Source organism: Aliiroseovarius sp. YM-037 (assembly GCF_048060095.1).
Taxonomy (GTDB): domain Bacteria; phylum Pseudomonadota; class Alphaproteobacteria; order Rhodobacterales; family Rhodobacteraceae; genus JBLUOA01.
In genome coordinates this window covers 1413942-1528593 of the sequence record NZ_JBLUOA010000001.1, presented here as the reverse complement: position 1 = coordinate 1528593, position 114652 = coordinate 1413942, and the positions used below count along the sequence as shown (strand labels likewise).

The window sequence follows — 114652 nt, the reverse complement described above, 5'->3', positions numbered from 1 at the left end:
GCCCGCGCGCGGCACGGGCTGCGAAAATCGCTCGACCTACCCGAAAGCGACGCGGTGGCAGAGCTTTTGGCCAACGCAGATTGAGCAAACAAGGGGTGCGATAATCCCTTATTGCACCCCATTTTCATGTCGTGACCCGGCATCGTAGGTCGTTTCCTGACCGGACCCAATGAAAACTCGACGCTACTGTTGAGTTTATCAGGATCAACGGAGGAATTTGCGATGCGCACCGATCTAAGTCGTGTTCACCAACCCATCGACCGCGCCAGCGGATTACCGAACGCGCATTATGTTGATCCCGAAATCTTTGCCGAAGAACGCGAGGCGCTGCTGTTCGAAACATGGGCGGGGCTAGCGGCGGGGGCCGATGTGCCGGAACCGGGCGATGCGAAACCTGTCGATTTCCTCGGCGTTCCGATCTTACTGATGCGGGGCAAGGACGGCGTCGTTCGGGTCTTTCAGAACACCTGCCGCCACCGCGGCATGATCCTTGTCGAAGAGGCCCGCAAGATCGAAGGCGCGATCCGCTGCCCCTATCATAGCTGGTGCTATAGCCATAAGGGCGAACTGGTCTCAACCCCGCATGTCGGCGGACCCGGCCACAATGTGCATGAGGCGATCGACAAATCGACGCTTGGCCTCACCGAAATCCGCAGCCACCTGTGGCGCGACGTCGTCTGGATCAATATGTCCGGCGACGCCCCCGCATTCGAAGACGCGATGGCCGGAGCAATGGCCCGCTGGGCGGAGTTTGAAAAGCCCATCTTCCATGGCGGTGCCGACAGCCGGTTTGAGCTTGAGGTGAACTGCAACTGGAAGCTTGCCGTCGAAAACTACGCCGAGAGCTACCATTTGCCGTGGGTGCATCCGGGGCTTAACAGCTACTCCCGGCTGGAAGATCACTACAACATCGAAGCGCCCGGCCAGTTTTCCGGCCAAGGCACGCTGGTCTATCGTCAGTTGAAGGACCACGACGGCAACACTTTCCCCGACTTTCAGGGGCTATCCGACAAATGGGATACGGCGGCGGAATATCTGTGCGTCTATCCGAACGTTCTACTCGGCGCGCATCGCGATCATGTCTATTCGATCATACTGGTCCCGCACGGGCCGGAACGAACGGTGGAGCATGTGCACATCTATTACCCCACCGACGACACCGATCCCGCCCTTCGCGCGAAGAACACGCAGCAATGGAAATCCGTTTTTGTTGAGGATGTCTTTGTCGTCGAGGGGATGCAGAAAGGCCGCCATGCGCCACTGTTTGACGGTGGCCGTTTCTCCCCCGCAATGGACGGGCCGACCCATTGCTTTCACGCATGGGCGGCGGAGCGTATTGAAGGCCACCGAACAAAGGCAATGGCGGCAGAGTGAGCGGATCGCTCGACGCCGCGCTTCTGGCCGCCCACGAACGCGACGATCGCGCCGCGCTCGTGGGGCTTTACAGGCAAGCGGCTGACGAGGCGGAGAGAGCTGCGGATATCGACGCCGCGTGCTTTTTCCTCGTCCATGCCTACGTGTTCGCGCTAGAGATCGCCCATCCCGATACGCCTGCCCTCCACGCGCGCCTCAGGGCGCACGGGCGGGAGAATTAGGCGCACGAGGCAACCCCGTGTTGCGCATGGCTTTTCCGACGCGCCACCCCCGCGCCGGAGCTTGTCCACACAACCCTTACGCGACTGCCCGCACCTCTGCATGGGCTGCGGCCCGTTCTGCTGGCATCCGCAAAACCGCATATTTGCGCCCGTCGCCGGGGTTCAGATACGGCTTTCCAATGCGGCTGGCGTCATAGCCCAACTGACGCAAGGCACGCATCAGGGATAGCGGCGACAGTGACATCAATTCGCTGCCACCCTGCTTGCGGGCCACGCGGACAAGGCCATCAACGATCAGCGACAGGCACGCGCTGCGGTCGGCATGGCATTTGACCTCTTCAGACATCACGAGACGGGTGCATTCCCAGACATTCGGGTTCGCGATTTCTTTTGACATGACCTCATCCGGTATGTCGGCAAGCTTTCCGCTGACCGCATCGCGCAGCATGTAAGTGTAGTCGCCCCAGGACGATGTCGTGGGCATTGCACGGGCGCCGCCGATGACTTTACCGTCCCGCAGGACAAGTGAATAATGGGCCAGCGGATTGTCATACTGGTCCATCTCGACCTCGTCGTTATGGGGGATGTCCCACCCCAGCGTATCGACAAAGAAGTGCTTGCGAAGGGCGAGGTAGTCGTAAAACGCCGTTCCGTGCATGTGGATTTCGGACAAGTCGAAGGTGATATTTTTCATGGTGTACTCTCCTAAGTGGAGAGTGAATTAAAACCCGCAACACGGGTTTTGTTAACTCCAATTCAACCAAGACACATTCCAAGCGGGGCCAAAAGCCACAAATTTCGGCGAATTAGATCAATCCATACTCCAGCGCGAGCGCCGCAGCCTGACTGCTGGTTTTCGCGTTGAGCTTGAGTTTCGCGTTCTTCAAACGCTGTTTTATCGCGCCCTGTGACACGCCAATCTGATTTGCGATTTCTTTCATCAACAGGCCGTTCTTGACCATCTCAAGGACTTCAAGCTCTGCCTTGGTCAGATTTGTCGGCGGCGCAATCGACGTGTGAAGGGCGCGCAAGCTTTGCCGAAGGGTGTCGATTTCGGCGTCGGTAAATTCGCGGTCTGTCCGCGCGAACGATCCGAAACTGCGCTGACCATGCGCACTTTTGTCGATGCAGCTGATCGCAACGCCGTAGCGCAGGCCGAACCGCGCGGCTTTTTCCAGAATTTTCTGCGGATCATCCTTCAGCGCGCTCCACCGCACGGTTCCGGTGTTGGCGTAGACCCATTTCATCACCGGATCGAACAGCATGAATCCCTGCTCGGTATATGTCTCAACCCAGCGTGCGGGCAGTGCGTTTTGTTCTGACATCGGGTAGGCAAAACCGACTCGCAGTGCAATGTAATACCCGGCAGGCGCGACGACCGAAAAGTCGTAGGAACCAATCGCGCTGTTCATCCTGCGTTGCACCTTAAAGTTGAATTTCGTCTTGGGGCCAGATCAACTTTTCAAAGCACCCGCGATGTGTAATTCTGGTAATCTAGGATATAGCGGTTGCGACCCGCAACCTCAATGCGAGTTATCGGAACGCCCATGGATCAACAACTAAGCATCAGCCCGGTGCTGGCGAAACTGGATGGACTTTGTCCGGCGGGCTATGCAATTGCGCTCCATATCAAGTTCACGACGCCGACATTCCTGTTCCAGACCTACGCGCAGGACTGGATGGATTACTATTCGCAGAACGGCTTGGTCCTGCACGACCCGACCGTGCGCTGGGGATTCGAAAACACCGGAACACGGGTTTGGAAGGATCTCGAGGCGGAGGACGAGCATTCGGTGCTGAAAAAAGCCCGCAAACACGGGCTGTCGCACGGATTTGTCGCCGCCCATGTCGGTCGGGGCACGCGGTCGGTGGCAAGCTTTGCGCGGTCTGACCGCGACTTTGACGATGCAGAGATCGCGCAGATTTCAGAAATGTTCGTTGAGCTTCACGATGAAACGGTCGACGCCGAACAGCTATCCGCCGAGGAACGCGAAGCGTTGAAGCAGCTTTCGATCACACTGACGCACGGCTGATTTCCGCTAACGAAGGGCGTTTTCGAATCCGGTCAGGGTATTCACCACGTTCACACCGATGTCGTCGACGGCATATCCGCCCTCTAGCAAAAAAACGGTGGGCAGGTTCAAACCCGCAAGCAGCGCACCATAATCGGTGAAATCATCAGAGCCGAGTTTGAAAAAGCTGATCGGATCGTCCTTGAACGTGTCGGTTCCAAGCGAAACGACCAGAAAATCGCACTTCGCTTTGGCGATCCGGTCAAGCGCGTCCTGAAGCGCTGCCTTCCAGGCGGAATACTCCGTCCCCGGCGGCATCGGGTAATTGGCGGTGAACCCCGCGCCCTTCCCCGTGCCGACCTCGTCCCGATGGCCGAGGAAATAGGGGAACGCATCAAGCGGATCACCGTGCAGGGACAGGAAGAACACATCGTCACGGTCGTAGAAGATGTCCTGCGTCCCGTTCCCGTGGTGAAAATCAACGTCGAGGATCGCGACCCGCTCCGCGCCCTTCGCACGTGCATGTTGCGCGGCGATGGCAGCGTTGTTCAAAAAGCAATAACCGCCGAACTGATCACGCGCTGCGTGGTGGCCCGGCGGTCGGCACAGCCCGAACGCCGCGCCGTTGCCAGCCAAGACGTGTTCCGTCGCCTCCAATGCAACGTCCTTGGATGCAAGCGCAGCCTCCCAAGTGCCTTCGGATATCGAAGTTTCGCTTGCCAGTGCATAATATCCGACCTTGCCGTCGATGTTCCGCGGGATGTGAGGCGCGTTCATGGTGCGACCGGGCCACGAGGTCGCGATTGCCTCACCTCCGAACCCTTCTGCAACCCATTCGTCCCAGCAGGTCGACAGGAACGAAACGTAGCCGGCGTCGTGAACGGCATGCACCGGGTCGAGTCCGTAGTCCTTTGGTTCAATCACTTCGCCAAGCCCAACGGCATTGATCCGATCGAGAACGATATCGGCCCGACGGGGGCATTCGAATGGGGGAACGATCTCTCCGCCATGAATTTCGCCTTTGGAATCCCGAAGCCGGTGTTTTTTAGAATAGACCGTCAGCATAGGCGCGTCCTTATCGGGTTCAGTTCTCTAATCGTTAGGAGAATCCAGATCACTCCGCAATCAGAACGGGCCACCGAAAAAAGAAAAAGGGGTGCCCGAAAGCACCCCAGTTTCGCTGATCAGGCTCATCGTTTGTACCGCCCGGTATTCTGCCTGCGGCCTGATCCGCGTCAGGGGCGAGCGCACCCGCCCCGTGTTCCCTACGAGCAACCAGAGGTCGCCCCGCAGGTATTACATTTCATGCAAGTTCCGTTGCGAACCAGCGTGTAGTTTCCGCAGTCTCCGCATGGATCGCCTTCGTAGCCCTGCATTTTCGCCTTGGTCCGGGCGTCCATGCTGACGGTGCCGGATGCCATCGCAGTCGACGCGGCGGCCTTGACGGCCCCGGCCGTTTCCGGGACCAGCGTTTGCAGCGTTGAGACCGGGTCAACCGCGCCGTCAAGCGCCGTGGCCCCCGCCCCGCCCTGCAGGACGACAAGTTCTTGCGGAACGCGCTTGCGCAGGTATCCGGTGGAGCTGATTTGTTTCAGCACTTCCAGCGATTTCGAGGCGTTGTTTTCGCTGACCTCTTGGACGTTCGACACGCCTTCTTCTTCGCCGCGACCAAGGTCGTCAAAGCTTGCGCCTTCCGGCTTCACATGGGCCAGATCGGTGCGATCAAGGTAGCTGACCGCCAACTCGCGGAAGATGTAATCAAGGATCGACGTTGCATTCTTGATGCTGTCATTGCCCTGCACCATTCCGGCTGGTTCGAACTTGGTAAAGGTGAAGGCGTCAACGAACTCCTCCAGCGGAACACCGTATTGCAGGCCAACCGACACCGCGATGGCAAAGTTGTTCATCATCGCACGGAAGCCTGCGCCTTCCTTGTGCATGTCGATGAAGATTTCGCCCAGCGCGCCGGTTTCGTATTCGCCGGTGCGAAGGTAAACCTTGTGACCGCCTACGATGGCCTTCTGGGTGTAGCCCTTGCGCCGTTCCGGCAGCTTTTCGCGGCCACGGGCGACCTCTTTGATGACCACCTTTTCGATGATCTTCTCGGCCAGCACCGCCGCCTTTTCTTGAGCGGACCCGGTTGCCAACACCTCTTCCGCATCGTCGTCGTCTTCGACCAGCGCCGCTGCCAAAGGCTGGGAGAGTTTCGAGCCGTCCCGGTAGAGCGCATTCGCCTTCACGCCCAGGCTCCATGACAGTTCGTATGCCTCCTGGCAGTCCTCGATGGTTGCATCGTTGGGCATGTTGATCGTCTTACTGATCGCGCCCGAGATGAACGACTGTGCCGCAGCCATCATGTGGATATGGCTATCCACCGACAGGAACCTTTTGCCTTTTTTGCCGCAAGGATTGGCGCAGTCGAAGACGTGGTAGTGTTGCGGATCGAGATGCGGCGCCCCTTCGAGCGTCATCGTCCCGCAGACATGATCGTTGGCCGCGTCGATATCGGCGCGGGTAAAGCCCAGATGCCGCAGCAGGTCGAACGCGGGATCGTTGAGCTTGGCCGCCGGGATACCGAGCGTGCCGGTGCAGAACTCTTCCCCCAGCGTCCACTGGTTGAACACGAAGCGGATGTCGAAGGCCGAAGGCAGCGCCGCTTCGATCTTCTCGATCTGGGCGGAGCCGAAGCCGTGGCCGATCAACGCGGTGTGGTTGATGCCGGGCGCGTTGCCGAGCGTGCCGTGACCGACCGCGTAACCGATGATCTCTTCGATTTGGGCGGAGCCGTAGCCGAGAATTTCAAGCGCGGCCGGAACCGAACGGTTGATGATTTTGAAGTAACCCCCGCCAGCGAGTTTCTTGAATTTCACCAGTGCAAAGTCCGGCTCGATCCCTGTCGTGTCGCAATCCATGACCAGGCCGATGGTGCCGGTCGGGGCGATTACGGTGGATTGCGCGTTACGGTAGCCATGCTTTTCGCCAAGCTTCAGCGCCTCGTCCCACGCGGATTTCGCAAGGGAAACAAGGGATTGGTCCGGGCAGCTCGCGTGATCGAGGGGAACGGGTTTGACCTCAAGATCCTCGTAGCCCGACGTTTTACCATAGGCGGCAATCCGGTGATTGCGGATCACCCGCAGCATGTGCTTCGCGTTCTTTTCGTATTTCGCGAAAGCGCCCAGCTCCCCCGCGATCTCGGCGGAGGTCGCGTAGGCCACGCCGGTCATGATCGCGGTCAGGGCACCGCACAGCGCCCGGCCCTCGTCGGAATCGTAGCCATAGCCCATGTTCATCAGCAGACCGCCGATATTGGCATAGCCCAGACCCAGCGTGCGGAAGTCGTAGGACAGTTGCGCGATTTCCTTCGACGGGAACTGCGCCATCGTCACGGAGATTTCCAGCGTCAGCGTCCAAAGGCGCGTGGCGTGCATGTAGTCCTCGGCCTGAAACGCGCCGTCCTTGTAGAAGGTCAGCAGGTTCATCGACGCAAGGTTACAGGCCGTATCGTCGAGGAACATGTATTCAGAACAAGGGTTTGAGCCGCGAATTTGACCGTCTTCTGGGCATGTGTGCCATGCATTGACCGTATCGTGATACTGGATGCCGGGATCGGCGCAGGCCCATGCGGCGTGGCCGACCTGCTCCCACAGATCGCGGGCTTTGATGGTCTTGGCGATCTTGCCGTCGGTGCGGCGGATCAGTTCCCAATCGGCGTCATCCTTAACGGCTTTCAGGAAAGCATCGGTGACGCGGATCGAATTGTTTGAGTTCTGGCCCGAAACGCTTGAATACGCCTCGCTGTCCCAATCGGTGTTGTAGGTCGGGAACTCGATAGAGCTGTAGCCTTGCTTTGCGTAGTCCAGCACGCGCTTGACGTAAGTTTCCGGGATCGCTTGCTTTTTCGCGGCTTTGACGGCCTCTTTCAGCCCGTCGTTGACCTTCGGATCATAGGCGTCATCGACGGCGCCATCCCATCCGCCGATGGCGGCGAAGATGTCGTTCAGGCAGCGTTCGTGCATCTTGGAACCCGCGACGATCGAGGCCACTTTCTGTTCTTCGATGACCTTCCAGTTGATGAATTCTTCGATGTCCGGGTGATCCGCATCGCAGATCACCATTTTCGCGGCCCGGCGTGTCGTGCCGCCGGATTTGATCGCCCCGGCTGCGCGGTCACCGATTTTTAGGAACCCCATCAGGCCCGACGATTTACCGCCGCCCGACAGTGCCTCGTTCGCGGCGCGAAGCGACGAAAAGTTGGTGCCCGTGCCGGAGCCGTATTTGAACAGCCGCGCTTCACGCACCCACAGATCCATGATGCCGCCATCGCCGACCAGATCATCGCCGACCGACTGGATGAAACAAGCGTGCGGCTGCGGATGCTCATAAGCCGACTTCGATTTCGTCAGCTTGCCCGACTTGTAATCGACATAGTAGTGTCCCTGCCCCGGCCCATCGATACCGTAGGCCCAGTGCAACCCGGTGTTGAACCATTGCGGAGAGTTCGGCGCCGCCCGCTGGGTCGCCAACATGTAACGCATTTCGTCAAAGTAAGCGCGCGCGTCATCCTCGGTAGTGAAGTAGCCGCCCTTCCAGCCCCAGTAGCACCATGCACCGGCAAGCCGGTCAAACACCTGGCGAGAGCTTGTCTCTCCGCCCAAGCGCTCCTCCTCCGGCAGCTCTGCCAGTGCATCTTCATCAGGAACAGACCGCCACAGGAATTCCGGCACGCCCTTTTCGCGCACCTTCTTCAGACGTGCAGGCACGCCCGCTTTTCGGAAATATTTCTGCGCGATGACGTCCGACGCGACCTGGCTCCAGCTTGTGGGCACGTCGACCTCATCCAGACGGAACACGATGGTGCCGTCAGGGTTGCGGATTTCGGAAACTGTCTTGGTGAAGTCGATGGTGGCGTAGGCATCGCGCCCCGCCTGGGTGAATTTGCGTTCTATCTTCATTTTTTTGGTCTGCCTCGTCGTGCGTCATTAACTTCCCTGGTCGCGGCTGGCTCTTTGTGTCCAGAATCGCGCCCTGCGCTCATGCCGGTCGGACGGTCAGTTCAGGTCAAAAAACTCCCCACGCGAAAACAAGGATGCCCCGCGCTGTAACCACACCTTCGTTTGGTCGGCTATTTGTGTTCTGTCTGTCCCTCTCGAACCAAGCGTCACTATATGTTGTGGCGTCCCGGTCGGCTTACACAAACTGACGTAGGAGTGCATACCGGTCAACATATTATTTTCGGTTTTCCACCGATCTTTTTTGTTGACCTGTGACCCGTCCTGTGAGCCCGAATCCTTGCCGCTCGATTCACCTGACGCGCCGTCAGATTTGTTTTTCGTTATGGAAGGATAACTTAGCGACGCAGGCTGATGCTTTGCCTCAAGGCGCGTTAAGATTGTGAGGAAAAAATCGCGTAGCCGCGCAGTAAAATTGCGCGGCGATCCTGCCACACGCAAGGATCGATACATAGTGAAATTGGGAAGTGGTCGGGACGGCAAGATTCGAACTTGCGACCTACGGTACCCAAAACCGTCGCGCTACCAGGCTGCGCTACGCCCCGAACGAGCGCTTCTCTACCTTGCGTAATTCGGTTTGAAAAGCCCTAACCGTCGTCGCAGGGCCAGATCATCTTATCTGGGTCCAGCGCACTGTGCCGCAAGACGGTCGTTTCGTCGATCCCAAGGCGGGAAGCGAGGCCGCCGTTAATCTCTAGGACAAACAGAATGTCATCACCTCCATCAATCGACGTGACATCCTCTGGCGTCGCGTTTTCATGGATTCGCTGCACCTGCCCGGTTTCGTCGACAAACAGCATGTCGAGCGGGATAAGCGTGTTCTTCATCCAGAACGAAACCCGCTGCGGTTCTTCATATACGAATAGCATACCGGACCGCCGGTCGAGCGTCTCGCGGAACATCAGACCTTGCGCGCGTTCGGTCCGGTCATCCGCAACTTCGACATTGAACCGAGCCTGCCCCCAATCGCCGCGCAAATCGACATGGGTCGGAGCGCACTCCGCCATCGCATATGTCGGCCCTATAAAGAGGAGAGCAGCAGCGGCGTGGCGGATCATGCCTCGTCATCGCCCCGCAATGCGGATTCCCACGATGTCACGACAGTCGCCATCCGGCCACGTTTGCCGTCGATCACCCGCAGGCCGACAGCCTCACCCGGTTGCAGGTCCGCAAGGCCGGAGCGGCGCAAAATCTCGACATGCACAAACACGTCCTCTGGCCGACCGAACACGTTGGCAAAGCCAAACCCCTTCGCCTTGTCGAACCACTTCACCCGCGCGGGTTCAAGGGGGCCGGCTTCTTCATCGCCCTCAAACAGCATCGCCTCTTCTTCAAGGCTGGTTTCGGAGGACGCCTCGGGCGGGTCGATTCGCAATACGGCGGTGGCCTGAAGACCCCGGCCCGTTTCCTGCACCGCAATCTGCACGACCGCGGAGTCAGCGATGGAGCTTTGGCCGAAATTCCGCAACACGTTCGCATGAAGCAAGATGTCCGGACCACCATCCCCAGCGACCACGAATCCGAACCCCTTGGAGGGGTCGAACCACTTAACTATGCCCTGGACAATTTGGCCTTCGGGGTTTTCTTCTGTCATCAGTGACGCGCTCATCGTGTTTGCTGCTATGGGCAGGCGGCAGGGGTTTTGTGCCACACCGTCGCCCGGTTGCAAGCGAAAAATCACTTATTTTCTGCCGCTTGTCATTCACGATACGTGAATGTCACGGGTTTAATCGCTCAATATTCCAATCGTTTTCGGGTGTTGATCGGCTCCAGCGGAAGCGGTCATGCAGCCGAAATGCACCATCGGCCCAGAACTCGATTTCCGTTGGTATGATCCGAAAGCCACCCCAAAATGCGGGTCTTTTCGGGTTTACCCCGTGCGTTGCAGTGACCTTTGCGACCTCCGCCATCAGTTCGCCACGCGACCCGAGTGGGCGGGATTGACGTGAAGCCCAAGCCCCCAGTCTGCTTTTCAGCGACCGCGACGCAAAATAAGCGTCGGCAAGAGGGCCGTCTTCCCGTTCAACATGGCCGCGGACACGAATTTGCCGCCGCAACGATTTCCAGTGTAGCACAAAAGCGGCTGTCCCGGCTGAACTGATTTCCTGCGCCTTCACACTCTCGTAATTGGTGTAAAAAACGAAGGATGCATCCTCGATGTCTTTCAGCAAAACCATGCGTGCATTGGGCACCCCATGTTCGTCCACGGTTGCCAGCGCAATCGCGTTCGGATCGTTCGGTTCGGCGCCTTCCGCCTCTGCCAACCAGCTTCGTGCGATGGCGAACGGGTCATCGCCTGCAAATATTCCGCTTCTGTCCGTCATTCCAATTTCCTTTGATTGGCTGCTGGTATGGTCACATCGCGGGTTCCACAACCTGTCTATAAGGACGTGTCAGGCTTGATGCGCCCCAAGCAATCGCCTAAAGCTTTTCACTTGATAACAAAGATGTCGAGGGGCACAGCATGTCGACCAAATTAATGGAAGGAAAACGCGGGCTAATCATGGGGCTCGCGAACGATAAATCCATTGCCTGGGGGATAGCCAAAGCCTGTGCCGAACACGGGGCAGAGCTGGCGTTTTCCTATCTCGGGGACAGTTTCAAGAAACGCGTCGAACCGCTTGCCGAAAGTCTGGGTGTCGACACGCTTATCGACTGCGATGTGTCTGACCCCGCCTCTATCGACGCCGGGTTTGAAGCGTTGGAGAAGAAATGGGGCAAGCTTGATTTCCTGGTCCATGCCATTGGTTTTTCCGACAAGACGGAACTTCGCGGGCGTTACGTCGACACGACACCCGATAACTTCCGCATGACAATGGACGTGTCAGTCTATTCCTTCACCGCCGTCGCGCAACGGGCCGAAAAGCTGATGACCGATGGCGGGTCGATGCTGACCCTTACCTATTATGGCGCCGAACAGGTCATGCCACATTATAACGTCATGGGCGTCGCCAAAGCGGCGCTTGAGGCGTCGGTCATGTATATGGCCGAAGACCTTGGCAAAGATGGCATCCGGGTCAATGCGATCTCTGCCGGGCCGATCAAAACGCTCGCGGCATCTGGCATCGGCGATTTCCGCTATATCCTGAAATGGAATGAGTTGAACTCCCCCCTCCGCCGCAATGTGACGCAAGATGAGGTCGGTAAATCGGCGGTCTATCTGCTGTCTGACCTTGGTTCAGGCACGACGGGCGAAACGCTCCACGTCGATGCGGGCTATCATGTTGTCGGCATGAAGGCGGTAGATGCGCCGGACATTGACGCTGTGACAGGCCGGAAAGCCGGGGACGCGGTATGACGGACCGCCTGCCCCACGAAAAGGGGTTCCACATCAGTTGGGATCAAATCCACCGGGATGCGCGCGCATTGGCATGGCGGCTGGACGGTCACGGCCCGGATGACGGCGCGTGGCGTGCGGTTGTGGCCATCACCCGTGGCGGTATGGCCCCCGCGATGATCGCGGCGCGGGAACTTGATATCCGCACGGTCGATACGATCAGCATCAAATCCTACGACCATCAGGCCCAGTCTGAAGCCAAAATCCTGAAAAGCCCGGACCCAGACCTGATGGGCGACGGCACAGGCATTCTGATTATCGACGATCTGGTCGACACCGGAAAAACACTGGAAGTCGTGCGGGCGAAATATCCGAAGGCGCATTTCGCAACGGTGTATGCCAAACCCAAAGGCCGCCCGATGGTTGATACTTTCATCACCGAGGTCAGTCAGGATACGTGGATTTTCTTTCCGTGGGACATGGCCCTACAATATGTCGAACCCTATCGGGGCAAGGACTGATCCCACGACACGCCCCTCTGCGGCCTGAAAACGCTGCGACGATTGGGCGGGCACAGCCAACAGGATGGCCATGACGACACCGATCAACCCCCGCATGGCCCACACCTTCCCGCCCCCAGTGATGGAGGCGCGACGCTGGCTCGACGGGGTCACGTTTACCGACGACAATCCGCTGATCAACGTCAGCCAGGCCGCCCCGGTCGCCCCTCCGCCAGAGCCGTTGCGCAAAGCCATCGCCGATTTCGCGCTGAACCAGCCCGAGGCGCATCTTTACGGCCCCGTCCTGGGCCTGCCGGAGTTGAGGGCCGAGGTCGCGCACCAATGGTCCTTGGCCTATGGTGGCGACATTCGCCCGGATCACGTCGCAATAACCTCCGGTTGCAATCAGGCGTTTGCGGCCGCGATCTCGACCCTCGCCGGTCAAGGGGATGAGGTCATTCTGCCAACGCCTTGGTATTTCAACCATAAAATGTGGCTCGACATGCAGGGTGTGACCACTGTTCCGCTGGCGACGGGCAGCGATCTGATGCCGGACCCCGAGGCGGCAGAGAAGTTGATTACCGGGAAAACCAAGGCCATCGCACTCGTCACGCCGAACAATCCGGGCGGCGTCGAATATCTCGGTGCGTTGCTTGGTCAGTTCATGGCGCTTTGCCGGAAACATAACCTCGCCCTGATCGTTGATGAAACCTATCGCGATTTTGACGGGCGCAGCGGGCGGCCCCATGCGCTGTTCAGCGATCCCGATTGGGCGGATACGCTGATCCACCTTTATTCGTTCTCGAAGGCATTTCGGCTGACCGGTCATCGGGTTGGCGCGGTGATTGCTGATGAAGGGCGGTTGACTGAGATTGAAAAATTCCTTGATACCGTCGCGATTTGTCCAAATCAGTTGGGCCAATATGCGGCGCTCTGGGGGCTTCGGAACCTCACCAACTGGCTTGCGGGGGAGCGGCTTGAAATCCTCGACCGCCGTGCGGCGATGGAGGAAGGCTTCCCCTCCCTCAATGGTTGGCGGCTGCTGGGCTGCGGAGCCTATTTTGCCTATGCGGAACACCCGTTCGCCGAATCCTCCGCCGACCTCGCCAAACGTCTGGTGCGGGATACGGCCGTTCTGATGCTGCCCGGAACGATGTTCATGCCAGAAGACGATCCGGCAGGCGCGCGGCAGATGCGGATCGCCTTCGCGAATATCGACCGAAGCGGGATCAACACGTTGTTTCAGCGGCTCTCGAACCTCTGATCTTGCCCCGCCCGCAGCAACCGCCTAAGAAACCACAAAGAAAACTCCGAAGGAGCGCCCAATGTCGGCCAAAAAATCAGGTAGCGTGTCCAAAGTCTTTGTTTGGATCATCCTACTTCTTCTGATCGTCGGTCTTGGCGGTTTCGGGGTCAGCAACTTTGGCGGCGCGGTCCGGTCCGTGGGATCGGTCGGTGATCGCGAAATCAGCGTTCAGCGCTACAGCCTTGCCCTGCAGGAAGAATTGCAAGCGATGTCGCAGCAGACCGGGCAGCAGGTATCGCTCCAACAAGCGGATCAGGTTTCGCAGTTGATCTATGGCGTTTCGGCCAGTGATCGTGTCTTTGCGCAACTGGTCACGACCGCGGCGTTGGATAACGAAGCGGATCGGCTGGGCATTTCCGTCGGGGATGAGCAGGTGCGCGAACAGGTCGTCGCAATTCCCGATTTCCGTGGGCTGGATGGTGAGTTTGATCGTGAGGCCTATAGCTTTGTCCTTGAACGCCAAGGTCTAACCACCGCTGAGTTTGAAGAAGACATTCGCGACGAATCCGCCCGCACCTTGCTGCAGGCGGCTGTTGTCGGCGGCGTCCCCCCCTCGCCCCAGATCACCTCGGCGATCCTTGGCTATGTGGGTGAGCAACGCAGCTTTGGCTGGACGACCCTTGATGCAAGCGCGTTGGAGGAACCACTGCCCGAACCGACGCAGGCAGAGCTTGAAGCCTATTACGACGCGAACCCCGACGAATTCACCAAGCCCGAAGTGCGCCGGATCAGCTACGCTTGGCTGCGCCCGGAAACGCTGCTCGACACCATCGAGGTGGACGATACGATCCTGAAAAACATCTACGACGAACGGTCGGACGAATTCCTGCAGCCGGAACGGCGGCTGGTAGAACGGTTGGTGTTTGAGGATGACGCGGCGGCGCAAGCGGCCAGCGAGCGGCTCGCCGCCGGAGAGGTCAGCTTTGACGACCTCGTGGCAGAACGCGGCCTGACCCTTGCCGATATTGACATGGGCGATGTCACCGCTGCCGAACTGGGCGACGCGTCTGACGCTGTCTTTTCGCTCGCTGAACCGGGCGACGTGACCGAGCCGGCGCAATCCAACCTCGGCCCCGCGCTTTACCGCATGAACGGTATTCTCAATGCGCAAGAGGTCAGCTTTGAGGACGCGCGCGAAGATCTGAAGGAAGAATATTCGATGGATCAGGCGCGGCGGGCCGTGGCCGAGCGCGCATCGGGGATCGAAGACCTGCTCGCCGGCGGCGCAACACTCGAGGAACTCGCCGATGAGACTGAGATGGAGTTCGGCCAGATCGACTGGACGCGCGGTCTGCGCGAGGGCATCGCGGCCTATGACGATTTCCGCTCTGTCGCTGCGGCTGTGACCGAAGAGGATTTCGCCGAAGTGCTGGAGCTTGAGGATGGCGGTATCTTCGCCATGCGGCTTGATGAAACCGTACCGCCAACCCTGCAACCGTTTGAAGACGTCAGAAACGCCGTCATCGTGGGTTGGGAAGCGCAAACAACGCTCGAACATCTGCACGACATGGCCGAGGATTTCGCGACGCGTTTGGCCGACGGTGAAAGCGCATCGGACCTTGGCTTGGTATTTGAAACCGAAACCGGCCTGACCCGCGACGGGTTTGTTGACGGCACGCCGCCGGATTTCAATGAAAAGCTGTTTGAGATGGAAACCGGCGCCTATCAGGTGATGGACGCCGAAGAAACCGTGCTGCTGGTGCGGCTCGATTCCATCGCGCCGCCGGATGAAGACGCAGAGGATACGGTCGCCCTGAAAGCGCAGCTTGAAGGTCGCGTTGCGCAAAGCTTGGTGCAGGATATCTTTGCGGCCTATGCCCGTTCGCTGCAAACCAACGCCGGGCTGACCCGCAATCAGTCTGCGATCAACGCCGTTCACGCGCAGTTCCCGTAAGCCGGATGTCCGTTTCGATCACCCCAGCTTTTGACGCGTTCGCGGCGGAGTATTCTGCCGGCAAGAACCAAGTCGTGTTCGCGCGGCTGGCGGCGGACCTCGATACCCCGGTGTCGCTGATGTTGAAACTTGCGGGCGCCCGCAAGGACAGCTTCATGCTGGAAAGTGTGACGGGCGGTGAGGTTCGGGGCCGCTATTCAATCATCGGGATGAAACCCGACCTGATCTGGGAATGCAGCGGGACAGAGGCGCGCATCAACCGCAACGCCCGGTTCGACCCCGAAGCGTTTGACGAGAGAAGCGATGATCCCCTCGCCAGCCTTCGCGCGTTGATTGACGAAAGCCGCATCGACATGCCTGACGATCTGCCATCCTCAGCGGCGGGCCTGTTCGGCTACCTCGGTTATGACATGATCCGGCTGGTGGAACATCTGCCCGATGTGAACCCCGATACGCTCGGCCTGCCGGATGCGGTGATGCTGCGGCCCTCGGTCGTTGCGGTGCTTGATGGCGTGAAGGGCGAAGTCACCGTTGTTTCCCCTGCCTGGGCCAGCAGCGGCATGACCGCGCGCGCGGCCTATGCACAGGCGGCGGAGCGTGTGATGGACGCGGTGCGCGATCTGGAACGCGCGGCAGGCGGTGAAACCCGTGGCCTTGGCGGTGAGGCGGAGCTTGGCCCGCTGAAGTCGAACTTTACGCATGATGGCTACAAAGCCGCGGTCGAGAAAGCCAAGGATTACATCAAGGCGGGCGATATCTTTCAGGTCGTTCCGGCGCAACGCTGGACGCAGGATTTCCCACTGCCGCCGTTTTCGCTTTACCGCAGTTTGCGACGGACGAACCCGTCCCCGTTCATGTTCTATTTTAACTTCGGTGAGTTTCAGATCGTCGGTGCGAGTCCTGAAATCCTCGTTCGGGTCTTCGGCAATGAAATCACGATCCGCCCCATTGCGGGCACCCGACCAAGGGGCAAAAACCCCGACGAAGATCGGGCACTGGAGATGGACCTTTTGGCTGACCAGAAAGAGCTGGCCGAGCACCTCATGCTGCTTGACCTAGGGCGCAATGACGTGGGCCGGGTCGCAAAGATCGGCACGGTCCGCCCGACCGAAGAATTCATCGTCGAACATTATAGCCACGTCATGCACATCGTTTCAAACGTGGTGGGCGAATTGGCCGAGGATCAGGACGCGCTATCCGCGTTTTTTGCCGGGATGCCCGCAGGCACGGTTTCCGGCGCGCCCAAGGTTCGCGCGATGGAGATCATTGACGAGCTTGAACCGGAAAAACGCGGTGTCTATGGCGGGGGATGCGGTTACTTCGCAGCCAATGGTGACATGGACATGTGCATCGCGCTGCGCACGGCCGTTGTGAAGGACGAAAAGCTATACATTCAGGCCGGGGGTGGCGTTGTCTATGACAGCGATCCAGAGGCCGAATATCAGGAAACCGTCAACAAATCGAAGGCGATCCGCAAGGCCGCCGAGGATGCCGGACGGTTTGAGGGATCGGGCAACGCCTAAGCGCCGCCCGTTATTCGCTGGCGCGAAGCACCGCAGAAACCGGCGCGATCAGCATATTCGCTGACAGGTCTTCCATCGCCCATGCCATCAGCCCTTCGACCGTTTCAGGCGTCAGCGTTCCGACGACAATGACTTGTCCGTCCTGTTGCGCCCGGAACGCGCTGCGGTCGAGGTAGCGGCGCATCACCTCAGCACTCGCCCCATCCTCATCAATCACACGGAAGACGGAGCCGCCGGGCACCCCTTCCCTTTGTGCGATCTGCTGGGCCGCATTCAGCCCGCGATCGAACGTCACAAGGCCATGGCCGCTCTCCGCAAGAATTTCGACGACGTGCCGCGCTGTCAGTCGCCGCGCGCCGAAGCCGTCATCCTGCTGATCCAGAACCGCCACCGCATCGGGCATCGCCACGAACGCGCTTTGGAAGGCGACTTCGATGTCCCGCGCCTCTGCCCCTTCGGGCAGTCCAAGGGTCATCACAACTTCATAACCGTTTTCACGATAGCGGGCAGCCCGCGCCCCGGAGTCCGGCTGCGCCGCGTCAATGGCAAAGCTGACCGGGAATGGCAGAGATTCCGCGACATCAGGCGATACGCTGCCCGATCCGTCGTCATATAGAACGACCGCCATCAGGGGCTTTCCGTCAAGGTTGTCGAACGGAATCGCGTTCTGCGCCATCGCGCCTTCGGCATCGGGGGTCACGGCAGCGGCTTCAGCCTCCGGTTCTTCGTTGGTGACGCCGATCCGGGGCAGTCGGTTCGTGGTGACGTTGGGCGCGCGGTCGGTAATCTCGGGCACCGGCATACGGATGGCGGGAGCTTCGCCGACGTTGGGCGCATCACTGCTTTCGCTGGTTTCCGGCGCCGCTTCGGGTTCTTCCGCCTCGGGCTCAGCTTCGGGCTGTTCCGCCTGCGGTGCGGGCTGCGGTTCAGGCTCGGCCTCCTCCACCTCCGGCGTTTCGGGTTTGACGGTCTCCGGCGCAAGCGCGGCCTCTTCAATCGGTTCTTCTTCGGCGGTTTCGGACTCCGCCTCAGGTGTTTCCGGTAATGCGGCGCTTTCCGTATTCAGGCGAGGCGTCGCGGCAATGCCCGGTGCAAGCGGAGCGTCTCCGATTTCCGGTGTCGGCGGCTGTTGCGGATCAGCGGTCGGCGCCCGTGCGACAACATCGCTGTCGCCCGCATCGGGCGACGTTAGGCTGGGCGCATCTTCCGCCGTTTGGGGCGCATTGGCGGGCGTGGTGTCGGGGCTGGGTGCAGCGTCGCCTGACCCAGCGTCCGGCTCAGCCAACCCGGTCGGTCCGGGGGCGTCTGGATCGGCGTCGGTGCTTGGCACGACAGGCGTCGCATCCGGCTTTGCCTGATCGAACTCCGATCCGCCCGGAACTTCAAGTTCCGTCGCGTCGGGCGCACGCGCCGCTTCGGGCGGAAGGTCCGTCCATTGCGACAACACAGCGGCAACAACAGCCGAAGCGATGCCACCCCAGAAAACTCCTGACAAAAATCCGCGTATCACGGGCCTACTCCGTCTTGCTCGTGCCTCTTGTTGCACGGGTCAGGCCTTGACCCCTGCGGCGCTCTCTGGGCATGTATAGCCCGACTGAACCGGGGGATCACCCCCCAATGATGAAAGCCTGCGAAATGCTGCTGCTGATCGATAATTACGACAGCTTTACCTACAACCTCGTTCACTATCTGGGCGAGTTGGGGACCGAAGTTGTCGTGCGCCGGAACGACGCGCTGAATGTGCAGGACGCGATGGGCATGGGCGCCGATGCGATCCTGCTGTCACCCGGCCCTTGCGACCCAGCGCAGGCAGGCATTTGTCTGGCCCTTACGATGGCCGCAGCCGAGGCGCGTATCCCCCTGATGGGCGTCTGCCTTGGCCATCAGGCCATTGGCGAGGCGTTCGGCGGCAAGGTCGTGCGCTGCCACGAGATCGTCCACGGCAAGATGGGCGTCATGCACCACGACGGAACGGGGGTTTTCCATGACATCCCGACGCCGTTCGATGCGACCCGTTATCATTCGCTGATTGTCGACCGTGACAGCCTGCCCGATTGTCTTGAGGTGAACGCGCATCTTGAGGACGGCACGATCATGGGCTTGCGCCACAAAACCCTTCCGATTCACGGGGTTCAATTTCACCCGGAATCGATTGCGTCCGAGCATGGGCACAAACTCCTCCAGAACTTCCTCGATCTCGCGAAGGAACCCGCATGAGCGACGCGCTGAAACCCCTGATCGACGCGGCCGCCGACCGCGCGCTGACCCGCGCCGAGGCAGAGCAGGCCTTTGAGTTGCTGTTCGAAGGCGAAGCGACACCCAGCCAGATCGGCGGGCTGTTGATGGCGCTTCGGACCCGTGGGGAAACGGTTGATGAATATGCCGCCGCTGCTGCGGTGATGCGAGCGAAGTGTAACGCAGTGCGTGCGCCCGAAGGTGCGATGGATATCGTCGGCACAGGGGGCGATGGGAAAGGCACGCTGAACATCTCAACCGCGACGGCTTTCGTTGTGGCGGGCGCAGGCGTGACTGTCGCGAAACATGGCAATCGCAACCTGAGTTCCAAATCCGGCGCGGCGGATGCATTAGGCCAGCTTGGGATCAACGTGATGGTCGGTGCACCGGTTGTTGAACGCGCGCTGAAGGATGTCGGCATTGGCTTTATGATGGCGCCTATGCACCACCCGGCGATTGCGCATGTCATGCCGACGCGGTCGGAACTCGGCACACGAACAATTTTCAACATCCTCGGGCCGCTGACCAACCCCGCCGGTGTAAAACGACAACTGACCGGCGCATTCAGCCGTGATTTGATTCGCCCGATGGCCGAAACGCTGCAAACCCTCGGCTCCCACACGGTCTGGATCGTCCACGGCTCTGACGGCACGGATGAGCTTTCGATCGCGGGCGTTAGCTGGATCGCCGCGCTGGAAAACGGCGTGATTGCCGATCGGGAAGTTCACCCGGAAGACGCCGGCCTGCCCCAACATCCGTTTGAGGCCATTCTGGGCGGCACGCCCGAGGAGAACGGCAAAGCCTTCGCCGCGCTGCTTGACGGCAACAAAGGGGCGTACCGCGATGCCGTGCTGCTGAACGCCGCCGCCGCACTGGTTGTCGCGGGAGCGGCCTCTGACCTGAAAGATGGCGCGACGAAAGCGGCGGAGTCCATCGACAGCGGCAACGCCAAGACCAAGGTTGAGGGGCTAGCCAAACTCACGTCAGAGGCGGCCTGATGGCCTTCGATGGTCATCCACCCTCGGCATGGGCGGAGCTTCCGTTCTTTTCGGAACTCTGGCCCGGCATCAGCGCCGCGCTTGATACTGAAACACGCCCAGTGCTTCCGCCGCGTTCGCAGATATTCGCAGCACTCGACATGACGCCGCCCGAAAACGTGCGAGCCGTGATTTTGGGTCAAGATCCCTATCCAACCCCCGGCCACGCGCATGGCCTTGCCTTTTCGGTTGAGCCGGACGTCACCCCCCTACCCCGATCTTTGACCAATATTTTCAAAGAGATGCAGGATGATGTTGAAACCGCACCACGCACCGGCGATCTTCGGCATTGGGCACGGCAAGGGGTGCTGATGTTGAACACCGCGCTTACAGTTCCGGCAGGATCCGCAGGTGGGCACGCGAAACTTGGCTGGTTCGATCTTGCCAAGCAGGTTCTTCACCACGTCAGCGAACGGCCGACAGCCTTCGTCTTATGGGGGCGTCACGCGCAAGCGCAATCGCGCCATATCCGCCCCGGCGATCATCTGGTGATCGAAACCGCACACCCGTCCCCGCTTTCGGCGCGACGGGGCTTTTTCGGCTCCCGCCCATTTTCGAAGATCAATACATGGCTGGCGGATCGCGGCGAAACGCCGATCCGCTGGGCAGAGGAAGACACATGACCGGCACCGTTCTCGACAAGATCAAAGCCTACAAATTGGAAGAAATCGCCGCCCGCAAAGCCGAGCGCCCGCTTGCTGAGGTGGAAGTCGCCGCGAAGGAGGCCCCACCCCCGCGCGGCTTTGCCAAAGCGCTGCAAAACGCAACGCAGGACGGCTATGGCCTGATCGCAGAGGTCAAGAAAGCCAGCCCGTCGAAAGGCTTGATCCGCGAAGATTTCGACCCGCCCGCGCTCGCCAAAGCCTACGAAGACGGCGGCGCGACCTGCCTGTCTGTCCTGACCGATGGCCCCTCGTTCCAAGGCGCTGACCGCTTTCTGCCCGAAGCGCGTGGCGCAACGGGCCTGCCCGCACTACGCAAAGATTTCATGTACGACCCCTATCAGGTCGCCGAAGCCCGCGCGCTGCACGCCGACTGCATCCTCATCATCCTTGCCAGCGTCAGTGATGCACAGGCGGAGGAGCTTGAGGCCGCGGCGACGGACTGGGGCATGGACGTGCTATTGGAGGTGCATGACGAGGCAGAGCTTGACCGCGCCGCGCGGCTGAAATCACCGCTGATGGGCATCAATAACCGGAACCTGAAGACGTTTGAAACATCGCTGGATACGACCCGCCGCCTGTCGCGGTTGGTGCCCGAGGATCGACTGATCGTCTGTGAAAGCGGCCTTTCCAAACCAGAAGACCTCGCCGACATGGCGCTTTTCGGTGCGCGGGCCTTCCTGATCGGCGAAAGCCTGATGCGACAAGATGATGTTGCCGCCGCGACACGCGCTCTGCTCGCAAATCCACTCACCGCACCCGGAGGGATGATGTGATGGCCGATCTCACCCATTTTGACGGCAAAGGCGAGGCGCACATGGTCGACGTGTCGGAAAAACCCGTTACAGCACGGGTGGCCATCGCGGCTGGCTGGGTGAAGATGTCTGCAGAAGCCTATGAAATCATTTCAGAAGGCCGAGCGAAGAAAGGCGACGTCCTCGGCGTCGCTCGGCTAGCCGGGATCATGGGCGCGAAGCGAACGCCGGACCTTATCCCGCTCTGCCACCCCCTGCCGATCAGCAAAGCTGCGGTTGATCTGGTGTTGGACCCTGACCTACCCGGCGTTCAGATCGAGGCGACCCTGAAAACCACCGGTCAGACCGGGGTCGAGATGGAGGCGCTGACCGCCGTGTCGACCGCTGCGCTAACGGTGTTCGACATGGTGAAGGCCGTGGACAAGTCGATGGAGATCGGCGGCATTCACGTCAAACTAAAAGATGGTGGGAAATCAGGACGGTACGAAGCGTCATGATATCTGTAGAGGAGGCTCTGAACCGTGTTCTGTCGCTCGTTTCCCCGCTTGATATTGAAAACATCCCGCTGATCGAAGCCGCCGGGCGAACGCTCGCGAAAAACGTCGTGGCAACCCGCAATCAACCACCGTTTTCGGCCTCGGCAATGGATGGCTATGCTGTTATCGGGGACGAAGTCGAAGCCGACGCGATGTTCAAGGTCATCGGTGAATCAGCTGCAGGTCAGGGTTACGCCGGGGTGGTCAAGGCGGGTCAAACCGTCCGCATTTTCACCGGCGCGCCTGTTCCAGAAGGTGCAACCCGCGTCGTCATTCAGGAAGACGTGAAACGGTCGGGCGACGTCATTACGATCAAACGCGACCCTGACGAAAAGGCCCATACTCGTCCTGAAGGTGCTGATTTCAAGATCGGGGATAAAATCGACGCCCCGCGCCGATTAACAGCGAGCGATATAGCACTGCTTGCCTCGATGAATATTGCCAGCGTTCCGGTCTATCGCAGACCCGTCGTGGCGCTGCTCGCGACCGGGGACGAACTGGTTATGCCCGGCGAAACACCCGGCCCGGACCAGATCATCGCATCTAACAGCTTTGGCCTGAAAGCGATGCTTGACGCCGCCGGTGCTGAAACCCGGATGTTGCCCATCGCCCGCGACACCATCGCATCGCTTGAGGCGGCGTTTTCGCTGGCCGAAGGCGCGGATTTGATTGTGACAATCGGCGGGGCCTCGGTCGGCGATCACGATCTCGTCGGGGCGGTCGCAGAAAAGCTTGGGATGGAGCAGTCCTTCTACAAGGTTGCGATGCGCCCCGGCAAGCCGCTGATGGCCGGGCGCGTGATGGGTATTCCGATGATCGGATTGCCGGGAAATCCAGTATCTTCAATGGTATGCGGGCAGATCTTTATATTGCCGGCGCTGGCAGTGATGACCGGACACGATCCTGCGCCACTGCCTCGTTCTACCGCCAAGCTGGCGGCCCCTCTGCCACCCAACGGCCCGCGTGAACACTACATGCGGGCGCGTCTTCAGGGTGGCACGGTTGAACCCTTCGGCAAGCAGGATAGTGCGTTGCTGACCGTTCTCGCCTCCGCCAATGTGCTTGTAGTTCGCGCTCCGAATGATCCCGCGCGCGAAGTTGGGTCGGCCGTCGATATCATACCGATATAGCTGACGGGCGCGTTGACACAAAAAGAGAACATGTGTAGAACAGGGGCCGAACACGTCTATCACGTGAACTGAGGTTACGAGCGGAGGAACGACCAAATGCTGACCAAGAAGCAGCTGGAATTGCTCAATTTTATCAACAAGCGCCTGCAACGGGATGGCGTGCCCCCCTCATTTGATGAGATGAAGGCAGCATTGGATCTGCGGTCCAAGTCCGGGATTCACCGACTTATTACGGCGTTGGAAGAGCGTGGGTTTATCCGACGTCTCGCCCACCGCGCCCGCGCGATTGAGATCGTGAAGCTCCCCGAAGCGCTTGGTGGCGCGAGCGTCAGCAGCTTTGCCCCGCGTGTTATTGATGGTGATCGGCCGGATACAACCCCAGCTGCGGCGATGGCAATCGAGTCGGCCCCCGCGATGGAGCTTCCGGTGATGGGCCGCATCGCGGCAGGCACGCCGATTGAGGCGATTTCGGAGGCGTCGCACAACGTCGCCGTGCCAAGCCAAATGCTGACCAGCAAAGACCCCCACTACGCGCTGGAGGTCAAAGGCGACTCCATGATCGACGCGGGCATCAACGATGGTGATGTCGTGGTGATCCGTGAAACAAGTGCGGCGGATAATGGCGACATCGTCGTGGCACTTGTCGAAGGGCATGAGGCGACGCTGAAACGGTTTCGGCGCAAGGGCGAGATGATCGCGCTTGAGGCAGCCAACCCCGCCTATGAAACCCGCGTTCTCCCTGAGGGAAAAGTAAAGGTGCAAGGTCGGCTCGTCGGCCTGATCCGCACTTATTGAGTCCAAAGCCGTTGCCCCGCTTTGGAGGCGGCGGTTTCCATATGTAGACCCTGATTGCGAACCGAGAATGCAACGCTGCCAAGGCTGCGAAGTTTGTCCTGATCGAGCAAATTGCAGGGCTTGGGCGGCACGTCTGCCTCTCCCGAAAAGACGACCCAATCCCCGGTTTCGCAGGCTACCGAGAGAACCTCGTCCGCCCCTCGCCCGGACAACATCTGAAACCCGACGCCGCCAAGATGGATGCGCTGGCGTCCACGCTCTCCGACAATCCCCGGCCGTTCCGACGCTGCGTCTTGAGGGCTATTGTCGCCATCATTCTCAAGCCAACTCAGCGCGACAAATCCATCGCCCCTTGGTTTGTTAAGCGCACGACCGTCCTCCGTCATCACACCGAACAGCGCCCCACTCTCCGAGATCAGCAGTGCGGGGCGTTCCGTTCCGGTCCAGACATAGCACCCGACGCCGACGAGCAATGCGCCCAGAAGACGGGCGCGGCCTTGCCAGAGGATCACGAACAACCCGCCGAGCGCGATCAGCGGCAATACCGTCGGCCCCGGCGTCACAACATGGGACAGCGCGCCTTCCTGTCCCGCGATCCAATGCGCGACGCCGATGATCCAACGGATACCCCATGCCATCAACCACAAGCCAAAATGCCCCAAGCCAAAGGGCGAAAGCAGCATTGTCAGCACCGCCGCCGGCACCACCAGAGCGCCCATCAGTGGCACCGTCAGCAGGTTCGCGATCAGCCCAAAATGCGCAACTTGGTTGAAGTGGGCGGCCGCAATGGGTGCCGTCGCCGCGCCCGCCACGAAGGACGACAGCAATACAGCGAGACCGGGGCGGGCCCAGCCGGGCGCCCGCCAACCATTCCAGTCCCGCAAGGCACCGAACACCGCGACCAACGCGGCCGTCGCGGCGAACGACATCTGAAAGCCAGGGCCGATCAGGCTTTCTGGCCTCAGGGTCAGCACGATCAAGGCGGCGACCGCGACCGCACGCAGCGTCAGCGCCCTTCGGTCGAACAACACCGCGACCAGCATCACGGCAACCATGATGAAGGCCCGCACGGTCGCGACATTGCCGCCGGACAGCCCGAGGTAGATGGACGCCGCGATCAACGCTCCACAAGCGGCGATCTTCTTCGTTGGCCAACGCAGTCCAATTCCGGGCCAAAGCGCTAAGCCATATCGCAGAACGGAAAAGACAAAGCCGGTCAGCAACCCCATATGCAGACCCGATATGGCAAGCAGATGCGCAAGGTTAGACGCCCTAAGTGCATCCAGCGTTTCGCGGCTGATGCCAGACCTGTCGCCCGTCATGATGGCAGTCGCAAACGCCCCCACGTCACCCGGCAGACGCACACCGACCCAACGCGCGACACCTGACCGGATCTTCGTCACCAACAATCCAGCGCCCGGCTTCGGCGGGGAAAGCGTCAAGACCGGGCTGCGCGTATAGCCCACGGCGCCAAGCTGCTGGAACCACGCCATACGCCGGAAATCGAACCCTCCGGGCTCTGCCGGGCCTTGCGGTGGGGAGAGATGGCCGGTCAGGATCACGACCATTCCGGGGGCCGGGTCGATATACCCTTGCTGCCCGTGCAGCGAAACGCGCACCCGTTCCGGCGTTGCAGCAGGACTCATGTCGCGCAAGACGACCCGGTCGAGCGTCAGCCGGACCTTATCACTCAGCGAGCGGTCGATCTTGATAACGCGTCCCTCAATCGGACCGTAGTAACGATAGCCAAGCACCGACGCTGTCGACAGATGGGCGTGCGCTCCGGCAATCATCACACCGAAGCAAACCATCATCGCAGCAATGAACAGCGGCCCCCAACGCTCCGCGAACCACCGGGTGAGGATGGCAAGGCAAACGGCGGCAACACCAAGCAACAGATAGGCATTCGGCGTCGGTTCAACCTTCAGTGAAAAGTAGATGCCAATACCAATGCCGAAGAACACCGCAACCCAGGGAAACAGCGCGCCACGCTGGGCTTCCAGCAGCGTCAGTGGATCAGGAAACCGCCGCACCCTTGTCCTGCGCCCCCACCGTCATTAAAACAACTGAAACGCTATCCCCCTCATGGTTTCCAGAAGGTTAACGCCGCTCATGCCCGACACACAGGTCGTCACCCGCTTCGCGCCATCCCCCACCGGTTTTCTGCACATCGGAGGCGCGCGCACTGCGCTATTCAACTGGCTGTTCGCCCGCGGCAATGGCGGCAAGTTCCTGCTGCGGATCGAGGATACCGACCGGGCGCGGTCAACGCCTGAAGCGACCGAGGCGATCCTGAAGGGGATGGAGTGGCTGGGCCTTGATTATGACGGTGAGGCAGTCAGCCAAGCCTCCCGCACGGACCGGCACGCGGAGGTTGCACATGAAATGCTGGCATCTGGCCACGCCTACAAGTGCTTTTCGACTCAAGACGAAATCGCCGCGTTTCGCGAACAAGCGAAAGCGGAGGGGCGGTCGACCCTCTTCCGATCGCCTTGGCGCGATACGGACCCGGCAAGCCACCCGGATCAGCCCTACGCAATCCGGGTGAAAGCCCCGCGCGAAGGCGAGTCGGTCATTGGGGATCAGGTGCAGGGTCGCGTTGCATGGAAGAATGAAACGCTCGACGATATGATCGTGCTTCGGTCGGATGGAACGCCGACTTATATGCTGGCGGTGGTCGTTGACGATCACGACATGGGCGTCACGCACGTGATCCGCGGCGACGACCACCTTGCCAACGCCGCGCGTCAGACGATGGTTTACGACGCGATGGGATGGCAGGTGCCGGTTTGGGCGCATATCCCGCTGATTCACGGGCCGGATGGCAAGAAGCTTTCCAAACGGCATGGCGCGCTGGGTGTGTCGGAATATCAGGCATTGGGCTACCCCACTCCGGCGATGCGCAACTACCTCGCGCGGCTGGGCTGGAGCCATGGCGACGATGAATTCTTCACCGACGCGCAGGCGAAAGAGTGGTTCGACCTCGACGGAATCGGCAAGTCCCCCGCCCGTTTCGATTTCAAGAAACTGGAGAATCTATCAAGCCAGCATATCGCCCAAATGGACGATGCTGCACTGCTGCATGAAATTGATGGTTACCTCGCGTCACGCGATGAAAACGCGTTGTCGGTTGGGCAAAAGGACGCATTGAGCCGCGCGATGTATTGCCTGAAGGATCGAGCGCGAACCTTGGGTGATCTTCTTGAAAAGGCACACTTTGTTCTGGGATCACGTCCGTTTGAACCGGATGAGAAAGCGTCAAAAGCGCTCGACAATGTATCCCGTCGTATACTGTCAGAATTGACGCCGCACCTGCAAAATGCTAGCTGGTCCCGTGACGATCTGGAGGAGGCCGTCACCAAGGTTGCAGAGGCGCATGACCTCAAACTCGGTAAACTTGCCGGACCGCTCCGCGCAGCTCTCGCCGGGCGAGCGGTATCGCCGAGCGTGTTTGACATGATGCTGATTATCGGGCGCGATGAAACCCTCGCCCGGATTGAGGATGCGAAAATTTAGAACGCTCCCTCGTGCGATCAACAGAACAAAACGCCCCGTCCGATCCGGGCACGGGATTATCAGAGAGGTATGATGATGGCTGACAACAAGAAAACTGCAACGCTTAGCTTTGGCGACCAGACGTTGGAGTTGCCCATTTTCACACCGACTGCGGGGCCGGATGTTATCGACATCCGCAAGCTTTATGCCGATGGCGGCGTGTTCACCTATGATCCCGGCTTCACCTCGACCGCGTCCTGCGATTCACAGATTACGTTTATCGACGGCAAGAAGGGTGAGCTTCTGCATCGCGGCTACCCTATCGACCAGTTGGCCGAGAATTCGCACTACCTCGAAGTGTGCTACCTGCTGCTTTACGGCGAATTGCCGACGGCGGATGAGCTTGATGATTTTGAGATGCGCGTGACCAAGCACACGATGGTTCACGAGCAGATGCACAACTTTTTCCGCGGATTCCGCCGCGACGCGCACCCGATGGCCACGATGGTTGGCGTGGTTGGCGCGATGTCGGCATTCTATCATGATTCGACCGATATTTCCGATCCGTGGCAGCGCGAAGTTGCAGCCATTCGGATGATCGCGAAACTGCCGACGATTGCGGCGATGGCGTATAAATATTCGATCGGGCAGCCGTTCGTTTACCCGCAGAATGACCTCGACTATGCATCGAACTTCCTGCGTATGTGCTTTGCCGTTCCTGCTGAGGAATATGAAGTCAATCCGATCCTGTCCCGCGCGATGGATCGCATCTTTATGCTGCACGCGGACCACGAACAGAACGCATCGACCTCGACCGTGCGTCTGGCCGGCAGCTCCGGCGCCAATCCGTTCGCCTGCATCGCTGCGGGCATCGCTTGTCTTTGGGGTCCGGCGCATGGTGGTGCGAACCAAGCGGCTCTGGAAATGCTGAAGGAAATCGGCACTCCCAACAAGATCCCCGAATATATCGAGCGTGCGAAGGATAAAGATGATCCGTTCCGCCTGATGGGCTTTGGCCACCGCGTCTATAAAAACTTCGACCCGCGCGCGAAGGTGATGAAACAGTCCGCAGACGAAGTGCTTGATCTGCTCGGGATCGAAGACAACCCAACACTTCAGGTCGCTAAGGAACTTGAGGCAAAGGCGCTGCAAGACGACTACTTTACCGACAAAAAGCTGTTCCCGAATGTCGATTTCTACTCCGGCATTATTCTTGAGGCGATGGGCTTCCCCACCTCAATGTTTACGCCGATCTTCGCACTCAGCCGCACGGTCGGTTGGATTTCACAGTGGAGAGAGATGATCGGCGATCCGCAGCAGAAAATTGGCCGCCCCCGCCAGCTTTACAAAGGCGCGACATCGCGGAGCTACGTTGACGTCGAAAATCGCTAAGAAGCGCGACTGATGAAACGGAAAAGGCCATCCCGATGCGCATGGCCTTTTGCTTTGAGCAGTCAAGCGGTGCGGCTATCGCCCCTCATACTCCGCCGGGCGCTTTTCAAGAAACGCGAGTACCCCTTCCTTGAAGTCCCGCGTCTGGCCGCAGGCGCCTTGCAACCGCGCCTCAAGCGTCAATTGCTCATCCAGCGAATTGTCGAACGAACCACGGATCGCTTCCTTGATTTTTCCGTAAGTCAGCGTCGGCCCGGTGGCGAGCTTCTTGGCCCGCGCCTTCCAGTGTTTTTCGAATTCCCGATCCGGCACGGCTTCCCAGATCATACCCCATTCGGCGGCTTGTTTGGCCGGGATGGGTTCCGCGAACAAGGCAGCGCCCATCGCCCGCGCGGCCCCCATCTGGCGCGGCAGCCAGTAGGTTCCGCCCGCGTCGGGGATCAGGCCGATGCGGGCAAAGGCTTGCAGGAACACTGCTGATTCCGTCGCGATCACCACGTCCGCCGCCAGCGCCAAGTTGGCCCCGGCCCCGGCCGCCGCGCCGTTAACTGCGGCAATCGTCGGGATGGAACATTCAAAAATCGCGCGAAGCATCGGGACGTACTCATCCCGCAGCGTCCGCTCCAAATCGATATTCGCCGCATTCGCCCGGTCGCCAAGGTCTTGGCCAGAGCAGAACGCCCGCCCTTCCCCGGTCATGACCAGCACGCGCGCCTCGCGTTCACACAGGCGCACGGCATGGGTAATTTCTGCCCGCATCTGCGTGTCGAGCGCGTTCATCACGTCCGGGCGGCTAAGTGTCAGCACCCCAATATCGTCGCGCACGTCCAACTTTATGGTTTGATAATCCATCAAGCCTCTCCCACGTTGAACTTTCCAGATAAGTCACCGGAGGGCTGCAAACCAGCCCAACCCTGCGTCAGTCGTCCAAAATCTCTCGTAACCGCGCCTCGTCCGCGTCTGAGAGCGGCGCTGTGTCCACCCGTTTGCGCCGGAGCGCAAGCGCGACCCCGATCAGCGCCAGAAACAGCATGAACGGCCCCGCCAACCACAACACGAGGTTCGTTCCGGTGCCGCGCGGTGTCATCAGCACCCGTTCGCCGTAGCGTTCGACGAAGAACGACGTGACCTCTCGATCCGTCGCCCCGCCTGCAACCAACTCTCGCACCATCAGCCGGGCGTCCTTCGCCCAGTCGGCGTTGGAGGACGCGATATTTTCGGACTGACACTGGACGCACCTAATTTCCTCATCCAGTGCCTGCGCCCGCGCCTCAAGCGCCGGATCGTCAAGCATCTCTGACGGCTCCACCGCCAAAAGGGGCGTGGCAACAAACATCAGGATGAACAGCAAGCGTTTCATTGCATCACTCCGCCGGCTCGGCCCGCAGGCGACGCGCACCTGCCGCAACCCTGTAGCGGCGGTCGGAAAGGCTTAGCAAGCCTCCGAACGCCATGATGATTGCCCCGGCCCAAATCCAGTTCGCAAACGGTTTGATGTAGGTCCGCACCGCGTAACCGCCGCTATCCTGCGCATCACCAATGACAAGGTAGATGTCACGCAACACGCCGTTATCAATCGCGGCCTCGGTCGTCGGCATGGCAGCGACCGGGTAGACGCGTTTCTCCGGCTGCAACAGAGCCACCTGCCGCCCGTTCCGGGCCACCCGCATATCGGCGAGAGTGCTGAAGTAGTTTGGCCCCTCAACCTGCTTCACGTCCAATAGGGTGATTTCGTATCCGGCCACCTCGAACGGCTCGCCCGGTGTTGCGACGCGAATATCCTCAACCTCCCACGCGATCAGCCCGGCGATACCAAATAGCGTGATGCCAAAGCCCGCATGCGCAACGGCCTTGCCCCAATCGGCGCGCGGCAGACGTGTCAACCTCCGCAAACGATCGCTGAACCCCTTGCGCCCCGTCCGCGCCCAAAGATCAGCCCCTGCGCCGAGAAACAGCCAAGATCCAAGGAACGCCCCAATCGGCGCCAGCGCGCTTCGGTTGCTACTCATCGCCCAGATCAACAGCGCAAGCGCGACGGCCACCGCAAACACGCCCGACATCCGCCGCATGGCCTTGCCAAGCTGTGCACGCTTCCACGGCAGGATCGCGCCAATCGGCAGGATCAGCGCCAGTAGCAGCATGAATGGCGTGAAAACTACATTGAAAAACGGCGGCCCAACCGACAACGGTCGATCAAACAGTAACTCCGACACCAGCGGCCAGATCGTGCCGACAAAGACAACGAATGCCGCGACGGCCAACAGAATGTTGTTCATAACTAGCGCGGTTTCGCGACTGACGATGGCAAAGACCCCCTTCGCCTCCATCGCCCCGGCGCGCGCTGCGAACAGGATAAGCGCCCCGCCCATGAACACCGCAAGGATGATCAGGATGAACACCCCCCGCTCCGGGTCGTTGGCGAATGCATGCACCGATGTCAAAACGCCCGACCGCACGATAAACGTCCCGATCAACGAAAATCCGAACGCGAGGATCGCCAAAAGGATCGTCCACGCCTTCAACGCCTCGCGCTTTTCGACCACGATGGCGCTGTGCAGCAGCGCGCCCGCGATCAGCCACGGCATAAAGCTCGCGTTTTCGACCGGGTCCCAGAACCAGAAACCGCCCCAGCCAAGCTCGTAATACGCCCACCAAGATCCGAGCGCGATGCCGATGGTCAGGAACAGCCACGCCGCTAGCGTCCATGGTCGCACCCACCGCGCCCAGGCGGCATCTACGCGGCCCTCGATCAGCGCCGCAACCGCAAAACTGAACGACATCGAAAGCCCGACATAGCCGAGGTATAGAAACGGCGGATGAAACGCCAAACCGGGGTCTTGCAACAGCGGATTCAGATCCTGCCCGTTCATTGGCGGAACTTCCAGCCGCACGAACGGGTTGGAGGTGAACAGCACAAAGGCAAGGAACGCGACGCCGATCATCGCCTGCACCGACAACACCCGCGCCCGAAGCCCAGTCGGTAGGTTGCCGCCGAACCACGCCGCGCAGGCACCAAACAGTGTCAGGATCAACACCCATAACAGCATCGATCCTTCGTGGTTCCCCCAAACGCCCGACACCTTGTAAAGCATCGGTTTCAGCGTGTGAGAGTTAAGCGTAACCAGCCGCAGCGAAAAATCCGACGTCACGAACCCATAGGTCAGCGCCAGAAACGAAAACGCGATGAGCAGGAATTGCGCGGTGGCCGCCGGCTCTGCCACTGCCATCCAATTGCTCCACCGCATCTGCGCACCGACCATCGGCACGATCGCCTGCACAATGGCAACCGCAAAGGCAAGGATCAGGGCGAAGTGGCCAAGCTCAATAAACATGGCGCAACTATAAGCGCCCTGCGCCCCCTCTCCAACCAGATAGCGACTGCGCAAACGCGCAAATTGTCACAATCCAGAGAGCCACCATTCTCCAAAAATATCCCGGCCGGAGGCCCAACGACACAGCGAGGCACCGAGCGAAGGATCAACCAGCCGCCTTTCGCCAATCCTCAAGCGCGGCATTCTCATCACCCGAAATTGCCGAAACACTCAATCGCGCATCCGCTCCGGTCCGTGCGACTCCGGGGCTAAGCGCCCTTAACGCACGAAGGTTGCTCACCACCTCCGGCACACGCGCCACTGTTTGCGCGAGGGAGCGTTGAAACTCCTGCCCCTTCACCTGATGGCGCGCACCGAAGTAAAAGCTGACGATCGCACCAAGCAGCCACCACAGCGGTTCCGGCACGAGGATCAACCCCTGCATGCGCGCCGCGAACCAGACAGGATCGACCATCGCAGCGACAAAAAGCGCCAGCGTCCCAAGAGCGAGCGCGGGTCGAGGAACGCGATTAAGTCCGTCCATGAACCGATCAAAGTTACCCTTTTTTCGCGGCGCAAACTCCGCCCCGTGCTGGGCCAACGCTTGGCTCTGGGCGGTCGCGGCACGGACAGCCCCGGCTTCCGCGTTCTCAACGAAAACTTCGGCGGTTTCGCGCACCACGTTGCGCCCACCGCCAAAGATCAGGGTGAATAGATTGCCTATCAACCCCATGTCGCCACCCGCGCTTGATGCTCCGCAAGCGTTAGATGATAGCGTCCAGAAATGAACTCCTCCGCCCGGCGAATCCAGCCGCCTTTGCCGCCATCCTGACGCCGTGCGTATTTGCGGCTCGCCGGGCGCGCATCGCCCAATCGATAGTAGTAATTGCGCCGGGCGATCCCGTAGGCATCGGCAAGATGGTCTGGGCCGGCGTGCCACGCCGCCTCAGCCGCTGCGATGGTCTGTGGGCCGATAGCGCCGTCCACGGCAACCCTTTGCCCCATCTGCCGCAGCAATCGCTGCAAAATTTTCACCGCATTCGCGCCTGCGTTCACATACATATCAAACACGGTCGCGTGCAGCGCATCGGGCAGGTCGGCAATCCGCGTGCGGACAAAGTAATGCTCAACAAAAATCTCCGTCGCGTGTTGCCGCGTCAGGCGATGCACATCATCAACGTCAACCCGCCCGTCGCTGGTCAGGTCAAGCCCCAGCCGTCGCATCGTGTGGATCGTCACGCCGTATTTCGTCGCGCCACCCGGATCATCCGGGTCATTGACGAAGCCGCCTTCCCGTCTGACGATTTCTTCTGCAATTTTCTGAACATTCGACATTGAGAGCCCCTAAGCGAACCAATTTCCGCGTCAGAGCTTTCTGCCAATTCGGTAAAACGCGCTTACCGCAGCGAGCGTTGCCTATTCTGGTTCCTGATAAACGCCCTGCTCTTTCAAGGCGTCCACAACCTCTTTCGGCATGTAGGTTTCATCATGTTTCGCAAGTATTTCAGAGGCTTCAAACGTGCCGTTTACATACCGACCCGTTCCGATCATACCTTGGTTTTCCGCGAACAGGTCGGGCAGAACCCCTGCATAGGTCACAGGAACGGTCGCGCCGCCGTCGGTCACGCGGAAGCGGATGACTTCGCCCTGTCCGCGCTCCAGACTGCCCTCCTCAACCAATCCGCCCAAGCGGAAGGTTTCCGCCTCGGTCGGCGGCTCTGCCATGACCTGTGTGGGCGATAGGAAAAAGTTAATCCCGTCCCGCATGGCATATCCGATCAAGCCCGTCGCAAGTAAAAGCGCGATGGCGGCAACCACAATGACTTGTATCCGGCGAGTTTTCTTTAGTGATTTCATCGCTCTACGGGAAACAGGGGGCGAGCATCAGCCCCGCGGTTTCGTCCTCTCCCAACATCAGATTGGCATTTTGCAGGGCTTGGCCCGACGACCCCTTGGTCAGATTATCCAGCGCGGCGAAAACAATCGCCCGCCCATCAACCCGGTCTCCGACGACGCCGAGATGACAGTAGTTCGACCCCCGCACATGGCGTGTCGAAGGCACTTCGCCAAACGGCAGCATCACCACGAAAGGTTCATCAGCATAAGCATTTTTCAAAGCGTTATAAATGGTTTGCGCGTCACCTTTCACATAAACCGTCGCCAGTATACCGCGGTTCGCAGGCAGCAGATGCGGCGTGAACTGGACCCGCACGTCGCGCCCTGCAACGGCAGAAAACTCCTGATCGAACTCCGCCAGATGCCGGTGCGTGCCGCCAGCCGCGTAGGGGTGCGCCCCTTCGGAGAGTTCCGCATGCAGAAGGTTTTCTTTCAGCGACCGCCCCGCCCCGCTGACCCCGGTCTTGAGGTCAATAATGATCGAGTCGAGATCAATCGCGCCCGCCTCAATCAACGGTCTGACCGCGTATTGACCGGTGGCGGCGTTGCAGCCCGTGCCGGCAACCAGCCGCGCGGTGCGGATGTCGTCGCGGTAGAACTCCGTCAGGCCGTAAACCGCCTCTGCCTGCCGCTCCAGCGCAGCGTGGGGTTTGCCATACCATTTTTCATACTCCGCCGGGTCGCGAAGCCGGAAATCAGCCGACAAATCAACGACTTTCAGCGTCTTCGGCAATTCCCGGATCACCGCCTGCGATGTCGCGTGCGGCAAGGCACAAAAGACAAGATCGACGCCTGCAAAATCAATCCCTTCGATCTTTACCAGCATTGGCAGGTCCAGATGGCGCAAATGCGGGAACACCGCGCCCATTTCCATCCCGGCCTTGCGGTCAGCGGACAGGGCGACGATCTCCATCGACGGATGGGTGGCGATCAGCCGGATAAGCTCCGCCCCGGTATAGCCGGACGCGCCGAGGATCGCGATTTTATGTGTCATGGTCAGACTTTCCATGTGGGCCGGACGATCACGCGTGGAATGCGTGCGCGCCGTCGGGTCGGATCAGATGTAAGGGCAAACGACGTCCGCCGCAATTCACGCAGGTTCAAACGTGATTTTTCGTCGCAGGAACTGGGTCGCTTTACTGGAGACCCGGTCAGGATCGCCCGTCGTCAGAAACTGGTTGCCCGCACCTTCGCCCAGCATATCCGGGTGGCGCGTCAGATAATCGCCAAGGCTGTCCGCGACGAGGTTCGCTTGCGAATAAACCCGCACATCATCGCCCAATGCCGCCTGAAACACCTGCTCCATCAGCGGATAGTGGGTGCAGCCCAGCACCGCCGCCTCCGGCTTGGGCATCCGGCGCTTCAACGCTTCGACATGGGACTTGACCAGCGCCTCGGCCAGCATCTCATCCCCATCCTCAATCGCGTCGACCACACCGCCGCAGGGCTGCGCCTCAACATCGACGCCGATTGCGCGGAAGGCAAGTTCACGCTGGAAGGCGCGGCTGCTGACCGTCGCGGGCGTTGCGAATAGCGCGACATGCTTGACCCCAACCTCGCGCGGGGGGGAATTATCACCCCATTGCCGTTCGGTCAGCGCCTCAATCAGTGGCACGAACACGCCCAGCACCCGCTTGTTGGGCGGAACAAAATTCTCCTGCATCCGGCGCAGCGCAGCGGCAGAGGCGGTGTTGCACGCCAAAACGACCAGATCGCAGCCAGCGGCCCAAAGCCGTTCGACGCTGTTACAGGTCAGTTGATAGACGTCATCCGCATCCCGCACGCCGTAAGGCGCATGGCGGGAATCGCCGAGGTAGACCAGTGGCACATCGGGCAGCCGCTTGCTGACCGCGTCGAGAACGGTGAGCCCGCCCAGACCAGAATCGAAAATACCAACGGCCATATCGCCCCGCCAAGTGTCATGCTTCCTTGCGTTCTTCGGCCCGCGCGGTGCGGGGCCGAAGAGAGTCGCTGAAAGCTCTTACGTCGCTTTGCGCAGGAAATCCATAACCGCTTTGGGTGGTCGGCCTACTCCGCCGCTTGCGCGTGCGGGGTTCCGCCAGCCCGGAAGGCCGCCAGCAGTTCTTCCCGCCGCTTCGCCGCCTTCTGTTCGTTTGCCTCTTTCACCGAGCCAAAGCCGCGGATGTCGAGCGGTAACCGCGCGAGAGACCGTGCGATCTCTTCCGTCTCAGGCGTGATCTTTGACAGCACCTCGTCCATGTCCCGCTCATACTGCGCGATCAGGGCGCGTTCCATCTTACGTTCTGCCGTGCGACCGAACGGATCAAACGGTGTGCCGCGTAGACCCTTCATCTTCGCCAGCAGCTTGAACCCGCCGCGCATCCAACTGCCAAATTCCCGCTTTTTCGGGCGTCCGCTTGGGTCTTTCCCGCCCAGGATCGGCGGCGCGAGGTTGTATTTCATTTTGAAATCACCGTCGAATTCGGCCCGCGCTTTTTCCTCGCTGTCCAGCAGAAGGCGCGCCACCTCGTATTCGTCTTTGTAGGCAAGCAGCTTATGGTAGCCTTCGGCAATCGCTTCGCGCAGCCCGTCATCCTCTGCCCGGTCCACCAAGGCGCGGAACTTGCGCGCTAGCGCCTTGTTCTGGAACGCCGTCAGTTGTTCTTCGCGGAACGCGATTTTCTCGGCGAGGGTTTTTGGTTTCTCGACAACCTCTGCCTGACCAAGCGTCGCAACCGCCTCCGGGTCATGCGCGGCCCAGCGGCCAAGTTCAAACGCCCGCAGGTTTCCATCAACCGCAGTGCCGTTCATGCGGATCGCTTCTTCAATCGACTCAGCACTTAGCGGAACAAGGCCGCGCTGCCACGCCGCACCCAGCATCATCATGTTGGAGAAGATGGAGTCCCCCATCAGCCGCGCCGCCGTATTGGACGCATCAAAGACCTGAAGATCGTCCTTCAGTCGCGCCTGAAGTTGCAGTTCCAATCGGTCGGTTGGAATCCGGAACTCCGTATCGCGCGTGAACTGGCCGGTGATAATCTCATGGCTATTCACAACAGCGCCGGTGCGCCCGGTTTTCATCAGGCCAATCGTTTTCGCGCCCGCCGTGGTAACAAGATCGCCACCGATTACGGCATCCGCTTCGCCAGTTGCGACGCGGATCGCGCTGATATCGCTTGGTTTTTCGGATAGACGGCAGTGGATATGCACCGCGCCGCCTTTCTGGGCGAGGCCCGCCATCTCCATCATGCCCGCACCCTTGCCGTCAAGCTGTGCCGCCTGCGCCATGATCGCGCCGATGGTGACGACGCCCGTGCCGCCGACGCCGGTGATGACGACGTTATGTGTGCCGTCGATCTTTGGCAGCGTCGGCGCAGGCAGATCGGGAATGGTAAATTCCTTCGCCGTGCCCTTGCGCACCTTGGCTCCTTCAAGCGTGATGAAGGACGGGCAGAACCCCTTAAGGCATGAATAGTCCTTGTTGCAGGACGATTGATCGATCGCCCGCTTGCGCCCCAGTTCCGTTTCGACGGGAACGATCGAGACACAGTTCGACTGCACCCCGCAATCGCCGCAGCCCTCGCAGACGTCGGTATTGATGAATACGCGCTTATCGGGGTCCGGGAACGTGCCGCGCTTGCGGCGGCGACGTTTTTCGGCGGCGCAGGTCTGAACGTAAAGAATGACAGACACGCCTTTGATTTCGCGATATTTCTTCTGGACATTCTCCATCTCATCACGCGTAAACACGTCGATGCCGCTTGGAAATGCGGATACGTCCACGGCCTCTTTCGGGTCATAAACCAGCGCGACGTGTTTCACACCCATCGCCATGACCTCCCGCGCGATGCGTGGCGCATCAAGCTCGCCCTCGTTGCTCTGGCCGCCGGTCATCGCAACCGCATCGTTGTAAAGGATCTTGTAGGTGATGTTCGTTCCAGCCGCCAACGCCGCGCGGATCGCGAGAGAGCCGGAGTGGTTATATGTCCCGTCCCCAAGGTTCTGGAACACGTGCTGCCGATTGGAAAACGGCGCTTCGCCGACCCAGTTCACACCCTCACCGCCCATATGGGTAAAGCCGCTGGTTTCGCGGTCCATCCACAGCGACATGATGTGACAGCCGATCCCGGCATAGGCGCGCGACCCGTCCGGCACCTTGGTCGAGGTGTTGTGCGGACAGCCAGAGCAGTAATACGGAAGACGCGTTGCAATCTCTTCCGCGTTGTCGGCGACTTTCGCCTCGCGCACGCGATCAAGGCCACCGCGCACGTCATCTGTTGCCCGGCCCTCTTCGATCAGGATTTCACCGATCTTCTCGGCAATCATCACGGGGTCGAGCGCCATGCGGGTCGGGAAAAGTTCTTCCTCGTGCAGCCCGCCTGCGCCACCCTTATACCAGCCGTAAACCCGGTAACGGTTGTCGTCAAACAGCGCCTCCTTGATCTGCACTTCGATCAGCTTGCGCTTTTCCTCGACGACGACGATCAGGTCGAGGTCTTCGGCCCACTCGTGAAAGCTCTCCATGTCGAGAGGAAAGGTCTGGCCGATCTTGTAGGTCGTGATGCCCAACCGTTCCGCCTCGTCCGCATCGAGGCCGAGCAGTTGCAGCGCATGTGTCAGGTCCAGCCAGTTCTTCCCGGCCGCCACGAACCCGATTTTCGCGCCCGGCTTGCCCCAGACGCGCTGGTCGATCTTATTGGCCCGCGCGAACGCCTCCGCCGCGTAGCGCTTGTAGTCGATCATCCGCGCTTCTTGCTGAATCCAGTGGTCGTTTAGGCGTATGTTCAATCCACCTTCCGGCATGTCGAAGTCGGGCGTGACAAACTGCATCCGGTCCGGGCGACCATCGACAACGCTGGTCACCTCAACCGTATCTTTCATGGTCTTGAGGCCGCACCAAACACCTGCGAACCGACTAAGCGCCCAGCCGTATAGCCCGTAGTCGAGAATTTCCTGAACACCCGCAGGCGATACGATCGGCATATAGGCATCGACCAGCGCCCAGTCAGATTGGTGGCAAACGGTTGAGGATTCACCCGTATGGTCATCCCCCATCGCCATCAACACGCCGCCATTGGGCGATGTGCCCGACATATTGGCATGCCGCATCACGTCGCCGGACCGGTCAACGCCCGGCCCCTTGCCATACCACAGGGAAAACACACCGTCGTATTTGCCCTCACCGCGCAGCTCTGCCTGCTGGCTGCCCCAGATCGCCGTCGCCGCGAGGTCTTCGTTCAGGCCAGGCTGGAATGTTACCTGCGACGCATCCAGCAGCTTCTTCGCCCGCCCCATCTGAAGGTCAACGGCCCCCAGCGGCGATCCCCGATACCCGGTGACATAGCCCGCCGTATTCAGCCCCGCCGCTGCGTCCCGCGCGCGCTGCATCAACATCAACCGGACCAGCGCCTGTGTCCCATTCAGCAACACTGGGCTTTTTTCTAGGTCAAACCGGTCGTTTAGGCTTACTTTTTGCAGGCTCATTGCGCACCTCCCATAGCTAGCGACGATGGAGTCGATAATAGGTCATAAATTGTGACCTACCAAGCAGAAAGATTGAAACGGCCCGTCCGCACCCCACCTTTGCGGCTCAAGGTAATTGTAGCCAAGATAACGACTTTTCTATAGATGGTTTGACAAATATGGACTGGGACAAGCTAAGAATATTTCACGCGGTCGCGGATGCTGGCAGTCTCACCCATGCGGGCGAGGTGCTGAATCTGTCCCAATCTGCTGTCAGTCGGCAGATTCGCGCACTGGAAGAAAGCCTGAACGCCACCCTTTTTCACCGTCATGCACGGGGGCTGATTCTCACCGAGCAGGGTGAGCTTTTGTTCGACGCGACCAGCGCGATGAACAAGCGGCTTGATGCGGCGTCTGCGCGGATCAAAGACAGCGAAGAAGAAGTGTTTGGCGAACTGCGCGTGACCACCACGACCGGCTTTGGCCTGATGTGGCTCGCCCCGCGTCTGCCTGCGTTCTACGACAAATATCCGGACCTCAAGATCGACCTTAACCTTGAGGAACGCGTGCTCGACCTTCCGATGCGGGAGGCCGACGTTGCCATCCGCATGAAAGAGCCGAGCCAGGCTGATCTTGTCCGCAAGCGCCTGATGTCCGTGCGGATGAGGCTTTACGCGACGCCCGAATACCTTGAAAGACACGGCACGCCCGAAAATATGTCCGATATCGGCAAGCACCGCCTGCTTTGCCAGCGGACGAACAGCGCGCAGGTTTCTGCCGGGGCCAGCTTTGTGCAGCAGCTGATGACGTTCGACGTGCCCTCGCTGTTGACGATCAACAACTACTTCGGCGTGCTTCAGGGGGTGATCCACCACCTTGGGATCGGTGTGCTGCCGGATTACGTGACACAAGACGTCGATGGGCTGGCTGCGGTCCTGCCCGATGAACAATCCGCCGAGATCCCGGTTTACCTTGCCTATCCCGAGGAATTGCGCCAATCAAAGCGTATCAGCGCCTTTCGCGACTTCGTTCAGGAAGAAATTATTCAGTACCGAAAGAATCAACGTGACTTAGCGTAAACTGTGAGACATGCGCCACACGCATAGCGGCAATGCGCTGTCAAATCACTTTTTCCCTTGAACCTTCCGGCCGCGCGGCCTAAATCGGTATTAGAAGACGATGTAATATCGCCTTCTACCTCCCTGTTGGACTTCGGCCGAGCTTAGTGCTCGGCCTTTTTTTTTGGACTATCCCGAATCCGACCCTCACTGCGGCAGGCTGTCGCAGCGCGCCTGCAAAAAAGCCCGCTCACATTCAACCTGTGTCAGTGAAAGTGCCTTCTGATACGCGGTCTTTGCACGCTCTGGTTGCTTGGAGCGCCGAAACAGATCGGCCTGCGCTGCATGGAATGGCTGATAACCTGCCATCTCTTCCGCCAGTTGGTCGAGCATCGGCAAGGCCGCTTCCGGCCCGTTGAGGTTCGACAGCGCGACCGCGTGGTTCAATTTCACCACCGGGGACGCGTCGAGCGTGACGAGCCTCCGGTAAAGCGCGACGATCTGCGGCCAATCCGTGTCGGCGGCTTGCGGCGCGTCACAATGAAGCGCGCTGATCGCGGCCTGTATCAAGAACGGCCCCGGTCGGGCGATTCCTTTGGTTCCGTCCAGAACCGCGTGCCCCTCGGCAATTAGAGCGTGATCCCATAGCTTTCGATCCTGCTCTTCCAACGGCACATAGGCTCCGTCCGCGTTTTGCCGCGCATTTCTGCGGGAATGGGTGAACAGGATCAGCGCGAGCAGCCCGTGGACCTCCGGCTCGTCCGGTGAAAGTCGTGCCATCAACCTTGCAAGGAAAAGCGCCTCTTCGCACAGATCAAGCCGCACCTGCCCTGCCCCAGCGGTCGCTGCATAGCCTTCGTTGTAAATCAGGTAAATCACCGTCAGGACGGAATGCAGGCGCTCCGGCAGAATATCTGCGTCGGGGATTTGAAACGGCACCCCGGCCTTCGCAATCTTGTGGCGCGCACGGGACAAGCGCTGCGCCATCGCGCTTTCCCTATCCAGAAAGGCCCGTGCGATTTCCGGCGTTGTCAGCCCGCCAAGGGTGCGGAGTGTCAACGCGACGCGGGTTTTCAAATCAAGTGCCGGATGGCAGCAGGTAAAGATCAGACGCAGCCGATGGTCGGGGATGTGATGCCCGGCTTCATCCTCCGCGTCGCGCTGGTCAAGCTCAAGCAGGGCCGCGTATTCCGCCGACTTCGCGTCAAAACTCCGCCCCCGCCTGATCCGGTCAATCGCTTTGCGGCGTGCAACCTGCATCAGCCAACCGGCGGGATTGCGCGGCACGCCCGACCGCCCCCAGTGATCAAGCGCGGAGGTCACGGCGTCTTGCAAGCTGTCCTCGGCCAGTTGGAAATCTCGGACCGAGGCAATCAGGGCGGCCAACAGACGACCGCGATCCTTGGTCATCACCACGTTTAGCGCGGCGTGGACGGGATTGATCGCGGTCGTCAAACCTTAGAAATCCAGGTTCATCACGGGGCGCACCTCAACCGTGCCGTCCCGCGCGGTCGGGATCATCGCGGCGTATTTCACCGCTTCATCCAGATTGGCGCATTCCAGCAGGTAGAACCCGCCAAGCTGTTCCTTCGTTTCGGCAAAGGGACCGTCCATCGTTTCGGTCTTACCGTCGCGCACCTGAACCCGCGTCGCGGTGCTTGGCGGTTCAAGCGCCTCACCCCCCTGCAATACGCCGGCGTCGATATAGACTTGGTTCACCGCCATCCACTCACCCATATAGGCCTCGAACTCCGGCGTGCCGGGTTCCGGATCGTCGCGGGGTTCATCGTAAATTAGGGCCATGTATTTCATATTGTGTCCTTTCTTCCTTGGGTGAATGATGGTCGCTTATCGACCGGTTTGGCAACGGCTGCGTTGCCGGTCGTCACTGAAAAGCTCGCCACAGGATGGCGACGACGCAGATCAGGTTGGCGATGTGGTTGCCGCTTAGGCCTGCAATCCGGCCGAAAGTCGCGGCCTTCTCATGCGCAAGCCCCGTCGCGTGCAGTGCCCGCCCGACAACCAAAAGCAGCCCAACGCCGTGCAACCACATCGCGCCAAGCCCGTTCGCCTCAGCCAATCCCATCAGGATCAGCGACAGCGGAATGTTCTCGTGAAAATTGCCGTGTTTGCGGATGCGCAGCGCAAGATCCGTGTCCCCACCATCACCGATCGATACATCGGTTCGGGCACGGGCAAAGATCACGTGATAGGTCAGCGCCAGCGACATCAGCGCCAGCACGGCGGCATAGATCGCGGTTATTGGAAAACTCATCGTCCTTCTCCTGTTTTTCTTCTCGGTGACACAGGGATGACGAACGGCGCGCCGCGAAATCGACACGTCGCGCTAAAAAAGATGCGCGCGCGACCCTGCGGCGGCTTTGACCCTTTTGCTTCGCCGCGCATTCCCGTATGAGAGCGCGCAAAGACTGCCGAGGGGACCGCACACAGATGTCAGAGCCGGAAATCAACGAAGATCTCATCGCCGCCCATGGGCTAAACGCTGACGAATACACCCGCATTCTGGACATCATTGGACGAGAGCCGACGTTTACCGAGCTTGGTATCTTCTCGGCGATGTGGAACGAACATTGTTCCTACAAATCGTCGAAGAAGTGGCTGCGCACCCTGCCCACCGACGGCCCGCAAGTCATCTGCGGCCCCGGCGAAAACGCGGGCGTGGTTGATATTGGTGATGGGCAGGCCGTGGTCTTCAAAATGGAAAGCCACAACCACCCCAGCTATATCGAACCCTATCAGGGGGCTGCGACGGGCGTCGGGGGTATCTTGCGCGACGTCTTCACCATGGGCGCGCGGCCCATCGCGGCGATGAATTCGCTGAGTTTTGGCGAGGTTTCGCATCCGAAGACCAAGCGCCTCGTGCATGGTGTTGTTGAGGGCATCGGTGGCTACGGCAACTGTTTCGGCGTGCCGACCGTGGGGGGCGAGGTCCGCTTTCATCCCGCCTACAACGGCAACTGTCTTGTCAACGCCTTCGCCGCGGGCCTCGCGGATAGTGACAAGATCTTCTACTCCGCCGCCTCGGGCGTCGGGATGCCCGTCGTCTACCTCGGTGCGAAGACCGGGCGCGATGGCGTCGGCGGGGCGACCATGGCGTCGGCCGAATTCGACGACACGATCGAGGAAAAGCGCCCCACCGTTCAGGTCGGCGACCCGTTCACCGAAAAACGCCTGATGGAGGCGACGCTGGAACTGATGCAGACCGGGGCCGTCATCTCGATTCAAGACATGGGCGCGGCAGGCCTCACCTGCTCTGCCGTGGAAATGGGCGACAAGGGTGGCCTTGGCGTGCGCCTCACCCTCGAAGACGTGCCGGTCCGCGAACCGAACATGACCGCCTACGAAATGATGCTGTCGGAGTCGCAGGAACGGATGCTGATGGTGCTGCGCCCCGAAAAGGAAGCCGAAGCCAAGGCGGTGTTCGACAAGTGGGATCTCGACTTTGCCATCGTCGGTGAAACCATTGCCGAGGATCGCTTCCTCATCATGCTGAATAACGAGGTAAAGGCCGACCTTCCCCTGTCGAAACTTGCAAGCTCCGCCCCCGAATACGACCGCCCCTGGGTCGAAACACCCGCCGCCGCGGTGCTTGAGGACGTACCCCAGATCGACCCTATTGACGGGCTGAAGGCGCTGATCGGCTCGCCCAACTACGCCGGCAAGCAGTGGGTTTATGAACAATACGACACGATGGTGATGGCCGACACGGCCCGCCTGCCCGGCCTTGGCGCCGGAGTGATCCGGGTGCATGGCACCGACAAACTGCTGGCCTTCACCTCTGACGTGACGCCGCGCTATGTCAAGGCGAACCCGACCGAAGGCGGCAAGCAGGCGGTCGCCGAAGCATACCGCAACCTCACCGCCGTTGGCGCACGTCCCTTGGCGACGACCGACAATCTTAACTTCGGCAACCCGGAAAAGCCCGAAATCATGGGGCAGTTCGTTGGCGCGATCAAAGGCATCGGCGAAGCCGTCGCCGCGCTCGACATGCCAATCGTGTCGGGCAACGTGTCGCTTTACAACGAAACCGATGGTGTTGGCATCCTACCGACCCCGACCATCGGCGCGGTCGGTCTGATCGACCACGGCGACGATGTGATCGGCGGCCAGGTCCGCGACGGCCACATTGCCGTGCTAATCGGCGAAACCACCGGCCATCTTGGGCAATCCGCCCTGCTCGCGGAGGTCTTCAACCGCGAAGACGGCGACGCGCCCCACGTCGATCTTGCCGCCGAAAAGGCGAACGGCGATTTCATCCGCACCAACCGCACCCTCATCAAAGCCGCGACTGACCTGTCCGACGGTGGCCTCGCCGTCGCGGCGTTCGAACTCGCCGAAGCCGCGGGTGTCGGCGTGACCCTCGACACCGACGACACCGCGACCCTGTTCGGAGAAGATCAGGCCCGCTACCTCGTCGCGATGAACTTCGATGAGGCGGAGGCGCTTTTCGTCGAAGCCGGCCGCGCGGGCATCACCGTCGAAACCGTCGGCAAGTTCGGCGGAGACAGCGTGACGATGGGCAGCAGCTCCGCGCCGTTGGAGGAGTTGGCGGCGATTTACCGAGGGGCGTTTGAGGGCGTGGTGGGGTAAGTTGGCGCTGCGGATAGACAGCGCCGATCCTAAACATTTGGAACACGACGTCGGCGCATCGAGTGCGCGAACTTGCGAGTAAATAATTTGGCGACAAGACCAATAATCAAAATTCTGGAGGGACCGTCCCCCACAAAGAACAGCATGTCGGAGACCACAACCGGCGGGCTTTCAACCCTTTTTTCTGCCGGAAGCAATGCAGCCGACATGTTGCCACATAATCAAGACGGGCTTTTTCAGATACTTCATTTCGCAATACACACGACAGAAAACGCCGTTCGAAGAAGCAGATGGTTCGGTGGCCGCTTGTTCAACAAATTTAGCGGTGAGTCTGCTGACTATGTTCGTCTATCGGGGGCACACCTCATTCAGACTTTGAGGGTCGCCGGAATTCAGCCCCCTGATTTCATCGTGATCGCCGGGAAATATCTTCTTCGTCTAGATGTTGCCAAAGAAGCGCATGCCCGGCTTTCGGAAAGTCGAAAGCACTCCCCGACCACTTTTCCGTGACTATGTTCAATCGAACCGGTGCCGAAACTAAAATAAACTGCCACAATCCCAGAACACCCTCCCTTGCGCCGCTCGGCAACCCCGCCTAAATCTTAGGCAACGAACAAAGGACCGTTGTGCATGGCAATTTCAGCCCAGGAAATCGAAGACCTCATCCGCGAGAGCTTTCCCGACGCCCGGATCACCATCACCGATCTGGCTGGCGACGGGAACCATTACGCCGCCGAGGTGGTCGACGAGAGCTTTCGGGGCCAGAACCGGGTTCAGCAGCAACGCGCCGTCTATGCGGCGCTGAAAGGCAAAATGGATGGCTCCGCCGGGGAATTGCACGCGCTGGCCCTGACGACGAAAGCGCCGGAGTGAGTTACCTTTATGGCCTTCTCGAAGGGTGGACCCTGTGCGATGACCTGCGAGGGTTCTTCAAATTTGGCCCTTCGTATTGGCGGCGAAAACGCTCGGTCGATAGGTGGCGGGCAGAAAAACGGAGACGTGAGATAGGATGACCTTCGGCCAACTTTTTCTAATCCTCGGCGTGATTGTTGTCGTTCTAATAATTGTCAATGTTGCGATTGCTGTCCGTGTCGACAAACGAAACAAACACCGCCAACAGGATCACGAAGGCGATCATATCCTCAGTACATCTTATTCGCACACGGGCGGCACCTTTCGGGGCTCCTCAACGCAAAAAAGCTGGTCCGTCCCGAAAGACCCACAGAAATACGCGAAGGCCTTTGTGCCTTCGTCCGCAAAAAGGAAATCCAAATGACCGATGCACAGACGCAAATCAAAGATACCGTGACCGCCAATGATGTGGTCCTGTTCATGAAGGGCACTTCTGAAATGCCGCAATGCGGGTTTTCCTCGCGCGTGGCGGGGGTACTGAATTTCATGGGCGTTGAGTATAAAGACGTGAACGTGTTGGCTGATGAGGATATTCGCCAAGGCATCAAGGATTACTCGGACTGGCCGACGATCCCGCAGCTTTATGTGAAGGGCGAGTTTGTTGGCGGCTGCGATATCATCACCGAGATGACGCTGTCCGGTGAACTTGACACGCTGCTTGAGCAGAACGGCGTGGCCTATAACAAGGACGCGGCAGACAAAATTCGCGAGGCGAATGCCTGATCCGCGACGCGTCTAAGCTATGAAAAAGCCCGCCAGTTGGCGGGCTTTTCTGCTTCTGTAGTCAGCCGACTTTTTCTTCGGCCCTTGCGGCGATGGCCTCTGCCCTCGCGGCGATTTCGGCCAGCGTGTCGGTGACGATCGGCGGGATCACAGCGACTTCGACCTTTTCGGGCGCGGGTGTCGGGCGGCTTTCAAGCTCCTGAATCCGTTGTTCCTGCGACGCGGTCTTATCGAGCAGGCTACGCTGCTTTTCCTCCAGCCCCGCTGTCTTGTCGGCCAGCATCAACCCGGCCATCAGCAGCATCCGCGTTTCCGGCATCCGGCCAATCTGATCCGTCAGCACCGATGCTTCGGTGTCTAGTAGCTTAGCTGCGGTCTGCAGAAAATGCTCCTCACCCTCCTGACAGGCGACTTCGAAATTGCGACCACCGATTGTAATTGTGACGTCCGGCATTACGCGTCCTCCTGGATGATCGGTTTCAGTTCGTTCAGCACCGCATCGAGTTCTGAGCGATCCGCCGATTGCGTGGCGCGCAGCGATTCAAGCTCAGCCAGCATTGCATTGTTGATAAGCTGTTCATCCGCCACCCCGGCCTCGTTCGCGGCCCGTAGCGCATCGTTTGAGGTTCTGAGTTCCGCGTTGACCTGCTTTAGCCGTTGAACATCGTTTTCCTGCTGCGCTAGTCGTTCGCGCAGACGTTTGACCCGGCCCTCCAGTTCAGCGAACGTCGTGTCCTGCTTTTCGCGGATCACCTTTACCCGTTCTTCCAGTTGGGCATTCGTCGCCTTCTCAGCCTCTAGCGCCTCGCGCAGCGCGTCGACTTCGGATGTGTCGGCGGCCGGTTCAGCCGACGTGGCGAGCCCCTGTTCAACCGTCGCCTCTATACGCCCAAGCGCGGCGGTGATCCGTCGCTCCAGATCGGTGATGTCGCTCATTGCCCTGTCCTCTTTATGTCGTTGCCCCGGCTTTCCGGGTCGGTCCGAAGGCCCGCAATTGCGTTAGCGAATCGCAGGCACCCCTCGCTTTGCTAATTTTACCCAATGGAATGCAGGATTTCGCCCCCCTTTCGGCCTGATCCGCCGTGGCCAGCTTGAACTTCGGCCAAGTGCTGCTAAGAACACGGGCGAAAACACGCCCCAGCCAAAGGATGCTCGCCCGTGGAAATTTCCGCCCTTCGCAAGAAACACCCGCAACACTGGATGCGCGCCGCTGCCATTCGCACGCTGACGCTTGATGCGGTTGCGGCCGCGAATTCCGGTCACTCCGGTATGCCGATGGGGATGGCCGACGTTGCCACGGTGCTGTTCGAAAAACACCTAAAGTTTGATGCGAGCGCCCCCAAGTGGCCCGACCGGGATCGGTTCATATTGTCGGCAGGCCACGGCTCCATGCTGCTTTATTCGCTGCTGCATCTGACGGGCTATGAGCGGTTCCCGATTGAAGAGCTGAAGAACTTCCGCCAGTTGGGCGCACGCACGGCGGGGCATCCCGAAAATTTCCTGGCCGACGGGATCGAAACAACGACAGGCCCGCTGGGTCAGGGCATTGGCAACGCGGTCGGCTTTGCGATGGCCGAAGAAATCCAGCGCGCGCGATTTGGCAAGAAGATTGTCGATCACCACACCTATGTGATTGCGGGCGACGGCTGCCTGATGGAAGGCATCAGCCAAGAGGCGCTGACTCTCGCCGGGCGTCATGAACTGTCAAAGCTGATCGTGCTCTGGGACAACAACAACATCACCATTGACGGCAAGGTCGAGATTGCCGACCGCACGGATCAGTTGAAACGGTTCTCCGCCTCGGGCTGGTCCACGCATGAGTGCGATGGTCACGACCCCGAAGACATCGACGTGGCCATCACTGCCGCGAAACGCACCGGGAAACCGGCGATCATCGCCTGCAAGACACATATCGCCTTGGGATCGAGCGCGCAGGACACCGCAAAAGGCCACGGCGCGCTAACCGACGACCAGCTGATCGCGGATACCAAGACCGCCTATGGCTGGGATCACGGCCCGTTCATGATCCCCGAAGACATCAAGTCCTGGTGGAAAGACGTTGGCGCACGCGGCGCAACGGCGCGGAAGGAATGGGAGGAGCGTTTCGCGTCGGTTTCGCAGAACAAGCAAAACGAGTTCAACCGCGCCTACGCGTTTGAAGCGCCGAAGAAGCTGCCCGCCGTCATCAAAGCCCTGAAGCGCCAGATCGTTGATGAACAACCGAAGGTAGCGACGCGGAAATCATCGGAAATGGCGCTTGAGGTCATCAATCCGATTATGCAGGAAACCGTTGGCGGCTCTGCCGACCTGACCGGGTCGAACAACACGAAGACCGGCGATCTTGGCGTTTTCCTGCCCGACGACCGCAAAGGTCGCTATATCCATTACGGCATTCGTGAACACGGAATGGCCGCGGCGATGAACGGTATGGCGCTGCATGGCGGTATCCGCCCCTATGGCGGCACGTTCATGTGTTTCACCGACTATGCGCGTCCATCGATGCGGCTGGCAGCCTTGATGAAAATCCCGACGGTCTTTGTAATGACCCATGACAGCATCGGCCTTGGCGAAGATGGCCCGACACACCAGCCCGTCGAACACCTTGCCATCAGTCGGGCAACGCCGAACACCATGGTCTTCCGCCCCGCGGACACGGTCGAAACGGCTGAGGCGTGGGAACTCGCCCTCACCTCCAAATCGACGCCGTCCGTGCTGGCGCTTAGCCGGCAAGGGCTGCCGACGGTGCGCAAGGAACAGAAGAACAAGAACCTGACCGCGCAGGGTGCCTATGTGTTGGCCGATTCCGACGGCAAGCGGCAGGCAATCCTGCTGGCAAGCGGTTCTGAGGTTTCCGTCGCCCTCGCCGCCCGTTACATTCTGCAAGAGGCCGGGATCGGCACGCGCGTCGTCTCCGTTCCGTGCATGGAATTGTTTGCGGATCAAGACGACGCTTACCGCAAACGTGTTCTGCCCGGCGGTGCCGTCCGCGTCGCGGTTGAGGCTGGCGTCAGCCAAGGCTGGGACCGTTGGCTGACCGGAGAGCGGGGCAAGGCCGCAAAGGCCGGTTTTGTCGGCATGGATAGCTTCGGCGCGTCGGCACCTGCTGAAACCCTCTATGACCACTTCGGCATTACGGCGGAGGCGGTTGCCGAGAAGGTGAAATCCCTCCTCTAAGCGCTTTATATCGCACTAAATTCACCCGCCGCACCGGAAAGTATTAATTCCAGCGCGGCGGGTTCATTGTTTCTGGCGGGGACACAGTCAGCCTGTCGTGACAGCGCCGCACAGCATGTTTGCGCTATCATGTTGGCGCTAAACACTTTTCCCCGTGCAAGCTCCCCCGTATACCGCCCGAAACGAGACGTTTCGAGATTCGAGGAGTGGGCGACATGACCGTAACAGTAGGCATCAACGGATTTGGTCGCATCGGCCGCTGCACGCTGGCGCATATCGCGGAAAGCGCGCGCAACGACGTGCAGGTGGTAAAGATCAACGCGACCGGCCCGCTTGAAACCTCGGCCCACCTGATGCGCTACGACTCGATCCATGGCCGGTTCCCGAACAACGTCACGGTCGGGGAAAACACGCTCGACCTCGGGCGCGGACCGATCGACATGATGTCGACCTACGACCCGGCAGAGCTTGATTGGGAGGGTGTCGACGTCGTCCTCGAATGCACGGGCAAATTCAACGACGGCGAAAAGGCGAAGGCGCACCTGGAACGCGGCGCGAAGCGGGTTCTGATCTCTGCCCCGGCGAAGAATGTCCAGAAAACCATCGTCTACGGTGTCAACCACCGCGACCTGATCGCGGATGATGTGATGATTTCGAACGGCTCATGCACCACGAACTGCCTCGCGCCGCTCGCCAAGGTCCTGCACGAATCCATCGGCATTGAGCGCGGCATCATGACGACGATCCACAGCTACACCGGCGACCAGCCCGCGCTGGACCGCCGGCATAACGACCTTTATCGCGCCCGCGCCGCTGCGATGGCGATGATCCCGACATCGACGGGGGCCGCCGCCGCCTTGGGCGAAGTTCTTCCGGCGATGAAGGGTAAACTCGACGGAACAGCGATGCGGGTGCCTACGCCGAACGTGTCTGCCGTTGATCTGACGTTTGAAGCATCAAAAGATGTCACCGTCGATGACGTGAATGAGGTTGTACGCGAAGCCGCCGCGGGGCATATGGGCGCTGTTCTTGCCTATGACCCGGAACCGAAGGTGTCCATTGACTTCAACCACACGCCCCACTCCTCCATTTTTGCGCCGGACCAGACGAAAGTCGTTGGCGGGCGCACTGTCCGTGTGCTTGCGTGGTATGATAACGAATGGGGCTTTTCCGTTCGCATGGCCGATGTTGCCGCCGTCATGGGGCGTCTTTGACAGCCTGAACGTTCGGATGTCGCGATGACGAACCGTATCGCCATCGTTCTGGCTTTGATGATCCTCGTCCTTATCGCCGCTGACCTGCTGATCTTCGGCTGGGATCTTCACGTTTTCCTCGGGAAAAAACTCGGCGAACTGACCGAATACATCGCATTTTGGCGCTGATCCGGGCATTGCACGGTTGACCTTCCGCTGAAAATCAACATGTTAGCGTTAACAAGTCAGGGCCGCCTTGTCGGCCCCTTTTCTGCTGACAAAGGAGACATCGCACCATGTCCATCAAAGTCGCAATCAACGGGTTTGGCCGCATCGGTCGTAACGTCCTGCGCGCGATCATTGAATCCGGTCGCACCGATATCGAAGTCGTCGCAATCAACGACCTCGGCCCGGTCGAAACCAACGCGCATCTGCTGCAATACGACTCGGTCCACGGGCGCTTTCCGGTTGATGTGAAAGCGACGGAGACCACCATCGACGTTGGCCGCGGCCCGATCGAGGTGACAGCGATCCGCAACCCTGATGATCTGCCGTGGAGCCATGTTGACATCGTGCTCGAATGCACCGGCATCTTCACCGACAAGGAAAAGGCCGCGATCCATCTCGGCAACGGCGCGAGCCGTGTGCTTGTCTCTGCGCCGTCAAAAGGTGCCGACAAGACGATCGTTTACGGCGTAAACCACGATCAGTTGACCAGCGACGATGTCATCGTGTCCTGCGCGTCCTGCACGACCAACTGCCTGTCGCCCGTTGCCAAGGTGCTGAATGACACGTTCGGCATCAAGCGCGGGTTCATGACGACGGTGCACAGCTATACCGGCGACCAGCCGACGCTCGACACGATGCACAAAGACCTTTACCGCGCCCGCGCTGCGGCCCTTAACATGATCCCGACATCGACCGGCGCCGCCCGTGCTGTTGGGCTGGTGCTACCGGAACTGAACGGCAAGCTTGATGGCGTCGCGATCCGCGTTCCGACCCCGAACGTATCCGTCGTCGATCTGACGTTTGAGGCTGACCGCGACGTATCGGTAGATGAGATCAACGATGCGATCCGCGCCGCTGCTGCGAGCGGCCCGCTCAAGGGTGTGCTGGGCGTCACGGATGATAAGCTGGTTTCACTCGATTTTAACCACAACGCCCATTCGTCGATCTTCGCGACGGATCAGACGAAGGTTCTCGACGGAGACATGGTCCGGGTTCTCAGCTGGTATGACAATGAATGGGGCTTCTCGAACCGTATGGCCGATGTGGCGGTTGAGATGGGCAAGCATCTCTGACCCCTGCCCGCATTAGAAACACAAAACGCCGTCCCTCGGGGCGGCGTTTTCGTTTACAGATCAGCCGCGCTTATCCGCCAGCGCCTGTTGAACTGCGGGTGTCACGAATTTTGAAACGTCCCCACCAAGGCGGGCGATTTCCTTTACCAGCTTTGACGCAATCGCCTGATGCCGGGCCTCTGCCATCAGGAATACCGTTTCGACGGAACTATCAAGCGCACGGTTCATGCCGACCATCTGGAATTCATACTCAAAATCGCTAACGGCCCGCAGCCCGCGAATGATGACCTGCGCGCCAACATCATTTGCGCAATCGATCAGTAGGTTTTCAAACGGATGGGCAGCTATTTCAGTCCCGGTTTTTTCGCCGAGGTCTGCGCATTCGCTCTCAATCATCGCGACCCGTTCCTCAAGCGAAAACAACGGCCCCTTGTCGCGGTTAATCGCAACGCCAATCACCAAACGATCCACGAGCAGCGCCGCCCGTTCAATGATGTCGAGGTGCCCGCGCGTCACAGGATCGAACGTGCCGGGATAAAGACCAATGCGCATGGCGCTCTCTCTTGTCATGGAAGGCCGCCGGATATCCGGGCGACCGAGGGGAAGTAGATTGGCGTCGCGCGGGGCTTAGTGACCCATAATCATGCCTTGCAAGGCATCCTTTTCCATCGCCAGTTCGGAAAGCTGCGCCTTGACCACGTCGCCCAGCGAAATCAGCCCGACCATTTTGCCATCGCTCAGCACTGGCATGTGGCGGAAACGTCCTTCGGTCATCTGGCCGAGGATCACGTCGATCTTGTCGCCCGGTGCACAAGTCACGAGGTCGGACGTCATCAGTTCATCGACCTTGTCGGACATGCAGGCCGCGCCCCGTTTGCCAAGCTCTCGAACAATGTCACGCTCTGACAGAATACCATCCGCCTTTTCGCCGTCGTTAGACACCACAACCGTCCCGATCTTTCGTTCCGACAAAATCTTGGCTGCATCCGAAACGCTTGTGCCCGGTTCAATGGTTACAACGTCCTGGGTTGCCTTGGATTTCAGGATTTGATGGACGAGCATTCTTGGTCTCCTTGACGTTGTATCTTTTTACCAGCGTTGCGCCTTGCCCCGCGTCTGTCAAGTCAACGCCTCAAGCCGCGACACTTCGCGCCGAATTCCCTGCCCCAACAGGGCTGCAAAGCGGTTCAGGCGCTCAACCCGGCGGTCATCCGAATGGCGCACCAGATAGAATGAGCGGGTTAGCGACACCTGATCCGTCAGAATCCGTTTGATTCCCTCAGCCGACGGAATCGCGAAGTCATGGACAATCGCGACCCCTGCCCCTTGCCGGACGAAGTTGAACTGAACGGAAAACGAATTCGACGCCAATTGCACCCGATCGGTTTTCAGGGCGTCGAGGTAGTCGAGCTCCTTGTCGAAGATCATGTCGGGGATGTAGCCGATCAGCCGGTGCTGTCGAAGGTCCGCGATTGTTTTGATCGGCGGATGCGTTGCCAGATAGCGCTCCGTCGCCGCGAGGTGCAGGTGATAGTCCGACACTTTCTGCACGACGAGGCGCCCGGCCGTCGGCGGAGACACGGTCACGGCCATGTCGGCCTCGCGTTTTGACAGGTTGAACACCCGCGGCAACGCGACGATCTGAACCTCAAGCCCCGGATTATTATCGCAAATTTCGGCGCAGACCTGCGGTAATAGATAGTTCGCGCTGCCATCTGGCGCACCGATCCTGACGGAACCAGTAAGCTGCCCCGCCTGCCCTCGCACCTCCTCCAACCCCAATGTCAGGCTTTGTTCGGCACGGGTCGCGTGGTCGACCAAACGCGATCCAGCATCAGTCAGCGCGTAGCCCTGCGGCGATTTGATGAACAGGGGGGCACCCAGATCATCCTCAAGCCGCGCGATCCGCCGCCCGACCGTTGCCGGGTCGATCTTTAGGCTTTTCCCGGCCCGCGACAGGCTTTCAAATCGCGCGACGGAAAGGAAAATTCGCATGTCATCCCACTGCATCACCGCACCTATATCAACATTTTTGCAAAACCCTTTTGTGAAACTGCCCCTTTTCCACACAAAAATGCAAGTCTATGGTCTGCGCCAAACCGGAAACACAGTCAGGAGGACACAATGGAAGAACTTGGTCATTGGATCGACGGCAAGCGAGTCGCAGGGAAATCCGGACGATTTTCGGATGTTATGAACCCGGCAACGGGTGAGGTGCAGGCGAAACTCGCCCTCGCAACGAAGGAAGAACTGGATGCCGCCGTTGCCTCCGCCGCCAAGGCGCAGGTTGATTGGGCCGCGCAAAACCCCCAGAAGCGTGCCCGCGTGATGATGGCGTTCGTGCAGCTTATCAATCGGGACATGGAAAAACTGGCCGAAGCACTGAGCCGTGAGCATGGCAAAACCATTCCCGATGCGAAAGGCGACGTGCAGCGTGGCCTTGAGGTGATTGAATACTGCATCGGCGCGCCGCAGCTGCTGAAGGGTGAATTCACCGACAGCGCTGGCCCGGGCATCGACATGTATTCGATGAAGCAGCCGCTGGGCGTCGTTGCTGGCATCACGCCGTTCAACTTCCCCGCGATGATCCCACTATGGAAAATGGGCCCTGCCCTATCCTGCGGCAACGCGATGATCCTGAAACCGTCAGAGCGTGACCCGTCCGTTCCGCTGATGCTTGCCGAACTGCTGAAAGAGGCAGGCCTGCCCGATGGTGTTTTGCAGGTCATAAACGGCGACAAGGACTCCGTCGATGCGATCCTTGATAACGAAACGATTCAGGCCGTCGGCTTTGTCGGCTCTAGCCCGATTGCGCAGTATATCTACTCGCGTGGCTGTGCGAATGGCAAACGCGTGCAGTGCTTCGGCGGCGCGAAAAACCACATGATCGTCATGCCTGATGCCGACATGGACCAAGCCGCCGACGCGCTTGTCGGTGCGGGCTATGGCGCGGCGGGCGAACGCTGCATGGCGATTTCGGTTGCGGTGCCGGTTGGTGACGAAACCGCAGACAAGCTGATTGAAAAGCTCGTGCCGCGGATCGAAAAGCTGAAAGTTGGCCCCTACACATCGGGCGACGACGTTGATTACGGCCCGGTCGTCACGGGTGCCGCCAAAGAAAACATCCACCGTCTGGTTCAGTCCGGTGTCGATCAGGGGGCGGAGCTTGTCGTCGATGGCCGCGATTTCAGCCTGCAAGGGTATGAAGACGGCTTTTTCGTCGGCCCGCATCTGTTTGACCGCGTCACCACCGACATGGACATCTACAAGACCGAGATTTTCGGGCCCGTCCTGTCCACGGTCCGCGCCCAGTCTTATGAAGAGGCGCTCGGCTATGCGATGGACCATGAATACGGCAACGGCACCGCGATCTTCACGCGCGATGGCGACACGGCCCGCGATTTTGCCAGCCGGATCAACATCGGCATGGTCGGCATCAACGTTCCGATCCCGGTTCCGCTTGCTTATCACACCTTCGGCGGCTGGAAAAAATCTGGCTTCGGCGATTTGAACCAGCACGGCCCGGATGCGTTCAAGTTCTACACGCGCACCAAAACCGTGACCTCGCGCTGGCCGTCGGGCCTGAAAGAAGGCGGAGAGTTCCACTTCAAAGCGATGGATTGATCACTTGATCTGACAAAAACCTGAAGGACGGCGTGCTTGATCAGCGCGCCGTCTTTGCGCATGATCCTCTGATAGACATTTTACTTGGAGACGCGCCCATGACCATTTCCCGCCGAAACGTGCTCGGCCTTGCGGCCATTGCGCCGCTTGCCCTCACAACGGCCGCCCGCGCTGGCAGCCACGCCGCGCATGAGATCACCGTCGAAGGCTTCGCCTTTTCCCCCGCCGAACTTGACGTGAAAGCCGGCGAAGCAGTGCGTTTCGTGAACAAGGACGCCGCACCACACACGGGAACAGCCGACGCAGGTGGGTTTGATACCGGCACGCTTCAGCCCGGCCAATCGGTAGAGGTTGAAATCCCTGCCGGAGAGCACGCATATGCCTGCAAGTTCCACCCCAACATGAAGGGCGTTATCCGCGCAAGCTGACACGCCCCCGCCCTCACGCGATCCGGATTTCTGCTTGGCCCTCCAGGCCCTTTGTGCTGAACTTGTTAGGCGCGACGCCAGTTGGGAGGCAATAAATGAGTGATGCGGTGCCAGAGTTCACCATCGGCGTGGAAGAAGAATATCTGCTCGTCGACAAGGATAGCTGCGCGCTCGCGAATGCGCCCGAAGCGCTGATGAACAGATGCAAGTCAGAACTTGAAGGCCAGGTCAGCCCCGAATTCCTGAACTGTCAGATCGAAATCGGCACGCAGGTTTGCAGAAACGTCGCCGAGGCGCGCGAGGATCTGAAGAACCTTCGGTCGACCGTCGCGCGGGTCGCGGCGGAGTTTAACCTCGCCCCCATCGCCGCGTCTTGCCACCCGTTCGGCGACTGGAAAGATCAGACCCACACCGACCGAGATCGTTACAACACGCTGCAAAAAGACCTAGCCGGGGTCGCGCGGCGTATGCTGATCTGCGGGATGCACGTTCATGTCGGGATCGACAAAAAAGATCAGCGCATCGATCTGATGAACCAGCTCAGCTATTTTCTGCCGCATCTGCTGGCGCTCTCTTGTTCCTCTCCGTTCTGGCAAGGGCAGGACACGGGGCTGAGCTCCTACCGGCTGACGGTGTTTGACAACCTGCCACGCACCGGCTTGCCGCCTAAACTCGAAGGCTGGGGCGCTTACGAGCGTTCGGTCACCGCGCTGGTTCATCTTGGATTGATGGAGGATAGCAGCAAGATCTGGTGGGACCTGCGCCCCTCAGCCCGGTTCCCAACGATTGAAAACCGAATTTGCGATGTGTCGCCCTTACTTGAAAACACTCTATCGCTCGCCGCGCTGACGCAATGCCTGACGCGAATGCTCTGGCGGTTGCAGCGCCTTAACCAACGCTGGCGGTTGTATGACAACATGCTGATTTCCGAAAACCGCTGGCGTGCGCAGCGCTACGGGGTCGGTGAAGGGTTGATCGACTTCGGCATCCTCGAAATCGTGCCGTTTGAAACCTTGCTGGACGAAATGATCGAACTTGTCGCCGAAGACGCCGAAGCCGTCGAGGCGGTGGCAGAGGTCACTGGAACCCGCTCCATCCTCGGCTCCGGGACAAGCGCCGACCGTCAGCGTGCCGTTTATCAGGAAGCGCGGGACAACGGGCGCGACCACGATGACGCGCTTTGTGCCGTCGTGCGCCATTTGCAGGAGGAGTTCCACGCCGACCTTTGAGGGCAAACCGCCGATCCGGAAAATCTGCTCTTGCAAAACTTCTGCAAGAATTAGTAATTAAACAAGCGTTCAATTCAAGCGGATGGGAGGTTGCCCGATGGATTTTGCCCTCAGCGAGGAACAGACAGCTATTTTCGATATGGCAAAGGCGTTCGGCGAGGAACACATCGCCCCCTTCGCAAAAGACTGGGAACAGCAAGGCACGATCCCGAAAGACCTTTGGCCGAAACTGGCGGAGCTGGGGTTCGGGGGCTTGTATGTTTCTGAAGAAAACGGCGGCTCCGGCCTCACGCGGCTCGACGCAACGCTGGTGTTCGAAGCGCTGAGCATGGCCTGCCCCGCAACAGCCGCCTTCCTGTCGATCCACAATATGTGCGCCGCGATGATCGACCGCTTCGGCAGCGCAGACTTACAGCAAAAATACCTCGCCCCTGCGGTCAGCATGGAAAAGTTCTTTGCCTATTGCCTGACCGAGCCCGGTTCAGGGTCAGACGCGGCAGCGCTGAAGACCAAGGCGATTGAAACCGATCAAGGCTATAGCCTGACGGGGACCAAGGCGTTCATCTCTGGCGGCGGTTATGCGGACGCCTATATCGTGATGTGCCGGACAGGCGACGCGGGACCGAAGGGCATTTCAACCATGATCGTCGATGACGGGTTGGACGGGCTGTCCTTTGGCGGGTTGGAAGACAAGATGGGCTGGCGCGCACAACCGACGCGGCAGGTCCAGATGGACGATTGCAACATCCCCGCCGGCAACCTTCTGGGCGAGGTCGGCAAGGGGTTCACCTACGCGATGGCCGGGCTTGATGGTGGGCGGCTGAATATCTCTGCATGCTCACTGGGTGCGGCGCAAGCGGCGCTTGACGCGACGATGGCCTATATGGGTGAACGCAAGGCGTTTGGCAAAACCATCGACCAGTTCCAAGCGCTTCAATTCCGCCTAGCGGATATGGAAATCGAATTACAGGCCGCCCGCACCTTCCTGCGTCAAGCGGCGTGGAAATACGATACCGGCGCGCCCGACGCGACGAAGTTCTGCGCGATGGCAAAGCGGCTGGTCACGGAAACCGGGTCAAAGATCGTGAACCAATGCCTGCAACTTCATGGCGGCTACGGCTACCTCGCGGACTACGGTATCGAAAAGCTGGTGCGTGACCTTCGGGTCCACGAAATCCTCGAAGGCACCAACGAAGTCATGCGTCTGATCGTGTCGCGGCAATTGCTGGCGGAGCGCGGTTGATGCCCGACATCCATATACGCAAGGCGGGTAAGATCGGGCATATCACGCTTGATCGGCCGAAGGCGCTGAACGCGTTGAGCTATGAGATGTGTCTTGAGATCGAAGCCGCCCTTGATGCATGGCGCGACGACGATCAGGTCGCGATGATCCTGTTCGACGCGAAGGGCGACCGCGCCTTCTGCGCCGGCGGCGATATTGTGGAGATGTATGAGACCGGGCGCGCGGGCGACTACGACTATGGACGCCGCTTTTGGCGCGACGAATACCGGATGAACGCGAAGCTGTTCGAATTTCCGAAACCCGTCGCAAGCCTGATGCAGGGCTTCACCATGGGCGGCGGCGTGGGGGTCGGCTGTCACGGCTCGCACCGCGTCGTGGGGGACAGCAGCCAGATCGCAATGCCCGAATGCGGGATCGGCCTGATCCCCGATGTCGGCGGATCGCTCATCCTGTCGCGGGCGCCGGGACGGCTGGGCGAATACCTTGGGTTGACGGCGGGACGGATGGGTCCGGGTGACGCGATCCTTGCGGGGTTTGCGGATTACTACATCCCTGAGGGAAAATGGCCAGACCTGACCGAGCAGCTGATCGAAACGGGCGATTGGACGTTGATCGATGCCGCAGCCAGTGCTGCGCCTGACAGCCAACTCGCAGCACTCCGCCCGGAAATCGACGAACATTTTGGTGGCGAACGGCTCGGCGATATTGTCCGATCCCTCGAAAACGCAGGCACGGAGTTTGCGGCAAAGGCGTTAAAGACGCTTAACCGAAACTCTCCCCTATCGATGGCCTCCGCGCTTGAGATCATCCATCGGGTGCGCGGGGCAGAGTCGATCCGCCGCGCGCTTGATCACGAATACCGGTTCACCTATCGCGCCGCTGAACATGGCGATTTTGTCGAAGGCATCCGTGCGCAGATTATCGACAAGGATCGCAACCCGAACTGGAAGCACACCGGGCCGGCGGATGTGCCGGCCGCGGACGTCGTTAATATGCTTCTGCCCATTCCGGGCGTAACCTTGGATTTTGAGGGGAACACACCATGAAGATCGGATTCATCGGACTCGGGAACATGGGTGCACCCATGGCGGCCAATCTGGCCGCTGCAGGCCATGAAGTGACGGGGTTCGACCTTGCCGCCCCCTGCCCAGAGGGTGTTGCAAGGGCGGACAGCGCGGCGGACGCGGCAAAAGACGCGGATGTGGTTCTGACGATGCTGCCGAACGGCGACATCCTGCGCGCGGTCGCTGCTGACATCATCCCTGTCATGTCGAAAGGTGCCGTGTTCCTCGACTGCTCAACCGTTGACGTCGAAAGCGCCCGCGCCGTGGCTGAGGATGCGGCAAGCGCGGATCTGTTAGCGGTCGATGCACCCGTCTCTGGCGGGATAGGTGGCGCATCCGCCGGAACGCTGACCTTCATGGCCGGTGGCACCGAGGACGGGTTTGCCAAGGTCGCGCCGCTTTTCGACATCATGGGCCAAAAAGCCGTGCATTGCGGTGCATCCGGTGCCGGGCAAGCCGCGAAGATCTGCAACAACATGATCCTTGGCATCACCATGATCGGCACCTGCGAGGCCTTCGCGCTGGCCGACAAGCTTGGCCTTGATCGGCAAAAGATGTTCGACGTTGTGTCGACCTCCTCCGGCTATAGCTGGGTGATGAATGCCTACTGCCCCGCCCCCGGCGTCGGGCCGCAAAGCCCGGCAGACAATGGCTACAAACCCGGTTTCGCGTCGGAATTGATGCTGAAAGACCTACGGCTCAGCCAGCAGGCCGCCGAGACCGCCGACGCCGACACACCGCTGGGCCAGCACGCCGCCGACCTTTACGCCCAATTCGTTGAAGATGAAGGCGGCGAAGGCACGGACTTCTCCGCCATGCTACCCCGGTTTGAAAAGCGCGGGCGCGATTAGGCGGCGGGCATCCGGCGCTCGACAATCTCGGCCCACCAGCTACAGCCCGCCGGGATCGCTTCGTCGTTGAAGTTATATTCGGGATGGTGAACCGCCGCTGTTTCACCGTTGCCGACCAGAATGTAAGCGCCGGGTCGCTCTTCGAGCATATAGGCGAAGTCCTCGCCGCCCATGATCAACGGCGCGTCGTTGCATTCCCCGGCGACTGTGCTTGCGACATCCGCCGCGAATTCCGTCTGCGCATCGTGGTTCACCATTACTGGATAGCCGCGCATGTAGTTGATCTCGGCCACGCCACCAAAGGCTTGCGCGGTCAGCGTGGTAATTTCGGTCAGGCGATCCTCGGCCATGTCGCGCACCGATTGGCTTAACGTGCGAACGGTGCCCTTCAGAAAGACCTTTTGAGGAATGACATTGAACGCCGTGCTTTCGGTTTCAAACGAGGTAACGGACACGACGACCTGTTCAACCGGGTTCACGCTGCGGCTGGCAATCGTCTGTAGCGACAGCACGATCTGGCTGGCGATCACCGTCGGGTCTATCGTTTCATGGGGTTTCGCGGCGTGCCCGCCCCGCCCTTCCAACGTGATCTCAAACTGATCCGTCGCGGCAAAGAACGCGCCGGGGCGGATGGCAAAGCTTCCGATTGGCTGGCCGGGCCAATTGTGCATCCCGTAGACTTCCTGAATGCCGAACCGTTCCATCAGCCCGTCTTCGCACATTTCGCGTCCGCCGCCGCCGCCTTCTTCGGCAGGCTGAAAGATGACGACACAGGTGCCGTCAAAATTTCGCGTCTCCGCCAGATACTTTGCCGCGCCGAGCAACATTGCCGTGTGGCCGTCGTGCCCGCAGGCGTGCATCTTACCGACATTTTTTGAGGCATAATCAAGCCCCGTCGCCTCAACAATCGGCAGCGCGTCCATGTCGGCCCGCAGACCGATGACTTTGCCAGAAGCGTTAGACGCCCCGTGGATCACACCGACAACACCGGTGCGTCCAATCCCGGTGACGATTTCATCGCAACCGAAATCCGTCAGCTTGCGTTCAACAAAAGCCGCGGTTTCGTGGGTATCAAACAACAGTTCCGGGTTCTGATGCAGGTGCCGACGCCATTCGGTGATTTCATCGTGAAGCTCAGCAAAACGGTTTTTGACGGGCATGTGTGAATCCCCAGTTGATATGTCGATTACTGTGTCAGGCGATGCTTAGCACCTCGCCAAGACAGCTACCAACGCAATCCGCTAAAAGACGGATTTGCGTATCTGGCGCACAATCGCCCAGACGCCGAATATCACCAATGGTGTGAGGCCTGCCATCAACCACGGCTTTTCGATGCCCAACCTAGTTGCCATCGGCAGCGCGACGTTGGTCAACAGATTGACGGCGTAGTAGCTGATCGCGACAACCGACAAACCTTCGACCGTCTTTTGCAATCGCAGCTGCCGATCGGCCCGCTGGTTCATACTCTCGAGCAATTGCTGGTTTTGCGCCGACCGCTCAACATCTACTCTTGTTCGCAGCAACTCGCCTGCGCGGGTTGCCCTCGCCGCCATCTCACGAAGTCGCTCCTTCGTGGATTGAACCGTTCGCATTGCGGGATCAAATCGGCGCATCATGAACTCTGCAAAGGTCTGGCGACCTTCGAACCGATCCTCACGCAATATATCGATGCGCTGGTTCACGATGGCCTCGTAGGCTTTCGTTGCGCCGAACCGGAAAGTGGACTGCGCCAACAGCTTTTCAAGCTCGGAAGATATCTTCAGAAGCGACTTCAACGTGACGTCCGGGCTGGATATCTCGTGGCACATATCGTCAAGCAGTCCGGCCAACTCTCCGTCAATTTCATTCATCCGACTCTGCATGCCACGGGCGCGCTGAAAGCCGAGCATCGCCATCGTCTTGTAGGTCTCGACTTCGCACACGCGCTGCACGATGCGCCCGATGCGCCGCATGCCGATCCCGGGTTCGACAAAGACAGCAAAGCGGGCGTGGCCCGCGTCATCTATACGAAAATCTCCGGCGATGGTCGCTGACTGACCCAGCACGTGACTAACAGCGAGGCTTTCAGGCACGAACCAGTTATGCAGGTTCTGATGGAGCGTATCGTTAGCCGGCATCATGTCGATGTGGATCAGCGCGGATGTCATCCGCTCTCCGGGTGCGTCGGACAACCAGCTAGATGGAAAAACCTCGAATGCCGCCGGATCAAAGGGCCGCGCACCCAGCCCATTGCAGAACACCGTATAGGTCACGAATTCGCTGTGGCTTTCCCATTTCAACTGGTTCCGCCCGATCTGACCGTAGAAATGCGTTGCGTCTGCCGGCGGGCTTTGCACGCCATGCCGCTCCAGAAGCGCGTTCAGATGCGCATGATCGGCAGACCGATCCCGATGGGCAGCACCGTTCGAACGCTTGATCGCCAGATAGATCGCATGGCTCGGCGCACCCTGAGACGGAAACGGGCGGGCGTGAAGCTCATTCGCGAGCTGATAGCGCAACGGGTGGTCCTTGATCGGGCTCATCGGCACTCTCCAGATTTCGCGCCAACGTAGCGAGATTTAATCGGGAGTAAACGGAAAAATTGCCACATTTCAATAAGTTGTGTGAACACAATCGCATACCGAACGGGATCACAAGCAGTCCGAAACGAAAAACGCCCCGCAGACTTGATCCGCGGGGCGTTTGACTGTGATCGCGTGTGGCCTAGTCGATCAGCGACAACAGCTTGTTCACACTGTCCTTGGCGTCGCCATAGAACATCCGGGTGTTTTCCTTGTAGAACAACGGGTTCTCGATCCCCGAATACCCTGTGCCCTGCCCGCGTTTGGAAACAAACACCTGCTTGGCTTTCCAGCATTCCAGCACCGGCATCCCCGCGATGGGGCTGTTGGGGTCGTCCTGTGCCGCCGGGTTCACAATGTCATTGGACCCGATGACGATGGCGACATCCGTATCGGGGAAGTCATCGTTAATCTCGTCCATCTCAAGCACGATGTCGTAGGGCACCTTGGCCTCGGCCAGCAGCACGTTCATGTGGCCGGGCAAACGTCCGGCGACCGGGTGGATCGCAAACCGCACGTTCTTGCCCTTGTCGCGCAACTTGCGGGTCAACTCGCTGACCGCCTGTTGCGCCTGTGCGACGGCCATCCCGTAGCCAGGGATGATGACAACGCTGTCGGCTTCATTCAGCGCCGCAGCAACACCGTCGGCGTCGATTGCGATTTGCTCGCCCTCGACCTCCATCGCTGGGCCGGTTGTGTTGCCGAACCCGCCGAGGATGACACTCACAAAGTGCCGGTTCATCGCCTTACACATGATGTAGGACAGGATCGCACCGGAGGAGCCGACAAGCGCGCCGACAACAATCAGCAAATCGTTACCAAGCGAGAAGCCGATCGCCGCAGCCGCCCACCCCGAGTAGGAGTTCAGCATCGACACGACCACCGGCATATCGGCGCCGCCGATGCCCATGATCAGATGATAACCGATGAATAGCGCAGCAAGCGTCATCAGGAACAGCGGGAAGAAACCCCCGGTGTTGAAATACCAGAACAGGCAGATCAGCGAGATGATCGCCGCGGCGAGGTTCAGCATATGCCCGCCCGGCAACTTAGTCGCCGCACTCGTGAGCTTGCCAGCGAGCTTACCGAAGGCCACGACAGAGCCGGTGAAGGTGATTGCCCCGATAAAGATTCCGAGGAACAGTTCGACCTTCAGGATCGCCAGTTCGGCGCCGTTCTTGTGCGCAAGAACGGCGGCAAATCCCTCAAGCGCTTGGCGCGCCTCTTCGTTCATCGCGCCGACGCGGACCATTTCGAAATGGGCGTTAAAGCCGACAAAGACCGCCGCCAAACCGACGAGGGAATGCATTGCCGCCACAAGCTGCGGCATCTCGGTCATTTGCACGCGCTGCGCCACATTGATGCCGATGAAACCACCGGCCGCGATCAGCAGCAACGATAGCAGCCAAAAGCCCGAACCGGGGCCAATCAGCGTCGCAAGAACCGCAAGGCCCATTCCGACGATGCCGTACCACACGGCACGCTTTGCGCTTTCTTGACCCGAAAGGCCACCAAGCGACAGGATGAATAGAACAGCCGCGACAACATAAGCGGCAGTTGTGAAACCAGATTCCATTGCTTCGGCCCCCCTTAAGATTTCTGGAACATGGCAAGCATGCGCCGTGTGACGAGGAAGCCGCCGAAGATGTTAATCCCGGCCATGAAGACAGACAGCGCCGCCAGCAAGATCACGAGGAACGAACCGGACCCGATCTGCATCAGCGCGCCAAGGATGATGATCGACGAAATCGCGTTCGTTATCGCCATGAGCGGTGTGTGCAGCGAATGCGACACGTTCCAGATCACCTGGAACCCGACAAAAACGGCCAGCACGAAGACGATGAAGTGCTGCATGAAGCTCGGCGGTGCGAACAGCCCCACCAGTAGCATCAGCACCCCACCTACGCCAAGCAGCGTGAACTGTTGCTTGGTCTGCGCCTTGAACGCTGCGACCTCCTTCGCGCGTTTCTCCTCCGCTGTCAGTTCGCGCGGCGCCTCTTTCTTAGGCGCGGCCGCAATTGCCTGCACTTTCGGCGGCGGTGGCGGGAAGGTGATCTTGCCCTTGTGGGTCACGGTCGCGCCACGGATCACATCATCTTCCATGTCGTGATTGACCTTGCCGTCCTTTTCGGGCGTCAGGTCCGTCATCATGTGGCGGATGTTGGTCGCATAAAGCGATGAGGATTGCGTCGCCATCCGGCTTGGGAAGTCCGTATAACCGATGATCGTTACGCCATTGGCGGTCACGATCTTTTCGTCCGGCACGGTCAGCTTGCAGTTACCACCCTTTTCCGCCGCAAGGTCGACGATCACCGAACCCGGCTTCATCGACTTGACCATATCCTCGGTCCACAATTCCGGCGCTTCGCGGTTGGGGATCAGCGCGGTCGTGATGACGATGTCAACTTCGGGCGCGAGTTCGCGGAATTTGGCAAGCTGCGCCTCGCGGAACTCCGGGCTCGACACACTGGCATAGCCACCCGAGGACGATCCATCCGCTTGTTCTTCTTCGAAATCGAGGTAGACGAACTCCGCCCCCATCGATTCCACCTGCTCGGCCACTTCGGGGCGAACATCAAAAGCATAGGTGATCGCGCCGAGCGACGTCGACGTGCCGATCGCGGCAAGGCCCGCAACCCCTGCCCCGACGACCAGAACCTTCGCTGGTGGCACCTTGCCTGCAGCGGTGATTTGCCCGGTAAAGAACCGACCGAAGTTGTTGCCCGCCTCGATCACAGCGCGGTAGCCCGCGATGTTCGCCATTGACGACAGCGCGTCCATCTTCTGCGCACGGCTGATGCGGGGCACCATCTCCATCGCGATGACGGTTGCGCCTTTGTCGGCGGCCTGCTGCATCAGCTTGTCGTTGCCTGCCGGATTGAAGAAAGAAACCAGCGTCTGCCCTTTGGCCAGGCGTTTGACTTCTGTATCGGTCGGAGGGCGCACTTTGGTGACGATATCAACCGCCTTGAACAGCGCCGCGCCGGTTTTCACCACCTCGACACCTGCATCACGGTAGTCGGCGTTTGAAAAACCCGCCGCCTCGCCAGCACCAGACTCGATAAAGCACTGATGACCCAGCTTCGCCAGTTCGCGGGCGCTTTCCGGAGTCATCGCGACTCTGGCTTCGCCCTCAATCGTTTCCTTAGGTGCGCCGATTTTCACGTCTGATTGTCCCCCAATTTAACCTAAACAAAGACCGCACGTTCCAAATTGTTCAAAACGGGCGGCCCTACGGACATTTTCGTTCGTTTGTCTCATAACCTGCCTTTTGGCGAAGCACAACAAAGCGTCGGCGTCGGACCGACTTCAATCATATCCATCGGCGGACTTTGCGCTCATAAGCGGCATATTGAACGCGAAATTGACGGCGCAGGCGCTTTTCCTCGGGCAAGATGAAGCGCCGCTCGATCACCCAAACGAAAATCGGAATCAGTGGTAGTGACAAGACGGCATCCCAACGCAGAATGAGACCCGTCAAAATCAGCGCGTCAGCGACGTAGATCGGGTTTCGCGACCGTTTGTAGACACCGGATTGGATCAGGGCGTTCGATTCACCATGCGGATGAACCGTCGTTTGATGCTTGCGGAACTGAACAAACGCCAAGGCCATCAGCAACACGCCGCCACCGACACACAACCCGCCCAAAAAGTCGGCCCAACCGCCGCCAAAGGAAAGCCCCGTCCAATAGGTGCTTTGCACCCATGCGATCACCAGAAAGACCGCAAGCCAGACTGGGGGAAGATCAATCGTTTTCATCGCAGCCTCTTACCCTATCGTCAGAAACGGATCACATCGCGCCTGACCCTCTTGCGTCGCAGGCCCGCGCGGATACTGTGTGCCCGTCAACCAGATCGCAGAGGCTTCTTATGACTGATTTCGCGGCGACGAAAGCGATGTTTCACCTGCCGGACAATGTGACCTACCTTGACGGGAATTCGCTCGGCCCCTTGCCGAAGGCCACCGCCGCCCGCCTCGCCCGCACCGTCACGGATGAATGGGGGGAAATGCTGATTACCGGCTGGAACCGCGCCGGATGGATGAACCTGCCCCGCCGCTTGGGCGACCGGATCGGGTGCTTGATCGGGGCAGAGCCGGGAACGGTCGTGTTGGGTGATACCCTGTCGATCAAGGTTTACCAAGCGCTCGCCTCAGCGCTTGAGATGAACCCAGACCGCAAGATTATCCTGTCCGACACCGGGAATTTTCCGTCGGATCTCTATATGGCCGAGGGGCTGTGCAAAACGCTCGGCCCTGACTACGCCCTGCGCACCGTCGCGCCCGAAGACGTTGCCGACGCGCTGAGCAACGATGTTGCCGTCCTGATGCTGACTGAGGTCGACTACGGCACCGGGCGCAAACATAACATGAAGGCACTAACGGACGCGGCCCATGACAAAGGCATTCTTTGCGTCTGGGATCTGGCCCATTCCGCCGGGGCGTTGCCCGTCGATGTTGCGGGCTGCAACGCGGATTTCGCCGTTGGCTGCACATACAAATACCTCAACTCCGGCCCCGGTGGACCTGCCTTTATCTACGTCGCGCCGCGCCACGCGGACGTTGCCCGCCCCGCCCTGTCCGGCTGGTTGGGGCATGAGGCACCGTTTGCCTTTGAACGCCACTACCGCCCCGGCGTGGGGATCGACCGGATGCGCGTCGGCACACCGCCAATTTTGCAGATGGCCGCGCTCGACGCTGCGATGGATATTTGGGACGGGGTCGATATGAATGCGCTCCGCGCGCGGTCAATCGCGCTGTGCGAGCAATTCATCGAAGGGGTTGAGGCGCGATGCCCCGCCTTGACCCTCGCCAGCCCACGGGATCCGCAGAACCGAGGCTCCCAAGTCTCATTCCGGTTCACCGAGGGGTATGCGGCCATGCAAGCCCTCATCGCCCGTGGCGTGATCGGTGACTTTCGTGCGCCGGATATCATGCGGTTCGGCTTTACACCGCTTTATATCGACGAAACCGATGTCGGCCATGCCATCGACGCCATCGCGGACGTGATGAAAAATGATCTGTGGGACACTCCTGAATATAAAAAACGCGCGGCGGTCACATGACAAAAACACCCTACAACCCCGCCGATGATGGTGCAGAGATGAGCTTTGACGGGCGTATGTCCTATAGCGACTATCTTCGGCTCGACGCGATATTGGGGGCGCAGGACATGCTGTCGGACGCCCATGACGAAATGCTGTTCATCGTCCAGCATCAGACGTCAGAGCTTTGGATGCGGCTGGCGATCCACGAACTGACCGCTGCCCGTGATCTTCTTGCTGAAGGTCGGATGCGCCCGGCGTTCAAGATGCTGGCCCGCGTCGCCCGGATATTCGAACAGCTCAACAACGCGTGGGACGTGCTGCGCACCATGACGCCCAGCGACTACACCACGTTCCGGGAAGCCCTCGGCCAATCGTCCGGTTTTCAAAGCTGGCAGTATCGCTTGATTGAATTCATGGTCGGCAACCGGAATGTCGCGATGCTGAAGCCGCATGAACATCGGAAAGACATCGCCACCTTGCTGAAAGCGGAACTGTCTCGGCCAAGCCTTTATGATACAGCGATTGCCGCTTTGCCGCAGCACGGTTTCAACCTGCCCGACGAGGTGACGCAACGCGACCTCAGCGCGCCATACGCACCAAACGACGCGGTTATGGCGGCGTGGACGACGGTTTACGAAAACCCCGAAGATCACTGGGAACTCTACGAACTCGCCGAGAAGCTGGTGGATTTTGAAGATTACTTCCGCCGCTGGCGGTTCAACCACGTCACGACGGTGGAGCGGGTCATAGGCTTCAAACGCGGGACCGGCGGGACAAGCGGCACCTCATACCTTCGCCGGATGCTGGATGTTGAGATTTTTCCCGAACTCTGGCACTTGCGCACCGATCTCTGAGGTCAGGCCGATTTCAGACCCCGCGCGGTCCGACCGGCGGCCCATCCACGCACCGCATCGCCGAACGCTTCGAACAACGGGCGCGACACAGGGTCATTCGCCGCATTCCACTCCGGATGCCATTGAACGGAGAGGGAGAACCCCGGCGCGCCATCGATATAGATCGCTTCGGGCGTTCCATCCTCAGCGACCCCGTCGATCACAACCCGTCGCCCGGTGCACTTAATGCCCTGCCCGTGCAGGGTGTTCGTCACGACCTCCTCCGCGCCAAGCAAGCGATGGAAAGGCCCGCCCTTGGTGAATTTCACCGAATGGCGTAGCGCGAATTTTTCTTCCAGCGTCCCGTCAGGGGGCATTCTGTGATTGTTCCGCCCCGGTAGATCGCGGATTTCGGGGTGCAACGTGCCGCCCATAGCGACGTTGACTTCTTGAAAGCCGCGGCAAATGCCGAACACGGGTTGCCCCGCCTCGATGCAGGCCCGCACGAGGGGCAGGACGATCGCGTCGCGATGGCGATCAAATTCGCCATGCGCTTCGGTCGCTGCCTCGCCGTATTCTTCGGGGTGTACATTCGGGCGGCCACCGGTCAGAAGAAACCCGTCGAATGTCGACAGCAGTTCCGGAACCGAAACAAAATTCGGGTCGGTGGGAATCAACAGCGGCATACAGCCCGACACTTTCGCAATCGCTTCGGAATTCATCGTGCCGCCCGCATGGGACGGGTATTCATCGTTAATGAGATAACTGTTCGAGATTATTCCGACGAGTGGGCGGGTCATTTCTGGCCTTATGAATTGCGGTTACGGCAGACTATAAATTGCAACGACGCCCCTGAACAGAGAGGTCGTTACACAGCTTACTCTGCAATATCGCACAACGCTGTGGCCAAAATCGGGCGTGTCGCGGATTAGCTTTGCGCTTTCAACTCCAACCGGCGGGCATGAAGCACGGGTTCGGTGTAGCCCGAAGGCTGTTCGCGCCCCTTGAAGACCAGATCACAGGCCGCCTTGAACGCGATGCCGTCAAAGCCCGGCGCCATCGGCATATAGGACGGATCGTCGGCGTTCTGCCCGTCAACGACAGCCGCCATCTTTTTCATCGCCGCCATCACAGTGTCTTCGCTGACGATGCCATGGTGCATCCAGTTCGCGATATGCTGCGCGGAAATCCGGCAGGTCGCCCGGTCTTCCATCAAACCGACATCGTTGATGTCCGGCACCTTGGAACACCCGACGCCCTGGTCAATCCAACGCACCACGTAGCCGAGGATGCCCTGGGCATTGTTTTCGACCTCTCGGATAATCTCCTCATCCGACCATTTCCGGTAGGACGCGAGCGGGATTTCCAGAACGGTATCGACATAGGCGCGCTTGCCACCCGCTGCGATCTTGTCCTGCCGCGCGAAAACGTCGACCCGATGGTAATGCAGCGCGTGAAGCGTGGCGGCTGTCGGGCTGGGAACCCACGCACAGTTCGCACCCGCCAGTGGATGCGCGATCTTCTCTTCCAGCATATCAGCCATCTGATCGGGGATCGCCCACATGCCCTTGCCAATCTGCGCCTTCCCCTGAAGGCCGCATTCAAGGCCGATGTCGACGTTCTGATCCTCGTAGGCACCGATCCATGCCTTCCGCTTGATGAACTCTTTCCGCGAAAACGCGCCGGCCTCCATCGACGTGTGAATCTCGTCACCCGTGCGGTCGAGGAAACCGGTGTTGATGAACGCGACCCGGCTTTTTGCGGCGCGGATACATTCCTTCAGGTTGACCGACGTGCGCCGCTCCTCATCCATGATGCCGAGCTTCACCGTGTTCTGCGGCAGGCCCAATGTAGATTCCACGTGGTTGAATATCTCGTTCGCAAACGCGACCTCTTCCGGGCCGTGCATCTTGGGCTTCACGACGTAGACCGAACCGTGGACGGAATTGCCGCCGTCGCGCTTCAGGTCGTGCATGGCGATCAACGTCGTGACCATCGCATCCATCAGGCCTTCGAAAATCTCGTTTTCGTCCCGATCGAGGATTGCCGGGTTCGTCATCAGATGCCCGACGTTGCGCACCCACAACAGCGCCCTGCCCTTCAGGCGGATGGGATTGCCATCGGGGTCCAGATACTCCCGATCCGGTGACAGGCTTCGGGTGATGGTCTCGCCACCCTTCTGAAGCGTCGTCGACAGGTCGCCTTTCATCAGTCCAAGCCAGTTCGAATAGGCGAGGATCTTGTCTTCGGCATCGACGGCGGCAACGGAATCCTCGCAATCCATGATCGCGGACATCGCGCTTTCGATGATGACATCGGCCATGCCGGCCTGATCGTGGCGCCCGATCGGGTGGTCCTTTTCAAAGAACAGTTCGACATGCAGGCCGTGATTGACCAGCAGGATCGCCTCGGGCGCATCGGGGTCGCCGCGATAGCCTACGAACTTGGTCGGATCTTTCAGCGGCTTGCCGTCAATCGAAAGCTGGCCGCCCTGAACCATGTATTTCTTCGCATCCGCGTGACTACCGCCCTTGATTGGAAAGCTATCGTCGAGGAAAACCCGCGCCCGTGCCACGACCCGCGCACCGCGACCACGATCATATTCCTTCGATTCCGGCAGATCGCCCATCGCGTCGGTGCCGTAGAGCACATCGTAGAGCGAACCAAACCGCGCATTCGCGGCGTTCAGCGCATACCGGGCGTTGGTGATCGGCACCACAAGCTGCGGCCCCGGCACCTTGGCGATTTCCGGGTCGACATTCGCAGTGTCGATCTTGAACGCCGGGCCTTCGGGCAGCAGATAGCCAATCTCTTCAAGAAACGCGCGGTATTTGGGGTGGTCATGCGGCTGTCCGCGACGGGCGATATGCCAGTCATCAATCTGCTTTTGCAGCGCCTCACGCTTTTCCAGCAACGCACGGTTCTTCGGGCCAAGATCATGGGCGAGCGTGGACAACCCGCCCCAGAACGTATCAGCATCCACACCCGTTCCCGGCAACGCCTGCGCCTCAATGAACTCCGCAAATGAGGAGTCGACCTTCAATCCCTGCCTGTCAACGCGCTCCGACATCCTGCACTCCCCGTTGATGGATCACAAAAGCCTGACCCGTATACCGCTGCACACCAATAAGAAATTTGACGGCATCGTGCAACGGATCGAACGACTTGAACCCTATTCCCAACCGGAAAGGACTTTATGGGGATTCGAGAAAATCGCACCGTATCCCGAGGATCACTCAGTCGTCGTGATTTGTTCAGCGTTGGTATCGATACGCACACCGCCTTCGGCAGGGTCGTCAGCGGCGGCAGCGATGTAAATCAAGTAGCCGATGAACAGTAAGGCAACGATAATCAAGCTTAGCTTAATGCCGTTTATCGCGGGCTTATGCTCCACCTCTTGTTTATCGAGATCAGTTTTCGGTGCGGACATCGCAATTCTCCTTTCTATGGAACGGCGCGCAAGTGCATTGGTTGCGCCTCTTACTCAACATCCCTAACGTCCGAAAATGCCCAATGTTCCAGACCGGAGACCGCAATGAAGGACGCGACACCCCAAGCCATCTATCTTTCCGACTACACGCCGCCAGCGTGGTTGATCGATGATGTGCACCTGACGTTTCGCCTGTCCCCGACGGCGACACGCGTCTTGTCGCGGATCACGTTTCGCCCAAACCCGGAAACGACCGACAGGCGCTTTCTCCTGCATGGCGAGAACCTGAAACTGATTTCTGCCCGCATCGACGGCACAGAAGTTTCCCCGGAGGTAACCGACGAAGGGCTGACCTGCGACACACCCCAAAAGGCGTTCGTTTGGGAGGCTGAGGTCGAAATTTCGCCCGAAACCAACACCGCGCTTGAAGGGCTTTATATGTCAAACGGCATGTATTGTACTCAGTGCGAGGCGCAGGGCTTTCGCAAGATCACCTACTATCCCGACCGCCCGGACGTTATGGCAACTTTCACGGTGCGGATTGAGGGATCGGCGAAAGAAACCCCGATATTGCTGTCAAATGGCAACCCGGTTGGCCTAGGCGACGATTGGGCCGAATGGCATGATCCGTGGCCCAAGCCCGCTTATCTATTCGCGCTCGTCGCGGGTGATCTGATCAAACATCCCGGCAGCTTTACAACCATGTCCGGCAAGGAGGTTGAGCTGAACATCTGGGTCCGCCCCGGCGACGAAAACAAATGCGCCTTTGGCATGGATGCGCTGAAACGGTCGATGAAGTGGGACGAGGATGTCTATGGCCGGGAATACGACCTCGATATCTTCAACATCGTTGCGGTGGACGACTTCAACATGGGTGCAATGGAAAATAAAGGTCTGAATATTTTCAACTCTTCCGCCGTACTTGCGTCGCCCGAAACATCCACCGACGCGAATTTCGAGCGGATCGAGGCGATTATCGCACATGAGTATTTCCACAACTGGACCGGCAACCGCATCACCTGCCGCGACTGGTTTCAGCTTTGCCTGAAAGAGGGTCTGACGGTGTTCCGTGACCAGCAGTTCACCGGCGACATGCGATCCCATGCCGTGAAACGCATCAGCGACGTGCTGAGCCTTCGGGCGCGGCAATTCCGTGAGGATAATGGCCCGCTGTCCCACCCCGTTCGGCCCGAAAGCTTCGTTGAGATCAACAATTTCTACACCGCAACGGTCTATGAAAAAGGGGCCGAAGTCATCCGAATGCTAAAAACGCTGGTGGGGGACGATGCCTACTCCAAAGCGCTCGATCTCTATTTTGAACGGCACGACGGGGACGCAGCGACGATTGAGGATTGGCTGAAGGTGTTTGAAGACACGACTGGTCGCGACCTTAACCAATTCAAGCGCTGGTATTCGCAGTCTGGGACGCCCCGGCTATCAGTCAATACACACTTTAGCGACGGCACATACAGGCTTGATTTCAAGCAGGAAACGCAGCCAACACCGGGGCAAGAAACGAAACTGCCGCAGGTCATCCCGATCGCGGTCGGGCTTCTATCGCCAAACGGCGACGAGGTCGTTCCGACCACCGTTCTGGAAATGACGGAAAGCGAGCAGAGCTTTTCTTTTGACGGACTTGCCTCAGAACCAATCCCGTCAATCCTGCGCGAATTCTCCGCCCCGGTGATCTTGACGCGCCAATCGACCAACGTTGAACGCGCCTTCCTTCTTGCCCATGACACGGACCCGTTCAACAAATGGGAATCCGGGCGGGCATTGGCGAAAGATATCCTCGCACAGATGATTACCAAGGGCACGTCCCCGTCCGGCGACTACCTTGACGCGCTGGCCGCCGTCTTGCGCGACGACACGCTCGACCCGGCTTTCCGTGCGCTTGCGATGTCGCTGCCCGGTCAGGACGATCTGGCGCAAACGCTGTTTGAAGCCGGAGCGACCCCCGATCCGACAAAAATCTACCGCGCGCATCAGACGCTGAAGCAAAGCATCGCCCAGCATTTACAGGATACTTGGCCCCGCGTGATCGCCGAAATGGATGTGCCGGGCCCCTATTCTCCCGATGCAGAGGCAGCAGGCAAACGGGCCTTGCAGGGCATCGCCCTCGCCTATCTGACGCGGATCGACGCAGGGGCCGCAGCGGCACGCCAATACGAGCAGGCCGACAACATGACCCAACAACTTGGTGCTTTGGGCGCGCTGCTTTCCATTGAAAAGGGCGCGACAGAGCTTTCCGCGTTCCGTGAGCAGTGGAAGGATGACCGGTTGGTCATGGACAAGTGGTTCGGCCTGCAAGTCAGCCACGCCGCCCCTGAAAACGCCGCATCCATCGCGCGAACCCTGACCGAAGACCCAGCGTTCGACTGGAAAAACCCAAACCGCTTCCGCGCGGTGATCGGGGCGTTGTCGATGAACCCCGCGGGCTTCCACGACCCGACGGGCGCGTCCTACGCCCTTGTCGCCGATTGGCTGATCCGGCTTGATCCCATCAATCCGCAAACCACCGCTCGGATGACGACCGCGTTCGAAACATGGCGCCGCTACGACGTAGACCGTCAAGACCTAATCCGAGAAGAACTCCGCCGCATCGCCCGATCCGACGGGCTAAGCCGCGATACAGGCGAGATGGTTGGCCGCATTTTGGGTGAGTGAACAGAACCGGGGAAAGAAAGCTGGTGCAGACATTGCGATACCAAACCACTGGCCGGAACAGGCGGACCCTTTTAGTTTTAGCGACTGTCTACCTACTGTTTCTGCTGGCCTTCATCTGGCTCGATGCTGCTTGGTGGATCATCCTTTTCCTTGCCCTGTTTACCTTACCCGCCCTTTGGGACGTGGTGTCGAACCGGGCGTCGGGGCTGACCCTTTCAGACGAAACCATATCGTGGACATCCGGGCGCTATTCCGGTGAAGTTCAGGTTGCCGACCTCGAAAAAGTGCGGTTCGACACGCGTTTGGATTTTTCGGTGCGGGTCACTCTGCTGATGCGCGATGAAACCAAGGTTCGTCTGCCTTACGACGCGCTGCCCCCGCATCGCGGGTTGGAGGCGGCGATGAACGACATGGGAATCAAGACGGAACGGCATCACTTCGCGCTCTTGTGACTTCGGCGTGAACGGTGACCTGCTAAAAGCAGGGAAAATGGGGGCGTCATGCGATTTCTGATCTTGGCTCTGATCCTTCTTGGCGGCGGCGCTTACGCGCAGGACAGCGAAGGGCGCAATACACCCGGCGACTGGCGTGTCACACATCACGAAATTCACGGCATCTGGAATACGATGTGCGACGAACGTGGCGAAGGAGATGGTTTCGAGCAGCGATGCTACATTCGCTACGTCGATGTATTTTCGCCCGCGCCCAACTTTGCGGCGCAGTTTGTTTTCGTGACCCCTATGGCCGAGGGGCACAAGATCGACTTTGGTATGGAACGTGGCACGCGCTTTGTCGATGGCGGGTTCCGGCTGGAACGCGACGGCCAGACCGTCTGGCAGACTGACCAGCGCGGCTGTCTTCGCGGGCGTGCGTGTTCGTTTGAGAACTCGGCCTCTGACGAACTATTGCAACATATGCAGGACGGCGGTGCGCTGTGGTTTGAATTCACCGACCGGCACGGCGCGGATCAACTGCTTGAATGGAGCCTTGAGGGGTTCCAAGACGCCTTCACCGATTATGAGGCTGAGGCGCGCGCGCGCGACCTACTCTGAACAATAGGACTGCGCAGCGGTCCAGGCCGCGATGTCATTCCGCTTTGCCCGACTGTGAAACGGGCCCCAATCCGCAGCGACCCCGCGCCCGCCACGCGACACGACGCCATCCCGCGAAACCGTTGCGGCGAGAATGCGCACGGCACAGGACAGGTTGGCCGAACCGTTCTTCAACGCATCCCCTGATCGAGCCCGACAGCCATACCCACGTGCCGTGGCAGGCGCGATTTGGACAAGACCGAACCACCGGCCACCGCCCCCGACCGCTTGGGGGTTCCACGTGCTTTCATGTTTTGCCAAGGCCGACAGCAATCCCGCCCAGAACGCCCTTCTATCGGTCAGGTTCGCATCCTCATAGGCGGGGCAATAGGCATCGATGTCGGCCGGTGTCGTCAGCGGCAAGGCCGCGCCGTGAGCGGACAGCGCAGACAGCGTCGCGCGGGTCCAATCCGCCGCTTCGGGTCGATGGCTCCAGCGCATCGCGGGCAACACGGTATCGCGCGATGCAATCTCTGCATCCGTTCCGGAATCGCAGGCGGGCGCAACCGATAGCAAAAGCCCGAATAGCGCAACCTTCGCCCATCGCACACCAAAACACTTCATCATCGAACTCTCCACCTGAACCAGCGTCGTATAGTCCACCTTTCCGACACATCTGGCAAGGAACGGGATTTGGCGCTGGCAGGTCGGCGCCCATCTCTTCGCACGGCGTGACACTTGCCCCGCCTTCCGTGCTGATCTAGAACGCGGCAAACAGTGCATACGCAGGATGACGAAGATGCTCGACCACCTCTCCTTCTCAGCGCCGGAACCGAAGACAATCGCAGGCGCAAAACACGACTGGGAACTCGTGATCGGGCTTGAAGTTCACGCGCAGGTCGCATCGAAAGCGAAACTTTTTTCCGGCGCTTCGACCCAGTTCGGGTCTGAGCCGAATTCAAACGTCGCCTTCGTTGACAGTGCGATGCCGGGGATGCTGCCGGTCATCAATGAATTCTGTGTGGAACAAGCCGTCCGCACCGGGCTGGGTCTGAAGGCGCAGATCAACCTGGTTTCGGCGTTTGATCGCAAGAACTACTTCTACCCGGATTTGCCGCAGGGCTATCAAATCTCGCAGCTTTACCACCCGCTCGTTGGCGAAGGCGAAGTGATCGTCGACATGGCCCCCGGCGTGGCGCGTCGCGTGCGGATCGAACGCATCCACATGGAGCAGGACGCTGGCAAGTCGATCCACGACATGGACCCCAACATGTCCTTCGTCGATCTGAACCGCACCGGCGTCGCATTGATGGAGATTGTCAGCCGCCCCGACATCCGCGGCCCGGAAGAGGCTGCGGCCTATGTCGCGAAACTGCGCCAGATCCTGCGCTACCTCGGCACCTGCGACGGCAACATGCAGAACGGCAACTTGCGGGCGGATGTGAACGTCTCGGTCTGTCGTCCGGGCGATTACGAGAAATATCAGGAAACGCAGGATTTCGCACATCTCGGCACCCGGTGTGAGATCAAGAACATGAACTCCATGCGCTTTATCCAACAGGCGATCGACTACGAGGCCAAGCGCCAAATCGCCATTCTTGAGGATGGCGGAGAAATCGTGCAAGAGACCCGTCTTTACGACCCCGACAAGGGTGAAACGCGGTCGATGCGGTCGAAGGAAGAGGCGCATGATTATCGCTATTTCCCCGACCCCGACCTGCTGCCGCTGGAAATCGAACAGGCGTGGGTCGATGATATCGAAGCGAGCCTGCCGGAACTGCCAGACGCCAAGAAAGCGCGGTTTGTGAAGGATATGGGGCTTTCGGAATACGATGCCTCCGTCCTGACCGCTGACGTTGAAAGCGCCGATTATTTCGAAGCCGTGGCCGATGGGCGCGACGGAAAGCTCGCCGCGAACTGGGTTATCAACGAATTGTTTGGGCGGCTCAAGAAAGACGACCGCGATATCGCGGACAGCCCGGTTTCACCCGCCCAGCTTGGCGGCATCATCGACCTGATCGGCAAGGGCGACATTTCGGGCAAGATCGCCAAAGACCTTTTCGAAATCGTCTATACCGAAGGCGGTGATCCGGCTGAAATCGTCGAGTCTCGCGGGATGAAGCAGGTGACGGATACCGGCGCGATTGAGGCAGCGGTTGACGAAATCATCGCCGCCAACCCGGCGCAGGTCGAAAAAGCGCGCGAGAACCCGAAGCTTGCCGGGTGGTTCGTTGGCCAGGTGATGAAAGCGACCGGCGGCAAGGCCAATCCGAAGGTCGTGAACGAGCTTGTCTCAAAGAAGCTCGGCGGGTAAGCGCCCGTCCTCAGGCGACAATTCCGCAACATCACGCGCAGCGGACCTGTCACGTTTGGACAGATCGCCCCCGAATCGGATAGACGTTAACCTTGCCTAATGGATCAGGGAAATTCGGTATGCCGAAATATGAGTATAAAGTGGTGCCTGCGCCCAAAAAGGGTGAAAAGGCCAAAGGCGTCAAGGGCGTCGAAGATCGGTTCGCCCATGCCCTGATGACCGTGATGAACGAATTGGGAAGCGACGGCTGGGAATATATGCGCGCCGATACGCTGCCCTGCGAAACACGTTCTGGCTTTACCGGGAAAAGCACGGCGTTTCAGAATATGCTGATCTTCCGCCGCGTGATTGAGGAATCGGCGGAAGAGGCTGACGCACCCCTCTTCACCCCCCGGATCGAAGACAAGCCCGAAGTCGTCGCACGCACCCTGCCTGCCGCAACCGATGCGTCAAAGGCGCCCGAAAGCCACCGCGCTCTTGGTCCGGCGACAGCCTCGACCGACGATGGCAAGGCACCGGAAGTCGCGGCAGAGTAATCAGGCCCCGATATCAATGCTAAGCGCGTGGATTTTTCCGATCAGGTCTTTGCCGATCGCTGCATGAACCGCGCGGTGCTGCGCGATCCGGCTTTTCCCCTTGAATGCAGACGCCCGGATCACAACATCAAAGTGACTTTCGCCCCCCTCGCGATACCCTGCGTGGCCACGGTGCGATTCACTGACATCACGAACTTCAAGAACCGACGGGTCGAATGCGTCGCTCAGCTTTGCGCGAATTTCCTCAGTAATTGTCATTTTTCCCGTCTTTCCCCTTCAATCCAGCAGATATTGGTCTAAACTCTCGGGTCCGAGTCGAAAAGGTACTGATGATGAAGAAAGACGATCCGTTCGGATTTGATATGTCCGTGTCATCGGCGAAAAAGAAAAACCCGCGTGGCAAGCGTGGGATGTCGGGGGCGTTCGAAACCTCAACCCGCCAGTGCGAACATGCGGGCTGCGAGGAACGTGGCCAATATCGTGCGCCCAAATCGCCCGATCACTTGGATGAATTCTTCTGGTTCTGTAAGGACCACGTCCGGGCCTATAACCTCAAATGGAACTTCTTCAACGGCGCGACCGAGGAGGAGATGGAGGAACAGGCACAGTCAGACCGTGTCTGGGGCCGTGAAACCAAGCCCTTCAAGAAAAGTGCCGAAGAACGCGCCTGGGAACGTCTGGGCGTTGATGATCCGCATCAGGTCCTGGGCGAGAAGGCAACTCGCAATCCGGGGAAATCCATCACCGGCACCCGGAAGCTACCGCCAACCGAACGCCGCGCGATTGAGATTCTGGAAGCGAAAGATCACTGGACGAAACCAGAAATTCGCAAGCAATACAAAGCGCTAATCAAGATACTTCATCCGGATATGAATGGTGGCGACCGCTCTGACGAGGATCGCTTGCAGGAGGTTGTCTGGGCGTGGGATCAGATCAAGGTTAGTCGCAGCTTTAGGGATTAAGGCAACCAAGATGCGAAAAGGCCGCCAACACTGGCGGCCTTTCTTGTTCATGTTCGTTCAGATCAACCCGCTTGGAAAATCAGACTGACCCCGTTCAGACAATGGCGTTTCCCGGTCGGCGCCGGCCCATCGTCGAAGATATGGCCAAGATGGCTGCCGCAGCGGCGGCAATGCACTTCGGTGCGGACGGAAAACAGCTTGCGATCCTCTTTGGTCCGCACAGCGTTCGGCAGGCTTTCATAGAAACTGGGCCAGCCGGTGCCGCTGTCATACTTCGCGGCGGAGCTGTAAATCGGCAGGTTGCATCCCCGGCAAAGATAGGTGCCGTCGGAGTATACTTTGTCGAGAGGGCTGGACCCTGCCCGCTCCGTCCCCTCTTCGCGCATCACGCGATATTGGGCTTCGGTCAGCATCGCGCGCCATTCTGAAGCGGTGCGCGTAACTTCAAAATTTCCGTCGCCTGCACTCAACGCGCCCGGAAGGCCCGCAGCCACGGTGCCCATCAGGCTGAGTTTCAGCATCTTTCTGCGGTTCATCTTTCGGCCTCCTCATTCGTGTCCGGCGGGCGGGCCGCCTGTGTCTGACGGCCCTTATACCCTACGGGCGTTCACCCTTCATTCACATTTTCGGCAGAAGTACTGCATCAATTACGTGGATCACACCATTGCTTTGGTCGACATCGGCGATGGTCACATTCGCGACGTTGCCGTTTTCGTCTTCCAGCATAATCATGTCGCCATCGGCCTTCGCGGTCAGCGTGCAGCCCCCGACGGTCGGCACCGGATGCGCACCACCATCATCGGCAATCATGCCTTGGATCGCGTCGGACATCGCGTCAGCGGCAACCACATGGCAGGTCAGGATCTTGACGAGTTGATCCTTGTTTTCTTCCATAAGCAGGCTGTCCACGGTACCCTCTGGCAGCGCGGCAAAGGCGTCATTTGTTGGTGCGAAAACCGTAAACGGGCCTTCGTCGGACAGCGTCTCGACCAAACCTGCGGCCTGCACCGCTGCGACCAACGTCGTGTGGTCGGCTGAGTTCACGGCGTTTTCGATGATGTTCTTATCCGGGAACATCTCTGCCCCGCCCACCATCTTGGTGTGACCAGCGGCAAGGGCAGCGCCTGCGGTCAGGGCAAGGGCGGCAGCAGTCAGTTTGAGTGTCGATTTCATCATGGTATCTCCTCTGTATCGGCCAGCACCTTTTGGGCTGGTGAGGAAGACACGAGGGATCGATACCCGAAGTTTCAGGATCACCGAAGAAATTTACGGATTGATCGTCGAAAAAGCCGTAAGCGCCTATTCTGCCGCGACTTTTTTCGCGGCAAGCATATCCTTGAGGTAGCGCCCGGTATGACTGCCAGCGGCGTCGGCCACCTGTTCAGGCGTTCCTGTCGCCACGATCTGCCCACCGCCATCGCCGCCCTCAGGGCCGATGTCCAGAATCCAGTCGGCGGTTTTGACCACATCCAGGTTATGTTCGATCACGATGACGGTGTTGCCCTGATCTACAAGCTCATGCAGCACTTCCAAAAGTTTGCGCACGTCTTCGAAATGGAGGCCCGTCGTCGGCTCATCAAGGATATAGAGCGTGCGACCCGTGGAGCGTTTGGACAGCTCCTTCGACAGCTTCACCCGCTGTGCCTCACCGCCCGAAAGCGTCGTCGCCTGTTGGCCAACCTTGATATAACCGAGTCCCACGCGGGCCAGCGCATCCATCTTGTCGCGGATGGACGGCACGGCCTTGAAGAACTCCTGCGCGTCCTCGACCGTCATATCAAGAACGTCGGCGATGCTCTTGCCCTTGAACTTGATCTCAAGCGTTTCGCGGTTGTAGCGGGCACCGTTACAGGTTTCGCAAGTGACGTAGACATCGGGCAAGAAGTGCATTTCGATCTTGATGACACCGTCGCCCTGACATGCCTCGCACCGTCCGCCCTTCACGTTGAAACTAAAGCGGCCCGGCTTGTAGCCGCGGGTTTTCGACTCTGGCAATCCAGCGAACCAGTCACGGATGGGCGTGAATGCGCCCGTATAGGTCGCCGGGTTTGATCGCGGCGTGCGCCCGATGGGGCGCTGGTCGATGTCGATGACCTTATCAAGGTGCTCCAGCCCCTTGATCGTTTCGCAGGGCGCCGGCGTCTGCCGCGCACCGTTCAGGCGCATGGAGGCCGTCTTGAACAGCGTTTCGATAGTCAGCGTCGATTTCCCGCCCCCAGAAACGCCTGTCACGCAGACGAACTTGCCCAGTGGGAACTCGGCTGTCACGTTTTTCAGGTTGTTGCCCGTAGCCTTCACGACCTTCACGGACTTCTTGTTTCCCTTGCGTCGTTTCGCGGGCACCGGAACCTCGCGCCGGCCCGTCAGATACTCCCCAGTGATCGAACCTTCGGCGGTCGCAATCTCATCCGGCGTGCCTTTCGCGACGACTTGGCCGCCGTGAACGCCAGCGCCGGGGCCGATGTCAAAGACGTAATCGGCCTCTCGGATCGCTTCCTCGTCATGTTCGACGACGATCACCGTGTTGCCCTGATCTCGCAGGTTTTTCAGCGTGGTCAACAGCCGCCCATTGTCGCGCTGGTGAAGGCCGATGGACGGCTCGTCTAGAACGTACAGAACGCCGGTCAGGCCTGATCCGATTTGGCTTGCCAGCCTGATCCTCTGGCTTTCCCCACCGGACAAGGTCCCCGCATTCCGGCTAAGCGTCAGGTATTCAAGTCCGACATTGTTAAGGAACCCCAGCCGTTCGCGAATTTCCTTGAGGATCGCGCGGGCGATTTCGTTCTTTTGCGCGGTCAGGTGTTCCGGCACAGCGGCGCACCAATCGAACGCCTCTCGGATCGACATCTGCACCACCTGCCCGACGTGCAGGCCCGCGATCTTGACGGCCAGCGCCTCTTCCCGCAGGCGGTAGCCTTCGCAGGTGTGGCACGGGCGGTTGTTCTGGTAACGCTCGAATTCTTCGCGAATCCAGTTGCTGTCGGTTTCGCGATAGCGGCGTTCCATGTTGGGGATCACACCCTCGAACGCGCGGGTAACCTCGTAGACGCGGCCGCCTTCGTCATAGCGAAACTTGATTTCCTCGCCGTTCGAACCATAGAGGAACACCTGCTGCACGTGGGGCGGCAGATCCTTCCAAGGCGTGTTCTTGTCAAATTCGTAGTGCCGCGCGATCGCCTCGATGGTTTGCAGGAAATAGGGCGATTTTCCCTTCCGCCACGGGGCAAGCGCGCCGTCGTATAGCTTTAGCGCTGCGTCAGGCACGACGAGGCGTTCATCAAAGAACAGCTCAACCCCCAGCCCGTCGCATTCGGGGCACGCTCCGAACGGCGCGTTGAACGAAAACAGGCGCGGTTCGATTTCGGAAATAGTGAAGCCCGACACGGGACACGCGAACTTTTCGCTGAACGTGTGGCGCTCCGGCTCGCCGTCTTTCGGGGCGGTTTCCAGCACGGCGATCCCGTCGGCCAGATCAAGCGCGGTGCGGAAACTGTCGGCCAGCCGCGTTTCCATCCCCTCGCGCACGATGATCCGGTCGACGACAACGTCGATGTCATGCCGGAATTTCTTGTCGAGCGTCGGCGGCGTGTCGAGCTCATAGAACTCCCCATCCACCTTAACCCGTTGAAAGCCCTGCTTTTGCAGCTCTTGAAAATCTTTGCGGTATTCACCTTTACGGTCGCGCACGATGGGTGCCAGCAGATAAGCGCGCGTCCCCTCTTCCATCGTCATCACGCGGTCGACCATGTCCTGCACTTGCTGCGCCTCAATCGGCTTACCGGTCGCAGGGCTGTAGGGTGTCCCGGCGCGGGCGAACAACAGCCGCATATAGTCGTAAATTTCGGTGACAGTGCCGACAGTCGAACGCGGGTTCTTGCTGGTCGTTTTTTGTTCAATCGAAATCGCCGGAGACAAGCCGCTGATGTGATCCACATCGGGCTTTTCCATCATATCAAGGAACTGACGCGCATAGGCGGACAGCGATTCAACATAGCGCCGCTGGCCTTCCGCATAGATTGTATCAAACGCGAGCGAAGACTTGCCGGACCCCGAAAGCCCGGTGATCACAACCAGTTCGTCACGCGGAATATCGACGTCGATTGACTTCAGATTATGCTCGCGCGCGCCGCGCACTTCGATGAACTTCTGTTCCAAAATGATCTACCTTTGAACGAGTGGTTAACAGATAAGGTATGTGCGCTGAGTCTCCAACCTGAAAATGAGAACAAATTAGGAACTTCTTAACACTCCTGACGAAACTCGCTCTGCGCTTTGGATTTTGATAACGTCGGGGAATTCCAGTCGTTCCATTTTCGAGAGGTTATTATGCGAAACCTGCTGGCCGTTCTGTTTTCCGCCCTCCTGACATTTACTGCCCACGCGCAAGAAACCGGGCCGCGCACGATCCTTGTGCTTGATGGCTCCGGGTCGATGTGGGGGCAGATCGACGGCGTAACGAAAATCGAAATCGCGCAGGAGGTGATCGGCGGGCTGCTGCAAACCCTGCCTGACGATCAGGAACTTGGACTGACCGCATATGGCCACAGGCGCGACGGGGATTGCACGGATATCGAAACGCTGATTGCGCCCGCCGCCGGGCAACGTGCCGCGATTTCCGAGGCGGTCAATGGTATCTCGCCGAAGGGCAAGACGCCCCTCTCCGCCGCCGTCCTCGCCGCCGCGCAATCGCTGCGCTATACGGAAGAGACTGCGACCGTGATCCTCGTCTCCGATGGACGGGAAACCTGCGACCTCGACCCCTGCGCTGTCGGTGCAGAGCTTGAGGCGAGCGGGGTTGACTTCACCGCCCATGTTATTGGGTTCGACGTCACCGACCCCGAGGATCAGGCGCAGTTGCAATGCCTTGCCGAAGCGACCGGCGGCACCTATCGCACCGCCTCGAATGCCGCCGAATTGACCGACGCCCTGACCGTCGTTGCAGAGCCTGAACCCGCGCCAGAGCCGGTAGCAATCGTCTTCCGCGCCGTCGAAAGCGAGGGCGGACCTGAGGTAACTGAGCAACTGGTGTGGGAGCTATCGCAAGACGGAAGCTCCCTCGGGGCGCCGGTGCTTGGCCCAAAAGTCGCAGCGCAATTGCTGCCGGGCGAATACGGCGTAAAGGTGTTGCGGCCCTCCGATGAAACCACGGCAGAGAGCAGTTTCATCGTCGCGGATGAAGAGCAAACCGTCACGCTGATCCTGCCGATCCAACTCCCTGACGCGACGATCGAAGCGCCCGAAACCGCGGTGGCTGGCAGCACGATCAACGTCACATGGACAGGACCGGACGACGAAAGGGATTATGTCTCGGTCGCCCGTCTGGATGATCCGAACGGTTATGTGAACTACACCTATACCCGCGACGGGTCGCCGTCCGGATTGCTGATGCCGCCGACACCGGGCAGTTATGAGCTTCGGTATATCTTGGCAGACGGGCGCTCGGTTCTTGCTACGAAACCCATCGAAATCACCCCAGTCGAAGCGAGCCTTGATGCACCCGAAGCCGCCACCGCCGGGGAAACGGTCGACATCGGATGGACCGGACCGGACTACGACCGCGACTATATCTCTGTCGCGCGGCTGGACGATCCGCGCGGGTATGAAAACTACGTCTACACTCGCGATGGATCGCCGGGCGGGCTGGTGATGCCCTCCGAACCCGGCGAGTATGAAATCCGGTATGTGATGGCGCAGGCAACCACGGTGATCGCCAGCGAAAACGTCACGGTCGTGCCGGTCGAGGCAACGCTTGACGCGCCTGCGGCTGCGGTTGCGGGCTCCACCCTCAACGTCGCGTGGACGGGGCCGGATTACGCACGGGACTACATCGCGATCTCTCAGCCGGGCGATAAAGGATATGAAACCTACACCTATTCGCGCGAGGGCACGCCGCTCGGTGTCAAGGTTCCGCTTGAGCCCGGCACCTACGAGCTCCGCTATGTGATGAGCCAGGACACGACAGTATTGGCCACCCAGACGCTTGAAGTGACCGAGGTGGGCGCGACGCTCGACGCGGTTGAGAACGCTCCGGCAGGTAGCCTCGTCGTCGTTCACTGGGATGGCCCAGATTACGGTCAGGATTATATCTCCATCTCTGCCCCAAGTGCGGAGGACACAAAATACGACGCCTATACCCGGACAAACGAAGGCTCTCCGCTGTTGTTGCGGATGCCAGCGGAACCTGGGGAGTATGAGTTGCGGTATATCGCGACCGGCGATCAGCGCAGCGTGCTGGTGCGGCGCGGGATTACCGCCACTGAAGTCACGGCGTCGATCACAGCACCAGACTCCGCCCCCGCCGGTGGCCGGGTCGCGATCTACTGGGACGGGCCGGACTATCGCGGCGATTACATCGACATCGTGAAGGATGGCGAAACGGATTACCGAAGCTACATCAACACCTCTCAGGAATCCCCGATGGTGCTGGAGCTGCCCGAAGGTCCGGGGAAATACGCGATCCGCTACATGACGGATCGCGGCAAGAAGGTGCTGGCAAGCCACCCGATCGAGTTGACCTACGAAGCCGCGCAGTAGAACACAGCGGGCACCCTGCCCGGCGTTTCTGCGGCGCACCCGGCGTCCGGATCACAAATGAATGACCCGCCCGTAGGCGTCGAGCACGCTTTCGTGCATCATTTCGCTGAGGGTCGGATGCGGGAAGACGGTGTTCATCAAGTCTTCTTCGGTCGTTTCAAGCTGGCGGCCAACGACGTAGCCTTGGATCAACTCGGTGACTTCCGCGCCGACCATGTGCGCGCCCAGAAGCTCGCCCGTCTTTTCGTCGAAGATGGTCTTAATCATGCCCTCGGCCTCGCCCAAGGCAATCGCCTTGCCGTTGCCGATAAAGGGAAAGCGGCCGACCTTGATCTTGTAGCCAAGCTCCTTGGCCTTCGCTTCGGTGTAGCCGACGCTCGCGATCTGGGGCTGGCAATAGGTGCAGCCCGCGATGCTTTCGGGTTTGATCGGATGGGGCGTTAAGCCCGCGATCAGTTCCGCGACCATCACCCCTTCATGGCTGGCCTTGTGCGCAAGCCACGGCGCACCCGCGATGTCGCCGATCGCGTATAGCCCATCAACGCCGGTGCGGCAGAATTCGTCGGTGATGACATGCGCCTTGTCAATCGTGACGCCAAGCTCCTCCAACCCCAGCCCTTCGACATTACCGACGATTCCGACCGCAGAAATCACTGTGTCGAAGTCCAACTTTTCAACCTTGCCGCCGGTTTCGATATGGGCTGTCACATTGCCCTTGCCGCGATCCAGCTTCTTGACCGTAGACTTTTCGAGGATCGTCATCCCCTGTTTCACGAATTGTTTCTTTGCGTGACGGCTGATCTCAATATCTTCGACAGGCAGGATATTATCCATCACTTCGACAACAGTCGTGTCAGATCCGAGCGTATTGTAGAAAGAAGCGAACTCTATCCCGATCGCGCCAGAGCCAATCACCAGCAGTTTTTTCGGCATCCGAACCGGGTCAAGCGCGTGTTTGTAGGTCCAGACCAGATCGCCGTCTGCCTCAAGTCCAGGCAGTTCGCGGGCGCGTGCGCCAGTGGCGAGAACGATGGATTTCGCCGCCAGCTCCTCCGTTCCCTTGTCGGACTTGATTGTGATTTTGCCCTTCGCGGGGATCGTCGCCGCACCCATCACGACGGTGATCTTGTTCTTCTTCATCAGGTGGCCGATGCCGCCGGAAAGTTGCCCTGCCACTTGCCGCGACCGCTTGACGACCGCCTTCAGATCGAACCCGATTTTGTCGACGCTCAGGCCGAACTCCGCCGCCCGTTCCATTAGGTGAAAAACCTCAGACGATCGCAGCAGCGCCTTGGTCGGGATACATCCCCAATTTAGGCAAATACCGCCGAGGTGTTCGCGTTCGACAATGGCCGTTTTCAGGCCCAGCTGCGCCGCGCGGATCGCAGCGACATAGCCGCCGGGGCCGGCGCCGATCACAACAACATCGAATGAATTGGCTGCCATCTGCGCCCCCTCCGAACTGAAATCCACCTAAGCTTAGGTGATCCGAAGCGGGGCTTCAACACAACCACAAACGTCTAACCGACGTCACTCAAACCATCATAAATTCAATAACTTAACGAATCAAACCCGCACGGCTTCCATTGCCGCGCCATAGCCGCCTGCCTCAAGGAAAGACGCCTCTGGTGCCGTGACCGACCGGTCCAGCGCCTCGTTGCGGTAGGGAAATCTACCGAAGCGCCGAATGACCTCGCGATGTGCCTTGGCGTGAAGAAGCTGTTCTTCGCCACTTTCCGGCATCCGGGTCAGCATCAGGCGCACACAGCGTTCCTGATCGCACAGGCATTCAGAGTGCATAAGCGGCAGATAGAAGAACTGACGCTCAGGCTCCGCCACGCGCATATCCCAGCGCTTGTCGATCGCCTTTTTCGCTGCACAGCGCGCCTGACGGTCTGTCGAAAACGCCTTGCTTGTGCCTCTGAACATGTTTCGTGGAAATTGATCGAGAAGGATAAGATAGGCCAGGATCATTTCTGGCTTCATCATCCATTCAGAAAGCTTGCCGTCTTTGGCGGCTTCCCATGTCTCTTTGAATTTATCACGGATTTCTGCATCAAGGTCATCTCCACCTTGATACCATTTTTCTGGACCGACTTGTCTTAGCCAGTACTCCAGAACGTCACTTGGGTTCTGCATCGGGCCCTCCTCCCTCGCATCAACACACCCCAGACATAGGAAGCGTTACAAAACATTTAAGGTTTGACAACCTCAATTTTCAGCCTGTTCGAATGTGTTGCTTTCATCCTCCAACTCATTCTCGATATAGACTTCTTGCGCGGCCTCCATCGCAACGGTCGTGGCCGACTGAAGAATCGGCGCGTAAGAGGTTGTATCGGCCCCGGCTGTGGGACGCTGCGTCATGCGGTAGGCGGCGTATCCGGCAAGGATCGTAGCCAGCACGATCATGTAGATGAAAAAGCCGAACGGGCCGATGACACCCATCACCCAACCGGTGATGATCGGGCCAAAGATTGCGCCCATGCCGTTCACGAAGACCAGCCCGCCAGAGGCCGCGGCCATATCCTCATGTTCGAGGAAATCGTTCGTGTGCGCGATGATAAGCGCATAAAGCGGGTTCGACGTACCGCCGACGACAAAGGCCGACAGCAGCAGCATTTCGAACGACCCGCCCGCGACAAAGCCGAACAGCGCGCCCGCGGCGACCCCCGCCGAGACAAAGCCGATCAGCACGCGGCGATCCATGCGGTCCGACAGCCAGCCGATCGGATATTGCATCAGCAGTGCGCCAATGTAGAACGCCGCAACGAAGGTCGAAATCTGGCCAACCGACAACCCGATATTAGAGGCGAAGACGGCCGACATACCGAATTGCGCCGCGAAGATCCCGCCAAGCAGGAACACCCCGACACAGCCAAGAGGAGAGCGCGTGAACAGCTCTTTCAGCGTCATCGCCTTCGCGGTACCGAACGCAGGCGTCGGGCTGATCGACAAAAGGATTGGCGCGAAGGAGATCGAGACGAGCACAGACGGAATTATGAACAGGATAAAGCCCGAAGGGTCACCCGCCAGCATCAGCGCCTGCGCCGACACGATCCCGATCATCTGCACGATTAGGTAAAGCGACAGCGCCTTGCCGCGGGTTTCATTGGTCGCCGCGTTGTTCAGCCAGCTTTCAGCGGTGACATAGACGCCTGAAAAGCAGAACCCGATCAGGATGCGTCCAATGGTCCATGCGGTCGGGTCGGTGAAGGCCGGGTAAAGGATCAGAACAGCCGATATGAACGACCCCAGTGCCGCGAACACCCGCACATGCCCGACCCGCCGGATCATTTCCGGCGCAAGGCGCGAGCCGCCGAGGAAGCCGAGGAAGTATCCCGACATCACGATCGACATCTCAAATGTCGAGAAGCCCTCGATCGCACCGCGAATACCAAGCAACGTGCCCTGCATCCCGTTGCCGACCATCAGCAATGTCATCCCGAGCAGCAACGCCCAAGAGCTTCGAAGCACCTGTAACATCTCACACCTCGTGCGTTTGTGGCGGGACCATAGGGGTCGCCTCGCCGCCTAACAGGACTTGGCGCGACACTTCAAGGTCGTGTTTGGGCTTTCGGGACAAGAAATGACGCATCGCCGTAAGAGAAGAAGCGATAGCGTTCGGAAATCGCATGGGCATAGATGTCGCGTATACGCTCCGACCCCATCAGGGCCGACACCAGCATCATCAGGGTCGATTTCGGCAGGTGGAAATTCGTCATCAGCGCATCCGCGATACGGAAGCGATAACCGGGGGTGATGAAAATGTCTGTGCTGCCCTGCCACGCAGCGATCTCTCCGGTTTCCGATGCGGCGGATTCGATCAGGCGCAGGGCGGTGGTGCCGACCGGGATAATCCGACCACCCTTCGCGCGGGTTTCGTTGATGGCGCTTGCCGCGGCCTCGGTAATCTCCCCCCGCTCAGCGTGCATCTTGTGATCGCGCACATCGTCGACTTTGACCGGCAGGAAAGTTCCGGCGCCGACGTGAAGCGTGACATGTGTGATGTCAACACCGCGCTCCGCGACCTGCGCCAGAAGGGCTTCATCGAAATGAAGCGACGCAGTCGGTGCGGCGACCGCACCAAGGTGACGGGCGAAAACGGTTTGGTAGTCCTCCTTATCGCGGTTATCCGCCGGTCGCTTCGCAGCGATATAGGGCGGCAGCGGCATTGCGCCCGCATCAATCAAGGCCGCGTCAAATGCGTCCCCCACCAGGTTGAACTTCAGGCGGGCGGTGCCATCGCCCCGGCCCATCACAGTGGCGGAGAGAGCTTCGGAAAACCGGATCACTTCGCCGTCACGCACTTTCTTCAGGGGCTTGACCAGCGCGCTCCACTCCCCATCCGGCTGGGGGTCGAGCAGCGTCGTCTCGATCCGCGCTTCGGTTTCGCCCGCGTCCCCGCTTCGGCGGCGGGTGCCGGACAGGCGGGCGGGGATAACCTTCGTGTCGTTCAGGATCAACCGGTCGCCGGGGCGCAATTCATCCGGCAGGTCGCCGACATGCCGATCACGGATTGTATCGCCATCGGCCACCAGTAGACGCGCGGCGCTGCGCGGGCGCACGGGGCGGGTCGCAATCAGATCGTCGGGCAGATCAAAATCAAAATCGGATAGTTTCATGGCCGTCTTCAGTTGCCTTTGTTCACTCTCGCACTTGCGGCGCTGGACGACGGAAGATTTCCCGGAACATGCCCGGCGTCAGGATCGATAGCGGATTGACGCTGACTTGCGGATTGTCCGACGTTCCGCGCAGGCGGAAGTTAAAGCCGAACAACCCCTCACCCCGTCGGGTCAGCGCCGCCCCGATCCCATTCACAAGGTAGATCGGTGAAATCACCCCCTGCATATTCAACTGCTCCGTCCCTAGGTCGAACACCCCGTCCATCGACACGCCAAGCGACGCACCGACCGCGCTGCTTCTCGTGATGATTGCCTGGCGCGGCGTCAAGCGGAAATCGGCCTCGACGTTGTTGAACACGATCCCCTGCCCGTCGAGCTGTTCAAGCAATCCGATCACACTGATCGCGCCCAGAAGGTCGGCAAGCGCCGGGGCGCCCCGAACGCGAACCGGGCCAGCGTTCAGGCGGCCGCTATAGCTCCCCTCCTCCTGCCGGGGGATCAGGATCAGGTCGAGCGCGCCACCATACGCCTTGTCGATAATCCCGGCAGAGCGCATGACCCCGCCCGCGTCATCGCTGCGGATGCGGATCGCGGTGCCGCCTTGCTGTGGCGCGAGAGTGCCAGCGACCGGAACCTCTCCGTTCACTCTGGCGGTGAAGTTGCCGCTGAACGTCGGTTGCTTGCTGAAGTTGCCACGCAGGCCCGTCAGGGTGATCCCCTCAGACACGATCAGCTGATCGAGGGCCAACGATATGGGGCCGCCCCGCCCCGACCCGCCTGCCCGGCCAAACCGGGTCTGGCGAATGTCGATCCGCCCGCCTTCGACTGAAACGGCAGGCGCCGCGGTGCCACCGCGCCCCGAAAGCACCACCGGCGCGTCGAGCCAGCGCCCGACCTGCACCCGCGAAAACCGCGCCTGATTGAGCGTTCCATCCTCGTTCAACGTCACCGCGCCCGACGCGTTCAACCCGGCGGCGACGATCGTCAGTTGATCCACCTGCGGCGGCCGCCCAATCGTGCCGCTAACATCAAGTGTTCCGGTCGATCCCGCAGGTTTTGACCAGCCCAGATCGGCAAGCCGCATCCCAAGCCCCTGCAAGTCCGAGGTCAGTTCAAACTTCGGCGCAGCGCCGCGTTCGAAATCAAGCGCGATCTGCCCTTGCGCTTGACCCGAAACCGACCCTTCCGGCAGACCTAGACTGAATTCATCAACGAAGGTCTGCGACAGTTCAACTGTGCCCTCGACACGGGATTTCCCGCGCGCCTCCGGCCCGAATTCCTGCCGCCACGCGCCCCGAAACGGGACTGCACCAAGCTGCCCCGCGCCGGAAATACTCAGCCCGTCCGGCGTCGCACGAACATCAAGGCTGTCAGCGCGAAGGAGTTTGCCTTCAACCAACGTATCGGATTGCACATTGCGAACCGTGCCCGCCACGTCATAGGAAATGTCAGGCAGGTCGATCCGCGCCAGCAGCGGAAAGGTGATATCCGCGGTGACATCCGCGGTGCCCGACGCAAGGTCCGTCGGCTGCCCGGCTTTGGTCAGAAATTCAAACGGCGGTTCATCCAGCAACGAAAGCACAGACGGCACTGGCCCCCGAACCCGCAGCCCGACCTTCATCGGCGCGGGCTTCAGCCGGACGTTCGGCACCTGCACCACCGTATCGGACACATCAACATTGCCGCCCGACGGGGCCGTCACAATGCCGCGTTCGACGTTCAGCGCGAAGCTTTCATCATCAACCGTCGCATAGCCGGCGCCGTTCGTGATCGGCGGCATGGTTTTCATGTAGCGCACGGTCGCCCCGTCAAACGCGAAGCCAAGCGATACGACAGGTTCCGATTTCGGGGCTAGGCGGACCGCGCCGCTGACCTGCTGGAAAACGCCGCCCGTGACATTCGTGACGATCCACTCTCGCGTTTTGGGGATAAGCGTCGCGGGCCAGAAGCTTTTCAGGCGGGCCGGAGAGATTGAATCAAGCGCAAGGTTCAGCGCGACGGCCCAGCCTTCATCCGCCGCAAGGACATCGCCCGACAAGCGCATGTTGGTTTCGCCGTCAAACAACACAAGCTGCCCGAGGTGAAGCGAGAACGGATCAAGTTCCAACTGCAAATCAAGCGCCCCACCGTCAAAGGCAACCGCATCGTCCAGCACGCCGCCGGGGTTGGTCAAGATCTGCGTAAAGCGAAACTGCCCAATCAGCGCCGAGGGCCAGCCATTCGCCACATCGCGCAGGTAGGCTTTACCGTCCGCCCTGAGAGTGCCGGAGTCGGTGGACACGGACAGTTCGTTGAACGTCACCCGCTCCTCTGTCGGGTCGTAGGCGAAATAAGCACGCCCACTGTTGAATCCGATTGGGCGGGTCTGTTCGGTCGGCTGGACTGCACCCGCACCGATTTCCAGCGTGCCGTTCATGTCCGCAAGCTGACCTTCGTCGTCTATATCCGCCCGAACCGCGCCCGATACTGGCGCGCGCAGCACCGACAGCCACGCAAGCGCGGGCGCTTGGCTTGAAAAGTCGGCGGCGGGCAAATCCCGCACGTTGACCGACAGCGTGGCACGCGGCGACCCCTTGAACGAGGTGAAGGAAAATGCCGCCTGCGCAGGTGTCTCCTGACCATAAAGCAATTGGAAGCCTAGCCGGAGTTCCAATCGTTCCGCTGTTTGCTCAAGCTCCAACGCACCGCCGGTCGCGGCCCAGAAGCGGGCGGACCGGACATCTTCATACTGAAACGTCACACCCTCAGCGCGGATGGACTGGATCGACGCAAGCTGGGGCGTTTCAAACAGGGTGTCGATGCTGTCGAGCACTTCGGCAAGCGATCCGGCGGACCCGCCCCCTGCCCCGGTCGTATCGAGCGCAAGGTCAAACCGCCCGTCCGGTTCCCGCCGCAGCGCGACCGACCCGCCGTTGATCCGCATCGCAACGGGCAGCACCTCCCCGCGCAAGATCGGGCGCGCGGCGAGCGTGACCTTCAGCGTTTCAAACTTTGCCAGCGGCAGATTGGTTGCGTCCGAAAACGCGACATCGTTCAATTCAACCACCGGCGACCAGTCCGGCGCGATTTCAAGCTTGATCGACCCGACCGCGACCTGCCCACCGGCGAGCGAGTCGCCCAGCGTGCGTTCGATCCGGTCGCGCACCCATTCCGGCGCTTCGATCTGTTTGCCGGACAGCGCGACGCCCGCGATCAGGCCGACGAGCAGGATCAACGCAACGCTCAGCAGCATCCAAAGGCCAAAGCCCTTGCGTCGCTTGCGTTTCTTGGTCTCGTCGCTCATCTTGCCCCGGTGTTTGGCCGCCGATCCGGCGCGGAGGTTTCGGTGCCGCCTTGCGGATCAGGGCGCTGCATCGCATCTTCGCCTGTAACCGCCGAAAACTGAACCCGAAATTTAGCGAAAAAGGCTCGCCCGATGATTGAAACCGGACAACCCGCGCCCGACTTTACCCTTCCCCGCGACGGCGAAGGCACGATCACACTGTCAGCACTGCGCCCGTCCCGCGTTGTTCTGTTCTTCTATCCGAAAGACGACACGCCGGGCTGCACGACGGAATCCATCAGCTTTTCCGCGCATCTGGACGCGTTCAAATCCGCCGGGGCGGAGGTTATCGGCATTTCCAAAGACCCGGTTAAAAAACACGACAAGTTTCGTGACAAGCACGGCCTGACCGTGCCGCTAGTATCTGACACTGACGGAACGACGTGCGAAGACTATGGCGTCTGGAAAGAAAAGAAGATGTACGGCAAGACCTTCTGGGGCATCGAACGAACCACCGTTCTGATCGGCCCCGACGGAAACATCGAACGCATTTGGCCGAAAGTGAAAGTACCCGGCCACGTTGAAGAGGTGTTGGAGGCGGTGCGCAACGCATGACGCTGACCCTTTCCGATATGGCGGTTGAGGTTCTGTCCACCGCAGATGGCCGCGAAAAAGCGCGGGTGTCTCGTGCGCACGCTGCGACGTGGTTCGCGGCGCGGGCGGAGGGCGACATGCCGGAGGTCGGGAACGCTCTGCCCCCAGATTTCCCTGCGCGGCCCGATGCACCCGAACTTCTCAGCCCGCGCGACGTGCCGCGCCGCCGCCCGGGCACGCCCGAGGGGCGCAACGCCCTGCTGCACGCGGTTGCGCATATCGAACTGAACGCGGTTGACTTGCACTGGGACATCATCGCGCGGTTTTCCGACGTGAAAATGCCGGATGGATATTACGATGACTGGGTGAAAGCAGCCGATGAAGAATCAAAACATTTCAATCTGATGTGCGACTGTCTTGAAGCATCTGGCAGTCAATACGGCGCGATGCCCGCCCATGCCGGGATGTGGCGCGCGGCAGAGGATACCGCGGATGATTTCATGGGGCGGCTCGCAGTGGTTCCGATGGTGCTAGAGGCCCGCGGACTGGACGTGACGCCCGGCATGATCGACATTTTCCGCAAAGCGAAAGACGACCAGGCGGTCGCCGCGCTTGAAACGATCTATGCCGAAGAGGTGGCGCATGTCGCGTATGGGTCGAAGTGGTTTCACTTTCTTTGCGGGCGACATGACCTCGACCCGAAGACGGTGTTTCACGACCTTGTTCGGCGCTATTTCCATGGGCCGCTAAAGCCGCCTTTCAACGAAGAAAAGCGGGCCGAGGCCGGGTTGCCGCCCGATTTCTACTGGCCGCTCGCCGTTGGCAATCCCGCAGGACGGGACGCACCCTAGGCGAAATCGCCCGGTTTATCGGCGGTATTTCGCCGGTTTTAGGGGGTCACACCCTCCTTAACCTATCAGAATACATGAAAATTCTTGCGACGAGGGGCCTCGACCGCTAACACAAACCAAACAAGCCGCGGTCGAACGCTGATCGCGGCATTGCTTTGATAAAGGGTCGCTGGGGGACAATCGGTTTGAAGACGGGCATTGCACAGAAATTCAACGCAGTCGTTGAAAAACAGTTCCCGGAACGCCGGGTCTTCCTCAGATCAGACACCGAAACCCGCTTTATCCGTCTTTCCCCTACCGCACAGCTGACCGCCGTCCTTGGCGGCACGACCTTTGTGGCTTGGACGATCATCGCCACTGCCGTTCTGTTGATGGATTTCATTGGCTCTGGCAGCGTGCGCGAACAGGCCCGCCGCGAACAAGCCGCTTACGAAACCCGTCTGAATGCGCTGTCCACCGAACGCGACCGCCGTGCCGAAGAAGCCGCTGCCGCGCAGGATCGCTTCAACGTCGCGCTGGCTGAGGTTTCCGCGATGCAATCGGCGCTGCTCGCGTCCGAGGATCGCCGGCGGGAGCTTGAGACCGGCATCGACGTGATCCAATCCACGCTGCGCAACACGATCGCCGAACGGGACGCAGCGCGCGCGCAGGTCGAAACCTATATGGCAGAGCTTGAGGATTCGACCGGTTCAACCCGCACCGAAGCCGGTCGGGTGAAAGACATTGAAAACACGCTCGACTTCCTGACCGCCGCGCTGGAAAGCACTGCGGGCCAACGGGATGAAATCGCAGGCACCGCCGCCGAAGCGCAGACGATGATCGACGACCTGATCCTCGACGCGCGTCTTGAGGCTGAACGCAACGACCGCATCTTTGAGCAGTTGGAAGAGGCGGTCGCGGTCTCCCTCTCCCCGCTTGATCAGATGTTCCGCAACGCAGGTCTGCCGCCCGATCAGATCATTGAGACCATTCGCCAAGGCTATTCCGGTCAGGGCGGCCCGCTGACGCCACTGTCATTTTCGACACGCGGGGAGCCTGCTGACCCCGACAGCCTGCGCGCCAACGCGATCCTGTCCGAAATGGACCGCGTAAACCTTTACCGGATCGCCGCGCAAAAACTGCCCTTCGATATCCCGATCAAGTCGGCGTTCCGCTACACTTCTGGCTTTGGTCCGCGCTGGGGTCGGATGCACAACGGCACCGACTTTGCCGGCGCATATGGCACACCGATCCGCACAACCGGTGATGGAGTCGTCATTCACGCTGGCTGGCAGTCCGGTTATGGCCGCCTTGTGAAGATCCGGCACGAGTTTGGAATCGAAACCCGATATGCCCATATGTCGCGCATTACGGTTGAAGTTGGTCAAAGGGTCTCGCGTGGGGATCAGATTGGTGCTATGGGAAACTCTGGCCGTTCTACCGGAACCCATCTTCACTATGAGATCCGCGTCAACGGCAAGCCAACGAATCCCATGACTTATATCAGGGCAGCAAGAGATGTTTTCTAAAAGCCGAATCAACGAACCCGGTCCGAACCAGGACGGTGAAGACGAAAAACCGAAAGCGGCAGAAAAGCCTGCGCCGAAGCCTGCAGCAGATGCAGCCCCTTCCCCGCCCAAGGCAAAACCGCCTGCGTCGACCCTTTCGTCCGACCTTCATGTGAAGGGCAACCTCAAGACATCTGGTGACATCCAGATCGAAGGTCAGGTCGAAGGCGACATTCGCGCCCACCTTCTGACAGTCGGCGAAGGCGCGACCGTCAAAGGCGAAGTGATGGCGGATGACGTGGTCGTCAATGGCCGCGTGGTTGGTCGTGTGCGCGGCCTGAAAGTGCGCCTGACATCGACCGCGCGGGTCGAGGGCGACATCGTCCACAAGACCATCGCGATTGAATCCGGTGCCCACTTCGAAGGGTCGGTTCAACGTCAGGATGATCCGCTGAACGGCCCCGGCGGCAAGCCAGTCGCGAAAGTGGAACAAGGCGGCCACAAGTCATAACGTCCCCCGAGGGGACCGAAAAAGGCGCGGGCCAGACGGCACCGCGCCTTTTTTATGTGTGATGATCAGCGGCGAAAACCGCGCGGTATAGGTGCCAGGTCGCGTGCCCAAGGATCGGCAGCACGACAAGCAACCCCAGAAACGCAGGTAGCATCCCGATGAACAGCAGCACCGCGATGACAGCCGCCCAGACCAGCATCACGACAAGATTTTCGGTAACAGAGCGGATGCTGGTCAGCATGGCCGTGACGAAATCAACTTCAAGATCCAACAGCAGCGGCAGCCCCGTTACGGTAATCGCAAAGATCAGAAACGCCAGCGCCGCCCCGACGAGCGAGCCAAGCCCGATCATGCTCAGCCCGTTGGTGGTGAAAAACACCTCATAAGAGCTTGAGATGTTGGTCATCACACTCAGCCCCATGAACAGCGCAAAGATCATGTGAGCGATGAAAAACCAGAACAGAAAGATCAGCACGATAATCGCGCAGATCGACGGAACTTGCCGGTCCTTCTGGCGATAAACGACGCCCAGCACAGCGTTCCACGACAGAGGTTCGCGTTGTTCAAGCCGGCGGCTGACCTCGTATAGCCCGACAGCAGCAAACGGCCCCAACAGCGGGAAGCCGAACGCGGCAAGCACCAGCCAATAGGTCTGCCCCGTCTGGACCGTCACCCATCCCATCAGCCAGCCAGCCAGCACATAGACCCCGGCAAAAAAGAACCCGTATTGCGGCGCGGACAGAAAATCCCGCATCCCCATCCGCAGCGCGTGACCGATGACACCCACGCTCAGCGGGCGCATCTCGGGGATTTCGGATGGTCCGGGGTGTTGGGTGTCTGTCATGGTCGTGCCTCCCTCAACCCAGATCATAGCCGGGTTTTGGCACGAGAAAAGGGTTTTGGAACAGCAGTTTCCAAACAATCGGGCGGCTTAATCCTCCGCCTGCGCCTCTGCCCGCGATTTGCCGGAGACATCCATCGCAAGCGTCGCCGCCATCAACGCATCAAGGTCGCCGTCCAAAACGCCCTGTGTGTCCGAAGTTTCGTAGTTCGTGCGCAGGTCTTTGACCATCTGGTAAGGCTGAAGCACGTAAGACCGGATCTGGTTACCCCAGCCCGCATCGCCTTTCGCCTCATGCGCTTCCTGAATACTGGCCGTGCGTTTTTCCAGTTCCATCTGATAAAGCCGGGATTTCAGCGCCTTCATCGCGATGTCACGGTTCTGGTGCTGGGATTTCTCAGAGCTTGTGACGACGATATTCGTTGGGATGTGGGTGATCCGAACGGCAGAGTCCGTAGTGTTGACGTGCTGCCCCCCGGCCCCCGACGACCGGTAGGTATCGATGCGGATGTCGGCCGGGTTCACCTCAATCTCGATATTATCGTCCACCACGGGATAAACCCAGACAGACGAAAACGACGTGTGCCGCCGCGCCGAACTGTCATAGGGCGAAATGCGAACAAGGCGATGCACACCGGATTCGGACTTCAGCCAGCCATAGGCGTTCGCACCGCTGATCTTGTAGGTCGCGGATTTGATCCCCGCCTCTTCCCCCGCGCTTTCGGATTGCAATTCGACCGAATAGCCGCGCTTTTCGGCCCAGCGGACATACATCCGAGCGAGCATTGACGCCCAGTCGCAACTTTCCGTTCCCCCGGCGCCAGAGTTGATTTCAAGGAACGTGTCATTGCCGTCCGCTTCTCCGTCAAGAAGCGCCTCAAGCTCCTTCTCAGCGGCGAGCTTGGCGAGCTTCTTCAGCGCCGCCTCGGCGTCCGCGACGACCTCGGCATCTTCCTCCATCTCGCCCAGTTCGATCAGTTCGACATTGTCCGACAGATCGCGCGTGATGGTCTGGCAGGTTTCGATGGCGTCCACCAGCATCTGACGGTCACGCATCAGCTTTTGCGCCTTGGCGGGATCATTCCAAAGGTCGGGGTCTTCGACGCGTGCGTTGAATTCTTCCAGACGGTGTTCAGCCGTTTCCCAATCCATCCGCTGCTTTAGAAGCGCGAGGGATTTTTCAATAGCCTCGACGGTGTTCTGTATTTCGGCGCGCATGGCGGGGGTTTCTCCTGTCCTCTGGCCCGCGTGATACCAACGCAGGCGAGGTTGGACAAGCTTAGTAAAGCCCGCCGGAACTGACAGAACCGAAGGTCGCGCGTTGCCCGACCCGCGCTGTGCCGCCGGAAGAGGTCGTGACCGTCCGGCCCTGTCCCAGATCGTCGCCTTCGCCCGGCGCGAACAGCGGCAGGTTGGCCCCCATCGCAAAGCCACCGTCGATCATGCCAGCGATACCAAAGACGGGCTCTTCGCCCTCGCGGAAATACTCGGCCACGACATATTCGCCAGCCGCGCCGTCCGGCAGACGGGCACCGCTGAAACGGTCGATTTTGATGAACCGGCCACCGGGGGGCACGTCAAATTCTCCGCCACCGTATTTCGCTGTCGCCTGCTGCATGAAGCGGTTGAAGACAGGGCCGCAGGTATTGCCACCAAAGACCCCATTACCCAGCGAACGCGGGCGGTCATAGCCGATATAGCACCCCGCCACGATGTTCGACGTAAAGCCGATGAACCACACGTCTTTCGCGTCGTTCGTCGTCCCGGTCTTGCCCGCGACAGGCACGTTCAGATTGACCCGGCCCGCGGCCGTGCCGCGCTGCACAACACCGCGCAGCATCGACGTCAGCTGATAGGCGGTGATCGCGTCAATCACCCTCTCGCGGTCTGACGTGATGCGCGGCCCAAGCCCAGAAGGCAACGCATCTTCGTCGCAATCCGTGCAGGTCCGTTGATCGTGGCGATAGATCGTTTCGCCCCAGCGGTCCTGCACCCGGTCCACCAGCGAGGGTTCGATCCGCTCGCCGCCATTCGCGAACATCGCGTAGGCGGCGACCATTTTGTAAAGCGTGGTTTCTTCGGACCCGAGGGAGTTGGCGAGGAACTGGCCCATCCGATCATAGACGCCGAAATGCTCGGCATAGGACGCAACGGTATCCATGCCGATTTCCTGCGCCAGCCGCACAGTCATCAGGTTCCGCGACCGTTCGATCCCGGTGCGCAGCGGTGTCGGCCCGTAGAATTGGCGCGAGGCGTTTTGCGGCCGCCAAATCCCGGCGCCGGTTTCAACTTCAATCGGGGCATCAACGACGATGGTTGCCGGAGTGAACCCGCTGTCGAGCGCGGCGGCATAGACGAACGGCTTGAACGACGACCCCGGCTGCCGCGCGGCTTGGGTGGCGCGGTTAAAGACCGAATGCTGGTAAGAGAACCCACCCTGCATCGAAATTACGCGGCCCGTGTTCACGTCCATCGCGACAAAGCCGCCCTGCACTTCGGGCACCTGCCGCAACGTCCAGCGGATGAATGACCCGTCATCGTCTTTCGTCATCGCCCGCACGTGGACGACATCGCCGACTTCGACCAGATCACCGGCCCGGCTGGCACGGTTGGACAGCCCGCCATCTTCAAGCCGTTTGCGCGCCCATTTCACATCCTCTGGCGGAATCCAATGGCCGTCTTCGTCTTCCTCGACACCCTCAATCCCGATCCGCGCGTGAGTTTCGCCGATTTCCAGCACCACGGCGGGATACCAGCCCTCGACATCACGGGCGACCTTCACGGCGGCTAGCGCGGCGCGCCAACTGACCTCATCCCCAAGTGACTCTTCCGAAATGGTTTTGCCCGTGCCACGCCAGACACCCTGCCCGCGGTCGTAATCCTCAAGCGCACGTTGCAGCGAGGTCGCCGCGACAGGTTGCAGTTCCGGGTCGACCGTCGCGCGGACTGTGTAGCCTGCGGTGAAGAACTCCCCCTCACCAAAATCGCGGCTAAGCTGGCGGCGGATTTCGTCGGTGAAGTAATCACGCGGCGGAAGTGAATTGCGGAATGCCGGGTAGTCGCCGTTTTGGACGGTCAACAGTGGCTCTTCGCGGGCGGATTGATATTCCTCTTCGGAAAGGTAGCCGTTCTCCTCCATCTCGCGCAGCACGAAGTTGCGTCGGTCTATGGCGCGGTCCACAGCGCGAACCGGGTGATAACTTGACGGCGCTTTCGGCAGCGCAGCGAGATACGCAGCCTCATGCGGTTCAAGCTCGCCCAGCGTTTTGTTGAAATAGGTCTGCGCCGCCGCAGCGACACCAAAACTGTTTTGCCCCAAGAAAATCTCGTTCAGGTAAAGCTCAAGAATTTGGTCCTTGCTCAGCGTGTCTTCGATGCGAGAGGCGAGGATCAATTCCTTGATCTTGCGTTCCACCGACCGTTCGCCGCCAAGCAGGAAGTTCTTCATCACCTGCTGGGTGATCGTCGACGCCCCGCGCAACCGCGCGCCCTGCGCCGCGTCAATTGCTGCCGCGACCATACCCATCGGGTCATAGCCGCGATGGGTGTAGAAATTCTTGTCCTCCGCCGAGATAAACGCGTGTTTCACAAGGTCGGGGATTTCTTCGCTTTCGGCAAACAGACGACGTTCCTGCGCGAATTCGTCGATGATCCGTCCCTCGCCTGAATAAATCCGGCTGATGGTTGGCGGCGTGTATTGCGATAGCTGTTCATGGTTGGGCAGATCGCGCCCATACATCCAAAAGACAGCCCCGATTCCCAGCACCGTAATGATGGCGCCGATCGTCAACAGGCTGAAAATAGCCCCGATGAAGGACAAAATGAACCGGATCAAGAGAGTCGCTCCCACGCTTGCGTGTGCATTATATAGGCTCAGCGTTGCCGAGGGTCAAAAAAGATCAGCCAATTCTTGCTGCAACGTCGCGGAAGATCGGACATACTGTCGGGCGCGGCGTAACCTATCGTAGTTTCGTTGTTTTTCGCGCCCGCTGTGGCTGTATTTCAGGCCCGCCGCGCTATTGCCGGATCAACCGCGCTTCTGCCGCGTCGGCGGCAGCCCAGTCCTGCAATGCCGACACGATGCCCGCCGCAACCTTGTCGCGCCATTCGTCCGATAGCAGATCTTCAAGGTCGCGCGGACTGGATAAAAACCCAAGTTCGATCAGAACCGACGGGATGTCGGGGGCTTTCAGCACCGAAAACCCAGCGGTCAGGCGCGGGCGTTTGTAAAGGCGCGCGCCGGACTCGCGGATGCCCTCAACCAACGTATCGGCAAGCCGGGCGCTGCGCGGGCTGGTGTCGAGCCGCGCAAGCTCCATGAGGGTCACCGCGATTTCGTCGTCTTGGTCCGACAGATCGACACCCGCAAGCAAATCAGCCCGGTCATGCCGTTCCGCCAGCAAGGCTGAGGCTCGGTCAGACGCGGTATCGGAAAGGGTATAAACCGTCGCACCGGTCGCCTGCCCCTCTGACAACGCGTCAGCATGAAGCGACAGGAACACATCGGCCCGCGCCGCCCGCGCAATCGATACGCGAGTTTCCAGCGGCACAAAGATATCCTCTTCGCGGGTCAGAACGACCTCAAACTGACCGGTGCGGATCAACGCCTCTTTCAGTTCCCGCGCGAAGTCGAGCATCAGTTGCGCCTCATAAAGCTCGCCATGTTCCGCGCCGGGGTCGATGCCGCCGTGGCCGGGGTCAAGCACAACGATAAGTGGTCGATCCCCCGCCTGCCGCTGGATCGGGGCGGCGGTCTCGGCAATGTCCGGCAGCGACAGCAGGGCCGAATCCGGTGCGCCCGCCATTGCCGCAAACTGCTCTGCCGTGGTCGGGTGCAACGTCAGTGACACCAGCGCCGACCCTTCCGCCGGGTCGGTCTGCATCCCGGCCTCTTCCACGCTCATCGGCGCGTCGAGCATCAGGACAAGCCGTGACCAACCGGGGCGGAACGCACCCGCGTTCACTTCGGCAATGCCGGGGACCGCGAACGCATCGGCCTGCAATCCCTGCCAGTCCACTTCGCGAAAATCGAGCACGACACGCTGCGGTTCATCCAGCGTGAACACGCGATAGGGCACCGCTTGGGTCAATGCCAATTCCACACGAACCGCGTCACCCTCTTCCCGCGCGCCACTTTTCGTGCCGTCGAGACGGGCAAGCGCAGTCAGGTCTTGCGCCACAGCAGACGCAAACATGCAGAAGGAAAGCACAATCGTGCAAAGGAAACGTATCAGAAGGCTGCTCATCTCAGGCTCTTGGTCATGGCCATTTGGCGCGCACTATAGGCGCGTCGCCCGCCCAAGTCACGCCCCACGGGATGCCGTGAAAGACTGCAACCGGGCCAGCCCTTCTTTGATGTCCGCCGTCGCCCGCGCATAGGAAAACCGCAGCGTCGTGGCCCCGCGCGCCGGGTCGAAATCAAGCCCCGGCGTAACCGCAACCCCAGCGTGGTCAAGAATCTCCGCCGCAAAGGCGCGGCTGTCATCGGTATAGTCGGACACATCCGCGTAGACGTAGAACGCGCCGTCCGGTGGGGCGATCTTGTCAAACCCGGCTTTCGGCAGTTCTGACAGCATCAAACGGCGATTTTCGGTGTAAACCGCCATGTTCGCCGACAGCTCCGCCTCACACTCCATCGCGGCAAGGGCGGCGACCTGTGCCGCGTGGGGGGCGCAGATGAACATGTTCTGGGTGAGCCGTTCGACAGTGCGCACGTGATCCTCTGGCACGACCATCCAGCCGACGCGCCAACCGGTCATAGAGAAATACTTGGAAAACGAGTTGACGACATAAACGTCGTCGCTGATTTCCAGCGCCGAAACTGCGCGGCCCTCATATTGGATGCCGTGGTAAATCTCGTCCGAGACAAACGCCGTCCCCCGCGCCTGACAGCTTGAGATCAGCGCACCAAGCGCGGCCTTGTCGAGCATCGTGCCAGACGGATTCGCAGGTGATGCAACGATCAACCCGGCAAGGTCCAGCGCCTCAATGTCCGACGGCACCGGTTGCAGGCGGTTCTTGGCCGAGGTTTGGATGCCGACCGGCAACAGGTCCAACGCCTTTAGGATTTGGCGGTAGGATGGATATCCCGGCTCCCCCAACCCAACGCGTTCACCCGCGTCAAACAGCGCCGTGAAGGCCAGCAGGAACGCGCCGGACGATCCGGGCGTCACAATGATCCGCCCCGGATCTACCGTCACGCCATACCAATCAAGGTAAAGCTGCGCGATGCGGCTTCGCAGCGCGGGCAGCCCCAGGGCAACGGTGTAGCCAAGCGCATCTTCCGACATCGCGCCCGCCAGCGCATCGCGCGCGCCCCGCGGTGCGGGTGTTCCGGGCTGGCCGACCTCCATGTGGATGATGTGGCGCCCGGCGGCCTCTGCGGCGCGGGCGGCCTCCATCACGTCCATCACAATGAAGGGATCAACCAAACCCCGGCTTGAACTTCGCATTGATCCCTCCCTACACTCGCGCGTGTTTGGGTTGTTCCAGCAGCGGGGCGGAAGGTCAATGGCAGGTAAATCACGCATCTCACTGATCGCGGCAGTGGCGTTTGCCGTTTCGCTATGCGCGACAACGGTGCTGCGGGCACAAACCTTGATCCGCGATGCGGAGATTGAATACAGCCTGCGCGAACTCGCCCGTCCGATCCTGAACGCGGCCGGATTGTCGCCCGACCGCGTGCAAATCCTCGTGCTGAAGGACGATGATCTGAATGCCTTTATCGTTGATACCCGGCATATCTTCATCAACTCCGGCCTGATCCGGCGGATGGACAACGCGGCGATGCTTCAGGCGGTGATCGCACACGAAGCCGCACATATCGCGAACGGTCACATCACCCGGCGCTTTGCCAACATGCGCAGCGCGAGAACTGCTGCCGGGCTGGGGGCGCTGCTATCCGCGGCGGTCGCCGCCACCGGGAACAGCCGCGCGGCGGCGGGTGTGCTGGCGGGTTCAATCGGTTCCTCCCAGCGAGTGCTGTTTTCCCATACAAGAAGCGAGGAGAACTCCGCCGATCAGTCCGGCGCGCGGTTCATGTCGCAAGCTGGCGTCGATCCGCAGGCAATGGTCGAAGTTCTTGAAATCTTCCGCGGGCAAGAGGCGCTGTCGACCTCGCGCCAAGACCCCTACGCGCGGACCCATCCTCTGTCGCGTGACCGGCTGCGGGCGGCACGGGGCTACGCCGCCGCCTATGCGCCGCAACGGGCACCCGATGAGGGGACTGAATACTGGTTCCAACGGGCGCGCGGCAAGCTGGAGGCGTTCATCGGCAACCCCCAGCGCACCCTGCGCCGACTGCGCCGCGCGGACGCGTCGAGCCTTGTGCTGATGCAAAGGGCCGTTGCCTATCACCGGATGCCCGACGCGGCCAAGGCGGTGCAGACCGTCAACGCACTTGTCGGCGCCCGCCCGAATGACCCCTACGCGCACGAACTTCGTGGGCAAATCTTATTTGAATCCAGACAGTTCGGGGCCGCCGTTAATGCCTATGCACAGGCCGTCAACCTGTCACCGAACCAACCCTTGATCCTCGCCGGGTATGGTCGCGCCCTTCTTGCCCTCGACACCGCCGACGGGAACCGCCGCGCGCTTCAGGTGCTTGAGCGCGCCCGCGCCCGCGATCCGCAGCAGCCCAGGATGCTACGCGTCTTGGCCGTTGCTTACGCCAAGAACGGCAATAACGGCATGGCCTCGCTTGCCACTGCCGAACGCTATGCGCTTCTGGGCCGGATGGAGGACGCCGAAGTTCACGCGACCCGCGCAAGCGGTCTGCTGCCGCGCGGCAATCCCGGCTGGACCCGCGCACAGGATGTGTTACTAGCGGCCCAAGCCGCCGCCAATCAACGGAGATGATGCAATGCTTCGCCCGACCCTGACCGCCGCCGCAGCGGCCATTTTTCTGACTACCCCTGCCGCCGCATTCGATCTTAGCGATATGACCGATGCGGAGCGTGAAGCATTCCGCGCCGAAATCCGCACCTACCTGCTGGAAAACCCCGAGATCATTATGGAAGCTGTCGACGTGCTGGAACAGCGTCAGGCCGACGCGCAGGCCGCGACTGACGAAACACTGGTCGAGGTCAACGCCGACGCGCTGTACGACGACGGGTTTTCCTATGTCGGCGGCAACCCGGACGGTGACATCACCATTGTCGAATTCATCGACTACCGCTGCGGCTATTGCCGCCGGGCGCATCCCGAAGTGGCGGAGCTTTTGTCCTCTGACGGGAATATCCGTCTGATCGTGAAGGAATTCCCGATCCTAGGTGAACAATCTGTCCTGTCTTCGCAATTCGCTGTTGCCGTAAAACAGCTTGCCGGAGGCGATGCCTACAAAGCCGTCAGCGACGCCCTGATTGCCTTCCGGGGCGACATCAGCCGCGACGCGCTTGAGCGGCTGGCGATTGACAACAACCTTGATGCCGACGCGATCTTCGACCGGATGTCGGGCCCCGAGGTTGCCGCCGAAATTCAAGCAACGCGCGAACTTGCGCAGCGGCTACAGATTTCCGGCACGCCGACCTTTGTGCTGGCGGGTCAAATGCTGCGCGGCTATCTGCCGCTTGAAGGGATGCAGGAAATCGTCGAAGGCGCGCGCGAAGGCTAAGCGGGCTTATTCGGCTGCGGTCTGCTCAGGTTCGGCGGCGTCAATCTCAGCCGCGCGCTTTTCAACCTGTTCGACAATGTGATCGACCATCTGTTCGTTCGACAGCTTGTGGCTTTGCTTTCCGGCCAGATAAACCATGCCGGACCCTGCCCCGCCGCCGGTAAACCCGACATCGGTCATCAGCGCCTCACCGGGGCCATTCACCACACAGCCGATGATCGAAAGGCTCATCGGAGTTTTGATATGCTCCAGCCGTTTTTCGAGGGTTTCGACCGTTTTGATCACGTCAAATCCCTGCCGCGCACAGCTTGGGCAGCTGATAATATTGACGCCGCGATGGCGCAGACCCAGCGATTTCAGGATTTCAAAGCCGACCTTCACCTCTTCCACCGGATCGGCGGACAGGCTGACGCGGATTGTGTCGCCAATCCCCATCCACAGCAGGTTGCCAAGCCCAATCGCGGATTTGATCGTGCCGGAAACAAGCCCGCCCGCTTCGGTGATCCCGAGGTGGATCGGCGCATCCGTCGCCTCGGCCAGTGCTTGATAGGCGGCGGCGGACAGGAATACATCGGACGCCTTCACGGAAATCTTGAATTCGTGAAAATCGTTGTCTTCCAATATCTTGATATGCTCAAGCCCGCTTTCCACCATCGCTTCGGGGCATGGTTCGGCGTATTTCTCAAGCAGATGGCGTTCGAGCGATCCGGCGTTCACGCCGATGCGGATGGAACAGCCGTGATCTTTCGCGGCGCGGATCACTTCCTTCACCCGCGTTTCATCACCGATATTACCGGGATTGATCCGCAGGCAGGCTGCGCCCGCCTCTGCCGCCTCAATCGCGCGTTTGTAGTGGAAATGGATGTCCGCCACGATCGGCACCGGGCTTTCGGCGCAAATCTCTTTCAGCGCGGTCGAGGATGCGACATCCGGCACCGACACCCGCACGATATCCGCCCCCGCCTCGGCACAGGCCGAAACCTGCTTGATCGTCGCGGCGGCGTCTGAGGTATCGGTATTCGTCATCGTCTGCACCGCAATCGGGGCGTCGCCGCCGATGGCTACGGGGCCGACGTGGATCTGACGGGATTTGCGACGATATATGTTGCGCCATGGGCGCACGGAATTCAGCGACATGAAGCCTCCGCCTTTCGGGCAGGACAGTTGGGTTATCGATTAGATAAGAGATCGCGTGCCCGGGGGCAACGGGTCAGCCGGTTATTCCGTCGCCGGGGCGTCTGTCGCGGGCTGCTCGATCGTCACCGCCTGCGCATCGGCAACCATGCGGGCCAAATCCCGATCCTGCGTCATATCGGCAAGCGTGTAGGCGTCTTTCAGCGAATCCGCCGACAGCACGATATCCTTGGTCACAACCCCATCCGGGCCAGCCGGGCCGAAATGTTCACCGTTCACCGCGAAATAGACCGCGCCCGATTCACCGACCCGCAAGGTGGGTGGTTCTTCGGTTTGCGGCAAAACATATTCTTCGCCCGCATCCAGCACTTTTTCCAATAGCACCGTGCCACCGGCGCCGCGCACCCGCACCCATGCCGGGCGGACCGCGACCAGAACAAGATCCGGCGCGTCGTTGGCAACAACCTGAATCGCCCGTTCCGGTTCGTTTTCGAATAATGGCTGACTCTCTTGCCGTTCAACCGTTTCGGGTTCGCGCTGAAGGGCGGCCAATGCGCCGAAGGACGACGGATCGACTGCGGAAATCGGGCCATCCCGCGCGACCAGCACCGGCACGTCCAGCGCCTGCGGTCGATAGAGGCGATCAAGCGCCTCAGCGTTCGGGTTTGGAATTGCTACATCATCCGTCGTAGTCGTCGCCGCAATACGCGCGCCGTCCAGCGGATCAAGGCTTGTCGTGACGCCGGGGGCCTGATCGACCGGTGCAAACTGCACGCGCTGCACCTCTTGTAGAACGGTCCATCCGCCAAAGCCAATCACACCGATCAGGGCCAGCAGCACCGCCACCGATCCAACCGCGCCGGGTTCGATCTGGCTGAACATCGCCTCGCCGCGCGGCAGGAAGGCCGGGTTCGGGTCGGCTAGCGGATCGCCCTTCGCGACAATCGTGCGCTTGCCCTTGTTCGAGGATGCCCCGGAGGACATGCCGTGTGACGTTTCAAAATTGCTTTCCGCGCAGAATGTCGAAAAAGCCCATTCCGGGTCCATGTGCAGATAGCGCGCATAAGACCGGACGTAACCAGCAATAAAACCGGGGGTTTCGAACGCCGTGGGGTCGCAGTTTTCGATCGCAGCGATATAGGTCGCTTTGATCTTCAACTCTCGCTGGACATCAAGAAGGGATTTGCCGAGAGTCGCGCGTTCACCGCGCATGAGATCACCCAGACGCAGGTCATAATCGTCAAAGCTTCTCAGCTCTGGCGATTCATCAATAGCGGACGGTGGATTGCGCCCGATCATTGCCCTGCCCCTTTTTTGAACACTCGTAATGTCCCTCTGTCACCAACGATGGTCCGTCAGCTTATTAAGAGAACTATAACATAGTGCAAATGATTCGGCACCTTAGCCCCCATCACGCAGATAGTTCAGCACGATTTAGCGCACATTGTGACCAAAGGTCGTCCATCGCGTGAACCAGCCTGTCCATCTCCTCCGGGCCATGCACCGGCGACGGGGTAAAGCGCAGCCGTTCTGTCCCGCGCGGCACTGTCGGGAAGTTGATCGGCTGCACATAAATTCCGTGATCTTCCAACAGCTTGTCAGAGATCATCTTGCATTTCACCGGATTACCGACATGGACCGGAACGATATGGCTGCCGTGGTCAATAATCGGCAGACCCAGCCCCTTCAGGCGGGTTTTCAGGATCGTCGCCTGCGTCTGTTGCTGTTCGCGCAGCTGCCCATCCGCCTTCAAATGCTTGACAGAGGCGACAGCCCCCGCTGCGATTGCGGGCGGCAACGACGTCGTAAAGATGAACCCCGGCGCGTAGGAGCGGATCGCATCCACCATCCGCGCAGATGCCGCGATATAGCCGCCCATGACCCCGTAGGCCTTGGCCAGCGTGCCGTTGATAATGTCGATCCGGTGCATCAGGCGGTCACGTTCGGCGACCCCCGCCCCGCGCGGGCCATACATACCGACCGCGTGGACCTCATCAATATAGCTCAGCGCGTCAAATTCATCAGCAAGATCAAGGATTTCTTCAATCGGAGCAAAATCCCCGTCCATCGAATAGATCGATTCAAACGCAATCACCTTCGGCGCCGCCGGGTCCAACCCTTCGAGAATCTCTCGCAAATGCGCGACATCGTTGTGGCGGAAGATGTGTTTTTCAGCCCGGCCGTTGCGCACCCCTTGGATCATCGAGGCGTGGTTCAGTTCATCCGACAGGATAATCAGACCGGGAAACAGCTTAGGCAGGGTCGAAAGCGTCGCGTCATTGGCGATATAGGCCGAGGTAAAGACCAGCGCGGCCTCTTTGCCGTGAAGGTTCGCAAGCTCCGCCTCAAGCTCTTTGTGATAAACCGTCGTGCCAGAGATGTTGCGCGTGCCACCAGACCCGGCCCCTGCCGCGTCCAACGCCTCATGCATCGCGGCCAGAACCTTGGGATGCTGCCCCATGCCCAGATAATCGTTGCCGCACCAGACCGTGACTGGCTGTTCAATCCCATCGGGGCGTTTCCAGACCGCATGGGGGAAAGCACCGCGCTGACGTTCGATATCGATGAAGGTCCGATAGCGGCCTTCTTCGTGCAAACGCTCAATCGCGCGATCTAGTCTGCCGGCATAGTCCACGGCGTATTCTCCTGGATGTGGCATGGTGGCCGGGGCCACCAGGTCGCTTCACCGAGGTCCGTCCCCCCGCTTCGGTTCCATTCTAGCGGAAAACGGCTGGCGGACGCGAGTCCTAGTCGTTGATAATAATGTTACAATCTGTCGCGCCCCCTTGGCCGCGCTGATTTGTGCAGGCGGAAAGGGCCGCCTCGGCAGCGCCATCGCCCTTGCCGATTCCCCATTGGCCGGTCGAAGGCGAAATCGCAAAGGCTTTCGGCCCACGCCCGCGGCGATAGTTACGGCGGAAATCGGCGGTCGCCGCCTGCCCCAACTGAATCGCGCGGCCCGGCTCATATTTTCGCGGTATGATATGCCCGACCACAACACACGGGGTCGAGGATTGCCGCGCCGCATTGCACGCGGCCAGCGCCGCCGCCTCAGCCGCCGCAAGCGAATGGTGGTTCGCGGCGATCTGGTTGGTGTTCGACATGAACCCCTCGTCCGGCGCAAGCGCCGTCGCGCCGTAGTAAAACACCTGATCTGACCGCTCCATCTCACGCTCAAGCGCGGGCAGCAGGGCGCGATCGTTTTCCGACAACCGCTCCGTATTCACAAAGCGCACATCCAGCCCGCGCGGCGCAAACAGCGCACTTCGTGCCGTCGATTCATTCACCACTTGCGCACCCGCAGCTTGTGCCATCAGACCCACCAGACAGACCACCGCCACGACCATAGATTTTCGCATCTGTTCCTCCAGAATTTTCGGAAGACTAACGGGATATTCCGATAGCTTCCAGTGCTTGTCTGGACATGCCCGCGCGCCTTGATACTGTGGCCCCGAAACAACCAGAGCAGGAGTTCCCGGCATGAGCCTCGACGCAGTCCTTTCCCGTATTGACCAAGACCTCGACAGCGCGCTCAACCGGTTGCAGGAGCTTTTGCGGATTCGCTCAATCTCAACCGACCCGGCCTATAAGGAAGACTGCGACGCCGCCGCCGATTGGCTGGTGTCCGACCTGAAATCAATCGGGCTGGATGCCTCAAAACGCCCGACCCCCGGCCATCCGATGGTGGTCGCACATGGCGGCGACAGCGGCCCCAGCCTGCTGTTCTACGGCCATTACGACGTGCAGCCGGTCGATCCGCTCGACCTTTGGAACACCCCGCCGTTTGAGCCGCAGATCGAAGACACTCCGAACGGCAAAGTGATCCGGGGCCGCGGCGCCTCTGACGACAAGGGGCAGCTGATGACCTTTGTCGAGGCCTGCCGCGCATGGAAGGCCGTCAACGGCACCCTCCCCGCCCGCCTCACGTTCTTCTTTGAGGGCGAAGAAGAATCCGGCTCTCCTTCCCTCATCCCTTTCATGGAAGAAAACGCCGAAGAACTCACCAGCGATGTCGCCCTGATCTGCGATACCTCGATGGTCGCGCCCGGCGTGCCCTCCATCGCGTCGCAGCTGCGCGGGATGTTGAAGGATGAATTCACCATTCACGGGCCGCGCATCGACCTGCATTCCGGCCACTACGGCGGGCCGGGGCTCAATCCGCTCCGCGAAATCTCCCGCATCATCGCATCGTTTCATGACGAAGACGGGCGCGTCGCGGTCGATGGCTTCTACGACGGCGTGCACGAAGTCCCGGACGACCTGAAACGCCAATGGGAATCCTGCGGCTTTGACGAAAAGACTTATCTCAACAGTGTTGGCTACAGCCAACCCCATGGCGAAAAGGGCTATTCCACCCTCGAACAGCAATGGGCCCGCCCAACCCTTGAAATCAACGGCATCTGGGGCGGCTATCAGGGCGCGGGATCAAAAACCGTCATCCCGGCAGAGGCACACTGCAAACTGACCTGCCGCCTCGTCGGCGATATGGACCCGAACGCGCTCCGCGACAAAATCCGCGCGCATGTCGACGCCCAGTTGTCCCCGGACGCCCGAGTGACATGGAACCAGTCGCTTGAGGGCGCCCCCGCCGCCGTGATGAACATCGACCGCCCCGATTTCGACGCCGCCCGCCGCGCCCTCACCGACGAATGGAACCGAGAGGCCGTGTTCGTCGGCATGGGCGGCTCCATCCCCATCGCGGGCTATTTCAAGGAAATCCTCGACATGGACGCGATGCTGATCGGCTTCGCCCAGGACGACGACGCGATCCACTCGCCCAATGAAAAATATAACGTCGAGAGCTTTCACAAAGGCATCAGAAGCTGGGCAAGGGTGCTCGCGGCGCTGAGTGAATAGGCGACGCAGCCGGAACCCAATAATCTTCGAAATTGCGCCGCGAAACGACCACAGTTACAGGCGATTTATCCCTCCTACATCTATTGCGGGGGCAACAATGTCGAACAGCAGTTTCGCTGACCGGATTCAACGTATCAAAAAAAAGCCGGGAACGGGTAGGTCTTCTAATCAAGTGACTGCCAGACGCCCGCAGGCGCGGCCTGTCCAAGCGGCCGGGAACGGCCCCAAGATCTTTTCCTTCCTCAAGGGGTTTGTCGTGCTCTTTGCGACATGGAAGGTTATTGAAAACATGAACGGGATTCAGGCTTATCTCGATAACTCCCCGACGCTCGCCCGATATGAAAACGCCGTTATGGCGGCAATCGTGGTGTTCGTGTCCCTTACCATGATCCGGTTTGGCTACAACTTGCACGGCGCTGCGCTGCAACGCCCAAAGGCGCTCGCGCGTCTGCCGTACATCCTCGGAACCGTTGCTGGGTTCATCGTCGGAATCGGCCCAGCAACATTCCTGCAAGGCGTTGTCGACCGGCTGAGCGGCGGCTGACACTCGTTCCGGGCGATGCAACCCCACCACCAGCGAATGGTCATCCTCTCACCACTTTCTTGAAAATATCCCCGCCGGAGGCCAGAAATCTCTTTTTGTCTCCGGCAAAGCCATGCGCAGACGCCCTAAGCAAACCTAACACTCTCTCATTGTTTCTTCGAAACAACTGCCGCTTTGGTTGATGATTTTCGGGGAGGTCGGCGTTTTTGCAAGGCAAAACGCCGTGAGG

The 114652-nt window shown here is 59.9% G+C and carries 104 protein-coding genes and 1 tRNA gene (1 of these 105 running past the window's edge); 50 read left to right on the top strand and 55 right to left on the bottom strand.

Going from position 1 to position 114652, the window contains the following annotated elements; genetic code table 11:
- From ACEWPJ_RS07525 to ACEWPJ_RS07515, 3 genes are all read left to right on the top strand, one after another.
- Window positions 1-84: the 3' portion of an RNA polymerase sigma factor gene (locus ACEWPJ_RS07525; RefSeq protein ID WP_416512146.1), read on the top strand. It extends 429 nt beyond the left edge of the window; only the last 84 of its 513 coding nucleotides appear in the window; its start codon lies off the left edge, out of view; its stop codon occupies window positions 82-84.
- 138 nt (window positions 85-222) lie between these two features.
- Entirely contained in the window at window positions 223-1374 is a 1152-nt protein-coding gene (locus ACEWPJ_RS07520; protein ID WP_416512145.1) for an aromatic ring-hydroxylating oxygenase subunit alpha, read from the top strand.
- The gene (locus ACEWPJ_RS07515) at window positions 1371-1595 is read left to right on the top strand and encodes a hypothetical protein (protein WP_416512144.1); all 225 of its coding nucleotides are present in this window, start codon (window positions 1371-1373) and stop codon (window positions 1593-1595) included. The genes ACEWPJ_RS07520 and ACEWPJ_RS07515 overlap by 4 nt, the downstream gene beginning before the upstream one ends.
- A gap of 76 nt (window positions 1596-1671) precedes the next feature.
- Here ACEWPJ_RS07515 and ACEWPJ_RS07510 read toward each other — a convergent pair whose 3' ends face one another.
- Both ACEWPJ_RS07510 and ACEWPJ_RS07505 read right to left on the bottom strand, forming a co-directional pair.
- Window positions 1672-2289, bottom strand: a complete 618-nt coding sequence (locus tag ACEWPJ_RS07510) for an acyl-homoserine-lactone synthase (protein ID WP_416512143.1) — start codon at window positions 2287-2289, stop codon at window positions 1672-1674.
- A gap of 112 nt (window positions 2290-2401) precedes the next feature.
- Window positions 2402-3007 (bottom strand): autoinducer binding domain-containing protein, encoded by a 606-nt coding sequence (locus ACEWPJ_RS07505; protein WP_416512142.1) that lies wholly within the window; start codon window positions 3005-3007, stop codon window positions 2402-2404.
- Window positions 3008-3142: 135 nt separating this feature from the next.
- Between ACEWPJ_RS07505 and ACEWPJ_RS07500 the strand changes: the two genes are divergently transcribed.
- A complete protein-coding gene (locus ACEWPJ_RS07500; protein ID WP_416512141.1) occupies window positions 3143-3628 on the top strand; it encodes an autoinducer binding domain-containing protein in 486 nt (161 codons plus the stop codon).
- A gap of 6 nt (window positions 3629-3634) precedes the next feature.
- On the opposite strand, the gene ACEWPJ_RS07495 is transcribed toward ACEWPJ_RS07500, so the two are convergent.
- From ACEWPJ_RS07495 to pdxH, 6 genes are all read right to left on the bottom strand, one after another.
- A complete protein-coding gene (locus ACEWPJ_RS07495) occupies window positions 3635-4672 on the bottom strand; it encodes a histone deacetylase family protein (protein ID WP_416512139.1) in 1038 nt (345 codons plus the stop codon).
- Window positions 4673-4872: 200 nt separating this feature from the next.
- Complete coding sequence (locus ACEWPJ_RS07490) at window positions 4873-8559, bottom strand: vitamin B12-dependent ribonucleotide reductase (RefSeq protein ID WP_416512138.1); 3687 nt, start codon at window positions 8557-8559, stop codon at window positions 4873-4875.
- A 525-nt stretch (window positions 8560-9084) separates the two neighbouring features.
- Window positions 9085-9161: transfer RNA gene (locus ACEWPJ_RS07485), tRNA-Pro, on the bottom strand.
- 42 nt (window positions 9162-9203) lie between these two features.
- The gene (locus ACEWPJ_RS07480; protein WP_416512137.1) at window positions 9204-9674 is read right to left on the bottom strand and encodes a DUF192 domain-containing protein; all 471 of its coding nucleotides are present in this window, start codon (window positions 9672-9674) and stop codon (window positions 9204-9206) included.
- On the bottom strand, window positions 9671-10210 hold the full coding sequence (locus tag ACEWPJ_RS07475) for a cold-shock protein (protein WP_416512136.1): 540 nt from the start codon (window positions 10208-10210) through the stop codon (window positions 9671-9673). Before ACEWPJ_RS07475 ends, ACEWPJ_RS07480 begins: the two co-directional genes overlap by 4 nt.
- 124 nt (window positions 10211-10334) lie before the next feature.
- Window positions 10335-10940 carry a pyridoxamine 5'-phosphate oxidase gene (gene pdxH, locus ACEWPJ_RS07470; protein WP_416512135.1) on the bottom strand — a complete coding sequence of 202 codons (606 nt, stop codon included), beginning with the start codon at window positions 10938-10940 and terminating at the stop codon, window positions 10335-10337.
- 140 nt (window positions 10941-11080) lie between these two features.
- Here pdxH and fabI point away from each other — a divergent pair, with 140 nt between their 5' ends.
- From fabI to trpE, 5 genes are all read left to right on the top strand, one after another.
- Entirely contained in the window at window positions 11081-11914 is an 834-nt protein-coding gene (fabI, locus tag ACEWPJ_RS07465; RefSeq protein ID WP_416512134.1) for an enoyl-ACP reductase FabI, read from the top strand.
- On the top strand, window positions 11911-12414 hold the full coding sequence (gene gpt / locus ACEWPJ_RS07460; protein WP_416512133.1) for a xanthine phosphoribosyltransferase: 504 nt from the start codon (window positions 11911-11913) through the stop codon (window positions 12412-12414). The genes fabI and gpt overlap by 4 nt, the downstream gene beginning before the upstream one ends.
- A gap of 70 nt (window positions 12415-12484) precedes the next feature.
- Entirely contained in the window at window positions 12485-13657 is a 1173-nt protein-coding gene (locus ACEWPJ_RS07455; protein ID WP_416512132.1) for an aminotransferase, read from the top strand.
- Between the two features lie 61 nt (window positions 13658-13718).
- Complete coding sequence (locus ACEWPJ_RS07450; RefSeq protein ID WP_416512131.1) at window positions 13719-15593, top strand: peptidyl-prolyl cis-trans isomerase; 1875 nt, start codon at window positions 13719-13721, stop codon at window positions 15591-15593.
- Between the two features lie 5 nt (window positions 15594-15598).
- Complete coding sequence (trpE, locus tag ACEWPJ_RS07445) at window positions 15599-17116, top strand: anthranilate synthase component I (RefSeq protein ID WP_416512130.1); 1518 nt, start codon at window positions 15599-15601, stop codon at window positions 17114-17116.
- 10 nt (window positions 17117-17126) lie between these two features.
- Here trpE and ACEWPJ_RS07440 read toward each other — a convergent pair whose 3' ends face one another.
- Window positions 17127-18626: a divergent polysaccharide deacetylase family protein gene (locus tag ACEWPJ_RS07440; RefSeq protein ID WP_416512128.1), complete on the bottom strand. Its 1500-nt coding sequence runs from the start codon at window positions 18624-18626 to the stop codon at window positions 17127-17129.
- Between the two features lie 125 nt (window positions 18627-18751).
- On the opposite strand from ACEWPJ_RS07440, the gene ACEWPJ_RS07435 reads away from it, so the two are divergent.
- The 7 genes from ACEWPJ_RS07435 (at window position 18752) to lexA (ending at window position 24266) form a co-directional block, all read left to right on the top strand.
- The gene (locus ACEWPJ_RS07435) at window positions 18752-19333 is read left to right on the top strand and encodes an anthranilate synthase component II (protein WP_416513020.1); all 582 of its coding nucleotides are present in this window, start codon (window positions 18752-18754) and stop codon (window positions 19331-19333) included.
- Window positions 19330-20349 (top strand): anthranilate phosphoribosyltransferase, encoded by a 1020-nt coding sequence (gene trpD, locus ACEWPJ_RS07430; protein WP_416512127.1) that lies wholly within the window; start codon window positions 19330-19332, stop codon window positions 20347-20349. The genes ACEWPJ_RS07435 and trpD overlap by 4 nt, the downstream gene beginning before the upstream one ends.
- Window positions 20349-21011, top strand: coding sequence for a uracil-DNA glycosylase (locus ACEWPJ_RS07425; protein WP_416512125.1), 663 nt, complete (start codon window positions 20349-20351; stop codon window positions 21009-21011). Before trpD ends, ACEWPJ_RS07425 begins: the two co-directional genes overlap by 1 nt.
- On the top strand, window positions 21008-21826 hold the full coding sequence (trpC, locus tag ACEWPJ_RS07420) for an indole-3-glycerol phosphate synthase TrpC (RefSeq protein ID WP_416512123.1): 819 nt from the start codon (window positions 21008-21010) through the stop codon (window positions 21824-21826). Before ACEWPJ_RS07425 ends, trpC begins: the two co-directional genes overlap by 4 nt.
- Entirely contained in the window at window positions 21826-22302 is a 477-nt protein-coding gene (moaC, locus tag ACEWPJ_RS07415) for a cyclic pyranopterin monophosphate synthase MoaC (RefSeq protein WP_416512121.1), read from the top strand. Before trpC ends, moaC begins: the two co-directional genes overlap by 1 nt.
- Complete coding sequence (gene glp, locus ACEWPJ_RS07410; RefSeq protein WP_416512119.1) at window positions 22299-23471, top strand: gephyrin-like molybdotransferase Glp; 1173 nt, start codon at window positions 22299-22301, stop codon at window positions 23469-23471. The genes moaC and glp overlap by 4 nt, the downstream gene beginning before the upstream one ends.
- 96 nt (window positions 23472-23567) lie before the next feature.
- Complete coding sequence (gene lexA / locus ACEWPJ_RS07405) at window positions 23568-24266, top strand: transcriptional repressor LexA (RefSeq protein ID WP_416512117.1); 699 nt, start codon at window positions 23568-23570, stop codon at window positions 24264-24266.
- Here lexA and ACEWPJ_RS07400 read toward each other — a convergent pair.
- On the bottom strand, window positions 24260-26299 hold the full coding sequence (locus ACEWPJ_RS07400) for a ComEC/Rec2 family competence protein (RefSeq protein WP_416512115.1): 2040 nt from the start codon (window positions 26297-26299) through the stop codon (window positions 24260-24262). The two genes, lexA and ACEWPJ_RS07400, sit on opposite strands and share 7 nt — an antisense overlap.
- A 79-nt stretch (window positions 26300-26378) precedes the next feature.
- Here ACEWPJ_RS07400 and gltX point away from each other — a divergent pair, with 79 nt between their 5' ends.
- Window positions 26379-27782: a glutamate--tRNA ligase gene (gene gltX / locus ACEWPJ_RS07395; protein ID WP_416512113.1), complete on the top strand. Its 1404-nt coding sequence runs from the start codon at window positions 26379-26381 to the stop codon at window positions 27780-27782.
- A 75-nt stretch (window positions 27783-27857) separates the two neighbouring features.
- Window positions 27858-29153 (top strand): citrate synthase, encoded by a 1296-nt coding sequence (gltA, locus tag ACEWPJ_RS07390; RefSeq protein WP_416512111.1) that lies wholly within the window; start codon window positions 27858-27860, stop codon window positions 29151-29153.
- A gap of 75 nt (window positions 29154-29228) precedes the next feature.
- Here gltA and ACEWPJ_RS07385 read toward each other — a convergent pair whose 3' ends face one another.
- From ACEWPJ_RS07385 to ACEWPJ_RS07345, 9 genes are all read right to left on the bottom strand, one after another.
- Window positions 29229-30005 carry an enoyl-CoA hydratase-related protein gene (locus ACEWPJ_RS07385; protein WP_416512109.1) on the bottom strand — a complete coding sequence of 259 codons (777 nt, stop codon included), beginning with the start codon at window positions 30003-30005 and terminating at the stop codon, window positions 29229-29231.
- 67 nt (window positions 30006-30072) lie between these two features.
- A complete protein-coding gene (locus tag ACEWPJ_RS07380) occupies window positions 30073-30513 on the bottom strand; it encodes a cytochrome c-type biogenesis protein CcmH (protein WP_416512107.1) in 441 nt (146 codons plus the stop codon).
- A 4-nt stretch (window positions 30514-30517) separates the two neighbouring features.
- Window positions 30518-32485 (bottom strand): heme lyase CcmF/NrfE family subunit, encoded by a 1968-nt coding sequence (locus ACEWPJ_RS07375; RefSeq protein WP_416512105.1) that lies wholly within the window; start codon window positions 32483-32485, stop codon window positions 30518-30520.
- Between the two features lie 145 nt (window positions 32486-32630).
- On the bottom strand, window positions 32631-33197 hold the full coding sequence (locus ACEWPJ_RS07370; RefSeq protein WP_416512103.1) for a holin family protein: 567 nt from the start codon (window positions 33195-33197) through the stop codon (window positions 32631-32633).
- Complete coding sequence (locus ACEWPJ_RS07365) at window positions 33188-33799, bottom strand: holin-associated N-acetylmuramidase (RefSeq protein WP_416512101.1); 612 nt, start codon at window positions 33797-33799, stop codon at window positions 33188-33190. The genes ACEWPJ_RS07370 and ACEWPJ_RS07365 overlap by 10 nt, the downstream gene beginning before the upstream one ends.
- An 81-nt stretch (window positions 33800-33880) precedes the next feature.
- Entirely contained in the window at window positions 33881-34321 is a 441-nt protein-coding gene (gene ccmE / locus ACEWPJ_RS07360; RefSeq protein WP_416512099.1) for a cytochrome c maturation protein CcmE, read from the bottom strand.
- A 4-nt stretch (window positions 34322-34325) separates the two neighbouring features.
- Window positions 34326-35354, bottom strand: coding sequence for an N-acetyl-gamma-glutamyl-phosphate reductase (argC, locus tag ACEWPJ_RS07355; RefSeq protein WP_416512097.1), 1029 nt, complete (start codon window positions 35352-35354; stop codon window positions 34326-34328).
- Window positions 35355-35450: 96 nt separating this feature from the next.
- Entirely contained in the window at window positions 35451-36263 is an 813-nt protein-coding gene (gene murI / locus ACEWPJ_RS07350) for a glutamate racemase (protein WP_416512096.1), read from the bottom strand.
- 125 nt (window positions 36264-36388) lie between these two features.
- Window positions 36389-39805: an indolepyruvate ferredoxin oxidoreductase family protein gene (locus ACEWPJ_RS07345; RefSeq protein ID WP_416512094.1), complete on the bottom strand. Its 3417-nt coding sequence runs from the start codon at window positions 39803-39805 to the stop codon at window positions 36389-36391.
- Between the two features lie 158 nt (window positions 39806-39963).
- Between ACEWPJ_RS07345 and ACEWPJ_RS07340 the strand changes: the two genes are divergently transcribed.
- Window positions 39964-40863, top strand: a complete 900-nt coding sequence (locus ACEWPJ_RS07340; RefSeq protein ID WP_416512092.1) for a LysR family transcriptional regulator — start codon at window positions 39964-39966, stop codon at window positions 40861-40863.
- Between the two features lie 186 nt (window positions 40864-41049).
- Here ACEWPJ_RS07340 and ACEWPJ_RS07335 read toward each other — a convergent pair whose 3' ends face one another.
- From ACEWPJ_RS07335 to ACEWPJ_RS07325, 3 genes are all read right to left on the bottom strand, one after another.
- A complete protein-coding gene (locus tag ACEWPJ_RS07335; RefSeq protein WP_416512090.1) occupies window positions 41050-42297 on the bottom strand; it encodes an RNA polymerase sigma factor in 1248 nt (415 codons plus the stop codon).
- Between the two features lie 3 nt (window positions 42298-42300).
- Complete coding sequence (locus tag ACEWPJ_RS07330; RefSeq protein WP_416512088.1) at window positions 42301-42654, bottom strand: YciI family protein; 354 nt, start codon at window positions 42652-42654, stop codon at window positions 42301-42303.
- Window positions 42655-42727: 73 nt separating this feature from the next.
- The gene (locus ACEWPJ_RS07325) at window positions 42728-43117 is read right to left on the bottom strand and encodes an MAPEG family protein (protein WP_416512087.1); all 390 of its coding nucleotides are present in this window, start codon (window positions 43115-43117) and stop codon (window positions 42728-42730) included.
- 176 nt (window positions 43118-43293) lie between these two features.
- Here ACEWPJ_RS07325 and purL point away from each other — a divergent pair, with 176 nt between their 5' ends.
- The 4 genes from purL (at window position 43294) to grxD (ending at window position 47088) form a co-directional block, all read left to right on the top strand.
- Window positions 43294-45453, top strand: coding sequence for a phosphoribosylformylglycinamidine synthase subunit PurL (gene purL, locus ACEWPJ_RS07320; RefSeq protein ID WP_416512085.1), 2160 nt, complete (start codon window positions 43294-43296; stop codon window positions 45451-45453).
- Window positions 45454-45597: 144 nt separating this feature from the next.
- Window positions 45598-45963, top strand: a complete 366-nt coding sequence (locus ACEWPJ_RS07315; RefSeq protein WP_416512084.1) for a hypothetical protein — start codon at window positions 45598-45600, stop codon at window positions 45961-45963.
- 120 nt (window positions 45964-46083) lie between these two features.
- The gene (locus tag ACEWPJ_RS07310; protein WP_416512082.1) at window positions 46084-46326 is read left to right on the top strand and encodes a BolA/IbaG family iron-sulfur metabolism protein; all 243 of its coding nucleotides are present in this window, start codon (window positions 46084-46086) and stop codon (window positions 46324-46326) included.
- 399 nt (window positions 46327-46725) lie between these two features.
- Entirely contained in the window at window positions 46726-47088 is a 363-nt protein-coding gene (grxD, locus tag ACEWPJ_RS07305) for a Grx4 family monothiol glutaredoxin (protein WP_416512080.1), read from the top strand.
- 61 nt (window positions 47089-47149) lie between these two features.
- Here the strand turns inward: grxD and ACEWPJ_RS07300 are convergent, their stop codons facing one another.
- The gene (locus ACEWPJ_RS07300) at window positions 47150-47542 is read right to left on the bottom strand and encodes a cell division protein ZapA (protein WP_416512078.1); all 393 of its coding nucleotides are present in this window, start codon (window positions 47540-47542) and stop codon (window positions 47150-47152) included.
- Window positions 47542-48024 carry a hypothetical protein gene (locus ACEWPJ_RS07295; RefSeq protein ID WP_416512077.1) on the bottom strand — a complete coding sequence of 161 codons (483 nt, stop codon included), beginning with the start codon at window positions 48022-48024 and terminating at the stop codon, window positions 47542-47544. Before ACEWPJ_RS07295 ends, ACEWPJ_RS07300 begins: the two co-directional genes overlap by 1 nt.
- A gap of 222 nt (window positions 48025-48246) precedes the next feature.
- Between ACEWPJ_RS07295 and tkt the strand changes: the two genes are divergently transcribed.
- The 4 genes from tkt to gap (ACEWPJ_RS07275) all read left to right on the top strand — a co-directional run bounded on the left by tkt (window position 48247) and on the right by gap (ACEWPJ_RS07275) (window position 52756).
- On the top strand, window positions 48247-50262 hold the full coding sequence (gene tkt, locus ACEWPJ_RS07290) for a transketolase (RefSeq protein ID WP_416512075.1): 2016 nt from the start codon (window positions 48247-48249) through the stop codon (window positions 50260-50262).
- A 215-nt stretch (window positions 50263-50477) separates the two neighbouring features.
- A complete protein-coding gene (gene gap, locus ACEWPJ_RS07285) occupies window positions 50478-51476 on the top strand; it encodes a type I glyceraldehyde-3-phosphate dehydrogenase (RefSeq protein WP_416512073.1) in 999 nt (332 codons plus the stop codon).
- Window positions 51477-51500: 24 nt separating this feature from the next.
- The gene (locus ACEWPJ_RS07280; RefSeq protein WP_416512071.1) at window positions 51501-51644 is read left to right on the top strand and encodes a hypothetical protein; all 144 of its coding nucleotides are present in this window, start codon (window positions 51501-51503) and stop codon (window positions 51642-51644) included.
- 107 nt (window positions 51645-51751) lie between these two features.
- Complete coding sequence (gene gap, locus ACEWPJ_RS07275) at window positions 51752-52756, top strand: type I glyceraldehyde-3-phosphate dehydrogenase (RefSeq protein ID WP_416512069.1); 1005 nt, start codon at window positions 51752-51754, stop codon at window positions 52754-52756.
- Between the two features lie 60 nt (window positions 52757-52816).
- Here the strand turns inward: gap (ACEWPJ_RS07275) and coaD are convergent, their stop codons facing one another.
- From coaD to ACEWPJ_RS07260, 3 genes are all read right to left on the bottom strand, one after another.
- Window positions 52817-53308: a pantetheine-phosphate adenylyltransferase gene (gene coaD / locus ACEWPJ_RS07270; RefSeq protein WP_416512067.1), complete on the bottom strand. Its 492-nt coding sequence runs from the start codon at window positions 53306-53308 to the stop codon at window positions 52817-52819.
- A 75-nt stretch (window positions 53309-53383) separates the two neighbouring features.
- Complete coding sequence (locus tag ACEWPJ_RS07265) at window positions 53384-53818, bottom strand: CBS domain-containing protein (protein WP_416512066.1); 435 nt, start codon at window positions 53816-53818, stop codon at window positions 53384-53386.
- A gap of 57 nt (window positions 53819-53875) precedes the next feature.
- The gene (locus ACEWPJ_RS07260) at window positions 53876-54766 is read right to left on the bottom strand and encodes a LysR family transcriptional regulator (protein ID WP_416512064.1); all 891 of its coding nucleotides are present in this window, start codon (window positions 54764-54766) and stop codon (window positions 53876-53878) included.
- A gap of 114 nt (window positions 54767-54880) precedes the next feature.
- Between ACEWPJ_RS07260 and ACEWPJ_RS07255 the strand changes: the two genes are divergently transcribed.
- The 6 genes from ACEWPJ_RS07255 (at window position 54881) to mmsB (ending at window position 61195) form a co-directional block, all read left to right on the top strand.
- Window positions 54881-56380: a CoA-acylating methylmalonate-semialdehyde dehydrogenase gene (locus ACEWPJ_RS07255; protein WP_416512062.1), complete on the top strand. Its 1500-nt coding sequence runs from the start codon at window positions 54881-54883 to the stop codon at window positions 56378-56380.
- A 98-nt stretch (window positions 56381-56478) separates the two neighbouring features.
- Window positions 56479-56808, top strand: coding sequence for a cupredoxin domain-containing protein (locus tag ACEWPJ_RS07250; protein ID WP_416512061.1), 330 nt, complete (start codon window positions 56479-56481; stop codon window positions 56806-56808).
- A gap of 95 nt (window positions 56809-56903) precedes the next feature.
- Window positions 56904-58037: a carboxylate-amine ligase gene (locus tag ACEWPJ_RS07245; protein WP_416512060.1), complete on the top strand. Its 1134-nt coding sequence runs from the start codon at window positions 56904-56906 to the stop codon at window positions 58035-58037.
- Window positions 58038-58134: 97 nt separating this feature from the next.
- Window positions 58135-59280, top strand: coding sequence for an acyl-CoA dehydrogenase family protein (locus ACEWPJ_RS07240; protein WP_416512058.1), 1146 nt, complete (start codon window positions 58135-58137; stop codon window positions 59278-59280).
- Window positions 59280-60326 carry an enoyl-CoA hydratase/isomerase family protein gene (locus tag ACEWPJ_RS07235; protein ID WP_416512056.1) on the top strand — a complete coding sequence of 349 codons (1047 nt, stop codon included), beginning with the start codon at window positions 59280-59282 and terminating at the stop codon, window positions 60324-60326. Before ACEWPJ_RS07240 ends, ACEWPJ_RS07235 begins: the two co-directional genes overlap by 1 nt.
- A complete protein-coding gene (gene mmsB / locus ACEWPJ_RS07230) occupies window positions 60323-61195 on the top strand; it encodes a 3-hydroxyisobutyrate dehydrogenase (protein WP_416512054.1) in 873 nt (290 codons plus the stop codon). The genes ACEWPJ_RS07235 and mmsB overlap by 4 nt, the downstream gene beginning before the upstream one ends.
- Here the strand turns inward: mmsB and ACEWPJ_RS07225 are convergent.
- The 5 genes from ACEWPJ_RS07225 to ACEWPJ_RS07205 all read right to left on the bottom strand — a co-directional run bounded on the left by ACEWPJ_RS07225 (window position 61192) and on the right by ACEWPJ_RS07205 (window position 67516).
- Window positions 61192-62355, bottom strand: coding sequence for a M20 aminoacylase family protein (locus ACEWPJ_RS07225; RefSeq protein ID WP_416512052.1), 1164 nt, complete (start codon window positions 62353-62355; stop codon window positions 61192-61194). The two genes, mmsB and ACEWPJ_RS07225, sit on opposite strands and share 4 nt — an antisense overlap.
- 81 nt (window positions 62356-62436) lie before the next feature.
- Complete coding sequence (locus tag ACEWPJ_RS07220) at window positions 62437-63717, bottom strand: DUF3422 family protein (RefSeq protein WP_416512050.1); 1281 nt, start codon at window positions 63715-63717, stop codon at window positions 62437-62439.
- A gap of 181 nt (window positions 63718-63898) precedes the next feature.
- Entirely contained in the window at window positions 63899-65332 is a 1434-nt protein-coding gene (locus tag ACEWPJ_RS07215) for an NAD(P)(+) transhydrogenase (Re/Si-specific) subunit beta (RefSeq protein WP_416512048.1), read from the bottom strand.
- A gap of 14 nt (window positions 65333-65346) precedes the next feature.
- Window positions 65347-66921: a Re/Si-specific NAD(P)(+) transhydrogenase subunit alpha gene (locus ACEWPJ_RS07210; RefSeq protein ID WP_416512046.1), complete on the bottom strand. Its 1575-nt coding sequence runs from the start codon at window positions 66919-66921 to the stop codon at window positions 65347-65349.
- 148 nt (window positions 66922-67069) lie between these two features.
- A complete protein-coding gene (locus ACEWPJ_RS07205) occupies window positions 67070-67516 on the bottom strand; it encodes a methyltransferase family protein (RefSeq protein WP_416512044.1) in 447 nt (148 codons plus the stop codon).
- Window positions 67517-67626: 110 nt separating this feature from the next.
- On the opposite strand from ACEWPJ_RS07205, the gene kynU reads away from it, so the two are divergent.
- The gene (kynU, locus tag ACEWPJ_RS07200; protein WP_416512042.1) at window positions 67627-68820 is read left to right on the top strand and encodes a kynureninase; all 1194 of its coding nucleotides are present in this window, start codon (window positions 67627-67629) and stop codon (window positions 68818-68820) included.
- A complete protein-coding gene (kynA, locus tag ACEWPJ_RS07195; protein ID WP_416512040.1) occupies window positions 68817-69656 on the top strand; it encodes a tryptophan 2,3-dioxygenase in 840 nt (279 codons plus the stop codon). The genes kynU and kynA overlap by 4 nt, the downstream gene beginning before the upstream one ends.
- A gap of 2 nt (window positions 69657-69658) precedes the next feature.
- Here kynA and ACEWPJ_RS07190 read toward each other — a convergent pair whose 3' ends face one another.
- From ACEWPJ_RS07190 to ACEWPJ_RS07180, 3 genes are all read right to left on the bottom strand, one after another.
- On the bottom strand, window positions 69659-70435 hold the full coding sequence (locus tag ACEWPJ_RS07190) for a gamma-glutamyl-gamma-aminobutyrate hydrolase family protein (protein WP_416512038.1): 777 nt from the start codon (window positions 70433-70435) through the stop codon (window positions 69659-69661).
- 128 nt (window positions 70436-70563) lie between these two features.
- Window positions 70564-72705 carry a malate synthase G gene (locus ACEWPJ_RS07185; RefSeq protein WP_416512036.1) on the bottom strand — a complete coding sequence of 714 codons (2142 nt, stop codon included), beginning with the start codon at window positions 72703-72705 and terminating at the stop codon, window positions 70564-70566.
- Between the two features lie 162 nt (window positions 72706-72867).
- Window positions 72868-73065, bottom strand: a complete 198-nt coding sequence (locus tag ACEWPJ_RS07180) for a hypothetical protein (protein ID WP_416512034.1) — start codon at window positions 73063-73065, stop codon at window positions 72868-72870.
- Window positions 73066-73170: 105 nt separating this feature from the next.
- Here ACEWPJ_RS07180 and pepN point away from each other — a divergent pair, with 105 nt between their 5' ends.
- The 3 genes from pepN to ACEWPJ_RS07165 are packed head-to-tail and all read left to right on the top strand — an operon-like array spanning window position 73171 to window position 76784.
- Window positions 73171-75732 (top strand): aminopeptidase N, encoded by a 2562-nt coding sequence (gene pepN, locus ACEWPJ_RS07175; RefSeq protein WP_416512032.1) that lies wholly within the window; start codon window positions 73171-73173, stop codon window positions 75730-75732.
- Window positions 75733-75755: 23 nt separating this feature from the next.
- Window positions 75756-76184 (top strand): hypothetical protein, encoded by a 429-nt coding sequence (locus ACEWPJ_RS07170; protein ID WP_416512030.1) that lies wholly within the window; start codon window positions 75756-75758, stop codon window positions 76182-76184.
- 48 nt (window positions 76185-76232) lie between these two features.
- Window positions 76233-76784: a hypothetical protein gene (locus tag ACEWPJ_RS07165; protein ID WP_416512028.1), complete on the top strand. Its 552-nt coding sequence runs from the start codon at window positions 76233-76235 to the stop codon at window positions 76782-76784.
- Here the strand turns inward: ACEWPJ_RS07165 and ACEWPJ_RS07160 are convergent.
- Window positions 76776-77387, bottom strand: a complete 612-nt coding sequence (locus tag ACEWPJ_RS07160; RefSeq protein WP_416513019.1) for a transglycosylase SLT domain-containing protein — start codon at window positions 77385-77387, stop codon at window positions 76776-76778. The genes ACEWPJ_RS07165 and ACEWPJ_RS07160 overlap by 9 nt on opposite strands.
- A 175-nt stretch (window positions 77388-77562) precedes the next feature.
- Between ACEWPJ_RS07160 and gatB the strand changes: the two genes are divergently transcribed.
- Together gatB and ACEWPJ_RS07150 are read left to right on the top strand one after the other, a co-directional pair.
- A complete protein-coding gene (gene gatB / locus ACEWPJ_RS07155) occupies window positions 77563-79077 on the top strand; it encodes an Asp-tRNA(Asn)/Glu-tRNA(Gln) amidotransferase subunit GatB (protein WP_416512026.1) in 1515 nt (504 codons plus the stop codon).
- A 119-nt stretch (window positions 79078-79196) separates the two neighbouring features.
- The gene (locus ACEWPJ_RS07150) at window positions 79197-79613 is read left to right on the top strand and encodes a DUF4177 domain-containing protein (RefSeq protein WP_416512024.1); all 417 of its coding nucleotides are present in this window, start codon (window positions 79197-79199) and stop codon (window positions 79611-79613) included.
- Here the strand turns inward: ACEWPJ_RS07150 and ACEWPJ_RS07145 are convergent, their stop codons facing one another.
- Window positions 79614-79871 (bottom strand): BolA family protein, encoded by a 258-nt coding sequence (locus ACEWPJ_RS07145; RefSeq protein ID WP_416512022.1) that lies wholly within the window; start codon window positions 79869-79871, stop codon window positions 79614-79616.
- A gap of 74 nt (window positions 79872-79945) precedes the next feature.
- Here ACEWPJ_RS07145 and ACEWPJ_RS07140 point away from each other — a divergent pair, with 74 nt between their 5' ends.
- Window positions 79946-80575 (top strand): DnaJ domain-containing protein, encoded by a 630-nt coding sequence (locus ACEWPJ_RS07140; protein ID WP_416512020.1) that lies wholly within the window; start codon window positions 79946-79948, stop codon window positions 80573-80575.
- Window positions 80576-80637: 62 nt separating this feature from the next.
- On the opposite strand, the gene msrB is transcribed toward ACEWPJ_RS07140, so the two are convergent.
- The 3 genes from msrB to uvrA all read right to left on the bottom strand — a co-directional run bounded on the left by msrB (window position 80638) and on the right by uvrA (window position 84733).
- Window positions 80638-81111 carry a peptide-methionine (R)-S-oxide reductase MsrB gene (gene msrB, locus ACEWPJ_RS07135; protein ID WP_416512018.1) on the bottom strand — a complete coding sequence of 158 codons (474 nt, stop codon included), beginning with the start codon at window positions 81109-81111 and terminating at the stop codon, window positions 80638-80640.
- Between the two features lie 82 nt (window positions 81112-81193).
- Window positions 81194-81748, bottom strand: coding sequence for a fasciclin domain-containing protein (locus tag ACEWPJ_RS07130; protein ID WP_416512016.1), 555 nt, complete (start codon window positions 81746-81748; stop codon window positions 81194-81196).
- 126 nt (window positions 81749-81874) lie between these two features.
- On the bottom strand, window positions 81875-84733 hold the full coding sequence (gene uvrA / locus ACEWPJ_RS07125; RefSeq protein ID WP_416513018.1) for an excinuclease ABC subunit UvrA: 2859 nt from the start codon (window positions 84731-84733) through the stop codon (window positions 81875-81877).
- A gap of 168 nt (window positions 84734-84901) precedes the next feature.
- Between uvrA and ACEWPJ_RS07120 the strand changes: the two genes are divergently transcribed.
- On the top strand, window positions 84902-87109 hold the full coding sequence (locus ACEWPJ_RS07120; protein ID WP_416512014.1) for a VWA domain-containing protein: 2208 nt from the start codon (window positions 84902-84904) through the stop codon (window positions 87107-87109).
- A gap of 51 nt (window positions 87110-87160) precedes the next feature.
- Here ACEWPJ_RS07120 and lpdA read toward each other — a convergent pair whose 3' ends face one another.
- The 5 genes from lpdA to ACEWPJ_RS07095 form a co-directional block, all read right to left on the bottom strand.
- A complete protein-coding gene (gene lpdA / locus ACEWPJ_RS07115) occupies window positions 87161-88555 on the bottom strand; it encodes a dihydrolipoyl dehydrogenase (protein ID WP_416512012.1) in 1395 nt (464 codons plus the stop codon).
- A 120-nt stretch (window positions 88556-88675) separates the two neighbouring features.
- Window positions 88676-89248 (bottom strand): DUF924 family protein, encoded by a 573-nt coding sequence (locus ACEWPJ_RS07110; protein WP_416512010.1) that lies wholly within the window; start codon window positions 89246-89248, stop codon window positions 88676-88678.
- 72 nt (window positions 89249-89320) lie between these two features.
- Window positions 89321-90592, bottom strand: coding sequence for an MFS transporter (locus tag ACEWPJ_RS07105; RefSeq protein WP_416512008.1), 1272 nt, complete (start codon window positions 90590-90592; stop codon window positions 89321-89323).
- A gap of 71 nt (window positions 90593-90663) precedes the next feature.
- On the bottom strand, window positions 90664-91731 hold the full coding sequence (queA, locus tag ACEWPJ_RS07100; protein ID WP_416512006.1) for a tRNA preQ1(34) S-adenosylmethionine ribosyltransferase-isomerase QueA: 1068 nt from the start codon (window positions 91729-91731) through the stop codon (window positions 90664-90666).
- A gap of 22 nt (window positions 91732-91753) precedes the next feature.
- On the bottom strand, window positions 91754-95014 hold the full coding sequence (locus ACEWPJ_RS07095) for a DUF3971 domain-containing protein (RefSeq protein WP_416512004.1): 3261 nt from the start codon (window positions 95012-95014) through the stop codon (window positions 91754-91756).
- 132 nt (window positions 95015-95146) lie between these two features.
- Between ACEWPJ_RS07095 and ACEWPJ_RS07090 the strand changes: the two genes are divergently transcribed.
- From ACEWPJ_RS07090 to ACEWPJ_RS07075, 4 genes are all read left to right on the top strand, one after another.
- Window positions 95147-95608 carry a peroxiredoxin gene (locus tag ACEWPJ_RS07090; protein WP_416512002.1) on the top strand — a complete coding sequence of 154 codons (462 nt, stop codon included), beginning with the start codon at window positions 95147-95149 and terminating at the stop codon, window positions 95606-95608.
- Window positions 95605-96438, top strand: a complete 834-nt coding sequence (locus tag ACEWPJ_RS07085) for a ferritin-like domain-containing protein (protein WP_416512000.1) — start codon at window positions 95605-95607, stop codon at window positions 96436-96438. The genes ACEWPJ_RS07090 and ACEWPJ_RS07085 overlap by 4 nt, the downstream gene beginning before the upstream one ends.
- A 185-nt stretch (window positions 96439-96623) precedes the next feature.
- The gene (locus tag ACEWPJ_RS07080) at window positions 96624-97946 is read left to right on the top strand and encodes a DUF5930 domain-containing protein (protein ID WP_416511998.1); all 1323 of its coding nucleotides are present in this window, start codon (window positions 96624-96626) and stop codon (window positions 97944-97946) included.
- Window positions 97936-98436 (top strand): bactofilin family protein, encoded by a 501-nt coding sequence (locus ACEWPJ_RS07075; protein ID WP_416511996.1) that lies wholly within the window; start codon window positions 97936-97938, stop codon window positions 98434-98436. Before ACEWPJ_RS07080 ends, ACEWPJ_RS07075 begins: the two co-directional genes overlap by 11 nt.
- A 52-nt stretch (window positions 98437-98488) precedes the next feature.
- Here the strand turns inward: ACEWPJ_RS07075 and ACEWPJ_RS07070 are convergent, their stop codons facing one another.
- The 5 genes from ACEWPJ_RS07070 to ACEWPJ_RS07050 all read right to left on the bottom strand — a co-directional run bounded on the left by ACEWPJ_RS07070 (window position 98489) and on the right by ACEWPJ_RS07050 (window position 105729).
- Window positions 98489-99280: a DUF2189 domain-containing protein gene (locus ACEWPJ_RS07070; RefSeq protein ID WP_416511994.1), complete on the bottom strand. Its 792-nt coding sequence runs from the start codon at window positions 99278-99280 to the stop codon at window positions 98489-98491.
- 87 nt (window positions 99281-99367) lie between these two features.
- Window positions 99368-100495 carry a peptide chain release factor 2 gene (gene prfB / locus ACEWPJ_RS07065; RefSeq protein ID WP_416511992.1) on the bottom strand — a complete coding sequence of 376 codons (1128 nt, stop codon included), beginning with the start codon at window positions 100493-100495 and terminating at the stop codon, window positions 99368-99370.
- Between the two features lie 61 nt (window positions 100496-100556).
- Window positions 100557-103112 (bottom strand): penicillin-binding protein 1A, encoded by a 2556-nt coding sequence (locus tag ACEWPJ_RS07060; RefSeq protein ID WP_416513017.1) that lies wholly within the window; start codon window positions 103110-103112, stop codon window positions 100557-100559.
- 181 nt (window positions 103113-103293) lie between these two features.
- On the bottom strand, window positions 103294-104523 hold the full coding sequence (locus tag ACEWPJ_RS07055; RefSeq protein ID WP_416511990.1) for an N-acetylmuramoyl-L-alanine amidase: 1230 nt from the start codon (window positions 104521-104523) through the stop codon (window positions 103294-103296).
- A gap of 57 nt (window positions 104524-104580) precedes the next feature.
- On the bottom strand, window positions 104581-105729 hold the full coding sequence (locus ACEWPJ_RS07050) for a pyridoxal phosphate-dependent aminotransferase (RefSeq protein ID WP_416511988.1): 1149 nt from the start codon (window positions 105727-105729) through the stop codon (window positions 104581-104583).
- A 58-nt stretch (window positions 105730-105787) separates the two neighbouring features.
- Here ACEWPJ_RS07050 and ACEWPJ_RS07045 point away from each other — a divergent pair, with 58 nt between their 5' ends.
- Complete coding sequence (locus tag ACEWPJ_RS07045) at window positions 105788-107134, top strand: M48 family metalloprotease (protein ID WP_416511986.1); 1347 nt, start codon at window positions 105788-105790, stop codon at window positions 107132-107134.
- A 4-nt stretch (window positions 107135-107138) separates the two neighbouring features.
- On the top strand, window positions 107139-107888 hold the full coding sequence (locus ACEWPJ_RS07040) for a DsbA family protein (RefSeq protein WP_416511984.1): 750 nt from the start codon (window positions 107139-107141) through the stop codon (window positions 107886-107888).
- A 6-nt stretch (window positions 107889-107894) separates the two neighbouring features.
- On the opposite strand, the gene ispG is transcribed toward ACEWPJ_RS07040, so the two are convergent.
- The 4 genes from ispG to ACEWPJ_RS07020 all read right to left on the bottom strand — a co-directional run bounded on the left by ispG (window position 107895) and on the right by ACEWPJ_RS07020 (window position 112381).
- The gene (gene ispG, locus ACEWPJ_RS07035; protein ID WP_416511982.1) at window positions 107895-109025 is read right to left on the bottom strand and encodes a flavodoxin-dependent (E)-4-hydroxy-3-methylbut-2-enyl-diphosphate synthase; all 1131 of its coding nucleotides are present in this window, start codon (window positions 109023-109025) and stop codon (window positions 107895-107897) included.
- 81 nt (window positions 109026-109106) lie between these two features.
- Complete coding sequence (locus ACEWPJ_RS07030; RefSeq protein ID WP_416511980.1) at window positions 109107-110321, bottom strand: helix-turn-helix domain-containing protein; 1215 nt, start codon at window positions 110319-110321, stop codon at window positions 109107-109109.
- A gap of 112 nt (window positions 110322-110433) precedes the next feature.
- Window positions 110434-111657, bottom strand: a complete 1224-nt coding sequence (hemA, locus tag ACEWPJ_RS07025) for a 5-aminolevulinate synthase (protein ID WP_416511978.1) — start codon at window positions 111655-111657, stop codon at window positions 110434-110436.
- A gap of 112 nt (window positions 111658-111769) precedes the next feature.
- Window positions 111770-112381 carry a 5-aminolevulic acid synthase gene (locus ACEWPJ_RS07020; RefSeq protein ID WP_416511976.1) on the bottom strand — a complete coding sequence of 204 codons (612 nt, stop codon included), beginning with the start codon at window positions 112379-112381 and terminating at the stop codon, window positions 111770-111772.
- Window positions 112382-112502: 121 nt separating this feature from the next.
- Between ACEWPJ_RS07020 and ACEWPJ_RS07015 the strand changes: the two genes are divergently transcribed.
- Entirely contained in the window at window positions 112503-113879 is a 1377-nt protein-coding gene (locus tag ACEWPJ_RS07015; RefSeq protein ID WP_416511975.1) for a dipeptidase, read from the top strand.
- A gap of 172 nt (window positions 113880-114051) precedes the next feature.
- The gene (locus ACEWPJ_RS07010; protein WP_416511973.1) at window positions 114052-114423 is read left to right on the top strand and encodes a hypothetical protein; all 372 of its coding nucleotides are present in this window, start codon (window positions 114052-114054) and stop codon (window positions 114421-114423) included.
- A gap of 40 nt (window positions 114424-114463) precedes the next feature.
- Here ACEWPJ_RS07010 and ACEWPJ_RS07005 read toward each other — a convergent pair.
- On the bottom strand, window positions 114464-114652 hold a 189-nt coding region (locus tag ACEWPJ_RS07005), incomplete at its 5' end, for a hypothetical protein (RefSeq protein ID WP_416511971.1).

Bases quoted from the DNA above. Each gene is read 5' to 3' on its own strand.
- ACEWPJ_RS07520 (WP_416512145.1), top strand. From the start codon at position 223: ATGCGCACCGATCTAAGTCGTGTTCACCAACCCATCGACCGCGCCAGC.
- ACEWPJ_RS07510 (WP_416512143.1), bottom strand. From the start codon at position 2,289: ATGAAAAATATCACCTTCGACTTGTCCGAAATCCACATGCACGGAACG.
- ACEWPJ_RS07505 (WP_416512142.1), bottom strand. From the start codon at position 3,007: ATGAACAGCGCGATTGGTTCCTACGACTTTTCGGTCGTCGCGCCTGCC.
- ACEWPJ_RS07500 (WP_416512141.1), top strand. From the start codon at position 3,143: ATGGATCAACAACTAAGCATCAGCCCGGTGCTGGCGAAACTGGATGGA.
- ACEWPJ_RS07495 (WP_416512139.1), bottom strand. From the start codon at position 4,672: ATGCTGACGGTCTATTCTAAAAAACACCGGCTTCGGGATTCCAAAGGC.
- ACEWPJ_RS07490 (WP_416512138.1), bottom strand. From the start codon at position 8,559: ATGAAGATAGAACGCAAATTCACCCAGGCGGGGCGCGATGCCTACGCC.
- ACEWPJ_RS07480 (WP_416512137.1), bottom strand. From the start codon at position 9,674: ATGATCCGCCACGCCGCTGCTGCTCTCCTCTTTATAGGGCCGACATAT.
- ACEWPJ_RS07475 (WP_416512136.1), bottom strand. From the start codon at position 10,210: ATGACAGAAGAAAACCCCGAAGGCCAAATTGTCCAGGGCATAGTTAAG.
- pdxH (WP_416512135.1), bottom strand. From the start codon at position 10,940: ATGACGGACAGAAGCGGAATATTTGCAGGCGATGACCCGTTCGCCATC.
- fabI (WP_416512134.1), top strand. From the start codon at position 11,081: ATGTCGACCAAATTAATGGAAGGAAAACGCGGGCTAATCATGGGGCTC.
- gpt (WP_416512133.1), top strand. From the start codon at position 11,911: ATGACGGACCGCCTGCCCCACGAAAAGGGGTTCCACATCAGTTGGGAT.
- ACEWPJ_RS07455 (WP_416512132.1), top strand. From the start codon at position 12,485: ATGACGACACCGATCAACCCCCGCATGGCCCACACCTTCCCGCCCCCA.
- ACEWPJ_RS07450 (WP_416512131.1), top strand. From the start codon at position 13,719: ATGTCGGCCAAAAAATCAGGTAGCGTGTCCAAAGTCTTTGTTTGGATC.
- trpE (WP_416512130.1), top strand. From the start codon at position 15,599: ATGTCCGTTTCGATCACCCCAGCTTTTGACGCGTTCGCGGCGGAGTAT.
- ACEWPJ_RS07435 (WP_416513020.1), top strand. From the start codon at position 18,752: ATGCTGCTGCTGATCGATAATTACGACAGCTTTACCTACAACCTCGTT.
- trpD (WP_416512127.1), top strand. From the start codon at position 19,330: ATGAGCGACGCGCTGAAACCCCTGATCGACGCGGCCGCCGACCGCGCG.
- ACEWPJ_RS07425 (WP_416512125.1), top strand. From the start codon at position 20,349: ATGGCCTTCGATGGTCATCCACCCTCGGCATGGGCGGAGCTTCCGTTC.
- trpC (WP_416512123.1), top strand. From the start codon at position 21,008: ATGACCGGCACCGTTCTCGACAAGATCAAAGCCTACAAATTGGAAGAA.
- moaC (WP_416512121.1), top strand. From the start codon at position 21,826: ATGGCCGATCTCACCCATTTTGACGGCAAAGGCGAGGCGCACATGGTC.
- glp (WP_416512119.1), top strand. From the start codon at position 22,299: ATGATATCTGTAGAGGAGGCTCTGAACCGTGTTCTGTCGCTCGTTTCC.
- lexA (WP_416512117.1), top strand. From the start codon at position 23,568: ATGCTGACCAAGAAGCAGCTGGAATTGCTCAATTTTATCAACAAGCGC.
- gltX (WP_416512113.1), top strand. From the start codon at position 26,379: ATGCCCGACACACAGGTCGTCACCCGCTTCGCGCCATCCCCCACCGGT.
- gltA (WP_416512111.1), top strand. From the start codon at position 27,858: ATGGCTGACAACAAGAAAACTGCAACGCTTAGCTTTGGCGACCAGACG.
- ACEWPJ_RS07385 (WP_416512109.1), bottom strand. From the start codon at position 30,005: ATGGATTATCAAACCATAAAGTTGGACGTGCGCGACGATATTGGGGTG.
- ACEWPJ_RS07380 (WP_416512107.1), bottom strand. From the start codon at position 30,513: ATGAAACGCTTGCTGTTCATCCTGATGTTTGTTGCCACGCCCCTTTTG.
- ACEWPJ_RS07375 (WP_416512105.1), bottom strand. From the start codon at position 32,485: ATGTTTATTGAGCTTGGCCACTTCGCCCTGATCCTTGCCTTTGCGGTT.
- ACEWPJ_RS07370 (WP_416512103.1), bottom strand. From the start codon at position 33,197: ATGGGGTTGATAGGCAATCTATTCACCCTGATCTTTGGCGGTGGGCGC.
- ACEWPJ_RS07365 (WP_416512101.1), bottom strand. From the start codon at position 33,799: ATGTCGAATGTTCAGAAAATTGCAGAAGAAATCGTCAGACGGGAAGGC.
- ccmE (WP_416512099.1), bottom strand. From the start codon at position 34,321: ATGAAATCACTAAAGAAAACTCGCCGGATACAAGTCATTGTGGTTGCC.
- argC (WP_416512097.1), bottom strand. From the start codon at position 35,354: ATGACACATAAAATCGCGATCCTCGGCGCGTCCGGCTATACCGGGGCG.
- murI (WP_416512096.1), bottom strand. From the start codon at position 36,263: ATGGCCGTTGGTATTTTCGATTCTGGTCTGGGCGGGCTCACCGTTCTC.
- ACEWPJ_RS07345 (WP_416512094.1), bottom strand. From the start codon at position 39,805: ATGAGCCTGCAAAAAGTAAGCCTAAACGACCGGTTTGACCTAGAAAAA.
- ACEWPJ_RS07340 (WP_416512092.1), top strand. From the start codon at position 39,964: ATGGACTGGGACAAGCTAAGAATATTTCACGCGGTCGCGGATGCTGGC.
- ACEWPJ_RS07330 (WP_416512088.1), bottom strand. From the start codon at position 42,654: ATGAAATACATGGCCCTAATTTACGATGAACCCCGCGACGATCCGGAA.
- ACEWPJ_RS07325 (WP_416512087.1), bottom strand. From the start codon at position 43,117: ATGAGTTTTCCAATAACCGCGATCTATGCCGCCGTGCTGGCGCTGATG.
- purL (WP_416512085.1), top strand. From the start codon at position 43,294: ATGTCAGAGCCGGAAATCAACGAAGATCTCATCGCCGCCCATGGGCTA.
- ACEWPJ_RS07315 (WP_416512084.1), top strand. From the start codon at position 45,598: ATGTCGGAGACCACAACCGGCGGGCTTTCAACCCTTTTTTCTGCCGGA.
- ACEWPJ_RS07310 (WP_416512082.1), top strand. From the start codon at position 46,084: ATGGCAATTTCAGCCCAGGAAATCGAAGACCTCATCCGCGAGAGCTTT.
- grxD (WP_416512080.1), top strand. From the start codon at position 46,726: ATGACCGATGCACAGACGCAAATCAAAGATACCGTGACCGCCAATGAT.
- ACEWPJ_RS07300 (WP_416512078.1), bottom strand. From the start codon at position 47,542: ATGCCGGACGTCACAATTACAATCGGTGGTCGCAATTTCGAAGTCGCC.
- ACEWPJ_RS07295 (WP_416512077.1), bottom strand. From the start codon at position 48,024: ATGAGCGACATCACCGATCTGGAGCGACGGATCACCGCCGCGCTTGGG.
- gap (WP_416512073.1), top strand. From the start codon at position 50,478: ATGACCGTAACAGTAGGCATCAACGGATTTGGTCGCATCGGCCGCTGC.
- ACEWPJ_RS07280 (WP_416512071.1), top strand. From the start codon at position 51,501: ATGACGAACCGTATCGCCATCGTTCTGGCTTTGATGATCCTCGTCCTT.
- gap (WP_416512069.1), top strand. From the start codon at position 51,752: ATGTCCATCAAAGTCGCAATCAACGGGTTTGGCCGCATCGGTCGTAAC.
- coaD (WP_416512067.1), bottom strand. From the start codon at position 53,308: ATGCGCATTGGTCTTTATCCCGGCACGTTCGATCCTGTGACGCGCGGG.
- ACEWPJ_RS07265 (WP_416512066.1), bottom strand. From the start codon at position 53,818: ATGCTCGTCCATCAAATCCTGAAATCCAAGGCAACCCAGGACGTTGTA.
- ACEWPJ_RS07260 (WP_416512064.1), bottom strand. From the start codon at position 54,766: ATGCAGTGGGATGACATGCGAATTTTCCTTTCCGTCGCGCGATTTGAA.
- ACEWPJ_RS07255 (WP_416512062.1), top strand. From the start codon at position 54,881: ATGGAAGAACTTGGTCATTGGATCGACGGCAAGCGAGTCGCAGGGAAA.
- ACEWPJ_RS07250 (WP_416512061.1), top strand. From the start codon at position 56,479: ATGACCATTTCCCGCCGAAACGTGCTCGGCCTTGCGGCCATTGCGCCG.
- ACEWPJ_RS07245 (WP_416512060.1), top strand. From the start codon at position 56,904: ATGAGTGATGCGGTGCCAGAGTTCACCATCGGCGTGGAAGAAGAATAT.
- ACEWPJ_RS07240 (WP_416512058.1), top strand. From the start codon at position 58,135: ATGGATTTTGCCCTCAGCGAGGAACAGACAGCTATTTTCGATATGGCA.
- ACEWPJ_RS07235 (WP_416512056.1), top strand. From the start codon at position 59,280: ATGCCCGACATCCATATACGCAAGGCGGGTAAGATCGGGCATATCACG.
- mmsB (WP_416512054.1), top strand. From the start codon at position 60,323: ATGAAGATCGGATTCATCGGACTCGGGAACATGGGTGCACCCATGGCG.
- ACEWPJ_RS07225 (WP_416512052.1), bottom strand. From the start codon at position 62,355: ATGCCCGTCAAAAACCGTTTTGCTGAGCTTCACGATGAAATCACCGAA.
- ACEWPJ_RS07220 (WP_416512050.1), bottom strand. From the start codon at position 63,717: ATGAGCCCGATCAAGGACCACCCGTTGCGCTATCAGCTCGCGAATGAG.
- ACEWPJ_RS07215 (WP_416512048.1), bottom strand. From the start codon at position 65,332: ATGGAATCTGGTTTCACAACTGCCGCTTATGTTGTCGCGGCTGTTCTA.
- ACEWPJ_RS07205 (WP_416512044.1), bottom strand. From the start codon at position 67,516: ATGAAAACGATTGATCTTCCCCCAGTCTGGCTTGCGGTCTTTCTGGTG.
- kynU (WP_416512042.1), top strand. From the start codon at position 67,627: ATGACTGATTTCGCGGCGACGAAAGCGATGTTTCACCTGCCGGACAAT.
- kynA (WP_416512040.1), top strand. From the start codon at position 68,817: ATGACAAAAACACCCTACAACCCCGCCGATGATGGTGCAGAGATGAGC.
- ACEWPJ_RS07190 (WP_416512038.1), bottom strand. From the start codon at position 70,435: ATGACCCGCCCACTCGTCGGAATAATCTCGAACAGTTATCTCATTAAC.
- ACEWPJ_RS07185 (WP_416512036.1), bottom strand. From the start codon at position 72,705: ATGTCGGAGCGCGTTGACAGGCAGGGATTGAAGGTCGACTCCTCATTT.
- ACEWPJ_RS07180 (WP_416512034.1), bottom strand. From the start codon at position 73,065: ATGTCCGCACCGAAAACTGATCTCGATAAACAAGAGGTGGAGCATAAG.
- pepN (WP_416512032.1), top strand. From the start codon at position 73,171: ATGAAGGACGCGACACCCCAAGCCATCTATCTTTCCGACTACACGCCG.
- ACEWPJ_RS07165 (WP_416512028.1), top strand. From the start codon at position 76,233: ATGCGATTTCTGATCTTGGCTCTGATCCTTCTTGGCGGCGGCGCTTAC.
- ACEWPJ_RS07160 (WP_416513019.1), bottom strand. From the start codon at position 77,387: ATGAAGTGTTTTGGTGTGCGATGGGCGAAGGTTGCGCTATTCGGGCTT.
- gatB (WP_416512026.1), top strand. From the start codon at position 77,563: ATGCTCGACCACCTCTCCTTCTCAGCGCCGGAACCGAAGACAATCGCA.
- ACEWPJ_RS07150 (WP_416512024.1), top strand. From the start codon at position 79,197: ATGCCGAAATATGAGTATAAAGTGGTGCCTGCGCCCAAAAAGGGTGAA.
- ACEWPJ_RS07145 (WP_416512022.1), bottom strand. From the start codon at position 79,871: ATGACAATTACTGAGGAAATTCGCGCAAAGCTGAGCGACGCATTCGAC.
- ACEWPJ_RS07140 (WP_416512020.1), top strand. From the start codon at position 79,946: ATGAAGAAAGACGATCCGTTCGGATTTGATATGTCCGTGTCATCGGCG.
- msrB (WP_416512018.1), bottom strand. From the start codon at position 81,111: ATGAACCGCAGAAAGATGCTGAAACTCAGCCTGATGGGCACCGTGGCT.
- ACEWPJ_RS07130 (WP_416512016.1), bottom strand. From the start codon at position 81,748: ATGAAATCGACACTCAAACTGACTGCTGCCGCCCTTGCCCTGACCGCA.
- ACEWPJ_RS07120 (WP_416512014.1), top strand. From the start codon at position 84,902: ATGCGAAACCTGCTGGCCGTTCTGTTTTCCGCCCTCCTGACATTTACT.
- lpdA (WP_416512012.1), bottom strand. From the start codon at position 88,555: ATGGCAGCCAATTCATTCGATGTTGTTGTGATCGGCGCCGGCCCCGGC.
- ACEWPJ_RS07110 (WP_416512010.1), bottom strand. From the start codon at position 89,248: ATGCAGAACCCAAGTGACGTTCTGGAGTACTGGCTAAGACAAGTCGGT.
- ACEWPJ_RS07105 (WP_416512008.1), bottom strand. From the start codon at position 90,592: ATGTTACAGGTGCTTCGAAGCTCTTGGGCGTTGCTGCTCGGGATGACA.
- queA (WP_416512006.1), bottom strand. From the start codon at position 91,731: ATGAAACTATCCGATTTTGATTTTGATCTGCCCGACGATCTGATTGCG.
- ACEWPJ_RS07095 (WP_416512004.1), bottom strand. From the start codon at position 95,014: ATGAGCGACGAGACCAAGAAACGCAAGCGACGCAAGGGCTTTGGCCTT.
- ACEWPJ_RS07090 (WP_416512002.1), top strand. From the start codon at position 95,147: ATGATTGAAACCGGACAACCCGCGCCCGACTTTACCCTTCCCCGCGAC.
- ACEWPJ_RS07085 (WP_416512000.1), top strand. From the start codon at position 95,605: ATGACGCTGACCCTTTCCGATATGGCGGTTGAGGTTCTGTCCACCGCA.
- ACEWPJ_RS07075 (WP_416511996.1), top strand. From the start codon at position 97,936: ATGTTTTCTAAAAGCCGAATCAACGAACCCGGTCCGAACCAGGACGGT.
- ACEWPJ_RS07070 (WP_416511994.1), bottom strand. From the start codon at position 99,280: ATGACAGACACCCAACACCCCGGACCATCCGAAATCCCCGAGATGCGC.
- prfB (WP_416511992.1), bottom strand. From the start codon at position 100,495: ATGCGCGCCGAAATACAGAACACCGTCGAGGCTATTGAAAAATCCCTC.
- ACEWPJ_RS07055 (WP_416511990.1), bottom strand. From the start codon at position 104,523: ATGAGCAGCCTTCTGATACGTTTCCTTTGCACGATTGTGCTTTCCTTC.
- ACEWPJ_RS07050 (WP_416511988.1), bottom strand. From the start codon at position 105,729: ATGCGAAGTTCAAGCCGGGGTTTGGTTGATCCCTTCATTGTGATGGAC.
- ACEWPJ_RS07045 (WP_416511986.1), top strand. From the start codon at position 105,788: ATGGCAGGTAAATCACGCATCTCACTGATCGCGGCAGTGGCGTTTGCC.
- ACEWPJ_RS07040 (WP_416511984.1), top strand. From the start codon at position 107,139: ATGCTTCGCCCGACCCTGACCGCCGCCGCAGCGGCCATTTTTCTGACT.
- ispG (WP_416511982.1), bottom strand. From the start codon at position 109,025: ATGTCGCTGAATTCCGTGCGCCCATGGCGCAACATATATCGTCGCAAA.
- ACEWPJ_RS07030 (WP_416511980.1), bottom strand. From the start codon at position 110,321: ATGATCGGGCGCAATCCACCGTCCGCTATTGATGAATCGCCAGAGCTG.
- ACEWPJ_RS07020 (WP_416511976.1), bottom strand. From the start codon at position 112,381: ATGCGAAAATCTATGGTCGTGGCGGTGGTCTGTCTGGTGGGTCTGATG.
- ACEWPJ_RS07015 (WP_416511975.1), top strand. From the start codon at position 112,503: ATGAGCCTCGACGCAGTCCTTTCCCGTATTGACCAAGACCTCGACAGC.